This window comes from Pseudosulfitobacter pseudonitzschiae (assembly GCF_900129395.1).
Lineage (GTDB): Bacteria > Pseudomonadota > Alphaproteobacteria > Rhodobacterales > Rhodobacteraceae > Pseudosulfitobacter > Pseudosulfitobacter pseudonitzschiae.
Genome location: NZ_FQVP01000003.1, coordinates 383,319 through 495,400, shown reverse-complemented (window position 1 = coordinate 495,400; position 112,082 = coordinate 383,319). Strand labels below are relative to the sequence as shown.

At 61.9% G+C, this 112,082-nt stretch carries 116 protein-coding genes (2 of these 116 cut by a window edge); 57 read left to right on the top strand and 59 right to left on the bottom strand.

Going from position 1 to position 112,082, the window contains the following annotated elements; translation table 11 throughout:
• The 3 genes in view from BUC08_RS10590 to BUC08_RS10580 are tightly spaced (at most 44 nt apart) and all read right to left on the bottom strand, a layout consistent with a single transcriptional unit that may run on beyond the window.
• Positions 1–236: the 5' end (the start) of an MATE family efflux transporter gene (locus tag BUC08_RS10590; RefSeq protein WP_234973753.1), read on the bottom strand. 1,111 nt of this gene lie to the left of the window's left edge; only the first 236 of its 1,347 coding nucleotides appear in the window; its start codon is at positions 234–236; its stop codon lies off the left edge, out of view.
• The gene (locus tag BUC08_RS10585) at positions 229–729 is read right to left on the bottom strand and encodes a PaaI family thioesterase (protein ID WP_037924637.1); all 501 of its coding nucleotides are present in this window, start codon (positions 727–729) and stop codon (positions 229–231) included. The genes BUC08_RS10590 and BUC08_RS10585 overlap by 8 nt, the downstream gene beginning before the upstream one ends.
• A gap of 44 nt (positions 730–773) precedes the next feature.
• On the bottom strand, positions 774–1,193 hold the full coding sequence (locus BUC08_RS10580) for a PaaI family thioesterase (RefSeq protein WP_037923997.1): 420 nt from the start codon (positions 1,191–1,193) through the stop codon (positions 774–776).
• Positions 1,194–1,321: 128 nt separating this feature from the next.
• Between BUC08_RS10580 and BUC08_RS10575 the strand changes: the two genes are divergently transcribed.
• The 8 genes from BUC08_RS10575 (at position 1,322) to BUC08_RS10540 (ending at position 9,747) form a co-directional block, all read left to right on the top strand.
• Positions 1,322–1,717 carry a MerR family transcriptional regulator gene (locus tag BUC08_RS10575; protein ID WP_051694107.1) on the top strand — a complete coding sequence of 132 codons (396 nt, stop codon included), beginning with the start codon at positions 1,322–1,324 and terminating at the stop codon, positions 1,715–1,717.
• A 210-nt stretch (positions 1,718–1,927) separates the two neighbouring features.
• Positions 1,928–2,329, top strand: coding sequence for a MerR family transcriptional regulator (locus BUC08_RS10570; RefSeq protein WP_037923998.1), 402 nt, complete (start codon positions 1,928–1,930; stop codon positions 2,327–2,329).
• Between the two features lie 30 nt (positions 2,330–2,359).
• The gene (locus tag BUC08_RS10565) at positions 2,360–4,141 is read left to right on the top strand and encodes an acyl-CoA dehydrogenase C-terminal domain-containing protein (protein ID WP_037924000.1); all 1,782 of its coding nucleotides are present in this window, start codon (positions 2,360–2,362) and stop codon (positions 4,139–4,141) included.
• 53 nt (positions 4,142–4,194) lie between these two features.
• Positions 4,195–4,407, top strand: coding sequence for a hypothetical protein (locus tag BUC08_RS10560; RefSeq protein ID WP_037924002.1), 213 nt, complete (start codon positions 4,195–4,197; stop codon positions 4,405–4,407).
• Positions 4,408–4,758: 351 nt separating this feature from the next.
• Positions 4,759–5,391 carry a glutathione S-transferase family protein gene (locus BUC08_RS10555; RefSeq protein ID WP_037924005.1) on the top strand — a complete coding sequence of 211 codons (633 nt, stop codon included), beginning with the start codon at positions 4,759–4,761 and terminating at the stop codon, positions 5,389–5,391.
• A gap of 28 nt (positions 5,392–5,419) precedes the next feature.
• A complete protein-coding gene (locus BUC08_RS10550) occupies positions 5,420–6,631 on the top strand; it encodes an acetyl-CoA C-acetyltransferase (protein WP_037924007.1) in 1,212 nt (403 codons plus the stop codon).
• Between the two features lie 3 nt (positions 6,632–6,634).
• Positions 6,635–7,546 (top strand): hypothetical protein, encoded by a 912-nt coding sequence (locus tag BUC08_RS10545; protein WP_037924009.1) that lies wholly within the window; start codon positions 6,635–6,637, stop codon positions 7,544–7,546.
• On the top strand, positions 7,543–9,747 hold the full coding sequence (locus BUC08_RS10540; protein ID WP_037924011.1) for a 3-hydroxyacyl-CoA dehydrogenase NAD-binding domain-containing protein: 2,205 nt from the start codon (positions 7,543–7,545) through the stop codon (positions 9,745–9,747). Before BUC08_RS10545 ends, BUC08_RS10540 begins: the two co-directional genes overlap by 4 nt.
• Positions 9,748–9,851: 104 nt before the next feature.
• Here BUC08_RS10540 and BUC08_RS10535 read toward each other — a convergent pair whose 3' ends face one another.
• Complete coding sequence (locus BUC08_RS10535; RefSeq protein WP_037924013.1) at positions 9,852–10,847, bottom strand: SDR family NAD(P)-dependent oxidoreductase; 996 nt, start codon at positions 10,845–10,847, stop codon at positions 9,852–9,854.
• A gap of 110 nt (positions 10,848–10,957) precedes the next feature.
• Between BUC08_RS10535 and BUC08_RS10530 the strand changes: the two genes are divergently transcribed.
• The 3 genes from BUC08_RS10530 (at position 10,958) to BUC08_RS10520 (ending at position 12,650) form a co-directional block, all read left to right on the top strand.
• Positions 10,958–11,545: a TetR/AcrR family transcriptional regulator gene (locus BUC08_RS10530; RefSeq protein ID WP_051694110.1), complete on the top strand. Its 588-nt coding sequence runs from the start codon at positions 10,958–10,960 to the stop codon at positions 11,543–11,545.
• Positions 11,546–11,644: 99 nt separating this feature from the next.
• A complete protein-coding gene (locus BUC08_RS10525) occupies positions 11,645–11,950 on the top strand; it encodes a hypothetical protein (protein ID WP_037924015.1) in 306 nt (101 codons plus the stop codon).
• A gap of 13 nt (positions 11,951–11,963) precedes the next feature.
• The gene (locus BUC08_RS10520) at positions 11,964–12,650 is read left to right on the top strand and encodes a helix-turn-helix transcriptional regulator (protein WP_037924017.1); all 687 of its coding nucleotides are present in this window, start codon (positions 11,964–11,966) and stop codon (positions 12,648–12,650) included.
• Between the two features lie 4 nt (positions 12,651–12,654).
• Here the strand turns inward: BUC08_RS10520 and BUC08_RS10515 are convergent, their stop codons facing one another.
• The 4 genes from BUC08_RS10515 to BUC08_RS10500 form a co-directional block, all read right to left on the bottom strand.
• Complete coding sequence (locus tag BUC08_RS10515) at positions 12,655–13,689, bottom strand: fatty acid desaturase (protein ID WP_037924019.1); 1,035 nt, start codon at positions 13,687–13,689, stop codon at positions 12,655–12,657.
• A gap of 138 nt (positions 13,690–13,827) precedes the next feature.
• Positions 13,828–15,612: an SLC13 family permease gene (locus BUC08_RS10510; protein ID WP_037924021.1), complete on the bottom strand. Its 1,785-nt coding sequence runs from the start codon at positions 15,610–15,612 to the stop codon at positions 13,828–13,830.
• 285 nt (positions 15,613–15,897) lie between these two features.
• Positions 15,898–16,551: a sulfotransferase family 2 domain-containing protein gene (locus BUC08_RS10505; RefSeq protein ID WP_037924023.1), complete on the bottom strand. Its 654-nt coding sequence runs from the start codon at positions 16,549–16,551 to the stop codon at positions 15,898–15,900.
• A gap of 82 nt (positions 16,552–16,633) precedes the next feature.
• Positions 16,634–17,602 carry a DMT family transporter gene (locus BUC08_RS10500; RefSeq protein ID WP_224769688.1) on the bottom strand — a complete coding sequence of 323 codons (969 nt, stop codon included), beginning with the start codon at positions 17,600–17,602 and terminating at the stop codon, positions 16,634–16,636.
• A gap of 74 nt (positions 17,603–17,676) precedes the next feature.
• Between BUC08_RS10500 and BUC08_RS10495 the strand changes: the two genes are divergently transcribed.
• Together BUC08_RS10495 and BUC08_RS10490 are read left to right on the top strand one after the other, a co-directional pair.
• Positions 17,677–19,305, top strand: a complete 1,629-nt coding sequence (locus BUC08_RS10495; RefSeq protein ID WP_037924643.1) for an AMP-binding protein — start codon at positions 17,677–17,679, stop codon at positions 19,303–19,305.
• 131 nt (positions 19,306–19,436) lie between these two features.
• Complete coding sequence (locus BUC08_RS10490) at positions 19,437–20,453, top strand: hypothetical protein (protein WP_037924027.1); 1,017 nt, start codon at positions 19,437–19,439, stop codon at positions 20,451–20,453.
• Between the two features lie 25 nt (positions 20,454–20,478).
• On the opposite strand, the gene BUC08_RS10485 is transcribed toward BUC08_RS10490, so the two are convergent.
• The 6 genes from BUC08_RS10485 to BUC08_RS10460 all read right to left on the bottom strand — a co-directional run bounded on the left by BUC08_RS10485 (position 20,479) and on the right by BUC08_RS10460 (position 26,609).
• Positions 20,479–21,843, bottom strand: coding sequence for an SPOR domain-containing protein (locus BUC08_RS10485; RefSeq protein WP_051694117.1), 1,365 nt, complete (start codon positions 21,841–21,843; stop codon positions 20,479–20,481).
• A gap of 97 nt (positions 21,844–21,940) precedes the next feature.
• On the bottom strand, positions 21,941–22,573 hold the full coding sequence (gene upp, locus BUC08_RS10480; protein WP_028958511.1) for a uracil phosphoribosyltransferase: 633 nt from the start codon (positions 22,571–22,573) through the stop codon (positions 21,941–21,943).
• A 67-nt stretch (positions 22,574–22,640) separates the two neighbouring features.
• Positions 22,641–23,819: a phosphopentomutase gene (locus BUC08_RS10475; protein ID WP_037924029.1), complete on the bottom strand. Its 1,179-nt coding sequence runs from the start codon at positions 23,817–23,819 to the stop codon at positions 22,641–22,643.
• Positions 23,819–25,135, bottom strand: coding sequence for a thymidine phosphorylase (locus BUC08_RS10470; RefSeq protein ID WP_037924031.1), 1,317 nt, complete (start codon positions 25,133–25,135; stop codon positions 23,819–23,821). The genes BUC08_RS10475 and BUC08_RS10470 overlap by 1 nt, the downstream gene beginning before the upstream one ends.
• Positions 25,132–25,518, bottom strand: a complete 387-nt coding sequence (locus tag BUC08_RS10465; RefSeq protein WP_037924034.1) for a cytidine deaminase — start codon at positions 25,516–25,518, stop codon at positions 25,132–25,134. The genes BUC08_RS10470 and BUC08_RS10465 overlap by 4 nt, the downstream gene beginning before the upstream one ends.
• Positions 25,518–26,609: a cupin domain-containing protein gene (locus BUC08_RS10460; protein ID WP_037924036.1), complete on the bottom strand. Its 1,092-nt coding sequence runs from the start codon at positions 26,607–26,609 to the stop codon at positions 25,518–25,520. The genes BUC08_RS10465 and BUC08_RS10460 overlap by 1 nt, the downstream gene beginning before the upstream one ends.
• A 183-nt stretch (positions 26,610–26,792) precedes the next feature.
• Here BUC08_RS10460 and BUC08_RS10455 point away from each other — a divergent pair, with 183 nt between their 5' ends.
• Both BUC08_RS10455 and BUC08_RS10450 read left to right on the top strand, forming a co-directional pair.
• A complete protein-coding gene (locus BUC08_RS10455) occupies positions 26,793–29,066 on the top strand; it encodes an NADP-dependent malic enzyme (RefSeq protein WP_037924039.1) in 2,274 nt (757 codons plus the stop codon).
• 481 nt (positions 29,067–29,547) lie between these two features.
• On the top strand, positions 29,548–31,440 hold the full coding sequence (locus BUC08_RS10450; RefSeq protein ID WP_037924649.1) for a propionyl-CoA synthetase: 1,893 nt from the start codon (positions 29,548–29,550) through the stop codon (positions 31,438–31,440).
• A gap of 77 nt (positions 31,441–31,517) precedes the next feature.
• On the opposite strand, the gene BUC08_RS10445 is transcribed toward BUC08_RS10450, so the two are convergent.
• From BUC08_RS10445 to BUC08_RS10435, 3 genes are all read right to left on the bottom strand, one after another.
• A complete protein-coding gene (locus tag BUC08_RS10445; RefSeq protein ID WP_037924042.1) occupies positions 31,518–31,727 on the bottom strand; it encodes a CsbD family protein in 210 nt (69 codons plus the stop codon).
• A gap of 98 nt (positions 31,728–31,825) precedes the next feature.
• Complete coding sequence (locus tag BUC08_RS10440; protein ID WP_037924045.1) at positions 31,826–32,860, bottom strand: endonuclease/exonuclease/phosphatase family protein; 1,035 nt, start codon at positions 32,858–32,860, stop codon at positions 31,826–31,828.
• Positions 32,861–32,988: 128 nt separating this feature from the next.
• Positions 32,989–33,750 (bottom strand): NAD kinase, encoded by a 762-nt coding sequence (locus BUC08_RS10435; protein ID WP_028958520.1) that lies wholly within the window; start codon positions 33,748–33,750, stop codon positions 32,989–32,991.
• Between the two features lie 167 nt (positions 33,751–33,917).
• Between BUC08_RS10435 and glyA the strand changes: the two genes are divergently transcribed.
• Both glyA and BUC08_RS10425 read left to right on the top strand, forming a co-directional pair.
• Positions 33,918–35,207, top strand: coding sequence for a serine hydroxymethyltransferase (gene glyA, locus BUC08_RS10430; protein WP_037924048.1), 1,290 nt, complete (start codon positions 33,918–33,920; stop codon positions 35,205–35,207).
• A gap of 140 nt (positions 35,208–35,347) precedes the next feature.
• Entirely contained in the window at positions 35,348–35,929 is a 582-nt protein-coding gene (locus BUC08_RS10425; RefSeq protein WP_037924051.1) for a hypothetical protein, read from the top strand.
• A 25-nt stretch (positions 35,930–35,954) separates the two neighbouring features.
• On the opposite strand, the gene BUC08_RS10420 is transcribed toward BUC08_RS10425, so the two are convergent.
• Entirely contained in the window at positions 35,955–36,329 is a 375-nt protein-coding gene (locus BUC08_RS10420) for a hypothetical protein (RefSeq protein ID WP_037924055.1), read from the bottom strand.
• Between the two features lie 47 nt (positions 36,330–36,376).
• Between BUC08_RS10420 and BUC08_RS10415 the strand changes: the two genes are divergently transcribed.
• Positions 36,377–37,150 (top strand): alpha/beta fold hydrolase, encoded by a 774-nt coding sequence (locus BUC08_RS10415; protein ID WP_037924058.1) that lies wholly within the window; start codon positions 36,377–36,379, stop codon positions 37,148–37,150.
• 6 nt (positions 37,151–37,156) lie between these two features.
• On the opposite strand, the gene BUC08_RS10410 is transcribed toward BUC08_RS10415, so the two are convergent.
• Positions 37,157–37,825 (bottom strand): HAD-IA family hydrolase, encoded by a 669-nt coding sequence (locus BUC08_RS10410; protein ID WP_159436691.1) that lies wholly within the window; start codon positions 37,823–37,825, stop codon positions 37,157–37,159.
• A gap of 203 nt (positions 37,826–38,028) precedes the next feature.
• On the opposite strand from BUC08_RS10410, the gene carB reads away from it, so the two are divergent.
• The 6 genes from carB (at position 38,029) to BUC08_RS10380 (ending at position 46,065) form a co-directional block, all read left to right on the top strand.
• The gene (carB, locus tag BUC08_RS10405) at positions 38,029–41,361 is read left to right on the top strand and encodes a carbamoyl-phosphate synthase large subunit (RefSeq protein WP_037924061.1); all 3,333 of its coding nucleotides are present in this window, start codon (positions 38,029–38,031) and stop codon (positions 41,359–41,361) included.
• 326 nt (positions 41,362–41,687) lie between these two features.
• Positions 41,688–42,353, top strand: coding sequence for a YjbE family putative metal transport protein (locus tag BUC08_RS10400; RefSeq protein ID WP_037924063.1), 666 nt, complete (start codon positions 41,688–41,690; stop codon positions 42,351–42,353).
• Positions 42,354–42,477: 124 nt separating this feature from the next.
• Positions 42,478–43,785, top strand: coding sequence for a histidinol dehydrogenase (gene hisD, locus BUC08_RS10395; protein ID WP_037924065.1), 1,308 nt, complete (start codon positions 42,478–42,480; stop codon positions 43,783–43,785).
• An 18-nt stretch (positions 43,786–43,803) separates the two neighbouring features.
• Positions 43,804–44,301: a sulfopyruvate decarboxylase subunit alpha gene (comD, locus tag BUC08_RS10390; RefSeq protein WP_037924068.1), complete on the top strand. Its 498-nt coding sequence runs from the start codon at positions 43,804–43,806 to the stop codon at positions 44,299–44,301.
• The gene (comE, locus tag BUC08_RS10385; RefSeq protein WP_037924072.1) at positions 44,301–44,855 is read left to right on the top strand and encodes a sulfopyruvate decarboxylase subunit beta; all 555 of its coding nucleotides are present in this window, start codon (positions 44,301–44,303) and stop codon (positions 44,853–44,855) included. Before comD ends, comE begins: the two co-directional genes overlap by 1 nt.
• A gap of 85 nt (positions 44,856–44,940) precedes the next feature.
• The gene (locus BUC08_RS10380) at positions 44,941–46,065 is read left to right on the top strand and encodes a beta-ketoacyl-ACP synthase III (protein WP_037924073.1); all 1,125 of its coding nucleotides are present in this window, start codon (positions 44,941–44,943) and stop codon (positions 46,063–46,065) included.
• Positions 46,066–46,177: 112 nt separating this feature from the next.
• On the opposite strand, the gene arsH is transcribed toward BUC08_RS10380, so the two are convergent.
• Together arsH and BUC08_RS10370 are read right to left on the bottom strand one after the other, a co-directional pair.
• Entirely contained in the window at positions 46,178–46,885 is a 708-nt protein-coding gene (arsH, locus tag BUC08_RS10375; RefSeq protein WP_037924075.1) for an arsenical resistance protein ArsH, read from the bottom strand.
• Positions 46,878–47,336 (bottom strand): hypothetical protein, encoded by a 459-nt coding sequence (locus BUC08_RS10370; RefSeq protein ID WP_037924077.1) that lies wholly within the window; start codon positions 47,334–47,336, stop codon positions 46,878–46,880. The genes arsH and BUC08_RS10370 overlap by 8 nt, the downstream gene beginning before the upstream one ends.
• A 346-nt stretch (positions 47,337–47,682) precedes the next feature.
• Here BUC08_RS10370 and BUC08_RS10365 point away from each other — a divergent pair, with 346 nt between their 5' ends.
• Together BUC08_RS10365 and BUC08_RS10360 are read left to right on the top strand one after the other, a co-directional pair.
• Positions 47,683–48,267 carry a thymidine kinase gene (locus tag BUC08_RS10365; protein WP_037924079.1) on the top strand — a complete coding sequence of 195 codons (585 nt, stop codon included), beginning with the start codon at positions 47,683–47,685 and terminating at the stop codon, positions 48,265–48,267.
• Positions 48,268–48,305: 38 nt separating this feature from the next.
• A complete protein-coding gene (locus BUC08_RS10360) occupies positions 48,306–48,860 on the top strand; it encodes a putative glycolipid-binding domain-containing protein (RefSeq protein ID WP_037924081.1) in 555 nt (184 codons plus the stop codon).
• Here BUC08_RS10360 and BUC08_RS10355 read toward each other — a convergent pair whose 3' ends face one another.
• From BUC08_RS10355 to BUC08_RS10335, 5 genes are all read right to left on the bottom strand, one after another.
• Positions 48,861–49,814: a 2-hydroxyacid dehydrogenase gene (locus BUC08_RS10355; protein ID WP_224769689.1), complete on the bottom strand. Its 954-nt coding sequence runs from the start codon at positions 49,812–49,814 to the stop codon at positions 48,861–48,863.
• Entirely contained in the window at positions 49,811–50,152 is a 342-nt protein-coding gene (locus BUC08_RS10350; RefSeq protein ID WP_037924085.1) for a tRNA-binding protein, read from the bottom strand. Before BUC08_RS10350 ends, BUC08_RS10355 begins: the two co-directional genes overlap by 4 nt.
• The gene (proC, locus tag BUC08_RS10345; RefSeq protein ID WP_037924087.1) at positions 50,145–50,957 is read right to left on the bottom strand and encodes a pyrroline-5-carboxylate reductase; all 813 of its coding nucleotides are present in this window, start codon (positions 50,955–50,957) and stop codon (positions 50,145–50,147) included. Before proC ends, BUC08_RS10350 begins: the two co-directional genes overlap by 8 nt.
• Before the next feature lie 37 nt (positions 50,958–50,994).
• Complete coding sequence (locus BUC08_RS10340) at positions 50,995–51,495, bottom strand: type III secretion system chaperone family protein (RefSeq protein WP_028958538.1); 501 nt, start codon at positions 51,493–51,495, stop codon at positions 50,995–50,997.
• A 373-nt stretch (positions 51,496–51,868) separates the two neighbouring features.
• On the bottom strand, positions 51,869–52,108 hold the full coding sequence (locus BUC08_RS10335) for an accessory factor UbiK family protein (RefSeq protein WP_028958539.1): 240 nt from the start codon (positions 52,106–52,108) through the stop codon (positions 51,869–51,871).
• Positions 52,109–52,204: 96 nt separating this feature from the next.
• Here BUC08_RS10335 and lgt point away from each other — a divergent pair, with 96 nt between their 5' ends.
• The 5 genes from lgt (at position 52,205) to BUC08_RS10315 (ending at position 56,270) form a co-directional block, all read left to right on the top strand.
• Positions 52,205–53,113 carry a prolipoprotein diacylglyceryl transferase gene (gene lgt, locus BUC08_RS10330; RefSeq protein ID WP_037924652.1) on the top strand — a complete coding sequence of 303 codons (909 nt, stop codon included), beginning with the start codon at positions 52,205–52,207 and terminating at the stop codon, positions 53,111–53,113.
• On the top strand, positions 53,110–54,168 hold the full coding sequence (locus tag BUC08_RS10325; RefSeq protein ID WP_037924089.1) for a class I SAM-dependent methyltransferase: 1,059 nt from the start codon (positions 53,110–53,112) through the stop codon (positions 54,166–54,168). The genes lgt and BUC08_RS10325 overlap by 4 nt, the downstream gene beginning before the upstream one ends.
• On the top strand, positions 54,165–54,920 hold the full coding sequence (gene pgeF, locus BUC08_RS10320) for a peptidoglycan editing factor PgeF (RefSeq protein WP_037924093.1): 756 nt from the start codon (positions 54,165–54,167) through the stop codon (positions 54,918–54,920). Before BUC08_RS10325 ends, pgeF begins: the two co-directional genes overlap by 4 nt.
• Before the next feature lie 171 nt (positions 54,921–55,091).
• Positions 55,092–55,232 carry a hypothetical protein gene (locus BUC08_RS24780; protein ID WP_169741846.1) on the top strand — a complete coding sequence of 47 codons (141 nt, stop codon included), beginning with the start codon at positions 55,092–55,094 and terminating at the stop codon, positions 55,230–55,232.
• Between the two features lie 285 nt (positions 55,233–55,517).
• Positions 55,518–56,270: a Hint domain-containing protein gene (locus tag BUC08_RS10315; protein ID WP_224769690.1), complete on the top strand. Its 753-nt coding sequence runs from the start codon at positions 55,518–55,520 to the stop codon at positions 56,268–56,270.
• Between the two features lie 41 nt (positions 56,271–56,311).
• On the opposite strand, the gene BUC08_RS10310 is transcribed toward BUC08_RS10315, so the two are convergent.
• Entirely contained in the window at positions 56,312–56,812 is a 501-nt protein-coding gene (locus BUC08_RS10310; RefSeq protein ID WP_037924096.1) for an Lrp/AsnC family transcriptional regulator, read from the bottom strand.
• Between the two features lie 244 nt (positions 56,813–57,056).
• On the opposite strand from BUC08_RS10310, the gene trxB reads away from it, so the two are divergent.
• The 3 genes from trxB to BUC08_RS10295 all read left to right on the top strand — a co-directional run bounded on the left by trxB (position 57,057) and on the right by BUC08_RS10295 (position 61,763).
• On the top strand, positions 57,057–58,064 hold the full coding sequence (gene trxB / locus BUC08_RS10305; protein WP_037924099.1) for a thioredoxin-disulfide reductase: 1,008 nt from the start codon (positions 57,057–57,059) through the stop codon (positions 58,062–58,064).
• Positions 58,065–58,160: 96 nt separating this feature from the next.
• The gene (locus BUC08_RS10300; protein ID WP_037924102.1) at positions 58,161–59,825 is read left to right on the top strand and encodes an adenylate/guanylate cyclase domain-containing protein; all 1,665 of its coding nucleotides are present in this window, start codon (positions 58,161–58,163) and stop codon (positions 59,823–59,825) included.
• Positions 59,826–60,044: 219 nt separating this feature from the next.
• Positions 60,045–61,763 (top strand): bifunctional sulfate adenylyltransferase/adenylylsulfate kinase, encoded by a 1,719-nt coding sequence (locus tag BUC08_RS10295; protein WP_037924104.1) that lies wholly within the window; start codon positions 60,045–60,047, stop codon positions 61,761–61,763.
• 75 nt (positions 61,764–61,838) lie between these two features.
• On the opposite strand, the gene BUC08_RS10290 is transcribed toward BUC08_RS10295, so the two are convergent.
• From BUC08_RS10290 to BUC08_RS10270, 5 genes are read right to left on the bottom strand one after another with little or no spacing between them, the layout of a single operon-like run.
• A complete protein-coding gene (locus BUC08_RS10290) occupies positions 61,839–62,684 on the bottom strand; it encodes a hypothetical protein (RefSeq protein WP_037924107.1) in 846 nt (281 codons plus the stop codon).
• On the bottom strand, positions 62,677–63,552 hold the full coding sequence (locus BUC08_RS10285) for a PhzF family phenazine biosynthesis protein (RefSeq protein ID WP_037924110.1): 876 nt from the start codon (positions 63,550–63,552) through the stop codon (positions 62,677–62,679). Before BUC08_RS10285 ends, BUC08_RS10290 begins: the two co-directional genes overlap by 8 nt.
• Entirely contained in the window at positions 63,549–64,388 is an 840-nt protein-coding gene (locus BUC08_RS10280; protein ID WP_037924114.1) for a hypothetical protein, read from the bottom strand. The genes BUC08_RS10285 and BUC08_RS10280 overlap by 4 nt, the downstream gene beginning before the upstream one ends.
• A 7-nt stretch (positions 64,389–64,395) precedes the next feature.
• Positions 64,396–64,617, bottom strand: a complete 222-nt coding sequence (locus BUC08_RS10275; RefSeq protein WP_037924117.1) for a DUF1150 family protein — start codon at positions 64,615–64,617, stop codon at positions 64,396–64,398.
• 4 nt (positions 64,618–64,621) lie between these two features.
• Positions 64,622–65,035, bottom strand: a complete 414-nt coding sequence (locus BUC08_RS10270; protein ID WP_037924121.1) for an Hsp20 family protein — start codon at positions 65,033–65,035, stop codon at positions 64,622–64,624.
• A 242-nt stretch (positions 65,036–65,277) separates the two neighbouring features.
• Here BUC08_RS10270 and BUC08_RS10265 point away from each other — a divergent pair, with 242 nt between their 5' ends.
• The 3 genes from BUC08_RS10265 (at position 65,278) to BUC08_RS10255 (ending at position 67,122) form a co-directional block, all read left to right on the top strand.
• Positions 65,278–65,502: a YdcH family protein gene (locus tag BUC08_RS10265; RefSeq protein ID WP_028958553.1), complete on the top strand. Its 225-nt coding sequence runs from the start codon at positions 65,278–65,280 to the stop codon at positions 65,500–65,502.
• A gap of 65 nt (positions 65,503–65,567) precedes the next feature.
• Complete coding sequence (purE, locus tag BUC08_RS10260) at positions 65,568–66,062, top strand: 5-(carboxyamino)imidazole ribonucleotide mutase (RefSeq protein WP_037924123.1); 495 nt, start codon at positions 65,568–65,570, stop codon at positions 66,060–66,062.
• A complete protein-coding gene (locus BUC08_RS10255) occupies positions 66,055–67,122 on the top strand; it encodes a 5-(carboxyamino)imidazole ribonucleotide synthase (protein WP_037924125.1) in 1,068 nt (355 codons plus the stop codon). The genes purE and BUC08_RS10255 overlap by 8 nt, the downstream gene beginning before the upstream one ends.
• 65 nt (positions 67,123–67,187) lie before the next feature.
• Here the strand turns inward: BUC08_RS10255 and BUC08_RS10250 are convergent, their stop codons facing one another.
• Both BUC08_RS10250 and BUC08_RS10245 read right to left on the bottom strand, forming a co-directional pair.
• Positions 67,188–68,327: an alpha-D-ribose 1-methylphosphonate 5-triphosphate diphosphatase gene (locus tag BUC08_RS10250; RefSeq protein ID WP_037924127.1), complete on the bottom strand. Its 1,140-nt coding sequence runs from the start codon at positions 68,325–68,327 to the stop codon at positions 67,188–67,190.
• Entirely contained in the window at positions 68,314–69,093 is a 780-nt protein-coding gene (locus BUC08_RS10245) for an esterase/lipase family protein (protein ID WP_224769691.1), read from the bottom strand. Before BUC08_RS10245 ends, BUC08_RS10250 begins: the two co-directional genes overlap by 14 nt.
• An 82-nt stretch (positions 69,094–69,175) precedes the next feature.
• Here BUC08_RS10245 and BUC08_RS10240 point away from each other — a divergent pair, with 82 nt between their 5' ends.
• Positions 69,176–69,631 carry an NUDIX domain-containing protein gene (locus tag BUC08_RS10240; RefSeq protein ID WP_037924129.1) on the top strand — a complete coding sequence of 152 codons (456 nt, stop codon included), beginning with the start codon at positions 69,176–69,178 and terminating at the stop codon, positions 69,629–69,631.
• Here BUC08_RS10240 and BUC08_RS10235 read toward each other — a convergent pair.
• The 4 genes from BUC08_RS10235 to BUC08_RS10220 form a co-directional block, all read right to left on the bottom strand.
• Positions 69,597–70,445, bottom strand: a complete 849-nt coding sequence (locus BUC08_RS10235) for a DMT family transporter (RefSeq protein WP_037924131.1) — start codon at positions 70,443–70,445, stop codon at positions 69,597–69,599. The two genes, BUC08_RS10240 and BUC08_RS10235, sit on opposite strands and share 35 nt — an antisense overlap.
• Positions 70,446–70,457: 12 nt before the next feature.
• Positions 70,458–70,940 (bottom strand): GNAT family N-acetyltransferase, encoded by a 483-nt coding sequence (locus BUC08_RS10230; RefSeq protein ID WP_051694126.1) that lies wholly within the window; start codon positions 70,938–70,940, stop codon positions 70,458–70,460.
• A gap of 90 nt (positions 70,941–71,030) precedes the next feature.
• Complete coding sequence (gene groL, locus BUC08_RS10225; protein ID WP_028958560.1) at positions 71,031–72,677, bottom strand: chaperonin GroEL; 1,647 nt, start codon at positions 72,675–72,677, stop codon at positions 71,031–71,033.
• Between the two features lie 55 nt (positions 72,678–72,732).
• Complete coding sequence (locus tag BUC08_RS10220; RefSeq protein WP_028958561.1) at positions 72,733–73,020, bottom strand: co-chaperone GroES; 288 nt, start codon at positions 73,018–73,020, stop codon at positions 72,733–72,735.
• Between the two features lie 225 nt (positions 73,021–73,245).
• On the opposite strand from BUC08_RS10220, the gene BUC08_RS10215 reads away from it, so the two are divergent.
• Entirely contained in the window at positions 73,246–74,229 is a 984-nt protein-coding gene (locus BUC08_RS10215) for a TraB/GumN family protein (RefSeq protein WP_037924134.1), read from the top strand.
• Here BUC08_RS10215 and BUC08_RS10210 read toward each other — a convergent pair.
• Entirely contained in the window at positions 74,226–74,903 is a 678-nt protein-coding gene (locus BUC08_RS10210; RefSeq protein WP_037924137.1) for a DUF2161 domain-containing phosphodiesterase, read from the bottom strand. The two genes, BUC08_RS10215 and BUC08_RS10210, sit on opposite strands and share 4 nt — an antisense overlap.
• A 53-nt stretch (positions 74,904–74,956) precedes the next feature.
• Between BUC08_RS10210 and BUC08_RS10205 the strand changes: the two genes are divergently transcribed.
• From BUC08_RS10205 to BUC08_RS10175, 7 genes are all read left to right on the top strand, one after another.
• A complete protein-coding gene (locus tag BUC08_RS10205) occupies positions 74,957–75,310 on the top strand; it encodes an MmcQ/YjbR family DNA-binding protein (protein ID WP_037924140.1) in 354 nt (117 codons plus the stop codon).
• A gap of 141 nt (positions 75,311–75,451) precedes the next feature.
• Positions 75,452–76,372 (top strand): manganese-dependent inorganic pyrophosphatase, encoded by a 921-nt coding sequence (locus BUC08_RS10200; RefSeq protein ID WP_037924142.1) that lies wholly within the window; start codon positions 75,452–75,454, stop codon positions 76,370–76,372.
• Between the two features lie 173 nt (positions 76,373–76,545).
• A complete protein-coding gene (locus BUC08_RS10195) occupies positions 76,546–77,418 on the top strand; it encodes a TIGR01459 family HAD-type hydrolase (protein WP_037924144.1) in 873 nt (290 codons plus the stop codon).
• 88 nt (positions 77,419–77,506) lie between these two features.
• On the top strand, positions 77,507–77,950 hold the full coding sequence (locus BUC08_RS10190) for a MaoC family dehydratase (protein WP_028958567.1): 444 nt from the start codon (positions 77,507–77,509) through the stop codon (positions 77,948–77,950).
• Between the two features lie 83 nt (positions 77,951–78,033).
• Positions 78,034–78,966, top strand: a complete 933-nt coding sequence (locus BUC08_RS10185; RefSeq protein WP_037924146.1) for a bifunctional riboflavin kinase/FAD synthetase — start codon at positions 78,034–78,036, stop codon at positions 78,964–78,966.
• Positions 78,963–79,421 (top strand): YcgN family cysteine cluster protein, encoded by a 459-nt coding sequence (locus tag BUC08_RS10180; protein ID WP_037924149.1) that lies wholly within the window; start codon positions 78,963–78,965, stop codon positions 79,419–79,421. Before BUC08_RS10185 ends, BUC08_RS10180 begins: the two co-directional genes overlap by 4 nt.
• On the top strand, positions 79,422–80,459 hold the full coding sequence (locus tag BUC08_RS10175) for a threonine aldolase family protein (RefSeq protein ID WP_037924154.1): 1,038 nt from the start codon (positions 79,422–79,424) through the stop codon (positions 80,457–80,459). It abuts the gene before it with no gap.
• Here the strand turns inward: BUC08_RS10175 and BUC08_RS10170 are convergent.
• Positions 80,456–81,238, bottom strand: a complete 783-nt coding sequence (locus tag BUC08_RS10170) for an alpha/beta fold hydrolase (RefSeq protein WP_037924157.1) — start codon at positions 81,236–81,238, stop codon at positions 80,456–80,458. The two genes, BUC08_RS10175 and BUC08_RS10170, sit on opposite strands and share 4 nt — an antisense overlap.
• A gap of 2 nt (positions 81,239–81,240) precedes the next feature.
• Positions 81,241–81,840, bottom strand: a complete 600-nt coding sequence (locus tag BUC08_RS10165) for a 2-hydroxychromene-2-carboxylate isomerase (RefSeq protein WP_037924160.1) — start codon at positions 81,838–81,840, stop codon at positions 81,241–81,243.
• A gap of 105 nt (positions 81,841–81,945) precedes the next feature.
• Here BUC08_RS10165 and BUC08_RS10160 point away from each other — a divergent pair, with 105 nt between their 5' ends.
• Positions 81,946–82,965, top strand: coding sequence for a ribose-phosphate pyrophosphokinase (locus tag BUC08_RS10160; RefSeq protein WP_028958573.1), 1,020 nt, complete (start codon positions 81,946–81,948; stop codon positions 82,963–82,965).
• An 8-nt stretch (positions 82,966–82,973) separates the two neighbouring features.
• Here the strand turns inward: BUC08_RS10160 and BUC08_RS10155 are convergent, their stop codons facing one another.
• The 8 genes from BUC08_RS10155 to BUC08_RS10120 all read right to left on the bottom strand — a co-directional run bounded on the left by BUC08_RS10155 (position 82,974) and on the right by BUC08_RS10120 (position 90,503).
• Entirely contained in the window at positions 82,974–83,324 is a 351-nt protein-coding gene (locus BUC08_RS10155; protein ID WP_037924164.1) for an H-type lectin domain-containing protein, read from the bottom strand.
• Positions 83,325–83,461: 137 nt separating this feature from the next.
• Entirely contained in the window at positions 83,462–83,896 is a 435-nt protein-coding gene (locus BUC08_RS10150; RefSeq protein WP_037924166.1) for a F0F1 ATP synthase subunit epsilon, read from the bottom strand.
• A 70-nt stretch (positions 83,897–83,966) separates the two neighbouring features.
• Positions 83,967–85,391 carry a F0F1 ATP synthase subunit beta gene (atpD, locus tag BUC08_RS10145; RefSeq protein ID WP_037924168.1) on the bottom strand — a complete coding sequence of 475 codons (1,425 nt, stop codon included), beginning with the start codon at positions 85,389–85,391 and terminating at the stop codon, positions 83,967–83,969.
• Positions 85,392–85,412: 21 nt separating this feature from the next.
• Positions 85,413–86,294 carry a F0F1 ATP synthase subunit gamma gene (locus tag BUC08_RS10140; RefSeq protein WP_037924171.1) on the bottom strand — a complete coding sequence of 294 codons (882 nt, stop codon included), beginning with the start codon at positions 86,292–86,294 and terminating at the stop codon, positions 85,413–85,415.
• A gap of 14 nt (positions 86,295–86,308) precedes the next feature.
• The gene (gene atpA / locus BUC08_RS10135; protein ID WP_037924174.1) at positions 86,309–87,847 is read right to left on the bottom strand and encodes a F0F1 ATP synthase subunit alpha; all 1,539 of its coding nucleotides are present in this window, start codon (positions 87,845–87,847) and stop codon (positions 86,309–86,311) included.
• Positions 87,848–88,408, bottom strand: coding sequence for a F0F1 ATP synthase subunit delta (locus BUC08_RS10130; protein ID WP_081855354.1), 561 nt, complete (start codon positions 88,406–88,408; stop codon positions 87,848–87,850).
• 373 nt (positions 88,409–88,781) lie between these two features.
• Positions 88,782–89,612: a class II aldolase/adducin family protein gene (locus tag BUC08_RS10125; protein ID WP_081855344.1), complete on the bottom strand. Its 831-nt coding sequence runs from the start codon at positions 89,610–89,612 to the stop codon at positions 88,782–88,784.
• Between the two features lie 138 nt (positions 89,613–89,750).
• Positions 89,751–90,503: a methyltransferase domain-containing protein gene (locus tag BUC08_RS10120; protein WP_037924180.1), complete on the bottom strand. Its 753-nt coding sequence runs from the start codon at positions 90,501–90,503 to the stop codon at positions 89,751–89,753.
• A gap of 68 nt (positions 90,504–90,571) precedes the next feature.
• Here BUC08_RS10120 and gloB point away from each other — a divergent pair, with 68 nt between their 5' ends.
• From gloB to BUC08_RS10105, 3 genes are all read left to right on the top strand, one after another.
• Positions 90,572–91,339: a hydroxyacylglutathione hydrolase gene (gene gloB, locus BUC08_RS10115; RefSeq protein ID WP_174861639.1), complete on the top strand. Its 768-nt coding sequence runs from the start codon at positions 90,572–90,574 to the stop codon at positions 91,337–91,339.
• A gap of 177 nt (positions 91,340–91,516) precedes the next feature.
• Complete coding sequence (gene clpA, locus BUC08_RS10110) at positions 91,517–93,838, top strand: ATP-dependent Clp protease ATP-binding subunit ClpA (protein WP_037924181.1); 2,322 nt, start codon at positions 91,517–91,519, stop codon at positions 93,836–93,838.
• Complete coding sequence (locus BUC08_RS10105) at positions 93,835–94,806, top strand: M23 family metallopeptidase (protein ID WP_037924183.1); 972 nt, start codon at positions 93,835–93,837, stop codon at positions 94,804–94,806. Before clpA ends, BUC08_RS10105 begins: the two co-directional genes overlap by 4 nt.
• Positions 94,807–94,868: 62 nt before the next feature.
• Here the strand turns inward: BUC08_RS10105 and BUC08_RS10100 are convergent, their stop codons facing one another.
• The 6 genes from BUC08_RS10100 to hisC form a co-directional block, all read right to left on the bottom strand.
• The gene (locus tag BUC08_RS10100) at positions 94,869–96,932 is read right to left on the bottom strand and encodes a peptidoglycan -binding protein (protein ID WP_037924184.1); all 2,064 of its coding nucleotides are present in this window, start codon (positions 96,930–96,932) and stop codon (positions 94,869–94,871) included.
• A complete protein-coding gene (locus tag BUC08_RS10095) occupies positions 96,932–98,146 on the bottom strand; it encodes a hypothetical protein (protein ID WP_037924187.1) in 1,215 nt (404 codons plus the stop codon). The genes BUC08_RS10100 and BUC08_RS10095 overlap by 1 nt, the downstream gene beginning before the upstream one ends.
• Before the next feature lie 72 nt (positions 98,147–98,218).
• A complete protein-coding gene (locus BUC08_RS10090; RefSeq protein WP_037924189.1) occupies positions 98,219–98,749 on the bottom strand; it encodes a gamma-glutamylcyclotransferase in 531 nt (176 codons plus the stop codon).
• A gap of 146 nt (positions 98,750–98,895) precedes the next feature.
• Positions 98,896–99,705, bottom strand: a complete 810-nt coding sequence (locus BUC08_RS10085) for an extensin-like domain-containing protein (protein ID WP_037924190.1) — start codon at positions 99,703–99,705, stop codon at positions 98,896–98,898.
• A complete protein-coding gene (locus BUC08_RS10080) occupies positions 99,702–100,643 on the bottom strand; it encodes a prephenate/arogenate dehydrogenase family protein (RefSeq protein ID WP_037924191.1) in 942 nt (313 codons plus the stop codon). The genes BUC08_RS10085 and BUC08_RS10080 overlap by 4 nt, the downstream gene beginning before the upstream one ends.
• A complete protein-coding gene (gene hisC, locus BUC08_RS10075) occupies positions 100,640–101,731 on the bottom strand; it encodes a histidinol-phosphate transaminase (RefSeq protein WP_028958590.1) in 1,092 nt (363 codons plus the stop codon). The genes BUC08_RS10080 and hisC overlap by 4 nt, the downstream gene beginning before the upstream one ends.
• Before the next feature lie 142 nt (positions 101,732–101,873).
• Between hisC and BUC08_RS10070 the strand changes: the two genes are divergently transcribed.
• Positions 101,874–103,106 carry a putative DNA modification/repair radical SAM protein gene (locus BUC08_RS10070; RefSeq protein ID WP_037924192.1) on the top strand — a complete coding sequence of 411 codons (1,233 nt, stop codon included), beginning with the start codon at positions 101,874–101,876 and terminating at the stop codon, positions 103,104–103,106.
• Positions 103,106–104,539, top strand: coding sequence for a UdgX family uracil-DNA binding protein (locus BUC08_RS10065; RefSeq protein WP_037924193.1), 1,434 nt, complete (start codon positions 103,106–103,108; stop codon positions 104,537–104,539). Before BUC08_RS10070 ends, BUC08_RS10065 begins: the two co-directional genes overlap by 1 nt.
• Before the next feature lie 68 nt (positions 104,540–104,607).
• Here BUC08_RS10065 and rpsD read toward each other — a convergent pair whose 3' ends face one another.
• Positions 104,608–105,228 (bottom strand): 30S ribosomal protein S4, encoded by a 621-nt coding sequence (gene rpsD / locus BUC08_RS10060; protein ID WP_028958593.1) that lies wholly within the window; start codon positions 105,226–105,228, stop codon positions 104,608–104,610.
• Between the two features lie 124 nt (positions 105,229–105,352).
• Positions 105,353–105,961, bottom strand: a complete 609-nt coding sequence (locus tag BUC08_RS10055) for a DNA-3-methyladenine glycosylase I (protein ID WP_224552059.1) — start codon at positions 105,959–105,961, stop codon at positions 105,353–105,355.
• Between the two features lie 182 nt (positions 105,962–106,143).
• Between BUC08_RS10055 and BUC08_RS10050 the strand changes: the two genes are divergently transcribed.
• The 5 genes from BUC08_RS10050 to yddG all read left to right on the top strand — a co-directional run bounded on the left by BUC08_RS10050 (position 106,144) and on the right by yddG (position 111,631).
• Positions 106,144–106,914: an EAL domain-containing protein gene (locus tag BUC08_RS10050; protein WP_081855355.1), complete on the top strand. Its 771-nt coding sequence runs from the start codon at positions 106,144–106,146 to the stop codon at positions 106,912–106,914.
• Between the two features lie 146 nt (positions 106,915–107,060).
• Complete coding sequence (locus BUC08_RS10045; RefSeq protein ID WP_037924199.1) at positions 107,061–108,236, top strand: acetyl-CoA C-acetyltransferase; 1,176 nt, start codon at positions 107,061–107,063, stop codon at positions 108,234–108,236.
• Between the two features lie 332 nt (positions 108,237–108,568).
• Positions 108,569–109,291, top strand: coding sequence for an acetoacetyl-CoA reductase (gene phbB, locus BUC08_RS10040; RefSeq protein WP_037924203.1), 723 nt, complete (start codon positions 108,569–108,571; stop codon positions 109,289–109,291).
• 346 nt (positions 109,292–109,637) lie between these two features.
• Complete coding sequence (locus tag BUC08_RS10035) at positions 109,638–110,618, top strand: zinc-binding dehydrogenase (protein ID WP_037924205.1); 981 nt, start codon at positions 109,638–109,640, stop codon at positions 110,616–110,618.
• 152 nt (positions 110,619–110,770) lie between these two features.
• On the top strand, positions 110,771–111,631 hold the full coding sequence (gene yddG / locus BUC08_RS10030; RefSeq protein WP_037924207.1) for an aromatic amino acid exporter YddG: 861 nt from the start codon (positions 110,771–110,773) through the stop codon (positions 111,629–111,631).
• Between the two features lie 8 nt (positions 111,632–111,639).
• Here the strand turns inward: yddG and BUC08_RS10025 are convergent, their stop codons facing one another.
• Together BUC08_RS10025 and BUC08_RS10020 are read right to left on the bottom strand one after the other, a co-directional pair.
• Positions 111,640–111,804 (bottom strand): YdcH family protein, encoded by a 165-nt coding sequence (locus tag BUC08_RS10025; RefSeq protein WP_073194226.1) that lies wholly within the window; start codon positions 111,802–111,804, stop codon positions 111,640–111,642.
• Positions 111,805–111,904: 100 nt separating this feature from the next.
• Positions 111,905–112,082, bottom strand: partial view of a tRNA1(Val) (adenine(37)-N6)-methyltransferase gene (locus BUC08_RS10020; RefSeq protein WP_051694173.1) — the end only. It continues 509 nt past the right edge of the window; 178 of the gene's 687 nt are visible here — the last part of the coding sequence; its start codon lies off the right edge, out of view — the gene reads right to left on this strand; its stop codon occupies positions 111,905–111,907.

The following is a 112,082-nucleotide window of genomic DNA, read 5'->3' as shown; positions in this document are numbered from 1 at the left end:
ATGCGCAGGAACCCGAACACCCAGTAAAGCGTACCGATGACAATCGCGCCCAGCGCCACGGCACCGATGGGCGCGGCCTCGCCCAATTGCCCGACAACGCCGACATCCACCGCGCCGAGGATCGGCACGGTGGCATTGCTGAGCACGATGGGCAGAGCGATTGCCAGCACACGGCGATGGGTGATCGGCGCTCGTGGTAGGTCCGCAATCGCAGCCGTGGCCGCTGGATCAGACACGTTTTTGCGGCATCAGGAAATGCCCCGTGGCCTGCGCGAAAAAGCGGGTGTGGTCATCCTGCCAGGCTTCGACATGCACCGAGGCATAGCGCCGCCCCGCGCGGCTGATCCGCGCCCGAGCATAAGCGTCGCGGGGCAGACCCGACCGAAGAAAGTCCACGGTGAAATCAATGGTCTTGGGCAATCGCGGCACTTCGCCCTTTTCCAGCCGGTCCAGGTCCAGCTCGCCGTTCTCCAGCTTTTCCCAAAGATATTGCCGCGACAGGGTCATAACCGCCGTGACTTCCAGGAATGCCGCAGTCACCCCGCCGTGGATCGCAGGCAGAAACGGATTGCCGATCAGCTTGTCCTGAAACGGCAGAATCGCCGTCAACTCGTCGCCCCGTCGGTCAAAGTCGATACCCAGAAAGGAAATATAAGGCACATTGATCGCCAACGTGTTCAAGGACTGGTCCCAACGCTTGTGCAGGGCGTGCCGTTCCGTGACCGACATCCGCTTGATTGCGGCGGCCCCCCCGGATTTTGGCTGTGCATCGGTCATCTGGGACGCTCCACTGTAAAGGTGCCCGTGGCCGTGGCGACGGGGTTGTCCGTGTCATTGTCTGTGGCCGTAACACGGACAAAGGCCACGGACCGCGTCATGTGATAACAGGTTGCAGTTGCCGTGATGGTATCGCCCGGCGTGGCCGTCCGCATGTAATCGATGCGCAAGTCAATCGTCGCCGTGCTGCCCGGCGCGTCCGGGTGGCTCATCACGGCCGCACCGCTGCACGTGTCCATCAGCGCCGACACCGCACCGCCATGAACGACACCGGTCGCCGGATTTCCGATCAGTTTCTTGTCATAGGGCATGGTGATCACAGCAACGCCGTTTTCCAGTTCAATCAACTGCAAACCCAGATCGCGCGCATGTGGGATTGCCTCGATGAATTGTCTTGCCATCTGGACCTTGTCCATGAATTCCTCTTCGCTACCCTGCGCACTTCATACGGTCAGCATGCCCTGCCCGTCAAACCACAACACTGCAGGTTGCGCTTCCTTTTCCCGCGTCCTAATTTGCACAGCGACGAGCGAGGATGAGCCAAATGAGTGACGACCGTCTGACTTTCAAAGAGATGTGTGCCGAATTCGAAGTGACCCCCCGGACGTTGCGGTATTACGAATATATCGAGCTGTTGCAACCTGACCGCGAGGGCCGTGCGCGCTATTACGGCCCGCGCGAACGCGCCCGGATGAAACTGATTCTCAAGGGGCGCAAATTCGGCTTCCAACTGGAAGACATCCGCCAGTGGCTGTTGATCTATGAACGCGAGGGCACCCATGCCCAATGGAACAAATGGATCGACATGGCCGACGGGCAGATCAAGGAACTGACCGAACAACGCGCGCATCTGGACGAAGCCTTGAGCGAACTCAAGCAATTGCGCCGTGATATCGGTGAGGAACTGGGGCGTCCCGCCGCGGAAACCAGCGACGTCTAACCCACACCGCTTCCCGTGAAAATGTAACGCCATTCCCTGAATGCGGGAAAACTCTGTCGACTCAACCAGTTGACGTTGCGATGAACTGCGTCAACCAAAATGTGACGTGACGTTTAGCTTACGTCAACGTCAAGCAATGTTGTAAGGTACCTCCAACGCCCCCATCTTTTTTGCAGATCGGATGTGTAACAATTGATGCGAGACGATGTTATGGACCAAAAAACAATGACAATCCGCGAGATGTGCGACGCCTTCGAGGTGACACCGCGCACGCTGCGGTTCTACGAGGCCAAGGAACTCTTGTTCCCGATCCGCGAGGGTCAGAAACGCCTTTTCACCAAACGCGACCGTGCCCGCCTGAAGCTGATCCTGCGCGGCAAACGCTTTGGCTTTAGCCTGGAAGAAATCAGGCAGCTTCTGGATCTTTACGACATGGGTGACCAGCAGCACACGCAGTTGGCCAGCACCTATGAGATCGCCAAGCAGCGCCTGGCCGACATGATCAGCCAGCGCGACGAGCTGAACGAAGCCATCGAAGATCTGAAAAGCCAGATCAAGTGGGGTGAGAAGATGCTTGCCTCGATGAACAGCGCGCAAAAAGCCGCCCAGTAACGTCCTTCACGACCAATAGAGAGACCGGACATGCCCAGCTATACCGCCCCTACCAAAGACACCCAATTCGTCCTGCACAACCTGTTGAAGGTCACCAAAAGCGACATTCCGGGCTATGACGAGCTCGAGCCTGACTTCACCTCGGCCATCCTGGAAGAAGCGGGCAAACTGACGTCGTCGGTGCTGGCCCCCTTGAACGCCGTGGGCGACAAGGAAGGCTGCCGTCTGGAAAACGGCGTCGTCTACACGCCCAAAGGGTTCAAGGAAGCCTTTGCGCAAGTCAAGGAAGGCGGCTGGACCGGTCTGGACATGCCCGAGCAATACGGCGGCCAGAACATGCCCGCCGTCATGGGGTCCGCAGTGGGCGAGATGTTCTCGGCGGCGAACCAGGCATTCACCATGTACCAGGGCCTGACCCACGGGGCGGCTTCGGCCATTCTGGCCCATGGCACTGACGCGCAAAAGGACACCTACCTGCCCAAGATGGTCGCCTGCGACTGGACCGGCACCATGAACCTGACCGAACCGCATTGTGGTACAGATTTGGGCATGATGCGTACAAAAGCCGAACCGCAAGACGACGGCAGCTATAAGATCACCGGCCAGAAAATCTTTATCTCGTCGGGCGAACACGACATGGCCGACAACATCATCCATCTGGTGCTGGCGAAAATCGTTGGTGGACCGGAAGGGATCAAGGGCGTGTCGCTGTTCATCGTGCCCAAGTTCATGGTGAAGGACGACGGCAGCCTGGGCGACCGCAACGGCGTGACCGTCGGCAAGATCGAAGAAAAGATGGGCATCCACGGCAACTCGACCTGCGTGATGAACTATGACGGCGCCACCGGCTTTTTGCTGGGCGAAGAACACAAGGGCATGCGCGCCATGTTCACCATGATGAACGAGGCGCGTCTGGGCGTGGGTATGCAAGGTCTGGCACAGGCCGACGTGGCCTACCAGAACGCGCTGGACTACGCCAAGGACCGCCTGCAAGGGCGCGCCGTGACCGGTGCGGAAAACCCCGACGGCCCGGCAGATCCGCTGATCGTGCACCCTGATATCCGCCGCAGCCTGATGGATCAGAAAAGCTTTGTCGAAGGCGCGCGGGCTTTCATCCTCTGGGGGGCCTCGCTGATTGATGCAGCACACCGCGCGGGCGACAAGGAGGCCGACGGTTTGGTGTCGCTGCTGACGCCGGTGATCAAAGGGTTCCTGACCGATCAAGGCTATGACATGACCGTCAAGGCCCAGCAGGTCTATGGCGGTCACGGCTATATCGAGGAATGGGGCATGTCGCAGTTCACCCGCGACGCCCGCATTGCCCAGATTTACGAAGGGGCCAACGGGGTGCAGGCGCTGGATCTGGTTGGCCGCAAGCTGGCGCAGGACGGCGGCAAACACGTCATGGCGTTCTTTGACATGGTCAAGAACTTCATCAAAGAAAACGCCGGACAGGACGCCACCTTTGACAAGGATTTCCTTGACCCGCTGAAAGCTGCGTCCAAGGACCTGCAGGCCGCGGGCATGTATTTCATGCAAAACGGCATGAAGAACCCCAACAACGCACTGTCCGGCTCGAACGACTTTATGCACATGTTCGGGCACGTCTGCCTGGGCCTGATGTGGGCGCGCATGGCCAAGGCGTCGATGGAAGCGTTGGCAGAGGGCACATCCGACGTGGCGTTCTTTGAGACCAAGCTGGCCACAGGCCGCTATTACATGGCACGCCAACTGCCCGCGACCGCCTTGCACCTGAAACGCATTGAATCGGGCGCAGACACGGTCATGGCGCTGGACGCGGCCAACTTCTAAGACCCCTGCCGGACGCGTCCGCGCGCGTCCGGCACATATTCGCCGGAGTCAAAATGCCCAAACGCTTTCGCCTCACCCGCCGCTTTAACGTCGCCATGACCGAAGACGGCTTTCGCCGCTTGAAACGGTTTGCAGCCGACGCAGGGCTGGACGAGGGCGAGGCGCTGTCGTTTGTGTTCGAGAACTTCGACAGCATCGCGGACGAGGACAACCTGACCAGCCGCCTGCGGCTGTTCAACAGTGAGCTTGACGCGCGCAAACGCTGAGGCAGATCATCTTGGGGAGGATGCGATGACACAACACCACTTGCAGTGCGCAGTCCCTGCGGGAGCCTCCGGCGGGAGTTTTTCTGGCAAGATGAAGGCGCGCGCGCCGTGGATCACCCCACTGCCCGATACCCATTCGGGATTGACCCATACAGTTCGGCCAGCGGCGCTTCACCTTGCACGCGGCGCAACGCGCCAGTCTGCCGCGCGGGATCACTTTGCGGCAATCGGGGTTAACAATGCCTGAGACGTTCCCATCTTCATCTTGCGGCATAAACTCCACGGGGGTCCGGGGGTGTGAAACCCCCGGCACGTCCGTACAGACACGCGCCCAAGGAGGGGCTTGAACACATGACCATGCAACTGCACTGCTTCGGTGAATCCGGCAACTCTTACAAAGCGGCCTTGCCGCTTGAGCTGTCCGGTCTGGACTGGACGCCCGTGAAGGTCGATTTTTTCGGTGGTGCCACCCGCACGCCCGAGTTTCGCAACCTCAATCCGCTGGGCGAAGCGCCGCTGCTGATCGACGGCGACATGTACATCAGCCAGTCTGGTGCGATCCAGCAGTACATCACCGACAAGACCGGCAAATTCGGCGGCACCGAGGCCGAAAAATACGACGTGCTGCGCTGGGTGCTGTTCGACAACCACAAACTCAGCTCGATGGCGGGTCTGACCCGGTTCCTGATGAACTTCCTGCCCGCGGACAAACGCCCGCAGGCGGTGATCGACTTTAACCTTGGCCGTTTGAAAACCGCTTACAAGACGCTCGACGACCACCTTGCCACGCGCGACTGGATCGTGGGCGACGGCGTGACCAATGCCGATTTCTCTTGTTGCGGTTACCTGTTTTACCCCGAACCTTTCGGTTTTGACCGCAAGGCGCACAGAAACATCAACCGATGGCTGGGCAACATCGAAAGCCTGCCCGGCTGGAAACACCCCTATGACCTGATGCCCGGCAGCCCCGCTGACCGCGCCTGACCGATCCTGAACTTGAAAGGACATCCCGATGACCGAAGCTTATATCTATGACGCCCTGCGCACGCCGCGCGGCAAAGGCCGCAAGGACGGCGCGCTGCACGAGGTGACCTCGCTGCGCCTGTCGGCACTGACGCTGAACGCGCTGAAAGAGCGTAACAATCTGGACGGCCACGACGTCGAGGACGTGATCTGGGGCAACGTCACGCAGGTGATGGAACAGGGCGGCTGCCTTGCGCGCTCTGCCGTGCTGGCATCGGACCTTGACCAGTCGATCCCCGGTCTTGCGATCAACCGCTTTTGTGCCAGCGGCATGGAAGCGGTGAACCTGGCCGCCAACCAGGTCAAGGGCGGGGCCGGTATGGCCTATATCGCCGGTGGCGTCGAAATGATGGGCCGCGTGGCCATGGGCAGCGACGGGGCCGCGATTGCCGCCGATCCGTCCGTGGCACTGGAGACCTATTTCGTCCCCCAAGGCATCAGCGCCGACATCATCGCCACGCAATACGGTCACAGCCGCGACGATGCCGACGCGCTGGCCGTGGCCTCGCAGCAGCGGGCCAAGAAAGCGTGGGACGAAAAACGCTTTGCCAAGTCGGTGATCACAGTGCGCGACCAGAACGGGTTGGCCATTCTGGACTATGACGAATACATGCGCCCGCAGACCGACATGCAGACGCTGGGCGCGCTGAGCCCCGCGTTTCAGGCGATGGGCGAAGTCATGCCCGGCTTTGATGCTGTGGCCCTGCTGAAATATCCGCATCTGGAAAAGATCAACCACATCCACCACGCGGGCAACTCGTCCGGTATTGTCGACGGTGCGGCTGCCGTGCTGATCGGCAACAAGGAATTCGGCGAAAAATACGGCCTGAAGCCGCGCGCGCGCATCCGCGCCACCACCAAGATCGGCACCGATCCCACCATCATGCTGACCGGCCCTGTGCCCGCCACCAAGAAGATCCTGGCCGACAACGGCATGACCATCGGCGACATTGACCTGTTCGAGGTCAACGAAGCCTTTGCCTCGGTCGTGATGCTGTTCATGGAGGCGTTCAACGTCGAGCATGAAAAGGTCAACGTGAATGGCGGCTCGATCGCCATGGGGCACCCGTTGGGCGCGACCGGCGCGATGATCATCGGCACCCTGCTGGACGAGTTGGAGCGTCAGGACAAGGAAGTGGGCCTTGCCACGCTGTGCATCGCCTCGGGCATGGGTGCGGCCACGATCATCGAACGGGTCTGACGCATGGCCACGGCGCGCGAGATATATCAGGACCTTCTGGCACAGCTGACACAGGCTGTGGTGGACAGGGACGCGGCAGGTTTTGCCGCACTCGCGCGCCTGCCGTTCGTGATGAAAACGATGGATGGCTGCACCACGCACCGGTCCAGACAATCCATCATGGAGGGCGTGACCAGCTATCGTGACATGCTGAGCGAACAGCGCATCGACGGTTATCTGCGCAGTTGCGACACCGCCAAGTTCATCTCGCCTCAGCAAATCTCGGGTTACCACACGACGCGGTTGCGCCGGGGCGATGTCGATGCTGCGGCCCCCTACCTGACACGCATGTCGCTGTTCCGCGAGGACGACGTCTGGAAGGTCGGGATTTCGGATTCATCCCTGCACACGGCGGATTGGCCGTTGCTGCGACAGGAGGAATTCGATGCCCCCGCCCAGGACAGGTCCGAGACCAGGAACCGGTTGCAGAACTTTCAGACCATCCTTGACCGGATCAGCGCCGCCTTTGTCGGCAATGATGTCCAGGGCTGGCTGAATTGCGTGTCGCTGCCATTGCATCTGGTCACCCGGCAGGGCGTCGAAAGCTTTGAGACGCCCGATCAGATCATCGCTGACTTTGAACAATACCAGCGCGATTTCAAAACCCATGGCGTGACCGAGATGATCCGGCAAGCCAAAACCGCCGAAATCATCGGCGGCGATCAGATGACCGGAACCTACCGGATGCACATGATGCGCGGCACCAACCATGTCGTGCCGCCCTGGGATGCCTCGATGACCCTGCGCAAGGAAAACGGCCTTTGGCGCGTCACCACCGTGATGCGCGCCCTGGGTCATTTGAACTGGTCGGCGCTAAGTGCTGCCGACATGGAAAACACACCGGACTACACTCCAGAAAAGGGAGACCAGAAATGACAGATTTCACCATGAAGAAGGACGCCGACGGCGTTGCGATCATCACGTGGGACGTGGCGGACAAGACGATGAACGTCATGTCCATCGAAGGGCTTGGCCAGTTGAACGATCTGGTCGACGACGCGCTGGCCGATGACGCGGTCAAGGGGATCGTGATCACTTCGGGCAAGGACACGTTTGCGGGCGGCATGGACCTGAACCTGCTGGCCAAGATGAAGGAAAGCGCGGGCGACGATCCGGCCAAGGGTTTGTTTGAAGGCACGATGCAAATGCACGGCCTGCTGCGCAAGATCGAGCGCGCGGGCATGGATGCCAAGACCAACAAGGGCGGCAAGCCCATCGCCGCCGCCTTGCCCGGCACCGCGGCGGGCATTGGACTGGAGCTGCCTTTGGCCACGCACCGCATTTTCGCGGCCAACAACCCCAAGGCCAAGATCGGCCTGCCCGAGATCATGGTCGGCATCTTCCCCGGGGCCGGTGGCACCACCCGTCTGGTGCGCAAGCTGGGCCTGCTGGGTGCGTCATCGCTGTTGCTGGAAGGAAAGATGCTGTCCCCCGACAAATCCAAGGCCGCCGGTGTGATCGACGAAGTGGTGGATGATCCGGTTGCCGCCGCCCGCGACTGGGTGCTGAACGCCAAGGACGCGGACATTCTGAAACCCTGGGATGGCAAGGGGTATAAAATGCCGGGCGGAGCGCCCTATCATCCTGCGGGCTTCATGAACTTTGTCGGTGCCAACGCCATGGTCAACGGCAAGACCAAGGGCGCTTTCCCTGCCGCCAAGGCAATGCTGTCGGCAGTTTACGAAGGCGCGCTGGTGCCCTTTGACACCGCGCTGAAGATCGAGGCACGCTGGTTCACCAACATCCTGATGAACCCGTCGTCGGGCGCGATGATCCGGTCGCTGTTCCTGAACAAGGAAGCCCTGGAAAAAGGGGCTGTGCGTCCCAAGGACGTGCCGGACCAACGCGTCAAGAAGCTGGGCGTTCTAGGCGCCGGCATGATGGGTGCGGGCATCGCATTGGTGTCGGCACAGGCGGGCATCGAAGTTGTCCTGATCGACCGCGACCAAGCGGCGGCGGACAAGGGCAAGGCCTATGCCGCCAGCTATATGGACAAGGGCATCGCGCGCAAGAAAGCCACCGAAGAGAAGAAAGAGGCGCTGCTGGCACAGATCACGGCGACCCCGGATCTGGAGCTGCTCAAAGGCTGTGATCTGATCATCGAGGCGGTGTTCGAAGACCCCGGCGTCAAGGCCGAGATGACCAAGAAGGTCGAGGCCATCATCCCCGAGGAGTGCATCTTTGCCTCGAACACCTCGACCTTGCCGATCTCGGATCTGGCCAAGGCGTCGGTGCGTCCCGAGCAGTTCATCGGCATTCACTTCTTCTCGCCCGTCGAACGCATGGCGCTGGTCGAGATCATCAAGGGGGCTGAAACCGGTGATCGTGCTGTGGCCAAGGCGCTGGATTACGTGCGCCAGATCCGCAAAACGCCGATCGTGGTCAACGACGCGCGGTTCTTCTATGCCAACCGCTGCATCATCCCCTATGGCAACGAAGCCACGCGGATGGTCACCGAAGGCGTGGCACCGGTGCTGATCGACCATGCCGCACAGCAACTGGGGTTCCCCGTGGGGCCGATCCAGCTGGGCGACGAAACCTCGGTCGATTTGGCCGTGCGCATCATGAAGGCGACCAAGGCTGCGATGGGCAACGCCTATCCCGGCTCCGAGGCCGACAACCTGATCGTGTGGATGGAAGACAAGGGCCGTTTGGGGCGCAAGTCCAAGGCGGGCTATTTCGACTATGACGAAAACGGCAAGCGTCTGGGATACTGGAAAGGCATCCACGACAAATACCCGCTGGCCGAAGAACAGCCCGACCTGATCGAAGTGCAGGAACGTCTGATGTTCGCGCAGGTGCTGGAAGCGGTCCGTGCGCTGGAAGAGGGCGTTCTGGAAGACATCCGCGAGGGCGACGTGGGCGCGATCCTGGGCTGGGGCTTTGCGCCGTGGTCGGGTGGCCCGTTCAGCTGGCTGGATATTCTGGGCACGCCCTATGCGGCGGAACGCTGTGACCAGTTGCAGGAAAAGTTCGGGGACCGGTTCGAATGCCCTGCCCTGCTGCGCGAGATGGCCGAGAAGAACCAGACCTTCTATGGCCGGTTTGGCCCCAAGGCTGAAGCGGCTGCGGCCTGAGGCCAAAGCCATACAGAAACGCAAAAGGGCATCCTTCGGGGTGCCCTTTTCATTTCAGTACGTTGTCACGCCGGGTAACGGTGCTGCGCGTTAGTGTTCATCCTCTAAGGCTTGAAGAAGTCAGTGATCCCGGTTGCCTTCAAACTCTCTTCCCAGATCAGCGCCTCGTTCGCCGGGTTCCGCTCGGGCGGCAGCAACACCGCTGGTCCCGTCCGATGCGGCCCGTTCGGTCCGTAAAACGCACCGCTTTGCACGTCCGCCTCGCAACAGCACCGCGCAATGCCGCTGGTGCCGTCCTCGACCGACTGTGCATATTTCAACGCTTGCCCCAGGATAAACCGGTCCAGCCAGCGGTCCCCGCCCGCCTGTGTCGTCTTGCCTTGCAACCCTGAATCCGCCGGTCCCGGATGCGCGCACAGCGCCTTGACCTTGTTGTCGGGGCGCTGCCTTGCGCGGTCGTCCAATGCGTAAGTGAACATGAGGTTCGCCAGCTTTGACTGCTGGTAGCGTGTCCATTTCGCCAGCCCTGGCCAACCGTCGCCCCCCAGATTGCCGCCGTTGCGTGCCAGGTACTTCGCATGCAATGGCCGCCCCGGCTTGCCCCGTGCGCCCGATGAATGGTTGACCACCCGCGCCTCGCCCCGCTGTGCCCCGGCGGTTTCCAACAGCGGCCACACCTCATGCGTGAGCAGGAAATGCGACAGATGGTTCGCCTGCATCTGCACATCGAAACCGTCCTCGGTCGCCTTGTCCGCCACGCCCATGATGCCCGCGTTGTTGCACAATACATCACAGCCCTGATCGCCAAAGTCCCGGCGCAAGGTCGCACCCGCCGCGCGGACACTGTCGAAACTGGACAGATCGCACGGCACCAGGACCGCGTCACCGCCCGCATCCAACACCCCATTCAGCGCCGCATCCGCACGCGGCGACGGACGGTTCAGCATCACGACCTGCGCGCCCAGACCCGCACAGGTCTGCGCCAGAACCAGCCCCATTCCCGAAGTACAGCCGGTGATCATCACCACCTTTCCCGACATCGACGGAAAGCTTCGGGCAAGGTCATCGTAATATTTGGTAGGGTGCGGTGTATGGGACACGGGGGGCTCCGGTGCAAAAAATATTTACAGTGTAAATATACGCTGCCATCAAATCCCCAAGCCCGTCAACAGATATTTACACTGTAAACAATCTGGCGGATGATGCCGCCATGACCGATCAAAGCACATATCACCACGGCAATCTGAAAGAGGCCCTTGTTCAGGCGGGGCTGGATATCCTGAACCAGCAGGGCCTGGCCGACCTGACCCTGAGGGCCTGTGCCCTCCGCGCGGGCGTCAGCCACACAGCGCCCAAGAACCACTTTGGAAACCTCGCGGGACTGATGTCCGCCATCGCCGCGCGCGGCTACCAACGCCTGACCGAAACCATGCAGACCGGCCTGCCCCCGGATGCGTCACGCGCAGACCGCAGGCAGGCGGCCATGGGCGGCTATGTCGAGTTTGCCAGGCAAAACCCCGGCCTGTTCGAACTGATGTTCTCGCCCCAGCGCACCAACGGCGACGACCCGGACCTGCTGCACCATGCGGGCCGTTGCTTTGCGGTGCTGTGCGACGTGTCGGAAGGGCTGATCTGGGACAAGTCCGACGCCCCCGACGCCGCGCTGCGTGCGCAGGTCATGCACTGGAGCATGGTGCACGGCTTTGCCCAGTTGACCGCATCCGGCAAGCTGAACAAGGGCGAAATGAAACACCTGCAAATCTTCGATGTGTTCCCGCAGTTTGACTACAAATCCTGAAGCCGCCAAATCCGACCCGGCCAACCTCAACTGACAGGTTTTGTCAGTTGTTCTCGCCTATCACGGCAGGACCAAGTACAAAGACATAAGGAGCCTGTCATGACCAAACACATCATCGAAACCGTCACCTTCCGCCTTAAAGACGGTGTAAAACCCGCCGACTTTGCCAAATCTGCGACCGCCATGAACGCGTATGTCTCGGGGTGCACAGGGTTCATCGCCCGCCGTTTGTCCTACAACGCTGACGGTCTGTGGATCGAACACATCGAATGGCAGGACATGGACGCCGCCAAAGCTGCGGCAGCGGGCATCGGCGCCCCCGAGGGCAACCGCCCCTTCCTGTCCGCCATTGACGGACCGACAGTCACCATGACCCACACCGAGCTGGAAGTATCGGTCAACTGACGCAAAGGACACCATGAGGCGCAGCGACCGGCTTTCGGAAATCATCGAGATCATTCGTGACGGTCGTCTGCACCTTGCGCGCGACATCGCGCAGGCGCTTGGCGTATCGGTCAGAACGGTCTACCGCGATATGGACACGCTTGTCGCCTCTGGCGTGCCGCTGGAAGGAGAGCGGGGCGTCGGGTATCTTTTGCGCGAGCCGGTCTTCCTGCCGCCGATGACCCTGTCCATGGCCGAGCTGGAAGCATTGCACCTTGGCATGGCCATCGTCGCGCGGGCCGCAGATGAAGAGTTGCAAGCCGCGTCCAGAACCCTGTTGGCCAAGGTGGCCGAAACGGCGTCGAACCGCCGCAGCACTCCGAAAAGTTGGGGGTTTGGCGTCTATCCGCTGGCGCAGGCGCAGCTTGGGTTCAAACACATGCCCACGATCCGCACCGCCATACGTGCGGGCGAGCGGTTGCGCATCACCTATCACGCGCTGGACGACACCACGACCACACGAACCGTGCGACCGCTGCAAATTGAATATTGGGGTCAGGTCTGGACGCTCAGCACATGGTGCGAGCTCAGAGACGCATTTCGCGCATTCCGCATTGATCGGATCACCGCCTGCGTGCGCACGGGGCAATTGTTCAAGCCCGAGGCGGGCAAGACAATTCAGGACTATCTGAACACGATAGGCACCGACCGATCAGACTGATCTGCTACCGCTGCAACGCCCGGAACTGGGCAAAAGACAGCAGCCGTTTGCTTTGTTCATCCCACAGGTGCAGCCGCGCGTTGCGCAGGCTTTCACCAATGGTCATGCGGTTGCTGATGGCCAATTCGACATGGTCGCGCAGCACTTCGGGCAGCCGGTAGAACGGTATGCGGCTGTGCACGTGGTGGATGTGGTGAATGCCGATATTGGCGCTGAGCCATTGCAGCCAGCCGGGCAGCACATAGTGCGAACTGCCATGCAGCGCCGCCTCGTGCAGGGTCCAGTCTTCTTCGGCCGCCCAATGGGTCGTCTCGAACTGATGCTGTACATAAAAAAGCCACACGCCCGCCGTCGCGGCCAGCAGGGTCGAGGGCAGGAAAATCAGCAGGATCGGCATCAGCCCGCCGAAATACAGGATCAGACCCAGGGCGCACAGGATCACGGCATTGGTGCACATGGCGCTGAACCAGTACCGCGCCTTGTTCATCAGTCCCAGCGGTATCCGGTTCTGCAAAAAGAACAGATACCCCGGCCCCAGACCGAACAGCACGACAGGATGCCGGTACACGCGGTAGTGAAAGCGCATCAGCGGGCCGAGCGCGCTGTATTCCGCCACCGTCAGCGTGTGCACGTCACCGATGCCGCGACGGCCCAGATTGCCAGATGCGCTGTGGTGGATGGAGTGCGTGCGCCGCCAGACGTCATAGGGCGTCAGCGTCAGCACCCCCAGCACCCGCCCCAGCCAGTCGCTGGCGGTGCGGTTGTTGAAGAACGCCCCGTGTCCACAGTCGTGCTGGATGGCAAACAGGCGCAGGATGAACGCTGCATTGCACAATGACAGGGTCAGCGTCAGCCAATAGCTGACCGACATCGCCCACCATGCCAGGACCCACAGGGTCAGGAACGGACCGACGGTCACGACCAGCTCGTAGACGCTGCGCATGACGTTGGGTTCGCGGTATTGGGAAAGGATTTTAACCCACTCCCGCGCTGCCCGTGTTTCAGTTTGCTGCGAAGTGGGATCTTGGAATTCTGGCATATGCCTGCTTTTTCTTGTTGGTTGTGTGAATAGAGCATCGTCGCAGATTTGCAAACGAAGCTTGGGCCAAACAGGCAGAAAACTGGTAACTGGCGGGCTTTTGCCGGGGTGCGCTGCCATGCGCACCCCCAAATGCTCTTAAAGGGGGAAGAATATACTGATGGTCAGGACCGAGGTGATACCCACGATCAGGTTCATCGGCACCCCGATTTTCAGAAAGTCGACGAACTTGTAGTTCCCCGCACCGTACACCAGCGTGTTGGTCTGGTAGCCGATGGGTGTGGCAAAGCTGGCGCTTGCTGCGAACATCACCGCGACCACGAAGGGACGCGGATCGATGCCCAGTTGCGTGGCCAGCGAGATGACGATGGGCGTAAACACCACCGCCACCGCGTTATTTGTCACGGTTTCGGTCAGGATCGAGGCAATGAAGTAGACTGCGAACAGCGTCGCCAGCGGTGGCAAACCGGACAGGTAGGGTTCCAGCACCGACACGATCAGTTCAACCGCGCCTGTCGTTTCAAGCCCCGCACCGATGATCAGCATTGCGAAGATCAGAACAAGGATCGACCCGTCGATTGACGCCCATGCCTCGTCGCCGTCAATGCAGCGCAGCAGCAGGATGCCCGCCACCCCGACCAACGCCAACAGGCCGATGGGCATGACGTTCAGCGCCGCCAGCGCCACGATGGCCACCAACGCCGCAATTGCCACAGGGGCCTGACGCCGCCGGAACGCGCGTGCACTGGGTTCGGTGATCGACACCGCGTCACCTGAACGAGCAAGTTCGGCAAAGCCTTCGGCGCTGCCTTCCAGCAACAGCTTGTCCGAGGGGCGCAAGCGCACGCTGCTGAGGTCCGAGCCGGGAATATGCCCGTGCCGGAAAGCCCCGAGCACCCGCACCCCGGCCCTGCGGCCCAGAGCCAGATCGGAGATTCGCACCCCTGTGTGCCAGCGCGAGGGCGCAAGGATGGCTTCGACGATCTGCACATCCGCGCCCGGCTCAAGTTCGACCGAACGGCGCAGCCCAACGCGCAGCCCCTTGATCTCGGCCAGTGTCAGCAGTTCGGACGTGGTTGCCTGGACAATGACCACCTCGCCTTTCTGGATGACGTAGGCGTCCAGGTCGTTTCGGCTGATGACACCCGCCTTGCGCACGCCGGTGATCCGGATGCCCGGACGCTGGAATTCAACCAATGTGCCCAGGGGCTGATCAACGCCGGGAAAATTTGGCAGCACGGTGATTTCCGACAGGAACACGGTTTCGCTGGCTTCTGCTTCGATCCCTTTTTGTCCGCGCTCAGGCAGAAGGAACTTACCCAGAACCAGCATCGTGACGCTGCCGACGATGGCTACGGTAAGGCCCACGGGGGCAATTTCGAAAATCGAGAATGCTTCAAGCCCGCCCTCGCGCGCGATGCCGTCCACCAGAATGTTGGTCGAGGTGCCGATCAGCGTACAGGTGCCCCCCAGGATGGCCGCATAGGACAGAGGGATCAGCAGGCGCGTGGGCGCAAACCCGAGGCTGTGCGCAAGCCGGATCACCACGGGGATCAGCACCAGCACCACGGGTGTGTTGTTCATAAAGGCCGACGCCGCGACCGTTGCGGCAAGAAAGATGGCGATGGCCAGGATTGGCCTGCTTTGCGCCCGTCCGATCACCAGATGGGCCATGGCATCCAGCACCCCGGTGCGCACCAACGCCCCGGAAATGATGAACATTGCCCCGATGGTGATGGGTGCCGAATTGGAAAAGGCCGCCATGACCTGATCCCCCGGCACCAGACCCAGCACAATGAACAAAGCGGCGGCGACGGTGGCGGTGACTTCTGGGGGGTATTTTTCCAGCGCGAAGGCGATGAACAGGCCAATAAGAATGACAATCGCGATCACTGGCGCGTTTGTCGAAATGAAATCGGTCATGGAATGTGCTCTCCTCAAAACACCCCGAAGGCGCTGAGCGCCCTGAACGGTTCTATGTGTGCCACTCTGGGACGTCTTTCAACTGCGACTTGCAGGAGGCACATAGAATCCGCCGATGCCATCTGGAAAACCAACAGTTTCCCGACCGGCTCCCCTTCGGCCAGCCACAAAAACGGGCAGCTTCTGTGAACTGAGCGTCCTGCAAGGGAAAATGGTCGGAGCAACCTGCGACAGTTCGCTTGCGTCAGAGCATCGCCGGTTGCCCGGCGCGTAATCTGCGCGACATCACGCCGGTGCGAATCGATAGCCGAAACGCGCGATATCCTCGGCACAGGCCTGCGCCACGGCGGCCTGACTGTCGGGCGTATAATACCCCTGATAAGCCACATCACGCGCCGAACGGTTCGCATGCGGCAGGTCCAACGCAAATCCCAGATGCGTCTGAAGCGGGACGATGTCCGTCGCAACATGCTCAAGCCGGATAAACAGATCGCACCGCTCGGCCCCCGAGGCGTCGGTGACATAATGGCCCGCCTGGCTGCCCCGCAGGCTGGCAAGGGTCTGGGGGTGCAGGACAAAATCTTCGAAACTCAGGTTCTGCGCCAGATGTACCGCCGGATGGTCAAACCCCTGATCGCGCAACCAGTGGTAATAGCTGACCACGCGGTCCCACGGGTTGCGCACCAGCGTGAAGACAAAGAGATCCGACAGCATCTGGGGCGTGACCAGCCCGTCGAGATCGGCAAGCGTGGCATGTTTCCACAATCGCCCGCGTGTCTGCACGTCCTTCAGACGGCGACGCCGCTGCATCGCTTTGGGCGTGTCGCCCAGCATTAGGTCATCCTTCATCGCCCGCGCTTCAAGCGCTAGCGCCATCGATGTGCCACCGGTCTTGGGGGCGTGGATGAACAGATATTTGCGGCCGGGGGACAGGATCATAAGCCGTGTCTATCCGATCGCACGCCTGCGCATAAGATTTTATGCCTCTGGCGGGAATATTGGGAAGCAAAAGAAAGCAGGATCATCTCGAGCGGACAGCGATGATAAGCCCCGCGATCATGATCAGGACGATGCCTGCGATCATTGACGGTGTGACAGCCTGCCCCATCAGCAGCCAGCCGAAGAAAGGACCGAAGATCATGATGGTGTATTCCAGCACGCTGACCTGGCTGGCCTCGCCCCACTGGTAGGCCCGGATCAGGAAGAAGACGCCGACGACCGAGACGACCGCCTGAAGGACGATCAGCGGAAAGATGGACGGGATCGGCCAGATCCAGCCACGCAGCAGAAAGCCCGCAGCACCCTCGGGGACGGCAGGGGCAATCACGGCAAGGCCGATCATGACACTGGTGCCGATGAGCCCCTGCAGGCCCATTATGCCTGCCAGCATCGAAATGGTGCTTTCCTCGGCGCACAACAAACGGGTGGCCAGCGACCCCATGGCGTAAAAGAATCCGCCCGCGACCGGCAGCAGCATGATCGCGCCCGGCAATCCCTCTTGCACGCCCAGCACCACGAGGATGCCGGTAAACCCGACCACCACGGCAATCACCCGCCACGGGCCGATCTTCTGACGCAGCACCAGCACCGTCATCAGCAGGACGAAGATGGGCGAGGTGAACAGCCCCGCCAGCGACTGTGCAATCGGCATGAAGGCAAGCGAGCCGAAATAGCACATCATCCCGATTGCAATCAGCAGGCTGCGCAGGCCCACCGCCCACCACCGTTTTGGTCTGAGCGTTCCCATCCCGGCAAACGACAGCCCCGCCACCAGCCCCAGCGCCATGACCGAGCGCACCGCGAGGAACTGCCAGACGCTGACTTCGGTGGCGATGCGGGCCACATAGTTGTCGACGAACCCCAGGAGCAGCATGGCAATCAGCATCGACAAGGCAGCCATCCACGGGCGCGTGACGGGGCCCGAAGTTGCACCGGCTGCAGGCAGGGTTCTGGAGACAGCGACCGCCACCGGGTTATCTTTCTTTTGCAACGACCTGCCCTCTGACATATTTGATCTCATACAACGCACGGATGCGCATGTATCAGCAAGAGGGAGATGCCGAAATGGGATGGCTGAACGATGAAACCGGTCTGGACAAATGTGCCGCCAACCATGTGCCCCTGACCCCGCTGTCACACCTGCGCCGCGCGCGCACGGCCTTTGCCGGGCGCACGGCGGTGGTCTATGGCGATCACCGCGTGACCTATGCCGAATATTATGATCGGTGTACGCGATTGGCCTCGGCGCTGGCTGCGATGGGCGTGGCGTCGGGCGATGTGGTTGCCACGCTGATCCCCAACCTGCCCGCCCAGGCCGAAGCGCATTTCGGCGTGCCCGCGTGCGGTGCGGTGCTGAACACCATCAACACGCGGCTGGATGTGGATACGGTGGCCTATATCTTTGACCACGGTGGCGCGCGCGTGGTGCTGGCCGACAGCCAGTTCGTCGAGCTGGCCGAAGCGGCCAAGGCGCAGTCCGGCTCTGAACTGCAGATCATCGAAGTGCCCGACGCCGCCCACGGCTGGCCTGCCTCGGGACGGCATCCGGTCTACGAGGATGTGCTGGCCGGGGCCAACCCCTCCTATGACTGGCAGATGCCACAGGACGAATGGGAAAGCATCGCGCTGAACTATACATCGGGCACCACCGGGCGGCCCAAGGGCGTGGTCTGTCACCACCGCGGCGCGCACCTGATGACCATGGGTACACCGGTCAGTTGGCAGATGACGCTACATCCGGTGTTCATGGCCATCGTGCCGCTGTTTCATTGCAACGGCTGGAACCACACGTGGATGATGCCCCTTCTGGGAGGCACGCTGGTGTGCTGCCGCGACATCACGGCGGGTGCGATTTATGACGCCATCGCCGATGAAAAGGTCAGCTACTTTGGCGGGGCGCCCATCGTGCTGAACATGATGGTCAATGCAGGCCCCGACGAGCGTCGCGACTTTGATCATCAGGTACAGGTCTTTACCGCCGGCGCACCCCCTGCCCCCACGACGCTGAGCAAGATGGAGGCGATCGGGTTCAACGTCACGCAGGTCTATGGACTTACCGAAACCTATGGCCACGTCACCGAATGTCTGTGGCGCGCTGAAGACTGGGACGCACTGGACCAGGACGCCCGCGCCGCCATCAAGGCGCGGCAGGGCATTGCCATGCCGATGATGGAAGACATCACCGTCATGTCCGAGACCATGGAACAAGTCCCCATGAACGGCAGCCACCAGGGCGAAATCATGATCCGCGGCAATTCGGTGATGAAGGGATACTTCAAGAATCCCCAAGCCACGCAGGAGGCCTTTGCAGGAGGCTATTTTCACTCGGGCGATCTGGCCGTTCAGCACGCCGACGGCTATATCCAGATTGCCGACCGCGCCAAGGACATCATCATTTCGGGCGGCGAGAACATCTCGTCGGTCGAGGTCGAGGGCGTTCTGATGGCGCATCCCGATGTAAATCTGGCCGCCGTTGTCGCCAAACCGGATGAGAAATGGGGCGAAGTGCCCTGTGCCTTTGTCGAATTGAAATCCGGCACCAACCCCAGCGCCGAGGACATGATCGCCTTTGCCCGCGGCAAGCTGGCCGGTTTCAAAACCCCGAAACGTGTGGTGTTTGGCGAATTGCCGAAAACCTCGACCGGCAAAATCCAGAAATTCGAACTGCGCAAAAGGGCTGCCGACCTGGACTGAACCCGCTTCATCTTGCCCTTTAAACTCCGGGGTCCGGGGCTGGCCCCGGTCCCGCCCCTTTCAGCGCGCTTTGCCCCCGCATTTCAACGTGCTAGGCTGAACCAAATACCAAAAGGCCGTCCGAGCAGACCATGACCGCCCTCAAGAAATACGCCCGTCTCGAAGCGACGGGCCTGTGGCGCCAGACGCCTGAGGATCAGCGCCGCGAGGTTGTTGTGTCCATCGGCGATGCCACGCTGATCATCTCCAGCATGAACGACACGGCGCTGACACATTGGTCGCTGGCGGCCATCGAACGTGCGGGCACAAGCGACGATCCGGCGACATTTTATCCCGACGGTGACCCCGGCGAGACATTGCAGTTGCAGGCCGACGAGGCCCAGATGATCGAGGCCATCGAGACCCTGCGCCGCGCTGTCATCAAGTCACGCCCGCGTCCGGGGCGGTTGCGCTGGCTGGGCGCGACGCTGTCGACCGCCGCCGTGGTGGCGCTGTTGATTTTCTGGCTGCCCGGTGCGCTGGTCAATCACGCGATGAAAGTTGTCCCATGGGTCACCCGCACCCAGATCGGCAACGAGCTGCTGGAGCGGATCGAACGGGTCGCGGGCCCGCCCTGCGAAACCTCCGACACCCAGCGCCCGCTGGCGCAACTGGCGGCGCGGACCGGGGCCACGGGCGGGATCGCGGTCCTGCGTGGCGGCGTGCGCACCAGCCTGGCCTTGCCGGGCGGAAAGGTGCTGTTGAACCGCGCATTGGTCGAGGACTTTGAAGAGCCGGATGTTGTGGCGGGCTATATCCTGGCGGAAGAGGTCCGCCGCGCCAACCAGTCGGGCATGCGCGACCTGCTGTCGACCGCAGGGTTACGCGCCAGCATCACCTTGCTGACCACTGGCGACCTGCCTGCGCGGGTTCTGGACCGCTATGCCGAGACCGTCGTTGCGGCAGCGCGCCCCAAGGTGCCGGAACAGGACTTGCTGGCCGCCTTTGCCGCAGCCCAGGTCCGCAGCACGCCCTATGCCTATGCACAGGACATTTCGGGCGAAAGCACGCTGGCCCTGATCGAGGGCGACCCGATGGCGGGTCAAACCCCCGCGCCGATCATGAAAGATGCCGATTGGCTGCGGCTTCAGGCGATCTGCGGCGGCTGAAGTTTTCCCAACCGCCGCGATCCTGTTAGCGCAGTACTGCGCCCGAGAAACCCGCGCCGCGCATTTTCGCAAGCGCGCTTTTTTGCGCGGCAGGTGTGTTGAACGGTCCCACCAGAACCATACGCATTTGCTGGCCACTGCGGTTGAACGTGCCGATCCGCGCGGGCAGTCCCATGCGCATGGCACGCTGTGCTGCCTGCTGGGCGCTGTCGGCCCCGGTGTAGGTGCCAAGATGCACATAGCCTTTGCCGCTGATACGCTCGCCCTTGGGCTGCTGCGCTTTGGGCGCGGCGCGGACGGGTGCCGCGACGGGTGCTGCCTGCGCGGGTGCCGAGCGGCTGGAAACCGTGGGCGCACGATAGGTCGCGCCCGGATTGCGCTGGATGCGTTTGACCAGCACGCCCTGACGCCGTTCCAGCGTCACAGTGCCCAGCTCGCGCTGTTGCGTGGCGATGTCGGTGTAGGGGTAAACCAGAGGAACACTGGCGGTCACATCCGCACCGTTCGTCTGATTGATCAGACGGCGCGGCACGGTCGAGGTCCAGATCAGTTGCATCGCAACATGACCATTCAGCGTCTGCTCCGCCCGGTAAGGGTTCAGGCGGTCGTCTTTCCACGCCGGCCGGTATCCCTGGGGGACCACGGTGTTGTTCGTGTTCAGACGGTCAATGTAGACATGTTTGGGCACGACCCGCGTTTGCCCCGTGATGGTCGAACCCTGCACCCTGCCCGTCACGGCGACGGGGCCATTGTTGCCAATGATCGGCTCGGCTTGCGGGCCACAGCGCACAGGACCGCGCACGCCCGAGTTGATATAGCGCGAGCTGATCGGCGATGCGCCCTGGCACGCAGGTTGGCGTGGTGTCACCGCCGCAACGCGCGGTGCGGGTGCTGCCGGTTTCGGCGCGGGTGCGGATTTGTAGACGGCTTTTGGCGCGGCAGCACTTGGCGCAGGTTTGGGCGCGCTGACAACAACCCGTTTGGGGGCCGGCGCGGCAGCAGGCGCGCGGCGGACAACGGCCTGAGGGGCAGGCTTTGGCGCCGGGGCTGCGGCCGCTGTGCGCGGCGCGGGTGTCGGCTCCAGGGTGATCTGTTGCGGTGCCCGCTGAGCCGAAGGCGCTCCCGCTGCGGTCTGTACGCCTTGTGTCGGCGTCTGGCCACAGATGACCTTGCGCGAACGGTTGACGCGCGGCACCCATGTCACGTTGCCGTCGATGCCTGCGCGGATAAAGACACAGCCCTTGCTGTCGACGTATTGCAAGCCCTTGTAGCTGGCAGATGGAAATTCAGCGGGCGTAATTTCGCCACGCGACAGGTTTTGCGCATTGGCAATGCCGACATTGGCCGACACCGCGAATACAGCAATGGAAATTGCTTTGGTAACTTTCATCTGCGCCCCCACAGGATTTGGTCGTTACTATATATAGTGTAGACCACGATGCCTCAGAACTAGGGCCGAGGCAAGCGCCCAGAGTGGGCGCAGGGGGCTATTTCGTGCCGAACATACGGTCGCCTGCATCCCCCAGACCCGGGACGATATAGCCACGTTCGTTCAGCTTTTCGTCAATCGCAGCCGTAACGATCGGCACGTCGGGGTGCGCGGCCTGCATGGTGGCGATGCCTTCGGGCGCTGCCAGCAGACACAGGAAACGCAGGTTGGTCGCCCCGGCCTGTTTCAACAGGTCAATTGCCGCCACGGAGGAATTGCCAGTGGCCAGCATCGGATCGACCGCGATGACCAGCCGGTCGTCCAGCCCCTCGGGCACCTTGAAGTAGTACTGCACCGGTTTCAGCGTCTCTTCATCGCGGTAAAGCCCCACAAATCCGACCCGCGCCGAAGGGATCAGCTCCAGCACGCCGTCCATCAACCCGTTGCCCGCCCGCAGAATCGAGATCAGCGCCAGCTTCTTGCCATCCAGTGTCGGCGCGTCCATCGGTTGCATGGGCGTGTCGATCCGCTTGGTCGTCATCGGCAGGCCGCGCGTCACCTCATAGGCCAACAACTGGCTGATTTCGCGCAGCAATTGGCGAAACACGGCCGTCGGCGTGTCGCGGTCGCGCATGATGGTCAGCTTGTGCTGGACAAGGGGGTGATCGACAACGGTGACATGCTCGCTCATGGCGCTCTCCAAATTTGCTTGGTCCCTATGTGCCAAGCGCGAAGGCCCGAGACAACCTGTGTCGTGCCTATTGCGCCACCCCCAGGTGTTCCAGAACCAGCGCCGCCACATCGGTGAATGCGATCTGCCCCAGCGTGCCCGCGCCCTTGCCTGCCACCAGAACCGGGACCCGTTCGCGGGTGTGATCGGTGCCGACCCAAGTTGGATCGTTGCCGTGATCGGCGGTAACCAACAGCATATCATCCTCCCGCAGCTGCCCCAGCAGGACGCCCAGTTCGGTGTCGAACCATTCCAGATGACGCGCGTAACCCGACACATCGCGGCGGTGGCCATAAAGGCTGTCGAATTCGACAAAGTTGGCGAATGTCAGCGAACCGTCTGCCGCCTCGCGGATCAAATCCCCCAGATGCCGCATCAGGGTGCGGTCGTCGCCTTTACGTACCTCGTCAATGCCCTGCATCGAGAAGATATCGCCGATCTTGCCCACCGCATAGACTGCGCGGCCTGCGTCCTGCACGCGGTTGGTCAGCACGGGCGCGGGGGGCAGAATGGCAAAGTCCTTGCGGTTGCCGGTGCGCTGGAAATTGCCCACTTCACCCACGAAGGGGCGCGCGATCACACGACCCACTTTCATGTCATGCAGCAACGGTGCCACATCCGCACAAAGTTGCAGCAAACGGTCCAGACCAAAGTGATCCTCATGCGCGGCAATCTGGAACACGCTGTCGGCGCTGGTGTAGCAGATCGGCCAACCAGTGCGCAGATGCTCTGCCCCCAGATCGGCAATCACCGTGGTGCCCGAGGCATGGCAATTGCCCAGAATACCCGTCGTGCCCGCCGCCGTGCAGACCGCAGCCACGACATCATCAGGGAAAGCAGGGGTTTCATCGGGGAAATAGTGCCACTCCCACGGCACCGGAAGCCCTGCGAGTTCCCAATGCCCCGACGGCGTGTCCTTGCCCCGCGACACTTCGGTGGCCGCCCCCCATGTGCCGTGGGGTTCGGGGCCATCGACCGCCTGTCCGCTGGCCAACTTTACCGCAGCACCCAATCCCAGCGCCATCATATGCGGCACCTGCAATGGCCCCGAGCGGCCCTCTTCCGCCTGCCCTGTCGCGCAGGCGGCGATGATATGGCCCAGGGTGTTGGCCCCCGTATCGGGCACGTCACCGTTAAAGAAGGTGCCCGCATCCGGCGCGCCGCCAATTCCGACGCTGTCGATCACCACCAGGAACGCACGGCCCATCACGACACCCGCGCGTGAATCAAGGCCGGGGCTTTCAGCGCCCGGTCGCCCACAGTGAACGCCGCACGCACAGCAGCCTCGGCGCGGTCGGCCTGATCGGGGCGGGCCGCGTGGATAACCGCCAGCGGTTGCCCCTTGGCCACGGTGTCGCCCAGACGCAGCACGCGCGACAAGCCTACAGCCGGATCGACCACATCACTTTCCACCGCGCGCCCACCGCCAAGAGACACGACGACACGGCCCAACGCCTCGCCATTGATGGCGCGCACGACGCCAGCCCTGGGCGTCGCAACTTCGCGGATCACCGTCGCCTCGGGCAGGAAGCGTGCGTGATTTTCGACAAAATGCACCGGCCCGCCCATCGCCGCGATCATCTTGCCAAAGCGTTCGGCGGCATGGCCGCTGCGGATCATGTCCGCGATTCTGGCCGCACCCGCCTCGGCATCTGCCGCCAGACCCGCGTCCGCCAACAGCACCCCGCCCAGCGCCGCGCTGATCTGCGACAGCGGCGCATCCGCCTCGCCCGCCGTCAGAACCGCCATGACCTCGGACACCTCCAGGGCATTGCCCAACGACGGCGCAAGCGGCTGGTTCATATCCGTGATCAACGCCGACGTGCGGCACCCTGCGGCGTTCGCGGTTTGGGTCAGCGCCTCTGCCAGCGCCCGCGCGGCAGTCATATCCTTCATGAACGCACCCGAGCCGACCTTGACGTCCAGCACCAGCCCCTCAAGCCCGCCCGCCAGTTTCTTTGACAGGATCGACGCGGTGATCAGGTCCAGGCTCTCCACCGTCGCCGTCACATCGCGGATCGCATACAGCCGCTTGTCCGCAGGGGCGATGTCACCGGTCGCGCCGACAATGGCACAGCCCGCGCCCGCAACCACATCGTGAAACTGCGCCGCGTCCAGGTTCACATTCACCCCCGGTATCGCCTCCAGTTTGTCCAGCGTCCCGCCCGTGTGGCCCAAGCCCCGCCCCGAGATCATTGGCACGAACGCCCCGCAGGCTGCCAGCGCAGGCGCCAGCACCAGCGACACGCAATCGCCCACGCCGCCTGTGGAATGTTTGTCCAGCACCGGCCCGTCCAGGTCCCAGCCCAGCACCTGCCCGCTGTCGCGCATCGCCAGCGTCAAGGCCACGCGGCCCGCGTCGCTCAGCCCGTTCAGACACACCGCCATCGCAAAGGCACCCGCCTGCGCATCGCTGACCGCGCCATCGGCCAACCCTTGGGCAAACCACGCCAAAGCGTCGCGCGGCGGGGTGTCGCCGGCGCGCAGGGTGGCAATGATATCGCGGGCCGAAAAATCGCTCATTTCATGTGGTCGGGGGTAAAGGCACCGGGCAGCAGTTCGGCCAACGTCATCACCTGCTCGACCCCGCCCGTGGTTGCCATGGTCACGCGCACATCGCCTGCACCGAATTCGGCCAGCTTCTGGCGGCACCCGCCGCAGGGCGTCACCGGCATCGGGCTGCCCGCGATCACGTAAACCTCGGTCAACCGCGTCTCGCCTGCTGCCACCATCGCGGCGATGGCGCCCGCTTCGGCACAGGTGCCTTCGGGATATGCCACGTTTTCCACGTTGCAACCCGCATAAACGGTGCCAGAAGCCCCGGTGATCGCCGCCCCCACCTTGAAGTTGGAATAGGGCGCATAGGCCTTTCCGCGCACGTCAGTGGCGGTTTGTTTCAGCGTCATCAGTTCTCTCCTGTTCGGGTGTTGAACACGCCCGGCAAGGACACCTCCAACAGTTCCAGATCATCCGAAGGGGCGGCATAGCGGACCTTCATCCCCGGCGGCACGACAAAGGCATCCCCCGCCTCCAGCGTATAGGGATCACGGCCTTCGCCCTGCAACTCCATTGTCCCCTCCATCACAAAGGTGAACAGAATGTCGCTGTCGTGCACGGCCCATTCCGGCGCGCCGTCGTCCCGTCGCACCACGTGCACACCCGCCACATTGTCGGTATGCGCCGCAATCGTGGTGTCGCGCGAGCGGAAACCACCCATGCGGAACGGCTGCCACGTCGCCTCGTCGGCCTTGTGATGCACAAACCGCTGGCCCTGGAACACACGGTCCGGGTTGGCAGGGCCGTTGGGCAGTTCCATTTCGTGATCGATTGTCGTGACATGTTCGGCCGGCACGCCGATCTCGATCACCTCGATGTTGTCGCTGGCAAACAGCACCCGATGGCGGATTTCCGGCGGCTGGATCACACAGTTGCCCGCGTACAGGCGGAACGGCTCGCCCTGATCCTCGTAGACCAGATCGACCCAACCGCGATAGCAAAAGATCAACTGAAACCCGACGGTATGGTAATGCACCATGTCCGGCACCGGCCCGCCGTCGGGAATACGGATGTGGCTGGCAATGATCGACCCGCCCAAACGGTCGGGGATCAGATCGCGGTAATGCATTCCGGCACGGCCGATGACCCACGGCGCCTGATCCTTCAGCCGCCGCACCACAAAGGAATGGACTGTATCAGGCATCACCACTGGCTGCTGCAGCGCCTCGATGGCAACCCGCGTGCCGCCGGGCGAAGTCAGTTCCAGCGCGCCCTCGGCAAAGCCCGCAGGATCGTCGCACCGGATCAGCACCCGCCCCGCAGGTGCATCCAGACCCGCGTCCAGCCGCACAGCCAACCCGTGCCCCGAAAACACAGCTACGGCCGGATCATCGGCGGGATAGATCAAGTCCATCCGCATCCCCAACTGCTTGGAGAAAAATCCGATGTCACCGCGCAGATCCTGCGTCGGCAATATCACTTCTGCCCGTGTGTCGCCCATGAACGCCCTCCAAAGTCACAAACTGTCGCCACCGCATGGATTTGACAAGACGCGCGGTTCTTTTGGCTCGAAATATCCCGGAGCGCGCGGCAGAGCCTTGCTCAGGCCTGAACAGCAATGGTTGGCCTCTTTGAAAAAATAGTTTAACGCTAAACTAACTCGATCCAACCCGGAGCCCCGCAGATGTCCGAAACCCCCTCAACCCGTCAGGCCGCCCTTGATTACCACGAATTCCCCAAGCCGGGGAAACTGGAGATTCGCGCGACAAAACCGCTGGCGAATGGTCGTGATCTCAGCCGCGCCTATTCGCCCGGCGTGGCCGAGGCCTGTCTTGAAATCAAGGCCGATCCGTCGACCGCCGCGCGTTATACGGCACGCGGCAATCTGGTCGCCGTGGTGACCAACGGCACTGCTGTGCTGGGTCTGGGCAATATCGGCGCGCTGGCTTCCAAACCGGTGATGGAAGGCAAGGCGGTCCTGTTCAAGAAGTTCGCGGGCATCGACTGTTTCGACATCGAAGTCAACGAAAGCGATCCCGAAAAGCTGGCCGAAATCGTCTGCGCTCTGGAACCGTCCTTTGGCGCGATCAACCTTGAGGACATCAAGGCACCCGATTGCTTTACCGTTGAACGAATTTGCCGGGAGCGGATGAACATCCCCGTGTTTCACGACGACCAGCACGGCACAGCCATCGTTGTGGGTGCGGCGGCGACCAATGCGCTGTATGTTGCGGGCAAGGCGTTCGAGGACATCAAGATCGTTTCCACGGGCGGCGGGGCGGCTGGCATTGCCTGTCTGAACATGCTCTTGAAACTGGGCGTAAAGCGCGAAAATGTCTGGCTGTGCGACATTCACGGACTGGTCTACGAGGGCCGGATCGAGGACATGAACCCCGCCAAGGCTGCCTTTGCGCAAAAATCCGACCTGCGCACGCTGGACGACGTGATCGAAGGCGCCGACCTGTTCCTAGGGCTGTCCGGCCCCGGCGTGATGACCGAAGATCACGTATCCCGCATGGCCAAACGCCCGATCATCTTTGCGCTGGCCAACCCGACGCCGGAAATCCTGCCCGATCTGGCGCGTGCAGTTGCCCCCGATGCGATCATCGCCACGGGCCGCAGCGATTTTCCCAATCAGGTCAACAACGTGCTGTGTTTCCCCTTTATCTTTCGCGGGGCGCTGGATGTGGGCGCGACGGTGATCAACGACGAAATGCAACTGGCCTGCATTGAGGGCATCGCGGCCCTGGCCCGCGCCACCACCAGCGCCGAAGCCGCCGCCGCCTATCAGGGCGAACAGATGACGTTCGGGGCCGATTATCTGATCCCCAAACCCTTCGATCCGCGTCTTGTCGGTATCGTGTCCAGCGCTGTGGCCAAGGCCGCGATGGACAGCGGTGTGGCAACGCGGCCCATCGCGGATCTTGAAGCCTACAAGACCAAGCTTGACGGGTCTGTGTTCAAATCCGCCATGCTGATGCGCCCGGTGTTCGAGGCCGCACGCTCGGTGTCGCGCCGCATCGTCTTTGCCGAGGGCGAGGACGAACGCGTGTTGCGTGCCGCGCAGGCCATGGTCGAGGAAACCACCGAACGCCCGATCCTGATCGGACGCCCGGAGGTGATCGAATCCCGGATCGAACGTGCGGGCTTGACCATCAAACTGGGCGAACACGTCGACCTGGTGAACCCCGAGAACGACCCGCGCTATCGCGATTATTGGGGCACCTATCACGAGATCATGGCCCGCAAGGGTGTCACCCCCGATCTGGCCCGCGCCATCATGCGCACCAATACGACCGCAATCGGAGCGGTCATGGTGCATCGGGGCGAGGCCGACAGCCTGATTTGCGGCACCTTTGGTGAGTTCAAATGGCATCTGAATTATATCGAACAGGTGCTGGGCACCAAGGAGCTTAGTCCCGTCGGCGCCCTGTCCCTGATGATCCTCGAGGACGGGCCCCTGTTCATCACCGACCCGCATGTACACACCACGCCGACCCCCTATGACATTGCGCAAATCGTCATTGGGGCCGCGCGCCACATGCGACGGTTCGGGATCGAGCCGCGCATCGCGCTGTGCTCACAGTCGCAGTTCGGCAACCAGGCCGGCGGCACTGGCGTGCAGATGCGCGCAGCACTCGAAATCCTGGACTCAGAACCGCGCGATTTCTGCTACGAGGGCGAAATGAACATCGACGCGGCCCTTGATCCCGACCTGCGCGAGCGCTTGCTGCCAGGCGGACGGATGCAGGGGGCGGCCAACGCGCTGGTCTTTGCCAACTCGGACGCGGCATCGGGCGTGCGCAACATCCTGAAAATGAAGGGCGGCGGTCTGGAAGTCGGACCGATCCTGATGGGCATGGGCAACCGCGCCCATATCGTCAGCCCGTCGATCACCGCACGCGGATTGCTGAACATGTCGGCCATCGCGGGCACGCCGGTCACGCAGTACGGTTAAGACGCCCAAATGCTTGACGCCGTCCCGTTTCCGGGGCGGCGTGCGTGCGTGCGGTGCAGATCGTTATTTCTGCGCGGGTTTGGCACCGGGTTTGGAGGGTGCTTTTTTCGGCTGCGGTTTTGGCGATGTGGCCATGATGCATACTCTCGTTTGCAAGCGGCCCGGCACAACGTCGGGCCTGTTTTCATTATGCGTCTGAACCCGATTCCAAAGAAGAGGTTTCTTTGCGTGCAGATGCAGCATTTTCCTTTTATCGGCAGAAGGTTGCCGGATGCCTCGGGACATCAGCCAAGGCTGGCCGACGCCCCCGTGGCGGGCCCTTTTTCACGTAAAATTGCGGAACTGGCGGCGCTCTGCCCGTGTTATGATCGCCAACCACAAATCAAGCCCTGTCGCGTTTTCAAACCCTGCGCATTCCAAGGGGTTGGACAACCCCACGCACCACAGCCTATGACTTGTCCCAAGAGTGGGAGGACACATGATGGGATATCGCGCAGCATACACGCGTTGGCAGAATGACCCCGAAGGGTACTGGCTGGAGGCCGCACAGGCTATTGATTGGGACGTGGCGCCGACACAGGCGCTGTTTGACCGTGGCAATCACCTTTACGAATGGTTTGCCGATGCGCGGGTGAACACCTGCTACAATGCCGTGGACCGGCATGTCGTTGCGGGCAACGGCGACCGGACGGCCATCATCTATGACAGCCCGATCACCGGACGCAAATCCAGAACCAGCTTTGCCGAATTGCAGCAGCAAGTCGCGCGCTTTGCAGGCGGGCTGGCGGCCCAGGGCATCGCCAAGGGCGACCGCGTCATCATCTATATGCCCATGGTCCCCGAGGCGCTGGTTGCGATGCTGGCCTGTGCACGTCTGGGCGCGATCCATTCGGTCGTGTTCGGTGGCTTTGCCGCGAACGAGCTGGCCGTGCGCATCGACGATTGCGCGCCCAAGGCGATCATCGCGGCATCCTGCGGGTTGGAGCCAAACCGCGTGGTGAAATACAAACCCCTCCTGGACGGGGCCATCGAACAGGCCCGTCACAAGCCTGATTTCTGCGTGATCCTGCAACGCGAAGAAGAAGCGGCCCCGCTGAACGAAGGCCGCGATCTGGACTGGGATGCCTTCCAAGAGGGCACCGCCCCCGCGGATTGTGTGCCGGTCGAGGGCAACCATCCGGCCTATATTCTCTATACCAGCGGCACCACCGGCGCACCCAAGGGCGTCGTGCGCCCAACCGCCGGGCATCTGGTGGCGCTGAACTGGTCGATGAAGAACATCTATAACGTTGATCCCGGCGATGTGTTCTGGGCCGCATCCGACGTGGGTTGGGTCGTGGGGCATTCGTATATCTGCTATGCGCCGCTGATCCACGGCAACACCACCGTGGTGTTCGAGGGCAAGCCCGTCGGCACCCCCGATGCAGGCACCTTCTGGCGGGTGATCTCGGAGCACAACGTGCGCAGCTTTTTCACCGCCCCCACCGCCTTCCGCGCCATCAAGCGCGAGGACCCCAAGGGCGAATTCCGCAAGGACTACGACCTAAGCTGCCTGCGCGCGCTTTACCTGGCTGGTGAACGCGCCGATCCGGACACGATCGAATGGGCACAGGAATTGCTGGGCGTGCCCGTCTATGACCACTGGTGGCAAACCGAAACCGGATGGACAATTGCAGGCAACCCGGCGGGGCTTGAGGCTTTGCCGGTCAAAATTGGCTCGCCCACCGTGGCGATGCCCGGATATGACGTCCAAATCCTGGACGAAGGCGGGCGGCAAATGCCTGCGGGCGAATTGGGGGCCATCGCGATCAAGCTGCCCTTGCCGCCGGGCACGCTCCCAACCCTGTGGCAGGCCGAAGACCGGTTCCGCAAAAGCTATCTGCACACCTTCCCCGGCTATTACGAAACCGGCGATGCGGGCATGATTGACCAGGACGGATATCTTTACATCATGGCGCGCACCGATGACGTGATCAACGTGGCGGGCCACCGCCTGTCCACGGGTGCCATGGAAGAAGTGTTGGCGGGCCACCCGGATGTGGCGGAATGCGCGGTGATCGGCGTGGCAGACGCGCTGAAAGGACAGAATGCCGTTGGCTTTGTCTGCCTGACCAAGGGCGTGAACCGCCCGCACGCCGAAATCACCGCCGAATGTGTGCAGCGGGTGCGCGACCAGATCGGTCCTGTGGCCGCATTCAAGCAATGCGTGGTGGTGGACCGGCTGCCCAAGACACGCTCGGGCAAAATTCTGCGGGCGACAATGGTAAAGATCGCGGACGGCGAGACGTTCAAGATGCCCGCGACAATCGACGATCCGGCGATTTTGGACGAAATCAGCGATGCGCTGAAATCAATCGGTTACGCAGGCGGCTGAACCGGCCAGCACCTTTTAACGACGAACGCCCGCAGCCTGGTCTGGCTGCGGGCGTTCTGCGTCATATATCAGGTGGCTCAGATCTTTGCCTTGGCGCTGTCGGCCCATTCATCGACCTGACGTTCGGCCTCATCGCGAGCCACGCCATAACGTTCCTGAATCTTGCCAACCAGCACTTCACGGTCGCCTTTGGCTTCCTGCACTTCGTCGTCTGTCAGCTCGCCCCATTTGGATTGGATCGAGCCAGTCAGTTGCTTCCAGTTGCCTTGGATTGTATCCCAGTTCATGGTGTTACTCCTCTTGGTTTGCTTCTGGATACCCAACGCGCAATGTCGCTCGGGCGTTCCCTGCAAAGCGACAGTGACCAAGGCCCAAGCAGCGCCTTTCAGCCGATCGGCGCCTGCGCAATGTCAGCCAGATAGGCGTTGGAATAGTCCACCTCCAGTTCGATCCAGACCGGCAGGTGATCCGACATCTCGTGGGTGCGCCAATCGCCATAGGTGCCCGGCCAATCGGCATAGGGTCGGCCGGTGTCGGGCGGGGTGCGGATGGCCTGTGCGATCTCCTCGTAATCGGACATTTCTGCTTCGGTGAACACGGCCTCGTGCCAGCGGATCACGCCATGCGTCAGCATATGCGATTCAGACGGCGGCCCGACAAAGGCGATCTGGTCGTAATATTTTGTGCCCGTCAGCGACGTTGCCCCGATGTCGGGCACGTGAAAGCCCGCATCCGTCAGCGCGGCCATGCCTGCGTCGTCGCGGCTTTCTATGTTCATGTCGCCAAGAAAGATATGCACCTCGTCCTCGGCACGGGCGCGTTTGGCCAGTTCTCGCGCGACCACGCCGATCTCGTCCTCGCGCAGGGGGCGGCCCTGTTCTTCGGTGAAAACGATGTGGGCGTTGCACAGGGTAAAACGGAACCACCCGGCCTGAAACGCCGCAAAGAACGGGGTGCGGCCCACCTGTTCGTCACCGGGCAATGCGCCCTTGGGCAGGACCAGTTCACCAATCAGATTGCGAAAGCGCACCCGGTTGCGGTTATAGACAAAGGCCATGCGCTCGTGATTGCCCCGCCCGGCACCGGAGCTGTCGTTGATGAAGTAATCCCAGTTCGGCCCCAGCAGCTTCATCAGCCGCGCCATCGCTTCGGTCGATTTCACCTCTTGGATGGCACAGATGTCAAAATGATCGATGATCTCGGCGATATAATGAAAGCTTTCGTCCAGGCGCGGGCGGCCACCGTCAAAGTGGCGGATGTTCCAGCTGCCGATGATCAGCGAATTGGGCTGTCGGCGCGCGGTGATCTGCCCGTTCAGCAGCGCCCGCAGGCGCAACAGGCGGTCGGCGATCCAACCGGACTGACCGGGTTTGGTGCGTCCACGGGGGTATGCATATTTAAGAGATTGATAGAATGCCATCTGCTGTTTCCTGAATATGGGACCGGTGAATGGGCACAGGATAGCATATTTTCCCGCTATGAGAGAGTCCCCGGCCAGCAGGCGGTGCTGCCCCTGCCCGACGCCGATCCGCTATGGCGAAACGGCAATCAGGTGAACTGTTCGGAAATCAACCGCTCTTCCAATCCGTGACCGGGATCGAACAGGATATGATGCACGATGCGCGGCTCGGACCGGATGACAACGGTGCGCACGTCACGCACCGACCGGCTGTCCGCGTCCGCCATCACGGGGCGTTTTTCGGGTTCCAGCACGTCAAAGCGCACTTCCGCGGTTTTCGGCAGCAAAGCCCCGCGCCAGCGACGAGGGCGGAAAGCGGCCACGGCAGTCAGGGCCAGCACGTCCGCCCCAATCGGCAGGATCGGACCATGCGCGGAATAGTTATAGGCGGTCGAACCTGCGGGCGTTGCCACCAGCGCGCCGTCGCAGCTGAGCGATTCCAGACGCAAACGACCATCGACGGTGATGCGCAGCTTGGCCGCTTGCGGGCCTGCGCGCAGCAAGGACACCTCGTTGATCGCCAGCGCGTGATGCACGGTCCCGTCGCCACAGGTGGCGGTCATTGCCAGCGGATTCACCTCGGCATGTTCGGCCGCTTCCAGCCGTTCCACCAGATCCGTTTCGGAATATTCGTTCATCAAAAAGCCGATGGTGCCGCGGTTCATGCCGTACACCGGCGCGGGCAGATCCTGGGTGGAATGCAGCGTGTGCAACATGAACCCGTCCCCGCCCAGTGCCACGATCACGTCCGCACGATCTTGGGGCACATCGCCATAGCGTTTTACCAAAACCTCATGGGCGGCCTGGGCGACAGGGGCCGCGCTGGCAGCAAAGGCAATTTTCAGCGACATCAGGGTTTCCTATCGGCACGAAGCTGCACGATTTGAAACATATTATTCCACAAGGTGCCAGCACAGCCGCAATCTTTGGACTTTACGTCGTATTACCCGCTTTGCCCGCCCTGCGGTTTCCGCTAGGAAACGCCCCAACACATCACGTCACGCATGGAGAATTGCACATGTCCGCCAACACATCCGGCTTTTTCACCCAAAGCCTTGCCGACCGCGACCCAGAACTTTTCGGCGCGGTCACTTCCGAGCTGGGTCGTCAGCGCGACGAAATCGAGCTGATTGCTTCTGAAAACATCGTGTCTGCGGCTGTGCTGGAAGCGCAGGGCACCGTGCTGACCAACAAATACGCCGAAGGATATCCTGGCCGTCGTTATTATGGTGGTTGCCAATATGTGGACGTGGCGGAAAACCTGGCCATCGACCGGGCGAAAAAGCTGTTCAACTGTGAATATGTCAACGTGCAACCGAATTCGGGCAGCCAGGCGAACCAGGGTGTTTTCCAGGCATTGCTGACACCCGGTGCCACCATCCTGGGCATGAGCCTGGATGCAGGTGGTCACCTGACGCACGGCGCGGCCCCCAACCAATCAGGCAAATGGTTCAACGCCGTGCAATACGGTGTGAAACGCGACACGCTGAACATCGACTATGACCAGATGGAAGAACTGGCTCTGGAGCACAAACCGGCGATGATCATCGCGGGCGGTTCGGCCATTCCGCGCCACATCGACTTTGCCCGCATCCGCGAGATTGCCGACAAGGTCGGTGCCTATGTGCTGGCGGATGTCGCCCACTTTGCCGGTCTGATTGCGGCGGGCGAATACCCTTCGCCCTTCCCGCACGTGCATGTGGCCACCACCACCACGCACAAAACCCTGCGCGGCCCGCGCGGCGGCATGATCATGACCAACGACGAAGCTCTGGCCAAGAAAATCAACAGCGCGATCTTCCCCGGCATCCAAGGCGGCCCGCTGATGCATGTGATCGCGGCCAAGGCCGTCGCCTTTGGCGAGGCACTGGACCCGTCGTTCAAGACTTACCAGCAGCAGGTCATCAAGAACGCCCAAGCCTTGGCCGACCAGTTGATGAAAGGCGGGCTTGATACCGTCACCGGCGGCACCGACACCCACGTGATGCTGGTTGACCTGCGCCCCAAAGGCGTCAAGGGCAACGCCACCGAAAAGGCACTGGGCCGGGCGCACATCACCTGCAACAAGAACGGCGTGCCCTTTGACCACGAAAAGCCGACAATCACCAGCGGCATCCGTCTGGGCAGCCCCGCAGGCACAACGCGCGGCTTCGGCGAGGCCGAGTTCCGCCAGATCGGTGACTGGATCATTCAGGTTGTGGACGGGCTGGCTGCAAATGGCGAAGAAGGCAATGCCGAGGTCGAGGCTGCTGTTCGCGCCGAGGTTGCGGAACTTTGCGCTCGTTTTCCGTTGTACCCGAACCTGTAAATCAACCTTGTAGATTGATCGGCACCCGCAGTATTCATGCTGCGGGTGTTGATCATTGTAATATCAACAGTTTCTCTTTGAAGTTCCCCCGAGTTTGGTCCATTGTCTGCCCAGGCCTTAGACTGAACGGAGGCTGTAGTATGGTAAAAAAACGCACCAAGTTCGATATCGGCCCCTCGACCAACGGGCTTGCCTTGCCGGACGAGAAGACGCTGCCCTACCCTCTTCGGGTACAGGCGATTTATGTGCAGATCGGCGACTATGTGCGGCCTGCTGGCCATCCGATCTATACGTTGATGGACAGCGCCGGCGCACAACACACCTATAGCTTTGACCTGCCCGGACAGGTGACCCGGATCCTGGTGCGCCCCGGACAGATATTCACCCGCCGCCAACGGATCTTCGAATTTTGCTGTGACGGTCTGGCATTGGATTTTGCTGCGGAAGTGCCGCCGTCAAAAGTCAAACCCCTGATGGCCCCACCGATTCAGCCACGCGTCATGACAGCGCAGCGACCACGCCCCCAGCCGGATGCTGCTCTGGCAAAGGTTGCCGCCCCCAGCCCGCAACGGCGTAAACAGGCGCTGGCGGCAAGTGCCGCCATTGTACTGATCGGGGCGGTGGCATTGCTGTCCCTGGGCGGGACTTCGGACACGGGCGAAAAGGTCGCGGAACAGCCGGTCGACAAAACCTCCAACGCGACAATCGTTGTCTCGGACTAAGCTGCGCGGGCAACACGCGTTCAGGTCACAGGTGGCCGGACCAGACCAGCCAAACCACGAACAACGCCGCAACCACGATCAGGTTGAACACGATCACCCCCGCCAAACCCAGCAACCGCCCGCGTCGCAGGTCGGCGCGATCAATGGTTTTCAGGTGCGCCAATATATCGGTTTCGGCACGCGCGACCGCCGCCATGTCAATGGTGCGGCGCAGCTTGGGGTGGCCGTCGATGGCCTGTGCGCGCACCACAACATCAGCCTGTTTACGCACCTGCTTCGGGAGACGCCGACCCGCTTTGCGCAAAGCTGCGGAGAAAGTGCGCCCCTTGACGCCCAATGCTTTATCCAATGCGTCGCGCAAACGTTCGGTGCGGGCGTCGAGAGTCAATTGCGTGGTCATGGCGACAGGCCTAGCGCACCTTGCGGAAACGCGCTAGCCCTAGCACCATGCTGAATTACATCGACCATGCGTCCGACGCCTCCGGCACCCCACTGCTGATCGCCCATGGCCTGTTCGGCTCGGGCCGCAACTGGGGTGTCATCGCCAAACGCCTGTCCGACCAGCGGCGCGTGATCGCCGTGGACATGCGCAACCACGGACAAAGTCCGCGTGCAAAAACCAACAGTTACACCGATATGGCGGGTGATCTGGCCGAGGTGATCAATCATATCGGCGCGCCGATGGATGTACTGGGCCATTCGATGGGCGGCAAAACCGCGATGACACTGGCGCTGACAGAGCCCGATCTGGTGCGCCGGCTGGTTGTTGCCGATATTGCCCCGGTTTCTTACAAACACTCTCAAGCAGAGTTCATCGCAGCCATGCGCGGCGTGGACCTGAACACGGTCGCCCGCCGGTCGGATGCCGCGGCACAGCTGGCCGCGCTGGGGGTCGAACCTGCCTTGCAGTCATTCTTTACACAATCGCTGGATGTGGCCGAAAAACGCTGGCTTCTCAATCTGGATGCTCTTGAAGCGAACATGGCCGACATCCTGTCCTTTCCCGATGTTCAGGTCACGTTCGAAGGCCCCACGCTGTTCCTGACGGGGGGAAATTCAGAATATGTCACCGCTGAATATCGCCCGCGCATGAAAGAGCTGTTCCCGCAGTCGCATTTTGCCAAGATTCCCGACACCGGCCATTGGTTACACGCCGAAAAGCCCCGCGATTTCGAGGCGGCTGTGCGAACCTTTCTGACGATGAAATTCGGGACGGACTGACACCGTTCAGGCGGTCTGTTCTTCGCTGTGCAGCAGATCGAGCGATGGACTGCCGGTCCCGATCACGCCTTCGAATGTGCGCTCCTGCATCGCCGGACCGGGATAGGCAAAGGTATCGATTCCCGCTTCAATCGCTGATGCGGCCCCCTCGGGCGTGTCCTCGATTGCCAGAGCGTCACCTGCCTCCATGTGGAGCGCGCGCAAGGCATCGCGGTAAATCGCCGGTTCCGGTTTGGGCCGCGCGGCCTTTGAACCATCGCCGATATAATCGAATACCGACGGGTCCAGATCACGGCCCAGCGCCCGCAGGATCAGGGCGACCTGGCGTTTGTCCTCGGTGCTGACAAGGGCAATACGGATCTCGCACCGGCGGGCTTCTGCGATCAGGTCCGAAATGCCGCGCCGTAGGCGCACGCCATCCTCCAGGGCCTTGCCAAAGGCGTCTATCTTGGAATCGTATATGGCAGAGACGTCGACCTCCTGCTCTTGGCTATCGGCATAATGCTGGATGCGGCCACGACCGCCGATCACGCGGGACAGATCGGCATAGGCCTCGGGGCTCCAGGTCCAGTCCAGATCATGGGTGGCAAAGGCCGCATTGAACGCGCAGCGTTGCAGTTCAAACGTGTCGGCCAGAACCCCGATGGACCCCAAAAGCAGTGCAGAATAGCGCAAGACAGATTCCCCCAAGGTTTCGTTGACAACGCAACCGTGCCCCGGTTGTTCCGGCTCTTGGCCCCGGAAGGTCAAGATTTTTGCGAATCCGCCTGTTTGAGTGGCTTCTGAGGGGGCAACGGGCCTTGCGCCCGACGCCTTGTTGCCTATAACGCAGGACAATTTGGGCGCAGGGGGTGCCCGGAAATGTAAGGGGTCGCGCCATGCCAAAAAGAACCGATATCAAGTCCATCATGATCATCGGAGCTGGCCCCATCGTAATCGGGCAGGCTTGCGAATTTGACTACTCGGGCGCACAGGCCTGCAAGGCCCTGCGCGAAGAAGGCTACCGGATTATTCTGGTCAACTCGAACCCTGCGACGATCATGACCGATCCGGGCATGGCCGACGCCACCTATATCGAGCCGATCACCCCCGAGATGGTCGCCAAGATCATCGAGAAAGAACGCCCCGACGCATTGCTGCCCACCATGGGCGGGCAAACCGGCCTGAACGTGTCGCTTGCGCTGGAAGAAATGGGCGTGCTGGAGAAATACAACGTCGAGATGATCGGCGCCAAGCGCGAAGCCATCGAGATGGCCGAAGACCGCAAGCTGTTCCGCGAAGCGATGGACCGGCTGGGCATCGAAAACCCCAAGGCAACCATCGTCACCGCTCCGAAGGGACCGGATGGCAAGAAAGACCTTGCCGCTGGCGTCGCACTGGCCTTTGAAACACTGGATTATGTCGGCCTGCCCGCGATCATCCGCCCCGCCTTTACCATGGGCGGCACTGGCGGTGGCGTGGCCTATAACCGCGAAGATTATGAGCACTACTGCCGCACCGGCATGGATGCATCGCCCGTGGGCCAGATCCTGGTCGATGAAAGCCTGCTGGGTTGGAAAGAATACGAGATGGAAGTGGTCCGCGACACCGCCGACAACGCCATCATCGTCTGCTCCATCGAAAACATCGACCCGATGGGCGTGCACACCGGCGACAGCATCACCGTGGCCCCGGCCCTGACGCTGACTGACAAAGAATACCAGATCATGCGCAACCACTCGATCGCGGTGCTGCGCGAAATCGGCGTGGAAACCGGCGGATCGAACGTGCAATGGGCGGTGAACCCCGCCGATGGCCGCATGGTCGTGATCGAAATGAACCCGCGCGTGTCGCGGTCCTCGGCGCTGGCGTCCAAGGCGACAGGCTTCCCCATTGCCAAGATCGCGGCGAAACTGGCCGTGGGCTATACGCTGGACGAGCTGGACAACGACATCACCAAGGTCACACCGGCCAGCTTTGAGCCGACGATTGACTATGTCGTCACCAAGATCCCGCGCTTTGCGTTTGAGAAATTCCCCGGCTCCGAGCCGAACCTGACCACCGCGATGAAATCCGTGGGCGAGGCGATGGCCATTGGCCGCACCATCCACGAATCGATGCAAAAGGCGCTGGCCTCTCTGGAAACCGGTCTGACCGGCTTTGACGAAATCGCCATTCCGGGCGCACCCGACCGCGCCGCCATCACCAAGGCGCTGGCCCAGCAGACCCCCGACCGCATCCGTGTGATTGCACAGGCGATGCGCCACGGCATCAGCGACGACGACATTCACGGCATCACCATGTTTGACCCGTGGTTCCTGGCCCGTATTCGCGAGATCATCGACGCCGAGGAAGAGGTCCGCGCCAACGGGCTGCCCGAAGATGAAAAAGGTCTGCGCCATCTCAAGATGATGGGCTTTACCGATGCGCGTCTGGGCACGTTGACCGGCCTGACCGAAGATCAGGTGCGCACCGCGCGCCGTGCTGCGGGCGTTGTCGCCGTGTTCAAACGCATCGACACCTGCGCCGCCGAGTTCGAGGCGCAGACGCCCTATATGTACTCGACCTATGAATCGCCCGTCTTTGGCGAGGTCGAATGCGAAGCGCGGCCGTCCGACCGCAAAAAGGTCGTGATCCTGGGCGGCGGTCCCAACCGCATCGGTCAGGGCATCGAGTTTGACTATTGCTGCTGTCACGCCTGCTATGCGCTGACGGCGACGGGCTATGAAACCATCATGGTCAACTGCAACCCCGAAACCGTGTCGACCGACTATGACACGTCGGACCGGCTGTATTTCGAGCCGCTGACGTTCGAGCACGTCATGGAAATTCTGCGGGTCGAACAGGACAACGGCACATTGCACGGTGTGATCGTGCAATTCGGCGGTCAAACCCCGCTGAAGATCGCCGCCGCCTTGCACGCCGAAGGCATCCCGATCCTGGGCACCACGCCCGACGCCATCGACCTGGCCGAAGACCGCGAGCGGTTCCAGCAGCTGGTGCAGGGCCTTGGCCTGAAACAGCCGCACAACGGCATCGCCCATTCCGACGCCGAAGCGATGGAAATCGCCAAGGACATCGGCTTTCCGTTGGTGATCCGCCCGTCTTACGTGCTGGGTGGTCGCGCCATGGAGATCGTCCGCGATCAATCGCAGCTTGAGCGTTATATCAAGGAGGCCGTCGTGGTATCGGGCGACAGCCCCGTCCTGCTGGACAGCTACCTGTCCGGCGCGGTCGAGCTGGACGTAGATGCCATCTGTGACGGCACCAACGTGCATGTCGCAGGCATCATGCAGCACATCGAAGAGGCGGGCGTACACTCTGGCGACAGTGCCTGTTCGTTGCCCCCCTATTCGCTGCCCGATGAGATCATCGAGCGGGTCAAGGAACAGACACATGCGCTGGCGCTTGCCCTGCATGTGGTCGGCCTGATGAACATCCAGTTCGCGGTCAAGGACGGCGAAATTTACCTGATCGAGGTCAACCCCCGCGCCTCGCGCACCGTGCCCTTCGTGGCCAAGGCGACCGACAGCGCGATTGCCTCCATCGCCGCACGCGTGATGGCGGGCGAACCGCTGACAAACTTCCCGATGCGCGCGCCATATGACGCATCGGCCAAATACTCGGACGTACTGCCGCTGGGCGATCCGATGACATTGGCCGACCCCAACATGCCCTGGTATTCGGTCAAAGAGGCCGTTCTGCCCTTTGCCCGCTTCCCCGGTGTCGATACGATCCTGGGGCCGGAAATGCGTTCCACCGGCGAAGTCATGGGCTGGGACCGCGATTTCCCGCGCGCCTTCCTCAAGGCGCAGATGGGTGCCGGCAACCCCTTGCCCCGCGAAGGCTGTGTGTTCGTGTCGATCAAGGACGATGACAAGACCGCTGACATGCTGGAAGCCGCCAAAATCCTTCTGGGTCTCGGCTTTACCCTTGTGGGCACAAACGGCACCGCCAAATGGCTGAACGAAAACGGCCACACCTGCGGCACCGTGAACAAGGTCTACGAAGGCCGCCCCGATGTCACCGACCTGATGAAAAACGGTGGCGTGCAGATGGTCATGAACTCGACCGAGGGCACGCAGGCGGTCGAAGACAGCAAGTCGATCCGCTCGATCGCGCTCTATGACAAGATCCCCTATTTCACCACCGCAGCCGCGTCCTATGCCGCCGCTCTGGCGATCAAGGCACAGGCCGCCGACGATGTGGGTGTGAAGCCGCTGCAAGGGTAGACAGCGCGCAAATGGGTCGTGCAGGTTGGGGGCCAATGCGTCCAACCTTGACAGGCCTCCTATGCGTCCTATCGTGCTTGTCCTGCTGATGACCGGCCTTGCCACATGTGACCTGCCACTGGTGCCACTGATCTAGCGGCGCAAGCGCCCCCCTACGTCCCCTTCAAATAGGCTCATGACGGTCCTTGCAAGTGTGGACCCGTATCCACATGTTGCTATCCGTGCGGCCGGACCACGGCGCGCACGCTGCACCTGACCTCCGAGGTTACCCCCTTGCGCCTGCCCCCTGCACCCGCCGCAACTGTACAGTTCGGAGGCGCCATCCAATGATGGATACGGTTCTGGATTTCTCGAAAATCCTCATCGCCGACCTGATCCTGTCAGGCGACAACGCGTTGGTGATCGGCATGGCGGCGGCAGGGCTGTCGCCCGGGTTGCGCAAGCGTGCAATCCTCTATGGGATGATCATCGCCGCCCTGCTGCGCATTCTGTTTGCCGTGATGGCAACCGAGCTTTTGGACGTTCCGGGTTTGCTGTTCGTCGGATCGTTGCTGCTGTTCTGGGTCTGCTGGCGGTTGTACCGGGAAATCCGCGAACAGGCTGACGCCCGCGCCCAAGAGGCGATGGCCACAGCCCAAGACCCGACCGCAGGCTACACCGGCCCAGCCCGCCGCACGCTGCTGTCTGCACTGGTCTCGATCACGCTGGCAGATGTGTCGATGTCGCTGGACAACGTGCTGGCCGTGGCGGCCATCGCACAAGGCGATGCGACAATGCTGATCTTTGGCCTTGGGCTGGCAATCCTGCTGATGGCCTGTGCCGCGACGCTGATCATGAAACTGCTGACACGCTATCCGGTCATTTCATGGCTGGGACTGGCCGTGCTGCTTTATGTTGCTGCCGAAATGCTGATGCGCGGCTTTTTCGATACGGACCTTGGCGTGGGGCCGATGCTGGGACTGGTTGATGGCTGGGCGGTGGGCGGACACTGAACGTCGACCCTTTATTGCGTTTTTGAAAACGGCACAGTGATCTTTGCAAAGCCTTGGCTGAGGGGGTGACGGCGCGCCTCTCGCTGCTCTAGCGTTCGCGCAACGCCATGATGGAGCGACACACGTGCCCCGCGAATACCTGAAGAAAGCGACCAAAACTGCCCAGACAGGCGAAGCAGAGGTTTCCCGAACCGTCGCAACCATGCTGGCCGACATCGAGGAAAACGGCGAATCCGCCGCACGCCGCTATGCCGCCCAACTGGACGGCTACGAAGGCCCCGTGGTCCTAAGCGCCGACGCCATTGCCGAGGCCTGCGCCCGCGTCCCGCAAGGCCTGCGCGACGACATTGCCTTTGCCCACGACAACGTGCGCCGGTTCGCCGAGGCGCAAAAGCAATCGGTCCGCGACGTGCAGACCGAAGTTGTACCCGGCCTGATCGCGGGTCAAAGGACCATCCCCTGCAACGCCGCAGGCTGCTATATTCCGGGCGGGCGCTATTCGCATGTGGCATCGGCCATCATGACGGTCACCACGGCCAAGGTTGCCGGTGTCAGCCACATCGCCGCCTGCTCGCCACCGCGCCCCGGCACGGGCCTGCCGCCCGCAATCATCTTTGCCGCCCACCTGTGCGGCGCCGACAGCATTCTGGCGATGGGCGGCGTGCAGGGCATCGCCGCGATGACCTTTGGCCTGTTCGGCCTGCCCCGCGCCGATATCCTTGCTGGACCCGGCAATCAGTACGTCGCCGAAGCCAAGCGCGTCCTTTTTGGCCGCGTTGGCATCGATATGGTCGCGGGGCCAACGGACAGCCTGATCCTTGCGGATGCCTCCGCCGATCCGCACATCGTCGCGACGGATTTGGTCAGCCAGGCCGAACATGGCTACAATTCTCCGGTCTGGCTGGTGACCGATGACCGCGCGCTGGCGCAGGAGGTGGCCCGCCGCGTCCCCGACCTGATCGCCGCCCTGCCCGACCTGAACCGCGCCAGCGCCGAGGCCGCATGGCGCGACTATGCCGAGATCATCCTGTGCGAAGACCGCGAGGATATGGCCGCCTGTTCCGACACTTACGCGCCCGAACACCTGACAGTACAGGCCGCTGACCTGGACTGGTGGCTGGAGCGTCTGACCTGCTACGGCTCGCTGTTTCTGGGCGAGGAAACAACCGTCTCTTATGGCGACAAGGCCACGGGCACCAACCACGTGTTGCCGACCTCGGGCGCGGCCAAGTACACTGGCGGCCTGAGTGTCCACAAATATATGAAAGTCGTCACATGGCAGCGTGCCACCCGTGCCGGATCAAAGTCCGTGGCCCTTGCCACCGCCCGCATCAGCCGCACCGAAGGCATGGAAGGCCACGCCCGCAGCGCCGACGTGCGCCTTGCCAAGTATTTCCCCGGCGAGGTCTTTGACCTTGCAGCACAGACCTGACCGAACAGAAAGCATCCCATGAGCATATCCGAACAGATCGTCAGAGATCTGGTGGCCAACAACATTGCCTTTGTCACCACCGTGCCGTGCAAACAGCTGGGCGGCGTGATCGACGCGGTCGAGGCGCACCCCGACATCATGCACGTACCTGCCAACAAGGAAGACGAAGGCATGGGCCTGTGCGCAGGCGCATGGATGGGTGGCAAGCGGCCGATGATCATCATGCAGAACACCGCCATCGGCGTCACGATCAACACTTTGGTCACGCTGACACAGTTCTACCGGATGCCCCTGCCGATGCTGATCTCCTATCGCGGCGAGCTGAAGGAACCTGTTGCCTGTCAGGCCGAAATGGCCGTCCACACCAAGGCGCTGCTGGCCCAGCTGAACATCCCGACCTACCATTTCCACAAACAGGCGGACGCGGATGAATTGGACGCGATCCTGAAATACACCTTCATGTGCAACAAACCGGTCGCCATCCTGACCGACGCGACCTTCTGGGGAGGCTACTGATGAACCGTTCCGACATCCTGCGCGACATCGCCCCCGTGATCCGCGACCATCTGGTGGTGTGCAACATCGGCCTGCCCAGCCAGGAGCTGCACATGATCGACGACCAACCGACGAACTTCTACATGCTGGGCACCATGGGGCTGGCCTCGTCCATCGGGTTGGGGCTGGCCTTGTCGCAACCCAAACAGGTCATTGCCATCGACGGCGACGGCTCTGTGCTGACCAACCTGGGCACCCTGCCCACCATCGCCAACAACGTGGCCGACAACTACATCCTGCTGATCATCGACAACGGCAGCTACGGCTCGACCGGCGACCAGCCGACCTATGCCGGCAAGAAAACCGCGCTGGCCGCCGTGGCTCGTGCTTGCGGCTGCGACACCGTGGTGGAAGTGGCCGCCAAAGACACCGCACAGGCGCTGGCCGACGCGCTGGCTGTCCGGCGCATGACCGTGATCGTCGCCAAATGCGACAGCGGCAACATCAAGGTGCCTGTCATCACCAAGGACCCGGTGGTAATCCGCGACCGTTTCATGACCGCTGTCCGGTCCTGAAAATCACGGCAATGCCCCGCTGCCCCGTCTTGACCTTCTGGCGCTAACACGGCTTGATAAAGAACGCTGAAAAAAGGGGCAAAGCATGTACACACCGGCGATCACAGGCACAGGTGTCTTCACACCCTCCGAAACGGTCACCAATGCCGAATTGGTCACCGCCTTCAATGCCTATGCCGACCTCTACAATGCCGAACATGCCGACGAGATCGCCGCAGGCATGGTCGAGGCCAAGGAGCACTCCTCGGAAGAGTTCATCGTCAAGGCCTCGGGCATCGAACAACGTTACGTGATGGTCAAGGAGGGCATCCTGGACCCGACCGTGATGTATCCCAAAATGCGCCAGCGCAGCGATGACGAACCGTCGATCATGGCCGAAATGGCACTCAAGGCTGCGAACATCGCGCTGGAAAATGCGGGCAAAACCGCCGCCGACGTGGGTGCCGTTATCTGCGCCGCCTCGAATCTTGAGCGCGCCTACCCCGCCGTCGCCATCGAAATTCAGGACTTGTTGGGCATTCAGGGCTTTGCCTTCGACATGAACGTCGCCTGCTCTTCCGCCACTTTCGGCATTCAGGCTGCCGCCGACATGATCCGTTCCGGCTCGATCCGCTCGGCGCTGGTGATCAACCCCGAGATCTGCTCGGCCCATATCGAATGGCGCGACCGCGACTGCCACTTTATCTTTGGCGACGTGGCCACCGCCACCCTGCTGGAACGCGAAGAAGACGCCACAGGCCCCTATTTCGCCGTCAAATCCACCCGCTGCGCCACCAGCTTTTCCAACAACATCCGCAACAACAACGGCTTCCTGCGCCGCTCGCGCCCCGACGGCATGAAAGACCGCCGCGACATGCAGTTCATGCAAAACGGTCGCAAGGTGTTCAAAGAGGTTGTCCCGATGGTGTCACAACACATCATGGATCACATGGCTGATGAACATCTGGATGCGGATGACATCAAACGCCTGTGGCTGCACCAAGCCAACAAAAGCATGAACGATTTCATCGGCAAAAAGGTTCTGGGGCGCACGCCCGAACCGCACGAGCAACCCAACATCCTGCAAGACTATGCCAACACGTCTTCGGCCGGGTCCATCATCACCTTCGCCAAACATTCCGCCGATCTCAAAGATGGCGATCACGGCCTGATCTGTTCTTTCGGGGCGGGCTACTCGGTGGGCAGCGTGCTGGTTGAAAAGCACGGGTAAGCTGCTTCTTTTGGCCCGAAATATCCCCGGGAGAGCAGTGGGCAGCGCCCCGGGAAAACGGGTCGGCGGGCGGGCGCTTTTCGCCTTTGGCGAAACAGTCCGTCGCCGACCGCTACTTCTTTGACACCCGCGCGTGCACGGCCTCGACCGTTTCCACCCGCTCCGAATACCGGTCCACCAGGTAATCGGCCCGACCGCGCACCAGCCAGGTGAATTTCACCAACTCTTCCATCACATCTACAATACGCCGGTAGAACGGCCCCTCTGGCAGACGACCGTCCTGAAACTCCAGCCATGCCTTTGGGATCGACGACTGGTTGGGAATGGTCACCATCCGCATCCAGCGCCCCAGGATACGCATCTGGTTGACCGCGTTGAACGACTGTGACCCGCCCGACACCTGCATCACCGCCAGCGTCTTGCCCTGGGTCGGGCGAATGCCGCCCTGCATCGACAGCGGCAGCCAGTCGATCTGTGTTTTCATCAGTCCCGTCATCGCCCCGTGCCGCTCGGGCGAGGACCAGACCATGCCTTCGGCCCAGACCGCCAGTTCCCGCAGCTCGGCCACCTTGGGGTGATCCTCTGACGCGTCATCGACCACAGGCAGGCCGGTGGGGTCGAACATCCGCGTCTCGCAGCCCAGATGCCGCAGGATGCGCGCGCTTTCCTCCGCCGCGCGGCGGGAATAGCTGACATCGCGCAAAGAACCATACAGCAGCAGAATGCGCGGCGGGTGGCGCGGATCATCCGCCGCCGCCAGTGCGTCCACGTCAATGTCTGGCAATTCGTCCGTGAAAAGCGCGCCGGTGTCTTCAGGCACTTTCTTCTTCCAGATGCAGTTTCATATCGATCAGGACACGCTGCAACAGCGACGTCTCGCGCAGCAGGCGTTTGGCTTCGTTGACGGTGATGATCCCGTCTTCGATCGATTGCTGGTATTCCGTCATCAGCATGGCAAATCGTTGGCTCAGTGCAATCACATCCGCATTTACGCCCCCCGTCGAAGGCGCGTTGTTGCGGCGATCGTCAAACGCGATGCTGCCCCCCTGCAGTTCCGCAAGCGCCGTGGTGACATAGGGAAAGGAAGCTTCCTTTTCCAACAACACCACCGCATCAATCGGCATAAAGCGGTCGGCGTGTTCAGCATTGTCCGAATAATACCGCCCCAAAGTCGCCTTGGATTTGCCTGTCAAAGCGCAGGCAGGCTCGATGCCCACATCCTTGACCAGCGCTTCGGTGTGCTTTTTCAAATAGCTGCCAATACCTGCCATACGTCCCCACTCGGCTCTCACAAGGTTTCCACACGCGTCAGGTGGGAAAGCTTTCAGTCTTTTCCCATTAAATCAACAGCGTGGAAATGTCATGGCTTTATCGTCCCTCGCGTTTCGGGATTTTTTTCGAGTGTCCCGTCCGCCCAGCGACAGGAATGTGTCAGGCTCGTTGTGCTTTCGCCGCATGGGAATGGCGGGTCGGCGTGTCCGGCAGTCGGCGTAACGGGCCCTTTCACGGCGCGGGACAGGCCCCGATGCCGCTCCCCCGACAAAGCCCGCATATTCCGGCGAACGACGCCCCAGGCAGGCTTGTCTGCACGCAGACCTTGGCGTACCTCTTGCCCTCATGGCAAAGCTCTATTTTCACTATTCGACCATGAACGCTGGCAAGTCGACCGTGCTGTTGCAAGCCGCCCACAACTATCGCGAACGTGGCATGCAGTGCTATCTGATGACGGCGCAATTCGACAACCGCGCAGGTCAGGGCCGTATCGCCAGCCGCATCGGGATCGGTCAGGACGCCGACACCTTTGCACCCGACGAGGATCTTTTTGCCAAGATCAAAACCCATCTGGCGACCGCGCAGATTGCCTGTATCTTCATCGACGAAGCACAGTTCCTCAGCGAGGCGCAGGTCTGGCAACTGGCCCGCGCGGTCGATGATCTGAAGGTTCCGATCATGTGCTACGGCCTGCGGGTCGACTTCAAGGGACAGCTGTTTCCCGGCTCGGCCACGCTTCTGGCGCTGGCCGACGAGATGCGCGAGGTGCGCACCATCTGCCATTGTGGCAAAAAGGCGTCGATGGTCGTTCGGCAGGATGCGCAGGGCAATGTCGTCAAGGACGGCGCGCAGGTGCAGATCGGCGGCAATGAAACCTATGTCAGCTTGTGCCGGCGCCATTGGCGCAAGGCAACGGGTGACACCGCATGAAATCTGCGCCAGTCTGACACCTTGGGATAGATGAAACGATGACGATCCGCGACCCGTTTACGATCTGGTGGGACAGGCTGGACATCTCCGGCACAGACGCCTGCCGCATCTCGCAACACGTTGCAGGCTGGACCTTGGAGGGCACGGCGATTTTCGCAGCCCCCGAGACCTCATGCCTGCACTACCGCCTGGACTGCGCCCCCGACTGGACCACGACGCAAGCGACAGTCACTGGCTGGACGGGACGCCTGGACAAACAGCTGCACATCGTGCGCAGGCCGCAAGGATGGACCTGCAACGGCGCGCCGGTTGCCGGGGCATCGGGGTTGCTGGATGTCGATCTGGGCTTTACCCCCGCCAGCAACACCAACGCGATCCGCCGTCTGGACTTGCGCATCCGGGACAGCGCCGAAACCACGGCACTGTGGTTGGATACTGAGGACTGGACCCTGAAGCCCCTGCATCAGGTTTACACCCGCACGGGGCAGAACAGCTACGATTATGCCTCGCCCTTGCACGGCTATCGCGCAACGCTGATCACTGACGATTTCGGAGTGGTTCAGACCTACCCCGATCTCTGGCAGGCCCGCTAGTTAAACCGCGTTGGGCGCGTCCTTCCCGTCGATCAGCACCGCCTTGAGATTGCGCAGCGCCATCAGCCCCATATCGGTGCGCACGTCCAGCGCCGCCGTGCCCAGATGAGGCAACAGAACCACATTGTCCAAGGCCACCAGCGCCGCAGGCACCTGCGGTTCGCGTGCGTAGACATCCAGACCCGCACCGCCGATGGTCCCGTTTTGCAACGCCGCGATCAGGGCATCCTCGTCCACGACGTCACCGCGTGAGATGTTGACCAGATGCGCATGAGGCTGCATCGCGCCCAGCACTGCCGCATCAATCAGGTTCCGCGTTTCGGCCCCACCCGGCACCGCCAGCACCAGCACATCCACTGCAGCCGCCAGCGCGTGCAGGTCGTCATAGGGCGTCGCGTCAAACTCCAGATCCTTGGGCGAGCGGGTAAAATAGGCGACCGTCATGCCAAAGCCGAAATGACAGCGCCGCGCAATCGCCTGTCCGATGCGGCCCATGCCGACAATGCCCACCTTCTTGCCCGTCAGGTGCATCCCCAGCATCTGCGTCGGGTGCCAGCCTTCCCACTGCCCGGAGCGTACCAAGCGTTCAGCTTCGCCTGCGCGCCGCGCGCTCATCAGCATCAGGGTCATGGCAGTGTCCGCAGTGGCGTCGGTCACCGCGCCCGGTGTGTTGCTGACGATCAGCCCCTTGGCCTGTGCCGCCGCCACGTCGATGTGGTTATAACCCACGCCAAAGTTGGCCAGCATCACCGCGCGCGGCGTGGTTTGTGCAAAAACCTCGGCGCTGAACTGGTCACCCAGGGTCGGCAGGATGGCGTCGTACCCCTCCAGCGCCTGAACCATTTCCGCCTGTGACATGGGCGCGTTGCTGTCGCGCATGGTCACGTCGAAATGCTTGCGCGCCTCGGCCTCGACGTCTGCGGGCATGGGGCGCGAGATGAAGAGGCTTTTCAATGCATCCGCCCCCCGTTCGGCACCGCCTGATCGGGGCGCAGCAAGACAATCTCGCCTGCGTCATCGGGCAAGCCCAACACCAGCACCTCGGACATGAACGGCCCGATCTGGCGCGGCGGAAAGTTCACGACTGCAACCACCTGTTTGCCCACCAGCATATCGGGCGTGTAATGCGCGGTGACCTGCGCGCTGGTCTTGCGCTCGCCAATGTCGCCGCCAAAGTCGACCCACATCTTGATCGCAGGCTTTCGCGCCTCGGGGAAAGGCTCGGCCCGCAGCACGGTGCCGACGCGAACGTCGACCTTGAGAAAGGTGTCAAAGTCCAGATTATCAGCCATCGGCCAGCTCCTTCGCACGGCGGGTTGCAGCGGCCACGGCACGGGGCAGCAAGGACGGAAAGCCGGTTTCCTCGTCCATCAGCACCTCAAGCGCCGCCTGCGTCGTGCCGTTGGGTGAGGTGACGTTGATGCGCAATTGGGTGGGGTCTTCATCCGCATCCTCGGCCAATGCGCCGGCACCGGCCACCGTCGCCTTGGCCAATTGCATCGCCAACTCAGGCGACAGCCCCTGGGCCACGCCACCGGCGGCCATGGTTTCGATCATGTGGAACACATAGGCCGGCCCCGATCCGCTGACCCCCGTTACCGCGTCGATCTGCGCTTCGTTTTCCAGCCGCACGACCTGACCCACGGCGCTGAGCAACTCCTCGGCCATGTCCAGCGCGCCGGCCCCTGCCGCGTTGGCGACGATGGCTGTGATCCCACGGCCCACGGCAGCGGGGGTGTTCGGCATCGCCCGCACCACGGGGGTGTTCGCGCCCAATGTCTTTTCAAAATAGGAAATCGGCGTGCCCGCTGCGACGCTTACGAACGTCGTCTCGCCGCCACCCATATGGGCCATGTTGGGCACCGCGTCGCCCATCATCTGCGGCTTGACCGCCACAAGTACAATCGCCGGATGCGCAGGCAGGTCGGCGTTGATATGCACGCCCGTACCCTTCAGCCAATCCGAGGGATTGGGATCTTTCACCCAGACCGACGTGGCGGGCAGACCGCGTTTCAGCCAGCCTGCCAGCATCGCCGACCCCATCTTGCCACAGCCCAGCAGCACAAGGCCGCGCTGTGCGATCACGTCATTTGTCATGGTTTGCCCTTCCCCTCATATGGTTCAGGGCAAAGGTTTACGCGCGGCCATAAGCCTCTGCAATGGCGACATCCAACGCTTCCTTGGGGGTGCGATCGCCCCATGTCAGCAGTTGCAGCGCGGGATAGTAGCGCTCGGCGCTCATCACGGCGGCGTTGATCATGGTGTCGACCTGCTCGGGGCCTGCGATCTGACCGCCGGTCAGCACCAGACCATAGCGGTAGACCATCAGCTTTTGCTCTTCCCAGAAGGTAAAGGCACCCGCCCAGCACTGGTCGTTGATCAGGTTCAGCAGCGCATAAAGGTCCGCCAGCTTGTCAGCGGGCGGTTCCATTTCAAAGGTGCAGACCAGACGCAGGGTTTCATCATAGCCGGACCACGCCAAAGTCAGCGAATATGTCCGCCACTGGCCTTCGACAGCCATTGCGATCTGATCGTCTGCGATGCGGTCGAAATCCCAGTCGTGATGCGCCGCGATATTCTCGACAATATCAATCGGGTGAATTTCGTCTTCCAGGTAATGCTCAGAAAGGGCCATGTCGCCACCTCTTTTTCTCGCTCTAGCGACGGGGCCTTGCCGCGCCCCCAAGCGCTAGGTGCCTGCTCTGGGTATCGGGGGATGTTCCCCTAACCTCTACCAAATATGGTGCAGCCGGGGCGGCTCTGTGGCAACCCTTTATTTGGGGATAACTTCAATAAGTTGTGGAAAAGGTTCTAAGGCGCACAAAATGGACGCCTGAAGGAGGTGGTAAGCGGATTTCGTTAACGACAAAGGCCGCCCGCAACCTTGGACAGGTCGGGGGCGGCCTCTTTAACATTGGAACGCAGTCAACCGCTGGCGGGCTGTCTTGCGAATATGGTCAGACCAGTGAAAACGTCGGAGCGGCTGTCACGCCTGCGCCCGTCGCGACTTACTTGCTTTCCAGCGCGTCCAGGCGCGCCTTGAGCGCCTCGTTTTCTTCACGGGCTTTTTGCGCCATCGCGCGCACCGCGTCGAATTCCTCGCGGGTGACAAAGTCGCGGTCCGCCAACCAGCGGTCCATCAGCGACTTCATCGCGGTTTCAGCTTCGTCTTTCGCCCCCTGCGCCACGCCCATGGCATTGGTCATCAGTTGCGAAATATCATCAAAAATCTTGCCACGCGCTTGCATGTGCATTCTCCTGTAACTGGCTTGTTATCTATATGGGGCGCTCTGCCCGCGCCCGCAAGGTTGACTTCCCCCGTGCCGCACATGCATGTCGCACCCATGACCGGTTTGATCCCCTTTCCCGACATCTCGCCCGACATCTTTTCGGTGTCCATCTTTGGCATGACCATCGCCCTGCGCTGGTACGCATTGGCCTATATCGTGGGCATCCTTGCAGGCTGGCGGCTGGTGGTCAGCGCGGTCAAACGCCCAGCCCAGTGGCGCAATGACACCCCGCCGATGACCACGACACAGATCGAGGATCTGCTGACATGGATCATCGTCGGTGTGATTCTGGGTGGTCGGCTGGGCTATGTTCTATTCTACCAACCGGCCTATTACCTGGCCAATCCGATGCAGATACTGGCGATCTGGCAGGGCGGAATGTCCTTTCACGGCGGGTTGCTGGGCGTGATCGCGGCCGCTTTCATCTTCACATCGCGGCACGGCATCCCCAAAATCTCGGCCGCCGATGCCATTGCCTTGGGCGTGCCGCCGGGATTGCTGCTGGGACGCATCGCCAACTTCATCAACGCCGAACTGTGGGGCCGCCCGACAGACCTGCCCTGGGGTGTCGCCTTTCCCGGTGATGCCGCACAATATTGCCCCGATGTGGCAGGCCTGTGCGCACGCCATCCCAGCCAGTTGTACGAGGCGCTGCTGGAAGGGCTGATTCTGGGGGCTGTCCTGCTGATCCTTGTCTGGCGACGCGGCGCGTTGAAATTCCCCGGACGGGTCGCGGGCACGTTTTTTGCAGGCTACGGTCTCTCGCGGTTTCTGGTCGAATTCGTCCGTCAGCCGGATGCACAGTTCATTTCCGATGGCAACCCGCTGGGATTGGCATGGCACGTAAACGGATGGGGGCTGACGATGGGTCAGATCCTGTCGCTGCCGATGATCGCTTTGGGCCTGTGGCTGATCCTGCGCGCCCGCGCCCGACCACAAAGTCAGAGCACTGCCACCCCATGAGCCTGCAGCGGATACTGACCGACCGGATCGCGGCCACAGGTCCGATAACGCTGGCCGACTATATGTCCGAGGCGTTGCTGCATCCGACCCACGGTTATTACACCACGCGCGACCCGCTGGGCGTGGCAGGTGATTTCACCACGGCCCCCGAAATCAGCCAGATGTTCGGGGAACTGATCGGCCTGTCTCTGGCGCAAAGCTGGCTGGATCAGGGCGCGCCTGCGGCCATCACGCTGGCCGAATTGGGGCCGGGACGCGGCACGCTGATGGCCGATATCCTGCGCGCGACCGCCCGTGTGCCGGGGTTCCATGCAGCCTTGCAGATCGTGCTGATCGAAGCCTCGCCCGCCTTGCGCGCCCTGCAAGCCACCACCCTGCAAGACCAGGCGCCGCGCTGGTTGGACAGCGTGCACGACCTGCCGGACCAACCGCTGTATCTGGTGGCAAACGAGTTTTTCGATGCCCTGCCCGTCCATCAATACCAACGCGACGGCGACCGCTGGCGCGAGCGGATGGTGGGTGTTGAAGGCGACCGCCTGCGTATGGGCCTGGGTCCAGCCATGCCGCAACCCGCGCTGGCACACCGGCTGGAAGACACGCAACAAGATGACATCGTCGAGGTTTGCCCCTCGGCCAGCCCGATGATCGACACCATCAGCACCCGCATCCGTGATCATGGCGGTGCGGCGTTGGTTATCGACTATGGTGACTGGCGGTCTCTGGGCGACACTTTGCAGGCACTCAAAGCGCATCAGACCACCGACCCACTGACCGATCCCGGCACCGCCGACCTGACCACCCATGTGGATTTCGAGGCGCTGACGCAGGCGGCCAATTGCCCCTTTACCCGCGTCACCCCGCAGGGCGTGTTCCTCGAGCGTTTGGGCATCACCCAGCGGGCGCAAGCATTGGCCGAAACGCTGCACGATGCCCCACTTGAGGCGCATGTTGCAGCACATCGCCGGTTGACGCACCCTGCAGAAATGGGAAACCTGTTCAAAGTGCTGGGCCTCTATCCGCAGGGGGCCACGCCGCCACCAGGTCTGGAACCATGACGCTCAAGCCACTGACACATGAAACACTGGACCCGCTGCAACACGGGTTCTTCACCCGCGCAGGCGGCGCATCCTCTGGTGTCTTTGCAGGGTTGAACTGCGGCAGCGGCAGCACTGACCAATCCGAGATCGTGGCAATCAACCGTGCCCGCGTGGCAGCAAACCTGGGCGTGCCCACCGACCATCTGATCAGCGTGCATCAGGTTCATTCCACCAAGGTGATCCCGGTAACGGCCCCGCTGGCCAACAAACCCAAGGCCGACGCGCTGGTCACCGCCACGCCGGGTCTGGCGCTGTCGGTGCTGTCGGCGGATTGCCAGCCGGTGCTGTTTGCCGACCACAAGGCCCAGGTGATCGGCGCGGCGCATGCGGGCTGGCGCGGCACACTGGATGGTGTGCTCGAGGCGACTGTGGACGCGATGGAAGCCCTGGGCGCCTCCGCCGAAAACATCCACGTGGTGATCGGTCCATCAATCAGCCAACGCGCCTATGAAGTCGGACCGGAGTTTTTCGAAACACATCTGGCCGAAGACGACGCCAGCGCCCGCTACTTTGCCAACGGCGCAGGTGACCGGATGATGTACGACCTGCCCGGCTATGGCCTGCACCGTCTGCGCAGCCGGGGCGTCGCCTCGGCCGAATGGACGCGGCACTGTACTTATTCCGATCCGGCGCAATTCTTCTCTTACCGCCGCTCGGTCCACGAACGGGCGGCTGATTATGGCCGCCTGATCGCCGCCATAAAGCTCTGACCCTTAAAAACAGGAAACAATTTGGGCACCGCTGCCTTAATTGTTCCAATTCCGCCGCAATGTTTCTTCAAATTGGCCGAAACCGGTCCCAAGCGCGCCCGAAACCCCTGTCAGAAATGATGTCAACAGCGGCACACACGCCGCCCAGACGACAGAGCAAAGGGCACCGACATGAAAACCAACACACGCTTCATCAAATCCGTGGTCGCAGCCGCCGCAGACGAAAAGACAGTGATGCCCTGGGCCCGTGGCACACGCCGCGCCGCATTCATCGCCAAGCGCAAGGCCGAACTAGACCGCAAGGCAGCCTGATACCACTTTGATCCGGCCCGCCCGGATCTGACCCGCACCCGCCGCAAGCGCCCCATTGATTCGGGCTGAAATGCGGCAAATGTGGCAACAAATCTCCGATGTCTCAGACAATCCGCCCTCCCGGGGGCGGATTGATCCGTTTCAAGGTGTAAATGTTCCCTAAATTTTGACAGTTAATCCAATGTTCAGCGATTGGTGGTTCATCAGACACGTGAACCTCAGTTCATCTGTCGTCGTCGGTGGGGGCCGACATCAGATGTGACCGACCAGAACAAGGTTATTCGCATGAACACGACCATGGCCCTTGCCGGGCAACCGCGCCGCTTTACCCAATATGCACCAACCGCCATGGGCAGCGCCCTGCCGCCGACCCGAACTTACGAATTCGCCGCCCTGCGCGCCGATGGCAGCCGCCTTGTCGCCCAGACCAAGGCACCCGCATTGCCGCTGATCGAATCGGCGTTCTCCGCCTTTGCCCGTGGCACTGTCCTTGAGGGGCGCGACGGCCCCATTGCCATCGAGGACCTGCATCCGGGCGACTGGCTGCGCACCACGAACGGCGACGCGGCACAGGCCGTCTGGATCGGCTCGACGAACTTTGTCCCTGCCGACACCGGACGGCGCACATCGCTGATCCGCATCATGGCCGATACCTTTGGCCCGGCCCGTCCCGAAAGCTTCCTGACCGTGGGGCCATCGGCTCGCCTGCTGCAAACGCCGCACAATCTGCGTGGAAACCTGGCATCAGGGGCGCAGATGCTGACGCCCGCGCGCGATTTTGTGGACGGTGTAAACGTGATCGAAGTGACCCCGCCGACCTCGGTGCGGCTGTTTCACATTTGCCTGACGCGCCACGCAGCGATCTATGCCTGCGGTATGCCGATGGAAACCTTCCACCCTGGTGCCCAAGCGACACGCAACGTCAGCCACGCAGTGCGCGATATGTTCCTGTCGATGTTCCCGCGCATTTCCCATGTGACGGATTTTGGCCCGCTGGCCCATCCGCGCGCACCCGAGCAGATCGGCACGGCCGCCTGAACCTGCGCAACCGGCCCGCGCAAGATGCGCGGGTCGCCCGGTCAGGCTGTTTTGCTCAACCGTTCTTCCAGAACGTCAAAGGGCACGCCTGCCTCGTCCTTGGCCTGGCGAATCACCAGCGACGTCTTGACACTGGCCACGTTCGGCGTGGTCAGCAACTCGCCGGTCAGAAAGCTTTGGAACCCCGACAGATCGGGGGACACGCATTTCAGGATAAAGTCGACTTCGCCGTTCAGCATGTGGCACTCGCGCACCAGCGGCCATGAACGGCAGCGGTTTTCAAAGGCGCTGAGATCACTTTCCGCCTGACTGGCCAGACCGACCATTGCAAAAACCTGCACTTCAAAACCCAGAACATGCGCGTCCACATCCGCGTGAAAGCCGCGGATATACCCGGATTCTTCCAGCGTCCGTACCCGCCGCAAACAAGGGGGCGCAGAAATACCCACCCGTTTCGCCAACTCGACGTTGGTCATACGCCCGTCCGCCTGCAGTTCTGCGAGAATCTTGCGATCAATTGGATCAAGCCGCGTATTCGCCATTTTGCCCCCGAAATTTGCGGTTGTTATAACACCGACCGCGTTGCGCGCAATATTGTTTCGTCAAAGCGCAAGATTCTTGCAAGCCCGACGGCCAAAAGCGCCTGTTAGCGCTGCATATCGGTCATGCAATTGCGGGGTTCAATCACAAAGCGCAGGTGACTATATCCAAGAGGCTGCATAAACCTAGTATCACACCGCGCCCGGGACCATACGGGCCACAACTGACCGACCTAAGGGGATCATCATGGGCGAGACACGCAAAACCAAGGTTCTGATCATCGGATCGGGCCCCTCGGGCTATACCGCAGGCATCTACGCCAGCCGCGCCATGCTTGAGCCAATTCTGGTGCAAGGCATCGAACCGGGTGGCCAGTTGACCACCACAACCGAAGTCGAGAACTGGCCCGGAGACAGCGAAGTGCAAGGTCCCGATCTGATGGTCCGCATGGAGGCCCACGCCAAGGCGATGGGTTGCGAGGTCATCGGTGACATCATCACGTCGGTCGACTTCTCGAAACGGCCCTTTGTTGCCCAATCCGACAGCGGCACCGTCTATGTGGCCGACGCGATCATTCTCGCCACCGGCGCACGCGCCAAATGGCTGGGCTTGGAATCGGAAGAGAAATTCAAGGGCTTCGGCGTCTCGGCCTGCGCCACCTGCGACGGGTTCTTTTACCGCGGACAGGAAATCGTCGTGATCGGCGGCGGCAACACCGCCGTGGAAGAAGCGCTGTTTCTGACCAATTTTGCGTCCAAGGTTACCCTGATCCACCGGCGCGACGAATTGCGCGCCGAGATGATCCTGCAAGACCGGCTGAAAAAGAACTCCAAGATCGAAACCCTGTGGTTCCACCAGTTGGAAGAGGTTTACGGCACCGACAGCCCGCTGGGCGTCGAAGGCGTCAAGGTCAAGAACGTGAACACCGGCGAAATCACCGATATTCCCGCCAAGGGCGTCTTTGTCGCCATCGGCCACGCCCCGTCGAACGAGCTGGTCAAGGATGTGCTGGAAACCCACATGGGCGGCTACGTCGTGACCAAACCCGACAGCACCGAAACCTCGATTCCGGGCGTGTTTGCCGCGGGCGACCTGACCGATCACAAATACCGTCAGGCCGTGACCTCGGCTGGCATGGGGTGCATGGCAGCCCTCGAAGCCGAGCGCTGGCTGGCCGAGAACAGCGACACGAACGTGGAGAAAGACACCTCGCTGCCGCTGGGCTACGGTGCCGAAGTCAAAGAGGGCGCATAAGCCTCTACGTCGAATATCTGTTCCAGCGCCCCGCAATAGGCCCGTTGACGCCGCACGCGTCCACGGGTCATCCTGCGCAGGATCAAGGAGCAGTACATGACCGACCTCTGGCGCGGCAACTGGGCAACCCGTGCCCGTATCGTCAGCGGGCTGGCGCTGATGCTCTATGCGCTCCTGCATTTCCTGAACATCGGTCTGGGCCTGTTTTCGCCCGAGTGGCTGGATGAAGCTCAGGACCTGCGCCAGATCGTGACCCGCAATCCCGTCGGCGAAGTGGTCTTGTACACAACGCTGATGATGCACGCGGGCCTAGCGTTGTGGCGACTGATAGAACGGCGGAGCCTTCGCATGCCCCGCGCGGAAGCGGTACAATATGCATTCGGCTTTGCCATTCCGCTGCTGCTGCTGACCCACATCACCTATACCCGCATCGCCCACGAGGTCTTCGACGTCCAGGACGAGATGGGCTATCTGATGTACCTGATCTGGGGCACGGTCTCAGCCTGGACACAGACAATCCTGCTGCTGATCGTCTGGACCCACGGCTGCATCGGGCTGCACCTTTGGCTGCGTGGACGCGCCTGGTGGCGGCGCAACACACACCTGCTGACAGGGATGGCGGTTCTGGTGCCTGCCTTTGCGCTGGCCGGTTTTGTGACCGAAAGCCGCCGCTTGCGGCTGGTCGCGCAGGATGAAGATACGCGGCTGGATATGCTGGACGCCTATAATTTCCCCGGCCCCAAGGAGTTCGAGGGGCTGATCCGGATCGACACCACGCTGTATTGGGGGTTCGTCGCGGTTCTGGCCTCTGCGCTGGCAATCCACTTTGCCCTGCGCCTGAACGCCCGCCGCACCAGCGTGCGCATCTCGTACACAAACGGGCCGACGATCACCGCAGCACGCGGTCAGACGCTGCTGGAAATGTCGCGCAGCGCTGGCGTGGACCACACCTCGCTTTGCGGCGGCAAGGGACGCTGCACCACCTGCCGCGTGATGATCGAAGCGGGTGCCGACGACCTGCCTCCGCCGTCGGAGACCGAAGCGCGCAGCCTGAAGGCTGTTGGAGCAGCCCCAGGTGCACGGCTGGCCTGTCAGATCCGGCCGGAACAGCCAATGACCGTGCACCGCGTCTTTGCAGGCCGCACCCAGACATGGCGCGGGTCTGCCTCGCAGGGTCAGGAACGGCCGCTGGCCATTCTGTTTCTGGACATGCGCGGCTTTACCGCGCGCACCGCGGGGCAACTGCCTTATGACGTGGTGTTCCTGCTCAATCGTTTCTTTGATGCCGTTGTCCCGGCGGTCACTGCCTCAGGCGGCAAGATCGATAAATATCTGGGTGATGGCTTTCTGGCACTGTTCGAAACAGCGGACACCGCATCATCCGCACAGGCCGGGCTGGACGCCGCGGCGGGGATCGGGCGGGCGCTGGATGCGTTCAACGCGGGGCTTCAGGCCGAAGGTGCCCCACCGGTGGGCATCGGGATCGGGCTGCACCTGGGCAATGTCGTGCTGGGCGAGATCGGTGCCGCGGGACACGCCCCCCGCACATTGATCGGCGACGCGGTCAACGCGGCGAGCCGCCTTGAGGCGCAAACCAAACCGATGAAGGTCGAGTTGCTGATCAGCGCCGCAGTCCTGGAGGCCGCAGGACTGAAACGCCCCGACGAATTGGTGCCGCTTGAACTGCGCGGGGTCGACGGCGTCATTGACGCATTGCCCGTTCCCAAGGCCGCAGATGCCCCCCAAACCCCGCGCGCCTGACCTGACACCTATGCCGCAGGCGCATTTCCGCCATGCGCGTCCCCCTGAAAATGGGCAAAACGGCCCAAAATCGCGCAAAAAACGGGGAATTTGTGCCGATTTTACGTCATATGCGATGTTGGGCGCGCGCTGCATCTGGACGCATGGCGCCCAGCCCGCTATTGCGCCACAAGTGCCGCCCGCAGGGCCGACTCCACCCGTTGAACGAAAGTAATCTTCATGCCGATGCAGAATAATCTCGCCCCGATTCCAGAACTCTATGTTTCTTATGATTCCGCGCAAAAGCTCAAACTCGAAGCAGCCGATCTGGTCAGCCATGACCTGACACCGCGCCAGATCTGCGACCTGGAGCTGCTGATGAACGGCGGTTTTAATCCGCTCAAGGGCTTCTTGTCCGAGCAAGATTACAACAGCGTCGTCGAAGACATGCGCCTGTCGGATGGCAGCCTGTGGCCGATGCCCATCACGCTGGACGTAAGCGAACAATTCGCCGAGGGTCTGGAAATCGGACAGGACATCGCCCTGCGTGACCAAGAAGGCGTCATTCTGGCCACTATGACCGTCACCGACCGTTGGGAGCCGAACAAGGCCAACGAAGCGGAAAAGGTTTTTGGTGCGGATGACGACAAGCACCCCGCGGTGAACTACCTGCACAATCAGGCTGGCAAGATCTATCTGGGCGGTCCGGTCACCGGCATCCAGCAACCCGTGCACTACGATTTCCGCGCCCGCCGCGACACGCCAAACGAATTGCGCAGCTACTTCCGCAAAATGGGCTGGCGCAAAGTGGTTGCGTTCCAAACCCGCAACCCGCTGCACCGCGCCCACCAGGAACTGACCTTCCGCGCCGCGCGCGAAGCACAGGCCAACCTGCTGATCCACCCTGTTGTTGGTCTGACCAAACCCGGCGACGTCGACCACTTTACCCGCGTGCGCTGCTACGAGGCGGTTCTGGACAAATATCCGGCGGCCACCACGTCGATGTCGCTACTGAACCTGGCCATGCGTATGGCAGGCCCGCGCGAGGCTGTCTGGCACGGCCTGATCCGCAAGAACCACGGCTGCACCCACTTTATCGTTGGCCGTGACCACGCAGGCCCCGGCTCGAACTCCAAAGGCGAAGATTTCTACGGCCCCTATGATGCACAGGACCTGTTCCGCGCGCATCAGGAAGAAATGGGCATCGAAATGGTCGATTTCAAACACATGGTCTGGGTGCAGGAACGCGCACAATACGAGGCCATGGACGAGATCAAGGACAAGGACGATGTGACCATCCTGAACATCTCGGGCACCGAGCTGCGCCGCCGTCTGCAAGAAGGTCTGGAAATCCCCGAGTGGTTCTCCTTCCCCGAGGTGGTCAAGGAACTGCGCCGCACCAAGCCGCCGCGTTCGAAACAAGGCTTTACCGTCTTTTTCACCGGCTTCTCGGGTTCGGGCAAATCCACCATCGCAAACGCGCTGATGGTCAAGTTGATGGAAATGGGCGGTCGTCCCGTGACGCTGCTGGACGGCGATCTGGTCCGCAAGAACCTCAGCTCGGAACTGGGTTTCTCGAAAGAGCACCGCGATCTGAACATCCGTCGCATCGGCTATGTCGCGTCGGAAATCACCAAGAACGGCGGCATCGCCATCTGCGCGCCCATCGCGCCCTATGCCACAACCCGCCGCGCGGTGCGTGAAGACATCGAAGCCTTTGGCGCCTTTGTCGAAGTTCACGTCGCCACCACCATCGAGGAATGCGAGCGCCGGGACCGCAAGGGCCTGTACAAGCTGGCGCGAGAAGGCAAGATCAAGGAATTCACCGGCATCTCCGACCCCTACGACGTGCCCGAAAACCCCGAACTGCGCCTGCAAACAGAGAACATCGAGGTGGACAACTGTGCCCACCAGGTTCTGCTGAAACTGGAAAGCATGGGCCTGATCGCCGCCGAATAAGGCGCGATACCCTCAAATAGAAAAGGCCCCGCTGTCATCGGCGGGGCCTTTTTCATTCCAGCCTGCTTGCAGCGCTCAGATCCCGTCGCGCAACATTTGCGCCGCGGCCTGCTCATAGTCGGACCATCGCGTCGCCTGCGCCTTGGCCCGCAACACTGCCGGGCGCATCGCGTCGTACAGGTCGGCGTCGGCGCGCGCGACCGCGGTCAGAATTTCGTCTTTGGTTGTGCACAGGATCATTCCGTCGGCGTCGAAATAATCGGCGACATCCGGTGCCCCCCAATAGATCGGCACGGTTTCACACAGCAGCGCGTCGACCAGCTTTTCGCTGAAATACCCCTGCGCGCGCATGTTCTCGATCACCACCGAAAACCGGAACGGCGCCAGACCTTCGTGTTTGTGCTCGAACGGGGCATAGCCGCGCCCCATTAGCGTGACGCCCTGCGTGGCTTCGGCCACGGCATGGCGCAGCTTGTGCCCTTCCAGGTCGCGCCGGTTGGACGCAATCAGCGACACGTTCTCGGTCTTGGACAGGTCCAACGTGTCCCATTCCGGCACCCAGGTGCGCGCCGCAGCAAGGAAACGCGCGTTCGGCGCAGATCGCAAAAGACGGTCATCATGGGTGAAAATCCGGTGATACCGCCGATGGGTCCAGCGCAGCAGGCGCAGGTGACGGGCATGGATCGCCCGTGGTTCGACCACCATGACGCTGACCTGCGCCGCCACGCCAAAGGGACGCATATGCATCGAGGTCTTGGGGTAGACCAAAAGGTGATCCTTCGGCCCCAGATCGGCCACCGTTCCGCTGCTCATCCTTGCCGGACGGCCCACGGGCCAATGCAGCATGTTCAGCGGCAAGTCGGCCACGCGTTTGCCAATGCCATTGCCATAGGGCAGAACCGCGATCGCTGGTTCACCCATTCGGCAGGTCCACCGTACCCGACATCAGGACAAAACCGTCGCCCGCAACTTCAACACCCGTGATCGCGTCGCGCGGCCCCAGAACCCGCACCTGCGCCCGTCCGGGGCGGCCCATCCCGTGCCCCTGCTCGGCGGTAAAATCGGGCCTCTCGATCAGCCCCTGCGCCCACAGATAGGCCGCCATCGCGCCAGTGGCCGAACCGGTGAACGGGTCTTCGGGCGGGCTGGGCGGGGCCAGAAGCAGCCGTGCGGCTGTATCGCCGGCATCTGTAAAGCCGTCGAGCGTGCACCAGAACGGCTCCATCAGGTCGGTGTCCCCGCCCAGCGTCGCCGCCATATCGGCCAGCGCCTGCGGGTTCAGCTGCAAACCCTCCAACGTCGCGCGGTCTTTCAGGACAGTGATGACAAAAGGCAGGCCCGTGCTGACCAGTTGCGGCGGGCTGACTATATCATCAGCCGCAACGCTCCCCACCGCCGCCACCAGCGCGGGATCAACCAGCGCGCCAAACTGTGGCGCCACCTGTGTCATGCTCACGCGCATGCCCTGCACGGTCACCGGCACCAGTCCCGCGCCCGTTTCCAGCGCCAGAGGCCCGTCACTGATCAAGCCTCGCGCCCGCATCGCGGCAACGGTGGCAATCGTGGGATGGCCCGCAAAAGGGATTTCGCGGCTGGCCAGAAAATAGCGCACACGCACATCTGCCACATCCGACGGGCCGGTAAAGGTACATTCCACAAGGGACGTTTCGCGCACATAGGCCATGCAGGTATCGACGCTCAGTCCGGCCCCCTGATGCACCACGGCACAGCCGTTGCCCCCAAAGGCGCGGTCCGTGAACGCATCCACCCAATCAAAATCAAATGTCATTCCATCCCCACATAGGCCTTGGCCGCGCCAAAATCACGGCGCACCGCCTCAAAATCACTTTCAAAGGCAACCATAGTCGTCCCGAAGGCGGCAAGAAAGGCCGCGTCCTGATCTTTCGTCCGCCCCAATGCCGCAAAATAGTCCAGCAATGCATCCGGCCCGTATCGCCCCGACAACAGGAACGCCGCGAAGCGCGCCACACCATAAGCTTGCCCGTCCGCAAGCGCGCCCGTGACCCGCATCTGATCCAGCGTCAGCCGCGACCGCCGGGCCGAGGATTGCATGTTGAACAACGCCACCCCGTCCACCGCGGCACCGCCTGTGCGATAGTGTTCTTCAAACACCTCTGCCGTTCCCTCGACCAGCCAGGCCGGTCCCAGCAACCAGTCGTCACCCAACCGCTGTGCCGGGCGATCCTGCGCAAGATCATATTGCAGTTGGTGAACATATTCGTGTGCCAGAACCGCACCCGCCGACAATTGTAACGGGTGATCACCGGCGCCCCCGGTGACCGGCGCGGGCCAGCACAGCGCGATGAACGTCCGGTTTGCAGCACCACCGACACGCCCTGATGGACAAACCCGCGCGGCATTCAGCGGCTTGCGTCGGACCCGCCAACCGCCTGCCGACTGCGCGGCCTGCACTTGTACAAGCAGACTCTCCGCCTCGCCCGCGCCCACAAGCGCGAACCGTGTGGTCACTTCGACACCAAAGTTGGTCAGAAAATACCGGCGCACCTGCGCCTCGGTCTGTTGCAGCAATGCGCGCTCTTGAGCGCTGGCTGCATGAACGGGCACATCGGCCCACAGGCTGCCGGCCCAAAGGACCAGCAGCACAGTCGCTTTAGTGCACCGCCTGAGGTGCCAGATCATTCTGCCGTGCCAGCACAAAGGCCATCTTGCGATCCGCGACCAGGGCAAGCTGGGTGCCCTGTGCATCATGCACGGCGTAAAGATGTTCCAGACCTTCGGCCTGTTCCTGAACGTCCTGCGGCAGGTCGCTTACGTCGATCGTTTTGACATAAACGATGTTGCTTTTGGGTTCTGTGTCAAATGGCGTTTCCATGTGGTTACCCTTTCCGAATGCGGATGGTCTGGACGACTGTTTCGGGTTTCGCCCGCGTCAGATCGACATGCAGCAGACCGTTTTCAATGATCGCCTCTCCAACCTCAACGCTGTCAGCCAGCACAAAGGTCCGTTGGAATTGTCGCGCGGCGATGCCACGGTGCAAAAACACCCTGCCCTCGCCGTCATCGGATTGCCGCCCGCGGATCACCAGCGTGCGGTCCTCGACCGTGATTTGCAGATCTTCCTCGGCAAAACCGGCCACGGCCAATGTGATGCGATAGGAAAAATCGGAAGTTTGTTCGATATTGAAAGGCGGGTAGCCTTCGTTGCCGGATTTCGCCGTGCGTTCCAGCAGGCGCTCCAGTTGCTCAAACCCCAGCATATGCGGGTGCGAGCCCAAGGTCATTTTCGTCATTGCGACACGTCCTTATCAGATCAAGCGACAGTCAGGCGCGGCCCCGATTGGCAACCGCTTGATCAGAATATGGGAAGAATTCCGCCCCCAGACAAGAGGTCTGGCCGTCCATGCGCCCCCGCTTTGTTAAAAAAGCGACAATTTCAGCCCCCCAATCACGGCATTTGCAACGCCAAGACCCTATGCGCAGCGGGTGTCATCGCCTATGTATACAACTCCTCACTTTGCGGGAATCACGACCCATGAATGCGCCCTCAGATCTTTCGATGAAGAACGACGACGTCCTGCGCGTCGAACTGGAAGTATTCCGGCGCGAGCATCGTGATCTGGACGAGGCGATTTCCGCGATGACACAGCGCGCCACCTCCGACCCGCTGACCTTGCAACGGTTGAAAAAGCGTAAATTGCGCCTGAAAGATCTGATTGCGACAATCGAGGACCGGCTGACCCCCGACATCATCGCCTGAGCCTTGCTCCGCAGGATCAGGTCCGTATAACTCCCGGACAAAACAGCAATACACGAGGGCGCAGGATGACAGACCAATCCCCCAAAGTCGGCATTATCATGGGCAGCCAGTCCGACTGGCCCACCATGCGCGAAGCGGCACAAATGCTGGAGGATCTGGGCGTTACCTTTGAAACCCGTATCGTGTCGGCCCACCGCACGCCAGACCGGCTGTGGGATTATGGCAAGACAGCCGTGGATCGCGGCTTGCAGGTGATCATCGCCGGCGCAGGCGGTGCCGCGCATCTGCCGGGCATGATGGCGTCAAAGACCCGCGTGCCTGTGATCGGCGTGCCTGTCCTGACCAAGGCATTGTCCGGTGTCGATTCGCTGTATTCCATCCTGCAAATGCCCCGCGGCTTTCCCGTGGCCACCATGGCCATCGGTGCCGCAGGGGCTGCCAATGCCGGTCTGATGGCGGCGGGCATCCTGGCCCTGAATGACGCCGACCTCGCCCAGCGTCTGGACCAATGGCGCGCCGATCTGTCGGCTTCGATCCCGGAAGAGCCTTCCGATGACTGATCCCCTCCCCACAGGCGCAACAATCGGCATTCTCGGCGGTGGCCAACTGGGTCGCATGTTGTCGGTCGCGGCCGCCCGCCTCGGCTTCAAGACCCACATCTATGAGCCCGGCGCCAATCCGCCCGCCGCAGACGTGGCCCATGCCTGCACCACGGCCGCCTATGACGACACCGCCGCACTGACCGCCTTTGCGCAGTCGGTCGATGTCATCACCTATGAGTTCGAGAACATCCCCACCGAGGCGCTGGACATCCTCGAGGCGATCAAACCGATCCATCCCAACCGCGAGGCATTGCGGATCAGTCAGGACCGCCTGACCGAAAAGGATTTCCTGACAGGTCTGGGCCTGAACACCGCGCCCTACGCCGACATTCCCGACGCCGACGCACTGGACGCTGCCCTTGTTACCATCGGCACGCCGTCGATCCTGAAAACCCGGCGTTTCGGCTATGACGGCAAGGGACAGGCCCGCCTGAAATCCGACGCCGACGCCGCCCAGGCCATCACCGACATGGCCGGTGCCCCCGCCCTGCTGGAAGGGTTCGTTGACTTCACCATCGAAGTGTCCGTCATCGCCGCCCGCAGCGCCTCGGGCGATGTCGCCTGCTATGACCCCGGCGAAAATGTCCACCGCGACGGTATCCTGCACACCACCACCGTCCCGGCCTCGCTGCCTGCCAGCGCGCGCACCGATGCTGTGCTGCTGGCCGCGCGCATCCTGAACGCGCTGGATTACGTGGGCGTCATGGGGGTCGAGCTGTTCGTCACCCCCACCGGCCTGATCGTGAACGAGATCGCCCCGCGCGTGCACAACTCGGGCCACTGGACCCAGAACGGCTGTGCGGTGGACCAGTTCGAACAGCACATCCGCGCGGTTGCCGGCTGGCCCTTGGGCGACGGGCAGCGCCACAGTGACGTGGTGATGGAAAACCTGATCGGCCACGACATGGACCGCGTGCCCGAACTGGCCGCCGCTCCCGACACCGCCTTGCACCTCTATGGCAAGGCCGAAACAAAACCGGGCCGCAAGATGGGCCACGTCAACCGCATCACGCGCTGACTGCTTTCTTTTGGCTTGAAAATCCCCCCCGGAGGGCCGCTGTCATCCAGCGCCCCCCGTCGGGGTCACGCCACCAACCGCGCCGCAATATCGCCCGACAGATAGCTGACGCGCCCGCCGCTGACCGTCATCGCCACGCGGTCAGCGCCGTCCAGCACCACCAGATCGGCGCGCTTGCCTGCCTGCAACACGCCGCGATCGTCCAACCCCAGCGCCCGCGCAGGGCCCGCAGACACCAGCGCCCATGCATCGGCAAAGCCCATAACGCCCGAGCGCGCCAGCATCAGCGCCGCGCGGCGCGGGCTGGGATAGTGGTAATCCGAGGCCACGGCATCAGCCATGCCCATCGACACCACGTCCAGCGCCGAGACGTTGCCCTTGTGCGAACCGCCCCGCACCAGATTGGGCGCCCCCAAGATAACCACATCCCCCGCGCCTGATGCCGCCTCGGCGGCGTCCAGCGTTTCGGGAAATTCCGACACTTTCACGCCCCGCGCGCGCCACGCGGCGCGATCTTCGGCGGTGTGGTCGTCGTGGCTGCCCATCTGGACCCCCATCCGGTCCAGTTCGGCGCACAGCGTATCCAAAGCGGCAGGCACCTCGGCGCGCCGCGCGTGCAGGTCCAGCAGCATCTGGAAATGAACCTCGGGATTGCGCTGCGCCTTCAACGCCTGCCCCACCAGACGCGGCGGCTTGCGCCCCTCGGCCAGACGCGCGTGTGGCAGGTGATCGTTGAACACCACATAGGACACGCCCCATTCGGCAATCCGTGCAGGCAGGCCTGCGTAATCGTCCAGCAAATGCGTCTCGAACCGCAGCTGCGGGCGCAGATCGGTGACCAGCCCGCCTGCCGTGTCGCGGATGGCGGTGAACACCTGATCGGCAAACTCCATGCCGCGCAAGCCCCCCTCCCAGCTGACAAATTGCGCCAGAACACCGGTGGTGATGCCATTGGCGGCCAGTTCCGCCTCGGCTGCGATCAGCCCCTCGGCCATCTGTTTCATCGCACCGCGCCGCGGAGCCAGATGCCGCTCGAACCCGTCGCCGTGCACGTCCACGATACCAGGCAACACGCGAAAACCGCTCAGATCCACCGACCGCCCCACAGGCGCATCGGCAATCACCCCATCGCCCAAGCTCAGCCCGTCGCGGTGAAAGCCCTGCGGGCCCAATACCTCGGCCCCGGTGATATCAATTGTCAGCATTGCGCTTTGATCCCCAAAACCCGCCACGCGCCACGCAATCGCCGCTGGGGCAATCCAGTTGCTCCAGCACCGCGTCCAACCACGAGATATTGTCCTCGAAGGTGCCGGTACGCAGGAAATGCACGGTTTGCGAAATCACGCGCGGGTTGTTCATGATAAACGTGTGGGTGACCGGCAGAACGATATGCGCAGTCATGCCCTCCACACGTGTCGAGGCCACGCTGACCTTGCCATCATCCGGCCCCGGCAGCAGCGACGAGAAATAGGCGTTCAGCGACTGGTTGCCCGCGATCACCCCCACCGGATAGTCCACCGGCGGCAAGCTGCGCGGCAGGCTGTCGGGGCCGGTTCCCATCTGCGCGCCTGCCGGGCCGTTCATCCACTCAAAAGCGGCCAGATCACCCAGCTTGTCCACCACTTCGCTGCCCTGGTTCGGCGGGGCCAGCATGACCACGCGCCCTAGGTTCGGCAGGTCGTGATCCCGCAACCATTCGCGCACCAGGATACCGCCCATCGAATGCGTGACGAAATCGACGGTCTGGTCGCCACATTCCGCCAGCGCGGCGGGCATCACGCCCTCGGACAGCGATCCGACCCGCGCTTGCGTCGACGGATAGCCGGGGCGGACAACCTGAAACCCGTCTGCCTTCAGTGCGGCTTCCATCAGGGCAAAGGATGTCTCGGTGCGCGCCAGCCCGTGAAGCAGGATCACGCAATCCGCCCGCGCAGGCGCGGACAACAGCATCAGCAGGGGCAAGATCGACATGCAAACTCTCATGGGCTGTGAGATAGTGCCATTGCGCGCCTTATGGAATGGCCCACGCGCAACACTTTAGGGAAACCCGTCCATGTCCAGCCCGCGCCCACCCCGCATCGCCGCCCGTGCGGTCATTGTCCACGAGGGGCGGTTGCTGCTGGTGAATGCCTTTTCCGGCAACCGCAGCCCGCTGATGTGCGCCCCCGGCGGCGGGGTCGAGGCGCATAGCAGCCTGCCCGAAAACCTTGCCCGCGAGGTGCACGAGGAAACCGGCTTGCGGGTTACCGTCGGCGCGCCGTGCCTGGTCAACGAATTCCATGACCGCAACCGCGACTTCCATCAGGTCGAGGTGTTCTTTCGCTGCACCCTGGTGGGCAGCGCCGAGACGCCCGACAGCTGGAAAGACCCCGAGGCGGTGGTGACCCGGCGCCGCTGGGTGACCCGCGCAGAGCTGGCAGATGTACCGCACAAACCGTCAAGCCTTGGGGCTGTGGCCTTTGACGATGACGCGATCAGCTATGATTCGCTGGAACCTTTGGTGCTGTGACAGCCCACGCAATCCCCCCCAGCACAAGCGCGGCGGCGACAACCATCAGCGCGCTTACCGCTTCCCCCAGGATGGCAGCCCCCGCGACAATTGCGATGATCGGCACGCTCAACTGAACAACGGCCGCCGTCGCCTGCGCCAGACGCGGCAGCACAGCATACCACAGCGCATAGCCCAGACCCGAGGTCACCGCCCCCGAGAGCACCGCCAGCCCGATCCCCACTGGGCCCGCGTGCATGTCAGGCCCGATCAGGAACAGCGCCAGCACCGGCAGGCACAGCAGGAAATTCGCCGCCGTGGCAGGAAGCGGATCGGATTCGGCCTTGCCCGAAATCGTGTAGGCGGCCCAGCCCAGCCCCGCGATCACCATCATCATCGCCCCCGCAGGGTCGGTGCGGCTGCCCGGTCCGGGCCACAGCACCAACAGCAAACCGGCAAAGGCCACGCCCGCCCCCGCCATCTGTCGTGCCGTAGGGGCAGTCCCGCGAAAGGCCCCCCAGCCAAACATCGTGATCTGAACCACCCCGAACAGGATCAGCGCGCCCAGCCCTGCATCCAGCACCACATAGGACAGCGAAAACCCGGCCATATAAGCCGCCAGCGACACCGCGCCCAGCACCCGCGCACGCCGAAACAGCGGCAGCGGTGTGCCCCGCACACTCAGCACCATGCACAGGATCACGATGCCCGCGATCACCCGGATCAACGCAAAGCTGGCGGCATCAATGCTGCCACTGCCAACAGCGGCGCGGTTCAGCACCGAATTGGCCGCGAACGCCGTCATTGTAAGGGCAGTGAGAAGCGCAAGTTTCATTCTGGTGTCCGTTTATCCAAAGGCTTTCGGATACTTCAAAGCGACCGCAGGCACATCCGCGCCCGGTCCCGCGATCATCGTGTGTTCCAGCGGATAGGGCGAGTTCAGCCGCTGTGCGCGCGCCAGGGAAAACCCGGCCCGCTCGTAAAACGACACCTGCCCCAGCACGACAACATAAGTCTCGCTCAGCCGTGCCCATTCGGCCAGCATCCCGATCATCCGTCGCCCCAGCCCATGGCGTTGACGGTCCGGCGAAACGGCAACAGGGGCCAGGCACAGCCAACCCTTTGGTGCGATCATGTGCGACAATGCGTAATAGCCCGCAATGCGCCCATCCCAGGTGGCCACGCTTTCGCCCGCCATTGCACCGGCCCTGCGCAGCGCGTGCACCAGCTCTGCCTCGTCCGGACCGTCAAAGGCGCTGCGCAACAGCGCATCAACCGCATCCTCTTCTCCCCGCCGCATTTCGCGGGAGAAATCCGGTCCGATCAGCATCGTCTGCCCTCCTGAATGGCACATGAAAAAAGGGGCCGCCCGCAGGCAGCCCCTTCTTATAGAACAAAGCGTTCGGTGAGGAACGGCAGATTACATCATGCCGCCCATGCCGCCCATGCCGCCCATATCGGGCATGCCGCCGCCGCCGTTGTCTTTCGACGGCTTGTCGGCAACCATGGCTTCGGTGGTGATCAGCAAAGCTGCAACCGATGCCGCGTCTTGCAGTGCGGTGCGCACCACTTTGGCAGGGTCGATCACGCCGAACTTGAACATATCGCCATATTCTTCGGTCTGCGCGTTGAAACCGAATGTCAGGTCGCTGCTTTCACGGATCTTGCCCGCAACAACTGCGCCGTCGACGCCAGCGTTCTCAGCAATCTGACGCAGCGGTGCTTCCACGGCCTTGCGCACGATGCTGATACCAACGTCTTGGTCGTTGTTGTCGCCTTTGAACCCTTCCAGCACTTTGCCGGCTTGGACCAGGGCAACACCACCACCCACAACGATACCTTCCTGAACAGCGGCACGTGTCGCGTTCAGAGCATCGTCAACGCGGTCTTTGCGTTCTTTGACTTCGATTTCCGACATGCCGCCCACGCGGATCACGGCAACACCGCCTGCCAGTTTGGCAACGCGTTCTTGCAGTTTTTCACGGTCGTAATCGGATGTGGTTTCTTCGATCTGGTTACGGATCTGGGCAACACGTGCTTCGATCTCGGCCTTCTCGCCTGCGCCATCAACAACGGTGGTCTCGTCCTTGGTGATCGAAACTTTCTTGGCCGAACCCAGCATGTCCATGGTAACGGACTCCAGCTTCATGCCCAGATCTTCCGAGATCACCTGACCGCCGGTCAGGATCGCAAGGTCTTGCAGCATCGCTTTGCGGCGATCGCCGAAACCGGGTGCTTTGACCGCAGCAATTTTCAGACCGCCACGCAGTTTGTTGACAACCAGTGTCGCCAGCGCTTCGCCTTCGACGTCTTCCGCGATGATCAGCAGGGGTTTTTGCGACTGGATCACTTGCTCCAGCAGCGGAACCATCGGCTGAAGGCTCGACAGTTTTTTCTCGTGCAGCAGGATGATCACGTCTTCCAGCTCGACAGTCATCTTGTCGGCGTTGGTGACGAAATAGGGGCTCAGGTAGCCACGGTCGAACTGCATACCTTCGACAACAACGGTTTCTGTTTCCAGACCCTTGTTTTCTTCGACGGTGATCACACCTTCGTTGCCGACTTTTTGCATCGCGTCGGCAATCTGACGACCGATTTCTTTTTCGCCGTTGGCCGAGATGGTGCCAACCTGGGCAACTTCGTCGCTGTCGGTCACGTCACGTGCCGCGGCCTTGATCGCTTCGACGACTTTGGCTGTCGCCATGTCGATGCCGCGCTTCAGGTCCATCGGGTTCATGCCGGCGGCAACCGATTTCATGCCTTCGCGCACGATAGCCTGGGCCAGAACTGTGGCGGTTGTTGTACCGTCGCCAGCTTCGTCATTGGTCCGGGAAGCAACTTCCTTGACCATTTGTGCGCCCATGTTCTCGAACTTGTCTTCCAGTTCGATTTCCTTGGCAACCGACACACCGTCCTTGGTGATGCGCGGTGCGCCAAAGGATTTGTCCAGAACAACGTTACGGCCTTTGGGGCCCAGTGTAACCTTGACGGCGTCAGCAAGGATGTTGACACCTTTCAGGATCTTGTTGCGCGCTTCGCTGTCAAATTTGACGTCCTTAGCAGCCATGATTTTTCTCCTTTGAGAATGTGTGGGTCAATGAGGGTCAGAGCAGGCGTGGCGCTTACTCGATGATCCCCATGATGTCCGATTCTTTCATCATCAGCAGTTCTTCGCCTGCGACGGTGACTTCGGTGCCCGACCATTTGCCGAACAGGATTTTGTCGCCTGGCTTGACGGCCATCTCGATCAGCTCGCCGTTGTCTTTGCGGGCGCCCGCGCCAACCGAAACAACTTCGCCTTCCGAGGGCTTTTCCTTCGCGCTATCGGGAATAATCAACCCGCCAGCAGTTTTCTCTTCGCTTTCCGTGCGGCGAACCAGCACGCGGTCATGAAGCGGTTTCAATGCCATCTTTGCAGCTCCTTAAGGCTCAAAGTTACTCCCTTGCAGGGCACCTCGGCGCCCCGTGTTAGCACTCAGCTCGTCCGAGTGATAACGACGCATAGCTAGGGATGTGCGGCTGGGCTGTCAACAGGTGTGTTTGCAATTTTTGCGCAGCTTTTTCAGGGTCGCCCCTTTGCCTTTGCCGCGCGGGCACATAGCGTGGCCGGACACTGACCGAAAGGCCCCTGACCGATGCTACGCACCCTTCTTTTCATGTCCGCCCTGCTGCTGCCACAGCTGGCATTTGCCACCTGCAACGGCACCGATCTGCGCGCCCGTCTGGCTGCGGACCAGACCACAGAACTGGACGCGCTGATGCGCGACATGCCCTACCCAGATGGGAACCATTGGGTCGCACACAAGGGGGACCAGACGATTCATCTGATCGGTACGATCCATGTGGCCGATCCCCGCCTGCCAGCGGTGGCCGACGCGCTGGCACCCGTGATCGCATCAGCCGACGCGCTGTTGGTCGAGGCAACCGAGGTGGAAGAAGAACAGTTGAAAGACGCGATGGCCACCCGCCCCGAGCTGATCTCGCTCACATCAGGCCCCACACTGATCGACATGATGCCGCCCGAGGATTGGGACAAGCTGGCCCACGCAGCGTCCGAACGGGGCATTCCGCCGTTCATGGCTGCAAAATTTCAACCGTGGTATCTGTCGCTGGTGCTGGGAATGCCGCCCTGCGTGCTGACGTCCATGCAAGACGGCGGCGAAGGTCTGGACAAGGCGCTGTTGCACATCGCACAGGATAACGACGTGCCCGCCACGGCGCTGGAACCCTTCGACACCCTCTTTACACTGATGGGTCAGGACCCGTTGGAGGAGCAGGTCGCGCTGCTGAGCCTTGGCGTGATGTCCGTACAGCAGTCCGAAGACATGACCGCCACGCTGATCGAGCAATACTTTGACGAAGATCATGGCGCGATCCTGCCGCTGAACCGCGTGGTGGCCCGCAGTTGGATGAACCTGCCCGATGCCGAATTCGACGCGCTTTTTGACGATATGCTGGACAAACTGATCACCCAACGCAACGCCAACTGGTTGCCCAAGATCACCGCCAGCCAAGGTGTCACCGTCGTCGCCGTCGGCGCGGGCCATCTGGGTGGCACGCACGGATTGCTGAACCTGCTCGCGGACGAAGGTTACACCCTGCGTCGCCAGCCGTTCTAGCGGCCCAGCGCAGCCCCCGCCGCCATCACCGCCTCGGCCCCCTTGGGGGTCAGGCCATAGACACCCTTGTCGACCTTCTCGAACCAGCCGTAGTGATCATCACGCATCATCGTCGTGGCCCGCGCGACACCCGTCTCGCGCGCCACATCCGCGCCCTTGCAGGCCCCTGCCTCATATAAATACAGCGCCAGCTTCACCGCATCCTGACGATAGGCCGTGACCAGCCCCACCCGCGTCTGCCCGCCATCGTTCGGATCGCCTTGTCGGCGCGCAAACTCGCGCAGCAACTGGCCCTGACGTTTCTTCGACTTGCGGGGCGCATATGGCCCGGGATCGCAATGCACCTCGACCAGCCCGTCGCTGATCCGCACCGTCAGCAACCCCAGCCCCAGCCGCCGCGCCAGCGTGATCATCTCTTTCAGCGCGCGCTGAAACCGCTTCCCCTGCCCGCGCGCCACGGCCATGTAAACGTCATTCGACACCGCCAGCCGCGCCACGCACTGATGCACCAGCGTCAGCGAAAACCCCAGCTTCAGCTCGACCACCACCGGCGGCTCTCCCCCGCGCACCGCGACCACATCGGCGGCGCCCACTTCGGCCTTCACCACATAGCCCTGCCCCTCCAGAAAGGCTTTGACGGGCAAATACAGATCGGTTTCACGCGGCGCACTCATGACCGCCAGATAACACCATTTCCGAACCCGCCCCAAGCCGCTAATGTCCGTCCATGACCCGCGATGAATTCAACGCGCACTGCGCCGCCAAACCCGCCGCCACCCATGTCGTGCAGTGGGGCAATTCCGATGTCTGGAAAGTCGGCGGTAAGGTGTTCGCCATCTGCGGCTGGGCCGAGGACACGCCCGGCTTTACGTTCAAGGTCACGGATATGGCCTTTGAAATCCTCAGCGACATGCCCGGCCTGCGCCCTGCCCCCTACCTGGCCTCGCGCGGGCTGAAATGGATACAACAGCACGGAACACCCGGCCTGAACGACGTAGAACTGGCACAGCATATCGATGCCTCTTACGACATGATCGCGGCCAAACTGCCCCGCAAGACCCGCGCCGAACTGGGCCTCTAGCGCCCGCCCCTTTCTATCAGACACCGTCCGCGCAAGCGGGCCATAAACCTGCACCCCGAAACGGCCAAAATACCGCAGGTGACAAGCCGCAACAGCCCCCCTATAAGGCCCGCAAAACCGCAATCAGACTTAGGATGTCCCATGACAACGCTCGTATTTGGCCACAAATCCCCCGACACCGACAGCACCGGCAGCCCGATCATCTGGGCATGGTATCTGAAAACCGTGCACGGCGTCGACGCCAAGCCGGTCCTGCTGGGCGAGCCGAACACCGAAGCGGCGTTCATGCTGAAACGCTGGAACCTCGACAAACCCGAGATCGTCAGCACCGTGGCCGACGGCACACCCGTTGTCATCGTCGACACCAACAACCCCGCCGAGCTGCCCGATAACATCAACAACTGCGATATCAAGGCGATCATCGACCACCACAAGCTGGTGGGCGGCCTGGAAACAGCCGGCCCGATCCACATCGTGATGGAGCCGCTGGCCTGCACCGCGACCATCATGTTCAAGTCGATCGGCAAGCACATGGCGCAGATGCCCGACGACATCAAAGGTGCGATGCTGTCGTGCATCCTGTCCGACACACTGGAATTCCGCAGCCCGACCACCACCGACGAAGACAAGGCGATTGCCCATGATCTGGCCAAACAGCTGGGCATCGACATTCCGTCCTACGCGTCTGAAATGTTCGAAGCCAAATCCGACGTGTCGTCCTTCTCGGATGCGGAACTGCTGCGCATGGACAGCAAGGAATACACCGTTGCGGGCAAAGACTTCCGCGTCAGCGTGCTGGAAACCACAGCGCCCAAGATCGTGCTGGACCGCAAGGACAGCCTGATGGCGTCGATGACAGACGTGGCCGCCGAAGACGGGGCCGACCAGGTGCTGCTGTTCGTTGTCGACATCCTGAACGAAGAAGCGACGTTGCTGGTGCCCAACGACCTGGTGAAAACCGTGGCCGAGAAAAGCTTTGGCGCAACCGTCACAGGCGACACCGTGGTCCTGCCCGGCGTGATGAGCCGCAAAAAGCAGATCATTCCGAACCTCAAGGTCTGAGGCGATCCGCGACTTTGCGCGCGGATGACATATATTAGGGGCAGCGCCCCGGTTCAGGCGGGCGCTTTGCCCGCCTTTTTCTTGCCCGCGCCTTGCCGGGGCCACCCCGCCCTTGCACCCCGCCTGCGTTTCATACTCTAAGCGTGACAACACACCGACCAAAGGACCGCCCCATGACCCAGATCATCACCGCACTTGCCGAAATCTCGGATCGCTATGACGCGCTGTTCGTCGATCTGTGGGGCTGCGTCCACAACGGCGTCACCGCCTTCCCCGATGCCGTGGCCGCCTTGCAGGCCTACCGCAAGACCGGCGGCACCGTGGTTCTGGTCACCAACGCCCCCCGCCCCCGCGCCAGCGTCACCACGCAGATCGCCAAGATGGGCGTGCCCGACGACGCATGGGACACGATCGCCACATCCGGCGACAGCGCCCGCACCGCAATGTATCGCGGCGCCGTGGGGCAAAAGGTGTTCTTCATCGGTGAAGAGCGTGACACCAATTTCTTCGACCCCATCGGCGTGGTCGATGAGCCGGTCGATATCCAGATCGTGCCGCTGGAAGAAGCCGAAGGCATCGTCTGCACCGGCCCCTTCGATCCGCTGGCCGATGTCGACGAGCTGCGCCCGCAATTGCTGTACGCCAAGCAAAAGGGCCTGAAACTGCTCTGCGCCAACCCCGACATCGTCGTGGACCGTGGCGATGTGCGCGAATGGTGCGCGGGGGCGGTGGCCAAGCTTTACACCGAGATGGGCGGCGAAAGCATCTATACCGGCAAGCCGCATCCGCCGATCTACGACCTTGCGCGCCTGCGTCTGGGCGAGATCAACCGCAAGACCGACAGCGGCGCGATTCTGGCAATTGGCGATGGTGTGCTGACCGACATTCAGGGCGCACAGGGCGAGGACATTGATTCCCTCTTCATCTCCGGCGGTCTGGCGGCGGAAGAAACCAAAACCGACACCCAGCCCGATGCAGACGCGCTGCAAACCTATCTGGATCGCGAAATGGTCAACCCGACCTACACGATCGGCTTTTTGCGCTGACAAATTTCCCCTTGGCTTTTCTGCGCGCGCAAAGTAATAATGTTGCGAATGGCGATGCCATTGCGTCAGAAAATAACCGGAGCCGGGAATGTTGGACAACCTGCCACGCGGAACGATCTGCATCGAAGACATCGAAATGGGCATGACCCGTCACCTGCGCAAAGTGGTGACGGACGAGGACATCGAAATGTTCGCCCAAGTCAGCACCGACCGCAATCCGGTCCATTTGGACGATGACTATGCCCGCGACACGATCTTCGAGGGGCGCATCGCCCACGGGATGCTGACCGCCGGTCTGATCTCTGCCGTGATCGGTGAACAGCTGCCCGGTCACGGCACCGTCTACATGGGCCAAAGCCTGAAATTCCTGGCGCCTGTGCGCCCCGGCGACATGGTCTATGCCGAGGTCAAGGTGATCGACATCGACATCGCCAAACGCCGCGTGAAACTGGACTGCCATTGCAGTGTGGACGGTAAGAAAGTGCTGATCGGCGAGGCCTCGGTGCTGGCGCCCTCGCGCAAATTCGACTGACAGCCCCCCGCCCCGCGCCATTTGCGACGCGAAAGGGCGGGACGTGTCTTGCCTCTGCCCATGGGCGCAGCTAGGCATTGCGCATGCGGATCATACGAGATTACCAATTTGTCGAGGCAGCGGATCGCGGCGCCTCTGTTGCCATCGGAAACTTTGACGGTGTGCATCTGGGCCACCGTTCAGTGATCGAACTGGCGCGGACCGCGGTTCCCGACACGCCGCTGGGCGTGCTGACGTTCGAACCGCACCCCCGCGAGTTCTTTGCGCCAAAGGCTCCACCCTTCCGCCTGATGGGCGCCGAGGCGCGGGCGTCGCAGCTTGCCAAGCTGGGCGTTGAACGGCTGTACCAACTGAACTTCAACGCCCAACTGGCCGGGCTGACACCCGAAGCCTTTGCCCGCTCGGTCATCGCCGAGGGCCTGGGCCTGCGCCATGTGGTCGTCGGTGCCGACTTCTGCTTTGGCAAGGGACGCGCGGGCACCGCGAAAGACCTGCAAGCCTTTGGCGAGGATCTGGGCTTTGGCGTGACCATCGCCCCCCTGCTGGAATCCAGCGAAGCGACCGTGTCCTCGACCGCCATCCGCAAGGCGTTGTCCGACGCGCGCCCCCGTGACGCCGCTGCGATGCTGGGCCACTGGCACCGCATCGAAGGACCCGTGATCGGCGGCGAACAACGTGGCCGCGAGCTGGGCTATCCCACGGCAAACATGTCCATCGACGGCCTGCACCCGCCCGCCTTTGGCGTCTATGCCGTGCTGGTCGACGTGTTGGAAGGCCCGCACAAGGGCCGCTACCAGGGGGCTGCCTCGCTGGGCGTGCGCCCGATGTTCGGCGAAAACCGCGCCAACCTTGAAACTTTCATCTTCGACTTTTCCGGCGACCTGTACGGCGCGCATGTCTCGGTCGCGCTGGTCGACCACCTGCGCGGCGAAGAGAAATTCGACAGCCTCGATGCGCTGATCACCCAGATGGACGCCGACTGCGCCCGCGCGCGCACCATATTGGCCGCGCTATGAGCGGCGCGAAACTGGGGCATAAATTCTGGGAACGCAAAACGCTGGACCAGATGACCGCCCCCGAATGGGAAGCCCTGTGTGACGGCTGCGGCAAATGCTGTCTGAACAAGCTGGAAGACGAAGACACCGGCGAAGTGGCCCTGACCCGCATTGCCTGCCGCCTGCTGGACGACGCGACCTGTCGCTGTGTGCACTACGAAAACCGCCACCAGTTCGTGCCCGATTGCATTGTGCTGAAACCCTCCAATCTGGACACCCACGCCTATTGGATGCCGCAGACCTGTGCCTATCGCCTGCTCTGGGAAGGCAAGCCGCTGCCCGACTGGCATCCATTGCTGTCCGGCACGTCACAATCTGTACATGATGCGGGCGTCAGCGTACAAAACAGGACACTCAGCGAATTCGACATTCCCGAGGAAGACTGGGAAGAGCACATAATCGAGGAACCCACCTAGATGTTTTTTGCCTCTGACAATGCCGGTCCCGTCCACCCGCAAGTGATGAACCGCATGATGCAGGACAACACGGGCCACGCCATGCCCTATGGCAACGATCCGGTGATGGACGAGGTCAGACAGGCCATCCGCCGCACGTTCGAGGCCCCCGAAGCCGAAGTCTTTCTGGTCGCCACAGGCACCGCCGCCAACGCGCTGGCGCTGGCCTGCTACACCCAACCCTTCGACACCGTCTTTTGCAGCAACGTCGCCCACATCCACGAGGACGAATGCAACGCCCCCGAGTTCTACGCAGGCGGTGCCAAGCTGACGCTGGTCCCCGGCGGCGACAAGATGACCCCCAAGGCGCTGCACGCCACCATCGCGGGCGAAGAGGTGCGCGGCGTGCATGGACCACAGCGCGGCCCCGTCAGCATCACCCAGGTGACCGAACGCGGCGAGGTCTATACGCTGGACGAACTGCGCGCCCTGACCGCCGTGGCCCGCGAATTCGACCTGCCCGTCCATCTGGACGGCGCGCGCTTTGCCAATGCCATCAACACGCTGGACTGCACCCCCGCCGAAATGACGTGGAAATCGGGCGTCGACATCCTCAGCTTTGGCGGCACCAAGAACGGCTGCATGGGCGTCGAGGCCGTTGTGCTGTTCGACCCCGACAAAGCGTGGGAATTCGAGCTGCGCCGCAAACGCGGGGCGCACCTGTTCTCGAAACACCGCTATCTGTCGTCCCAAATGGCCGCCTACCTGGATGGCGACCTGTGGATGGAAACCGCAGCCGCCGCCAATGCCCACGCCCAGCGACTGGCCGCCGGCCTGCGCGACAAGGGGGCCGAGTTCCTGCACCAGCCCGACGCCAACATGATCTTTGCCGCCTTCCCGCGCGCCGCCCACAAACGGCTGCACGCTGCAGGGGCAAAGTATTATATCTGGGAGGGCACGCTGGAAGGCGACGACCCCGACGAGATGATCGCGGCCCGGCTGGTCTGTGACTGGTCGATCTCGGATGCGCAAATCGACCAATTTCTAAGCTACCTTTAAACCGCGTCCAGAAACCGGCGGATTTCGGTGGCGACCTTCTTGGGATGGGTGATCGGAGCCATGTGCCCCGCGCCCTCCAGCACCACCCGCTCGGCTTGTGGAATACGGCGTTGAATGGCGCTGTTGGCCGCGGCGATGGTGCCGTCGGATTGATCGCCTTCGATCAGCAGCACGGGGCATTTGATCACATCCAGCGCGCCGGGTTTCAGCAGCCCGATGCTGTCGCGCTGCACTGCGGGGGCTGATCCTGCAACGAACTCGATGCGGTCGGCCATATACTGGCGGGTCTGCTCGGGGATCTGATCCCACGGTACACCGTTGCCCCAGTTGCGGTTGAACGACCGCGCCGCCTGCATCTTGTCACCCGCCTGCATTGCCGCATCGAATTCCAGATTGCGCTGGCGGTATTCCTCGACCTTGGCCGGATCATCCGCCGCGACAAAGGCAAAGGCCACCGGCTCGATCAACGTCAGGCTGCGCACCCGCGCGGGCGCCTCGGCGGCCAGCCGCAGGGCCACGATCGCGCCAAAGCTGTGGCCGATCACGTCCATAGGCTCGGACAGCATGTCATGGCCCCACGCGGTCACCAGATCATGCAGGTCGCCGGTGCCGTCCCAGTCGGGCGACTTGCCATGGCTGGGCATGTCATAGGCGTTGATCGTCAGCCCCGCGCCCATGGCATCGGCCAGCCCGCGCCACGCGCCCGAATGGGCCAGCGTGCAGTGGATCGCAAGGACCTGTCGGGGGCCCTTGCCATAGCGTCTTGAGTGATACCGCATGCCTATAGCTTGCCTGCCAGATGCATATCCAGATCGTCCAGCCGGTCCTGCCCCCAGAACCGGTTGTCGCCCTCGCAGATGTAGAAAGGCGCGCCAAAGACACCGCGATTGGCGGCCTCTTCCAGATTGGCGGCATAGGTTTCGGCCCCCTGTAACAACCCGCTGTCCGCCAGCGACGGCGAGAATCCCGCCTCTTGCAGACAGGCGCGCACCACCTCGTCCTGCGCGATGTCTTTCTCTTCGGCCCAAACCGCGCGCAGGACCGCATGCACCAGCTTGCCCAGATCGCCGCCACCTGCGTGAATCGCCGCGATGATCGCATAAGAGGCCGGCGCGCCATTGGTGGGCCAATGGGCGGGCTTCAGGTTGAACGGCATGTCCAGTTTCTTGGCCTGCCGCACCAGTTCCTGTGCGCGATATTCCTGGCGGCTGGGATGGCGGTCCTTGGGGGGTGTGCCACCGGTACGACCGAACAGGGCCACCACATCTGTGGGCTTGTAATTGATCGTAGCGCCGTGTTTGGCCGCGATCTCTTCCAGCCGTGTGCCCGCCAGGTAGGTATATGGCGACAGCACGGAAAAAAAATAGTCGATCTGGTGCATGTTCTTCTCCGATAGGGGGGTGTCCCGCTTTGCCGGACCGTAAGGCCATGCTAAGCGGTGTCAACGTCACGATTCTGTCACAAGCGCCTTGGGGGGCCACAAGACATGCCACACGTTCAGGAACCCAAGCTGATCGCCGGAAACGCCAACCAGCCACTCGCACAGGCCATCGCACGCAGAATGTCGATGCACCGGGGCAAGAAAATGGGATTGGTTGACGCCCGGGTCGAACGGTTCAACGACGGGGAAATCTTTGTCGAGGTTTTCGAAAACGTGCGCGGCGAGGACATGTATATCATCCAGCCGACCTCGAACCCTGCCAACGATAACCTGATGGAACTGCTGATCATGTGTGACGCGCTGCGCCGGTCCTCGGCTGCGCGCATCACTGCCGTGATCCCCTATTTCGGCTATGCCCGCCAGGACCGCCGGACCAAGGCCCGCACGCCGATCAGCTCAAAGCTGGTGGCGAACATGCTGGTCAGCGCCGGTGTCGAACGGGTCCTGACAATGGACCTGCATGCCGCACAGATCCAGGGCTTTTTCGACATCCCCGTCGACAACCTTTATGCCTCTCCGATCTTCGCACTGGATATTGCAAATCAGTTCCGCGACCGTATGGGCGACCTGATGATCGTCTCGCCTGACGTGGGCGGCGTGGCCCGTGCCCGCGAACTGGCCAAACGTCTGAACGCGCCCCTGTCCATCGTCGACAAACGCCGCGAGAAACCCGGCGAGATTGCCGAGATGACCGTGATTGGTGACGTGAAGGACAAGGTTGCCCTGATCGTCGATGACATGTGCGACACCGCCGGCACCCTGTGCAAAGCCGCCGAAGTGCTGATGGAAAACGGCGCCAAAGAGGTGCACAGCTATATCAGTCACGGTGTGATGAGCGGACCCGCGGTCGAGCGTGTGACAAATTCGGTGATGAAATCGCTGGTGATCACCGACACGATCGCGCCGACCAAGGCGATCCTTGATGCGCCGAACATCCGTGTCGTGCCCACCGCCCCGATCTTTGCGCAGGCCATCCTGAACATCTGGAACGGCACTTCGGTGAGTTCCTTGTTCGAACAGGACACGCTGGGCCCGATCTATGACGGCATGTACGCGGCCGAATAACCCGCGCCTCAGTACAGGTCCCAGTCCTCGGGGTTTGCGACCTCTCCGATGGCCGTCCAACTGACCCGCACCCGCGCCACGCGGGTGTCGCCCCATGTGCGAAACACCAGGTCAAAGCCGTCCTCGGTGATCGTTTCGGTCGAAACATCGGCCCGGATCACCGTCGTGGCATCCATATCCCACAGGCTGATCGCGGCCTGAATCGCAGGTGGACTGCGATAGCGTTCCGAGAATGAAATCCGCCGACGCCGCTCGCGCTGGCCGCGTCCTGTCCACATTTCGCCACCGTCCTCGAAATCCGAGAACAGCACAGGGTCGCCCTGCTCGATGCCGATCATGTAGTTGCGAAGTTTCTTCATCATTTGGCCTTGTCTGCGCGAAACATGTCCGCGCTGCGCCCGGATCTTCCCAGAGTTGCAGATTGCACAAGAATATGGCCGAAATGCAAGAAGGCCCCGAAATTTTCGGGGCCTTTTCAGTGATTTGGCGTTAACGATTACAGGCTGGGCTGTTTGGTGCTCAGACCGATTTCGCTGCCCATGGCGACCATGTCGCCCAACAGCTTGGCCGCGTCATCGACGGGGCCCGGTTCGTTTTGCCAGTTGTCCTTGGCCGTCTTGTACATATTTTCGGCCTCTTGGTACATCTCGTCGAGATGCTCCTGCGTCATGTCGCTCCGCGGCACAGCGCGTTCAGCCAAAACGGTGACGCCCTCTGCGTTGATCTCGGCAAAGCCGCCGGTGACAACGTATTCCGCGGACTTGCCGTCTGCCTCGACCTTCAACAGGCCGGGACGCAGCGTGGTGATGGTGGGCGCGTGCCCTGCCATCACGGTCAGATCCCCATCGGCGCCGGGGATCGAAACCGAGGTCGCGGCGTGCGAGGCAAGGCTGCGCTCGGGCGAAACCAGATCGAATTGCATATCTGCCACTTGTGTTCCCCTTGGATCAGGCACCTCCCCCGGACAGCATTAGCTGCCGCCCGGGATCGGTGATTGGGATTTAGGCCGCGTCAGCTGCCATTTTTTCGGCTTTGGCGATCACTTCGTCGATGCCGCCAACCATGTAGAAGGCACCTTCGGGCAGGTGATCGTATTCACCGGCCACAACCGCCTTGAACGAGGCGATGGTGTCTTCCAGAGGAACCTGCACACCGTCCGAGCCGGTGAACACTTTCGCAACGTCGAAAGGCTGCGACAGGAAGCGTTCGATTTTGCGCGCACGGGCCACGGCCAGTTTGTCTTCTTCCGACAGTTCGTCCATGCCCAGAATCGCGATGATGTCTTGCAGCGACTTGTAGCGTTGCAGAACCTGCTGCACGTCGGTTGCGACCTTGTAGTGTTCGTCACCGATGATCAGCGGGTCCAGCAGACGCGAGGTCGAGCCCAGCGGGTCCACAGCAGGATAGATGCCTTTTTCCGAGATCGAGCGGTCCAGAACGGTTGTCGCGTCGAGGTGGGCAAAGGATGTCGCAGGCGCGGGGTCGGTCAAGTCGTCCGCGGGAACGTACACGGCCTGAACCGATGTGATCGAACCGTTCTTGGTCGACGAGATGCGTTCCTGCATGGCGCCCATGTCGGTCGCCAGTGTCGGCTGATAGCCCACCGCCGAAGGAATACGACCCAGCAGAGCCGACACTTCCGAACCCGCCTGGGTAAAGCGGAAGATGTTGTCGACGAAGAACAGAACGTCCGAACCTGTGTCGTCACGGAACTGTTCGGCCAGCGACAGGCCGGTCAGGGCGATCCGCATACGCGCACCGGGAGGCTCGTTCATCTGGCCGTAGACCAGCGCAATTTTCGATTCCGGCAGGTTGTCGGGAACGATAACGCCGGATTCGATCATTTCGTAATACAGGTCGTTGCCTTCACGGGTCCGCTCGCCAACACCGGCGAACACGGACACGCCCGAGTGCACTTTTGCGATGTTGTTGATCAGTTCCATGATCAGAACGGTTTTGCCAACGCCGGCACCGCCGAACAGACCGATTTTACCACCCTTGGTGTAGGGTGCCAGCAGGTCGATAACCTTGATGCCTGTGGTCAGGATCTCGGTCGCTGTCGACTGTTGGTCGAAGGCAGGCGCTTCGCCGTGGATCGAACGTGTTTCTGTCGCGTCAACGGGGCCTTTTTCGTCAACGGGTTCGCCGGTGACGTTCAGGATGCGGCCCAATGTGCCGGGACCGACGGGCACCTGGATGGGCGCACCGGTGTCGGTCACGGGCGCGCCGCGCACCAGACCTTCGGTGGCGTCCATCGCAATGGTACGCACGGTGTTTTCGCCAAGGTGCTGGGCAACTTCCAGAACCAGCGGGCGGCCGTTGTTTTCCGTTGTCAGAGCGTTCAGGATCTCTGGCAGGTTGTCGTCAAAGTGGACGTCGACGACGGCCCCGATGACCTGGGTGATTTTTCCGACTGCATTTGCCATGTCGTATTACTCCGGTTTGTCTTAGAGCGCCTCGGCGCCCGAAATGATTTCAATCAGCTCGTTGGTGATCACGGCCTGACGCGAACGGTTGTACTGAATGGTCAGCTTTTCGATCATGTCGCCTGCGTTGCGGGTGGCGTTGTCCATAGCGGACATCCGTGCGCCCTGTTCGGACGCCCCGTTTTCCAGCAGAGCCGAGAAGATCGCCGTTGCAATCGCACGCGGCAGCAAGTCGGCCAGAACGGCCTCTTCGCTGGGCTCGTAATCATAGACGGTCGAACCATCGACATCGGCAGCCGCCTCGGCAGGCACCTCGAACGGGATGATCTGTTGCGCTGTGGGTGTCTGGCTCACAACGTTCACGAACTTCGCGTAGAAGATCGTGGCAACATCAAACTCGCCTGCGTCAAAGCGGCCAAGGATGTCCTTGGCGATGCCTTGGGCGTCGGGATAGCTGACACGCTTGACCTCGGTCAGGTCCACGTGACCGACAAAGCGCGATCCAAGATCGCGTTTCATGGCGTCACGGCCTTTTTTGCCAACGGTCAGGATTTTGACGGTCTTGCCCGCCGCTTCCAGTTCCGCTGCCTTGGCCTTGGCCTTTTTCGAGATGTTCGCGTTGAAACCACCGCACAGGCCACGTTCCGCGGTCATGACGACCAACAGGTGGGTCTGGTCACTGCCCGTGCCGCTCAGCAGCTTGGGCGCGTTGTCAGATCCGCCAACGGAACCCGCCAGCCCTGCCATCACGGCATTGAACCGCTCTGTATAGGGCCGCGACTGTTCGGCAGCTTCCTGGGCGCGGCGAAGTTTCGCCGCGGCCACCATTTGCATGGCTTTTGTGATCTTCCGAGTGTTCTTCACACTCTGGATCCGGTTTTTAAGGTCCTTGAGACTTGGCATTGCCTTATCTCTCCTTAAGCGAAGTCAGTTGCGAAAGTATCCAAAGCTGCACGCAGCTTGTCTGCGGCATCGCCCTTGATCTTGGGATCTTCGTTTGTGATCCAGTCCAGAACGTCCTGATGCTTGGAGCGCATGTGCGCCAGCAAGCCAGCTTCCCAGCGGCCGACGTCCTTGACCGCAACCTTGTCCAGGTAGCCGTTGGTGCCTGCGAAGATGACGCAGACGATTTCGGCGTTGGTCAGGGGCGAATACTGCGGCTGTTTCATCAGCTCGGTCAGACGCGCGCCACGGTTCAGCAGCGCCTGTGTCGACGCATCAAGGTCGGAACCGAACTGCGCAAAGGCCGCCATTTCGCGGTACTGGGCCAGCGACAGTTTCACCGGGCCTGCAACGCTGGACATCGCGCTGGTTTGCGCCGACGAGCCAACGCGCGACACCGACAGACCGGTGTTCACGGCAGGACGGATACCTTGGTAGAACAATTCGGTTTCCAGGAATATCTGGCCGTCGGTGATCGAAATCACGTTGGTCGGAATAAACGCGGAAACGTCGCCACCTTGGGTTTCGATGATCGGCAGAGCGGTCAGCGAGCCCGAACCGTTGTCTTCGTTCAGCTTGGCCGAACGTTCCAGCAGGCGCGAGTGCAGATAGAAAACGTCACCGGGGTAAGCTTCACGACCGGGCGGGCGGCGCAGCAGCAGCGACATCTGGCGATAGGAGACCGCTTGTTTGGAAAGGTCATCATAGATGATCAGCGCGTGACGGCCGTTGTCGCGGTAGAATTCCGCCATGGCTGTCGCGGTGTAGGGTGCCAGGTACTGCATCGGCGCGGGGTCCGACGCGGTGGCGGCAACCACTGTGGTGTATTCGATGGCGCCGCTCTCTTCGAGCTTTTTCACCAGCTGGGCAACGGTCGAACGCTTTTGACCGATGGCAACATAGATGCAGTACAGCTTCTTGCTTTCATCGTCGCCTGCGGCGTCGTTGTAGGATTTCTGGTTCAGGATCGCGTCCAGGGCCACGGCGGTTTTGCCGGTCTGACGGTCACCAATGATCAGCTCACGCTGGCCACGGCCGATCGGGATCATCGCGTCGACCGATTTCAGACCGGTTGCCATCGGTTCGTGAACCGATTTACGCGGGATGATGCCCGGCGCCTTGACGTCTGCCACGCGACGCTCTTTGGCGTTCAGCGGGCCTTTGCCGTCCAGCGGGTTGCCCAGACCGTCCAGAACGCGGCCCAGCAGTTCGTCGCCAACCGGAACGTCCACGATCGAGTTGGTGCGTTTGACAACGTCACCTTCTTTGATGTCACGGTCAGAGCCGAAGATCACGACGCCGACGTTGTCGCTTTCCAGGTTCAGGGCCATGCCCTGAATACCACCGGGGAATTCGACCATCTCGCCGGCCTGAACCTTGTCCAGACCATAAACACGGGCGATACCGTCACCGACGCTCAGAACGCGGCCGACTTCGGCGACTTCTGCTTCTTGACCAAAATTCTTGATCTGGTCTTTCAGGATCGCAGAAATTTCTGCTGCTTGGATACCCATTTATCCGACCTCTTTCATTACGTTCTGGAGGGAATTGAGCTTGGAGCGGATCGACGTGTCGATCATCTTCGAGCCCACTTTTACGACAAGACCGCCGATGAGGCTTTCATCAACGGTCGCATGAATAGTCACGGTTTTGCCCATCGACGCGGTCAGCGTCTTGGCCAGTTTGTCAGACTGCGTCTTGGTCAGCGCCTTGGCCGAGGTAACTTCGGCGGTCACTTCGCCTTTGTCTTCGGCGATCAGGTCGCGCAGGGTCTGAACCAGTTGCGGCAGCACGAACAGACGACGCTTTTGCGCCATCAGTGCCAGCGTGTTGGACATCACGCCCGACAGTTTCATCTTTTTCGCCAGTGCCGTCACGGCCGCGCCTTGCTGGTCGCGGGTGTAGATCGGCGAATGGATCATGGCATTGAAGTCGCCCGACTCTGCCATTGCGTCTTGCAAGGCGGCAATATCGGTCTCAATGGCTTTTACGTCATTGGCCTCTTTGGCCAAGTCGTAGACGGCAGTCGCATATCTTTTGGCGATGCCTGTGGAGATCGAAGCTGGTTCGGACACGTCCACCCTTCCAATGTCTGGCCCCGGTCTTCGACACGTCAGTGCCGATAGAACGAGGGAGTTGGCGCGGGCTGATGGGCATCAATCCGCTGAAATCAGGGGGGATGTATCAGACCCCCGCGCACCCCGCAACTGTCGTCAGCACCCTGCGGAAAAGGGCGTTATTATTTAATTTCAGCGCCTTACACCAAGTGCGACGCTTTGGACCGCCGAATTTGTTAAAAAACTCTTCCGATCCAACGCCGCGAATGAGCGATTCCTGCGCATTCACCACATTTTTACCACGCGTTGCGACAGGGTGCAGCCCCGCGCTTTCGATTGCCTCAACGCCCCGCGAACATCTGCTCGGGAAAGGGCTGCCTCGCCGCCCGTGCTAGTGGTCAAAGCCCGGATTGGTCCGCTTCAGCTTGCGCATCAGCCCCGGCCAGATCAGGTTGTCGCCATACCCCGGCGTGAAAGCGCCCCCGGCTTGCGCCTGCACGGTGTCGGCCATGGCCTGATCTTCCTCGTGCAGGTTCTCTGTGCCCGCGGCCTGCGCAAAGATCTGCGTCTTGCAGGCGTTTTCCAGAAAATACATCCGCAGGAAGGCAATCGCGCAGTTCGGCCCCAGCGTCAGCGTGCCGTGGTTGCGCAGCATCAGCAGCGACTTGTCGCCCAGATCGTTGACGATGCGTTCCCGCTCGTCCAGCTCCAGCGCGATGCCTTCGTAGTCGTGATAGGCCAGATCGTTGTTCACGATCATCGAAAACTGCGTATAACGCCGCAGCCCGCCGTTCTGCACCGACACGGCCACACCGTAAGGCGTATGCACATGGATCACGCATCCCGCATCATGGCGCGCCGCGTGGATGGCCGAGTGGATGGTAAAACCCGCCGGGTTGATGTTGTAAGGCGTGTCCTGGCAGATGTTCCCCTCAAGGTCGATCTTGACCAGCGACGACGCCGTCATTTCATCGAACATCACGCCGTAAGGGTTGATGAGAAACCGCTCGGCCCCGTCCTCGTCCGGCAGGCGCGCCGAGATGTGGGTGAACACCAGATCGGTCCAGCCGTGCATCGCGCACAGACGGTAGGTGGCGGCCAGTTGGCACCGCAGCGCCCACTCCTCCTCCGAGACTTTGCCCTTTAGCGACGGCATGTCCATCGGATCAGGCATGTCCTTGATGTCCATGGCCGTCGGCATCGCAGTGGCGGCATCTTTCATTGGTGTCTCCTCCCAGAGTGGCGTATCATGGCGCGCAGTGTAGACAGTTCATCCCCACATGGGAAATGACGCGGCGTCCCTTCCGGACGTGTCGGCGCAAAGAGGCTCACCCGCGCCGAGTGGGGCGGCTGCACCCCGTCAGGATGGTTCGCGCGAGCGCCCTACAACAGGCTCGGTCAGCCCTTCCAGAACGCTCACACGCTTGCGGGCGCGGCTGGGCGTGCCTTTGGGTGGGTAAACCAGCTTGGACGCCTCGACCATGAAGGCGCCGCCCGCGATCATGCCGGGCATGGCGCGGCCTATGCCCTCGAACATGGCTGCGGACTTCATCCATAGGCGTCGGCCTGATGGAAACTGGTAGAGTGCACCGACATGGCGTTCGGGCAGAAACTGGTGTTTGCGCAATTGGGTTTCCAACTGCGAGGCCGAGTAGGGTCGTCCGTAGCCGAACGGTGTGCGGTCACGTCGCGACCACAGCCCAGCGCGGTTGGGTACGATAAACAACGCCTTGCCCCCCGGCCCCAGCACCCGCCAGCATTCTTCCAGCAAATCCTGTGGCCGGTCCGAGGTTTCCAGCCCGTGCATCACCACAAGCTTGTCTACATGGCCCGTCTCGATCGGCCACATCGTCTCTTCGATCAGCGCCGACACGTTATGCTGACCGGCGGGCCAGGGCATCACCCCCTGCGGTCCGGGCATCAGGGCCATCACCCGGCGGGCGTCCTGCAGATAGGGGCGCAGCAGCGGCACCGCGAACCCGTAACCCGCAACCGTCTGGCCCTTGGCCTCGGGCCACAATTGCAGCATCCGCCCGCGCAGCGATTTCTGCGCCGCGCGCCCCAGCGCACTGCGATAATAGAAATTGCGCAAGTCCTGTACGTCGAGGTGCATTGCAGCCCTTCATCGGATCGGCCAAGCTGGCCTTTGACACGATCCTATCAACCGTGAAGGAAATGACCATGCCCCTTGAACTCGTCACTGTGCCCTGCCTTGAAGACAACTATGCCTTTCTGGTCCACGACGCGGACAGCGGCGAAACCGCGGTGATCGACGTGCCCGAGGCGGGACCGATCAAGGATGCGCTGGCCGCGCGCGGCTGGACGCTGAGCCATGTGCTGCTGACGCACCACCATTGGGATCACGTCGACGGGCTGCCCGACCTGCTGGCGGACCATCCCGCCAAGGTCATAGGGGCCGCAGCCGATGCGCACCGCCTGCCCCCGCTGGATCTGGCCGTGGCAGAGGGCGACAGCTTTACCGTGGGCAGCGATCCCATCGAGGTTCTGGACGTCAGCGGCCATACCGTCGGTCACATCGCCTTTCACGCGCCGGCGTCCAAGCTGGTGTTCACCGCCGACAGCCTGATGGCGTTGGGCTGTGGCCGCCTGTTCGAAGGCACGCCCGCGCAGATGCTGGAGAGCATGACCAAGCTTGCCGCCCTGCCCGGCGACACCACCGTGTGCTCAGGACACGAATACACCACCACCAATGCAAAATTCGCAGCCACGGTTGATCCGGAAAACGCGGCACTTATATCTCGTACACAGGACATCGCGGACAAACGCGCCGCCGGGATGCCCACCGTGCCCTCCAAGCTTCAGCTTGAACTGGACACAAATCCGTTTCTGCGCGCCTCAGACCCTGCCATCGCCCGCACTCTGGACATGACAGGCGCAACGCCACTGGACGTTTTTACCGAAGTCCGCGCACGCCGCGACCGGTTCTGACGGTCCCACCCGCAACAATCGACAGCAATTCCTTCATGTTTGTCACTTTTGTGACTGGTTTATGAAAGAAAACCCTTGAAGCCAGCCGTCGATCAACCAAACTCTAACAGTATGAGGCCATGGTTGGCAGTGGGCACCCAAATGCCCTCACCGACCCAGATCAGAAGGAGCACGAGCGTGCCTTCATTCTCGACAACATTGGAAAAAGCAATCCATTCCGCGCTGGCGCTGGCAAACGAGCGCCGCCACGAATTCGCGACGCTGGAGCATTTGCTGCTGGCGTTGGTCGACGAGCCGGATGCCAAGCGTGTGATGCAAGCGTGCAGCGTCGACGTTGACGAACTGCGCACCACGCTGAACGAATTTGTCGACGAGGATCTGTCGAACCTCGTGACCGACATCGACGGCAGCGAAGCGGTGCCCACAGCGGCGTTCCAGCGCGTCATTCAACGCGCGGCGATCCACGTGCAATCGTCGGGCCGCACCGAGGTGACGGGCGCCAACGTGCTGGTCGCGATCTTTGCCGAACGCGAAAGCAACGCGGCCTATTTCCTGCAGGAGCAGGACATGACCCGCTATGACGCTGTCAACTTTATCGCCCATGGCGTTGCCAAGGACCCCGCCTTTGGCGAGCCGCGACCCGTCTCGGGCGCACCTGAGCATGAGGAAGAGCCGCAAGGCGTGACCGAAGGCGAGAAAAAGGATTCGGCGCTTGAAAAATATTGTGTCGACCTGAACGCCAAATCGCGCGAGGGCGACATCGACCCGCTGATCGGCCGCGACAGCGAAGTGGAACGCTGCATTCAGGTTCTGTGCCGTCGGCGCAAGAACAACCCGCTGCTGGTGGGTGACCCCGGCGTTGGCAAGACCGCCATCGCCGAAGGTCTGGCGCGCAAGATCGTATCGGGCGAAACGCCTGAAGTTCTGGCCAAAACCACGATCTATTCGCTGGATATGGGCGCATTGCTGGCAGGCACCCGCTATCGCGGTGATTTCGAGGAACGGCTGAAAGCGGTCGTGACCGAGCTGGAAGCGCATAAGGATGCGGTTCTGTTCATCGACGAGATTCACACCGTGATCGGTGCCGGTGCCACGTCGGGCGGTGCCATGGACGCGTCCAACCTGCTGAAGCCTGCGCTTCAGGGGGGCAAATTGCGCACCATGGGATCAACCACCTACAAGGAATTCCGCCAGCATTTCGAAAAGGACCGCGCCCTGTCGCGCCGGTTCCAGAAAATCGACGTCAGCGAACCGTCGGTCGAGGATGCGGTGAAAATCCTGCGCGGGCTGAAACCCTATTTCGAGGATCACCACTCGGTGAAATACACCTCGGATGCGATCAAGACTTCGGTGGAGCTCGCCAGCCGGTACATCAACGACCGCAAACTGCCCGACAGCGCCATCGACGTCATCGACGAGGCCGGTGCCGCGCAGCATCTGGTGGTCGCCAACAAACGGCGCAAGACCATCGGGACCAAGGAAATCGAGGCCGTGGTGGCCAAGATCGCCCGCATTCCGCCGAAAAACGTGTCGAAAGACGACGCCGCCGTGCTGAAAGACCTCGAAGGTTCGCTGAAGCGGGTGGTTTTTGGCCAGGACACCGCAATCGAGGCGCTGGCCTCGGCAATCAAGCTGTCGCGGGCTGGCCTGCGCGAGCCGGAGAAGCCCATCGGCAACTACCTGTTCGCGGGGCCAACCGGCGTGGGCAAGACCGAGGTGGCCAAACAGCTGGCGGATACGTTGGGTGTGGAACTGCTGAGGTTCGATATGTCGGAATACATGGAGAAACACGCGGTCAGCCGTCTGATCGGCGCGCCTCCGGGCTATGTCGGTTTCGATCAGGGCGGTCTGCTGACCGACGGGATCGACCAGCACCCGCATTGCGTTCTGCTGCTGGACGAGATGGAAAAGGCGCACCCGGATGTCTACAACATCCTGTTGCAGGTCATGGACCATGGCCGCCTGACCGACCACAACGGGCGCACGGTGGACTTCCGCAATGTGGTGCTGATCATGACATCGAACGCCGGTGCGGCGGAACAGGCCAAGGAAGCGATCGGCTTTGGCCGTGACCGCCGCGAGGGTGAGGACACCGCCGCCATTGAGCGGACCTTTACGCCGGAATTCCGCAACCGTCTGGACGCGGTGATCAGCTTTGCGCCGCTGCCCAAGGCCGTGATCCTGCAGGTGGTCGAAAAGTTCGTGCTGCAACTCGAAGCACAACTGATGGACCGTGGCGTGACCATCGAACTGACACGTCCCGCCGCCGAATGGCTGGCCGACAAGGGTTACGACAGCAAGATGGGCGCGCGTCCCTTGGGCCGCGTGATCCAGGAGTACATCAAGAAGCCGCTGGCCGAGGAACTGCTCTTTGGCAAGCTGGCCAAGGGTGGTGTGGTCAAGGTCGGCATGAAAAACGGTGTGCTGGACCTCAAGGTCGAAGGGCCGGAAAACCGGCGCATCTCGGGCAACAAGCCGCCCCTGCTGACGGCTGAATGATCCGCGCGGTTTGCACCGCCTTCACACTCACGCTCGCCGCAGGGATGCCTGCGGCGGGCGATCCTGTTTTGACCCCGCCGATTGACTGTGATCTGGGACGTGACTGCTTTATCCAGCAATATGTCGATCACGACCCCGGACCGGGCGCATCGGATTACCTGTGTGCACCGCTCAGCTATGACGAGCATACGGGCACCGATTTCGGCCTGCCCACGCTGCAACAGATGCAGGCGGGCGTGAACGTGCTGGCCAGCGCCCCCGGCACCGTCAAAGGTGCGCGTGACGGCATGGTCGACCGCGCCTATTCCGCGGCCAATGCCGAACAGGTCACGGGCCGCGAATGCGGCAACGGCGTGGTGATCGACCACGGCGAGGGCTGGGAAACCCAATATTGCCACATGAAAAAGGGCAGCATCACGGTCCGCTCGGGCGACACGGTTCAGCGCGGCGCCGTGCTGGGTCAGGTCGGCATCAGCGGCCGCGCGCAGTTTCCCCACGTCCACCTGAGCGTCCGGCACAACGGCGAAACCATCGACCCCTTTGATCCCGACGGCGATATCATTTGCGACGCGCCGGACAGCAATACGTTGTGGCGCGCCCCACCCGCCTACCGCGCTGGTGGCATCCTTGACGTGGGCTTTTCCGACGGCATTCCGGCCTATGACGATGTCAAATCAGGCCGCGCGGCCAAAGCGGCCCTGCCCGCGGACGCACCTGCGCTGGTGGTGTACGGATATGCTTTTGGCGGCCAGTTGGGCGACAAGATACGCGTTGTCCTGACCGGTCCGACGGGCAATGTTCTGGATCAAACCGAAACACTGGAAAAAGGTCAGGCGCAGTTCTTCCGCGCGGTTGGCAAGCGTCTGAAAGGTGCTGCATGGCCTGCCGGCTCCTATGCGGGGACTGTCACACTGATCCGTGACGGCCGCCAGATCGACACCCGCCGCGCAGAGATCACGCTGCGCTGACGCGTCCTTCATCTTGCCAGAAAAACTTTGGGGAAGGCGCGAAAGCGACTGGGGCAGAGCCCCTACTTCTCGGTGAATTTCAACTCGATCCGCCGGTTTTGCGCCCGCGCCTCGTCGGTGTCGGCGGTGTTCACAGGCTGATATTGCCCAAACCCGTTGGCCGACAGCCGGTCCGGCGGGATGCCCAAGAAATTCACCATGTATTTCACCACCGAAAGCGCCCGCGCCTGGCTGAGTTCCCAGTTGTCGGCAAATTCGCCCAGACCGGACAGCGGCACGTTATCGGTGTGTCCGTCCACCCGGATCACCCAATTGATCTCGGGGGGAATATCGCTGACCACGCTGCGCAGGATCGCCGCGATCTTGGAAATCTCGCGCTTCCCGTCCGCGGACAGGTCGGCAGCCCCGGGTGGGAACAAGACCTCGGAAGAGAACACAAAGCGGTCGCCTTCGATCCGCACACCTTCCTGGTTGCCCAGAACATCCCGCAACCGGCCAAAGAATTCCGAGCGGTATTTCTCCAGATCCTGCGCCGCTGCTTCCAGCCGTTTGCGCTCTTGTTCTTCCAGCACGCGGCGGCGGCGTTCTTCGGCGGCGACCCGTGCCAGCGCGGTGTTCAGATCCTGACCCAGCGACAACAGTTCGACCTGTGCGGCCTCGTCCCGCGTCTTGGCGTCGTCCAGCAAGGCCTGCAACTGCCCCAACTGCGACCGCAAGGCCGCGACCTGTTGGTTCAGCACCTCGGTCTGTCGCTGGGCGGCTGCGGATTTTTCCTGTTCCTCCGCCAGCTTGTCCCGCGCCGTCTGCAACAGGGCTGCGCGACGTTCCGTGTCGGTCATTGTCTCGTCGATGGCGTTCTCGGCGGCCAGCTTTGCCGCCAGTGCCGCCGCCAGTTGCGCCCGCACCTCGGCGGCGTCGGCGTTCAGCGTCTGCGCGTCGGCTTCTGCTGCCAGCTTTGCGGCCAATGCCGCCTCGAGCTGGGTGCGCAAATCGGCGCTGGTTGCTTGTGCATCCTCTGCGCGGGCTGTCTGTTTGGTCACGTCAGCCAAGGCCGCCGCGAGCCGCGCGCGCAGGTCCTGCGTTTCGGCGCTGCCTGCTTCGATGGTGGCCTGAGCCACGTCCAACTGCCCCTGAAGCGCCGAAATCTGTCCTTCCAGCGCCTCCTTTTGCGCCGTCAGCGCCTGCCGCTGGGTCGCCAGTTCCTGCACGGTGCTGTCGGTGCCCTCGGCCTGCCCTTTCAGGGTTTCCACTTGCAACAGCGCGGCCACCAGTTGCGTGTCCAGATCCGCCTCGGCGGCGCGGGCTGCGGCCAACATGGTCAGCGTTTCCTCGGCTTTCTTGCGCTGCGCCTCCAGTGCCAGCGTCATCGAGGTCAGCTCGGCATCCGCCTCTTTCAGGCGTTCGCGCAGCAATCGGGCTGCTTCGGCCTCGGCCAGCTTTGCCGCCTCTTCCTCGCTCAGTGCGGCCTGCGCCTGATCCAGTTGGGTGTTCAGACCTGCCAGTTTCTCATTGGCTTCGGCATTCCGGGCGCGCAGATCCGCAACCAGCGCATCCAGTGCCTCGCGCCGGGATGCGGCCAGACGCGCCTCCTCTGCACCGGCGTCAATCTCGTCGCGTGCCTGCGCCAGCGCCAGGTTCAATGCCTCTTGTTCGGACAACAATCGGGTCTGTTCGGCTTGCAAATCGGCCACCGCCGCCTGCGCCTGATCCCGATCCGCCAGCAAGGCCGCGACCTGCGCCTCGAAACTGGTGATCCGTGTCTGCGCCGCGGCCAATTCGCTGGCCTGCGCATCGCGTTCCTGCGTCAGCGACGCAATCAGCGCCGCCTGATCCGACACCTCTTGCTGCGCATCGCTCAGGGTTGCCGACAGCGCAGACAGCCGCGCATCCAGCCGGTCGCCCCGCTGTTCCTCCAGCCCCAGCGCCTGCGCCAGGGCCGCAACTTCACCGGCCAGCGCGTCCAGTTCGCTTTCCTGCCCCGAAATGGTTTCGCGCAGCACATATTGCACCACCATGAAAATGGTCAGCACAAACATCAGCACCAGTAACAGGCCAGTCATCGCATCGACGAAACCGGGCCAGATCGACGCCTGAAACCGTGATCCCGTGCGCCGCGACAGGGCCATCAGCCGTCACCCTTGATGTTTCCCGCCCCGCCCTGGGACCCGCGCCCACGATTGCCACGATTGCCACCGCGCGGCTGCGCCAGCGCCTGTGTGAGCCCGGCCAGGTCGCTGCGCAATTCCGCCATGCTTTCCTGACGACCTGCGGAGATCTCTTCGAGAATACGCAGCATCTGCACATCGATCGACCGCAGCCGCATCCGGCTTTCGGCATCGATGCCGTCGCCGCCGCCCTGCGCTTCGAAATGCGCGATCAGCCGTTCCTGCCCTGCAGCCACACGTTCCAGCGCCGAATTTTCGGGGTCACCCTGCTGCATTTGCCGGGTCATGCCGTGAATGGCCTCTACCAGCATCCCCAGCTTTTCGTCCACGACGGTCCGCGAAATATCCGACTGGGTGAACATCTGTTGCAGGGTTTCCATCTGCTCGGCCAGATGGTCGATCACACCCGCCATCACGGGCGCATCGCCCCCGGACTCTTCGCCCGAGGCAAAGCTGACCCGCGTGATCGAGCTCAGCCATTCTTCCAGCTCGCGGTAAAACCGGTTCTGTCCGTGACCCGCGAACAGTTCGAGCAGTCCGACGATCAGCGATCCCGCCAGCCCCAACAGGGACGAGCCAAAGGCCACCCCCATTCCACTCAGCTGGGAATCCAGACCGTCCATCAGGCGGCCAAACACGTCCACGCCCGCGTCGCCCTCTTGCGGGGCAAGGCTGCGAATGGTGTCGACCAGCGCGGGCACGGTTGTGGCCAGACCGTAGAATGTTCCCAAAAGGCCCAGGAAAATCAGTAGGTTGACGATATAACGTGTGATTTCGCGCGCTTCGTCGACGCGCGTTGCAACCGAATCCAGAATAGACCGCGTGGAAGAGGACGACACCTGCATCCGCGCACCGCGCGTGCGCAAGAGGGACGCCAGCGGCGCAAGCAATTGCGGAGGCTTGTCGTCACCGTCCTGCGTGCCGCCGACAAAGCCTTCGATCCAGCGGACCGATCCGATCAGCTGGAACACCTGCCAAAAGCAGGCAACGACACCGATCAGAAAGACAAAAAAGATGAACCCGTTCAGATAGGGGTTGGCCTCGAACACGGGCAATACGCTGGGCGCCGCGACGAACACCATCGCCGCGCTCAGGGCGATTACAATCAGCATCAGTGCGATCTGCCGCACCGGCTGGGAAAATTGCGGCCGCGCTTCGCGGTCCATCTGCGACATGCGCCCGGGTCCTTGCCCTAGTTTACTGCTCTGCAGCAACGATAACGAAGAATGCCCGACAAGGCCAAGGGATTATGCACAGATTGCCCGTACACGCGCCGCCAACCAGTCCAGATCGGCATCTTGCAGCCCGATCTGGTTCAAATGATCGGCAGTGTTGAAAAGATATTCGGTGTTGGGACCACGCCCGCCCACGGCCTTGGCGATGATCTGCGCCTGTTCTTCCAGCGGCAGGCCGCCACAATATTGGTCGTGCTCGGCGTCGATGATATAGGCCACCGCATCGACCACCCGCCCGTCCACCAGTTGCAAGGACACGGTCGCCTCGTAATAGGCCGACGAAATCAGTTCGCGGGCGCGCAGATACTCAAGGGTCGCCTCTTCCGCGCCCGCCTCGACCTCCATTGCGATGCCTTCGCAAGAGGCAGGCGGCGACGCATCCAGCGCCAGCACCAGCCCCGGTTCCGCCTCCGTGCCACGGTGGTGGATCGAACGCATGCAAAACGACCTCTGATAGCCTTTGAGCCGTGCGACAACCCGATCAGCCACCGGAAAACCGGGGTTCCAAAGCAAGCTGCCATAGCCAAAAACCCACATCGTCATCGACACTGTCCCCTTTGTCTTTGTCGCAGGCCGGTAAATCCGATTCGCCCATGCAATGAAAGCCGCGCCCCGGACTGTCCACTTCTTTTGGCCCAAAATATCCTGGGGGAGCCGCGTCAGCGGCGGGGGCAAAGCCCCCGAACACCCTAACGGCAATAAGATCCGCTGCGATAGCGCGCCGTGTCAAAATGCAGGTGGTCGCGGTGATAGCCATCCGAACCGGGGCCCAGAACCGTACCGAACGTCCCGCACGCCCCCGCGTGCATCTTGCGCAGCGCCTTGCCGTGACGGCGGGAGTCCCACCCTTCGAGCACGCTGACAATTTCGCCGCTCTGCAATTGAAAGCCCGAGATATCAATCGCCCGGCCCTTGCCATGTTCGGACACTTTCGCGCCGGGCTGATTGTTGCGCGTGCGGCAGGTGTAATGCGCGGCGACGCGGTAACCCTTCAGACCGCCCAAACGTGCCAGCGCCGGTTTCGCGCTGCGCTCGGTCCATGTTTTCAACGCCTTGGCCGTTGCGCAATCCATCACCGCTTCCTGGCTCAGCGCGATGCCTGAGACCGATCGCAGCTTGATCGCGTCGGCAATGCCACAGGACGCTATCGGGCCAGGCACGGGGCCGAGATAGGTGCCTTGCAGGTCGACATCACCGCAGACCGCCCCTTTGGCGCGTTTGCGTTTCTTTGCCATGGCCTTTTGTTCCAGCGATTTGGGCCGCACGGATGGGCGCAATGCTGACAAAGGACCAAAGAATGACGCAGCCGACGCCAGATGCACCGCGCTTTGGTCCGGCTGTAGCAGGATCACCCCGGAACGGGTCACGACGGGCTGTGCGGTTGCCGCAGGCATCGAAACAGCCGCGCGGGGCATCGGACGAAGCGATTTCTTGGGCGCTTGCGCTGCCGCGGCTGTGGCCAGACACAGGGCCAACACGACTGTCAGCCCCGCCTTCATGATTTGCTGACCTGCGGCGTGCGGCCAAAGTCCGGCGCGGCGGTGTCCTGTCCCGCTTCGATGATGCCGCGACGGATTGCGCGGGTGCGGGTGAAATAGTCGAACAAATGGTCGCCGTCCCCCGTCCGGATAGCCCGTTGCAGTGCGAACAGCTCTTCGGTGAAGCGCCCCAGAATTTCCAGCGTCGCGTCCTTGTTGGTCAGGAACACGTCCCGCCACATGGTCGGATCGGATGCGGCGATGCGGGTAAAATCCCGAAAGCCGGCCGCAGAGTATTTGATGACTTCACCATCGGTGACGCGGCCCAGGTCATCGGCCACGCCCACCATCGTGTAAGCGATCAGGTGCGGCGTATGCGATGTGACGGCCAGCACCAGGTCATGGTGGTCGGCATCCATTTCCTCGACATTGGAGCCGATGCCCTCCCACAGCGCACGCAAGCGCGCGGTGGCTTGCGGGTCTGTCCCCTCGACCGGGACCAGCAGGCACCACCGGTTGTCGAACAAGGTTGCAAAGCCCGATTCCGGTCCTGAATGTTCGGTCCCTGCCAGCGGGTGACCGGGAATAAAGTGTACCCCTTCGGGCAAATGCGGGCCGACGCTTTCGATCACGCTACGCTTGACCGAGCCTACGTCGGTCACGGTCGCACCTTTGGCCAGATGCGGCGCAATCTCGGCAGCAACGGCGGCCATCGCCCCCACGGGTACGGCCAGCACCACCAGATCGGCACCCGCGACCGCTTCGGCGGCGGTGTCGCACACGCGATCCGTCAGCCCGATCCGGCGCGCGGTGTCGCGGGTGGCCTGGCTGCGGGCATATCCCGTTACCTCGCCCGCAAGCCCGCCGCGTTGGATCGCCCAGAACATCGACGAGGCAATCAGCCCGAGACCGATCAGCGCAATGCGGTTGTAGACAGGGGCCTGTGCAACACCGGTCATGCGCTTTTGCTTTCTTTGAACTGACGCACCGCGTGCACCACGCGGCGGCAAGCGCTTTCGTCGCCGACAGTGATGCGCAGCGCGGCCGGCAGTTTATAGCCCGCGACACGGCGCACGATCAGCCCCTGGGTCTGCAACCACGCATCGCAGGCGTTCGCCTCGTCGGCGCTGCCGAAACGGGCCAGCACGAAATTGGCGTGGCTCACGTCCGACGGCACACCCAGAGCGGCCAGACCCTCGGCCAGAATGGTGCGGCAACGGGCGTTTTCACTGCGGCAGTGGTCGGCATAGGCCACGTCGCGCACCGCCGCCTCGGCGGTGTCCAGCGCCGCCTGGCTTACGTTGAACGGACCACGCACACGGTTCAGCACGTCAATCACATGGGCCGGACCATAGCCCCAGCCAATGCGCAACCCGCCCAGTCCGTAAAGTTTCGAGAACGTACGGGTCATCACGACGTTCTGACGGCTGTCCACCAGCGACGCCCCGCCATCATAGCCCTCGACGTAATCGGCATAGGCCCCGTCCAGCACCAGCAGCGCCTGTTTCGGCAGGCCGTCCGCCAGACGTGCGATTTCCGTGTCCGCGATCATGGTGCCGGTGGGATTGTTGGGGTTGGCAATGAACACCAGCCGCGTCTTTTTGGTGCAGGCCGCCAACAGCGCATCGACGTCCGTGACCCGGTCGGCTTCCAGCACTTCCACAGGTGTCGCCCCTGCTGCCTTTGCGCTGATGGAATACATGCCAAAGCCGTGGACGGTGTGCACGACCTCGGTGCCCGGCCCGGCATAGGCGTTGCACAGAAACGCAATGATTTCGTCCGATCCTGCACCGCAAATGATCCGCTCGGCGTCGACACCGTGGACCTGCGCCAGGGCGGCGCGCAGTGACGCGTGGTCGGTCGACGGGTAGCGGTGCAGCTGGTGCGATGCCCGGCGGAACGCCTCCATTGCCTTGTCGGACGGCCCCAGCGGGTTCTCGTTCGACGACAGCTTTACCGCATTTTCCACGCCCGCCACATGGCTGGTGCCCCCCACGTATGGGTCGATGGACATGATGCCGGGTTGTGGCGCAATCGCTTGGGTCATGGGTTGGCTCCTTCGGAGGTTGTTTTAGCGAGCCAAACGCGCCTGCGCCATGCCCTTTTGCGGATGCGGAAGTTTGCCAATGCCAGTGTGTCCTAACGTCCTTTGTGTTGCACCGCCAGCAGGAAGAACATAAAGTGAACAAATGGTTAAAACACTGTCAGAAAAACTCGCGATTCTCTCTGATGCGGCACGCTATGACGCTTCCTGCGCCTCGTCGGGGGGTAACAAACGCAACAGCCGCGACGGCAAGGGGCTTGGCTCGAACGAAGGATCGGGAATATGCCATGCCTATACGCCCGACGGGCGCTGCATCAGCCTGCTCAAGATCCTGATGACCAACTTCTGCATTTACGACTGTGCCTATTGCGTCAACCGCGTGTCCTCGAACACGCCCCGCGCCCGGTTTACCCCCGAAGAGGTCGTGTCGCTGACCATCGAATTCTATCGCCGCAACTATATCGAGGGGCTGTTCTTGTCCTCGGGCATCATCCAGTCGCCGGACAAGACGATGGAGGATATGGTCCAGATCGCCCGACTGCTGCGCGAGCGCGAGAATTTTCGCGGTTATATCCACCTGAAAACCATCCCCGATGCCGCGCCCGAGCTGATCGCCGCTGCAGGCCTCTACGCCGACCGCCTGTCGATCAACGTCGAACTGCCGACCGAGGCGGCGGTGGCCGCCTATGCCCCCGAAAAGAACCCTGCGACCATCCGCAGCGCGATGCAGGATGTCAAAGCCGGGCGCGCCGCGTCAAAGGATCGTTCGCACAGTGGCAAACGCCCACCAAAGTTCGCGCCCGCAGGGCAATCCACCCAGGTTATCGTTGGCGCGGACGGGTCGAACGACGCCACCATTCTGGGGCAAGCCAACAGCCTGTACGGCAGTTACGGGCTGAAACGGGTGTATTATTCCGCCTTTTCCCCGATCCCCGACAGCAGCGCAAAACTGCCGCTGGTGCAGCCGCCCTTGGTGCGTGAACACCGCCTCTATCAGGCCGACTGGCTGCTGCGCTTCTACGGGTTTTCGGTGGACGAGATCACCGGTGTGACGCAGGCGGGCAATCTGGATCTGGACATGGACCCAAAGCTGGCGTGGGCCATCGCGCACCGCGGGCTGTTTCCGCTGGACGTGCAGCGGGCCTCGCGTGATTTGCTGCTGCGGGTGCCGGGGTTTGGCGTTCGTACGGTGAACCGTATCCTCAGCACGCGCAGACACCGTGATCTGCGCTATGCCGATCTGCAACGCATGGGTGCGCTGCTGAAAAAGGCGCGGCCTTTCATCACGCTGCGCGACTGGTCGCCGGGGCGGCTGACCGACAGCGCCGACCTGCGCGCGCGCTTTGCCCCGCCCCCCGAACAGCTTAGCCTGTTCTGATGCGCACCATCGCCCTGCCCCGCATCGGCACGGCGCAGGCCTGGCGCTACGCGGCGCGCGGGTTGCTGGCAGAAGATGTGCGTCCCGAGGATGTGTTGTGGTCCTTTGACGATCCCGCACAGGTGGACCTGTTCGCCGCCCAGCCGCGTCGCAAAACCACGCCCGCGCAGGTGACTGTGCCGAAATCCTTCGTCGACATGGCCAATCGCGTAGTCTGGCACAGCGATGACGACCGTTTTGCCCGGCTTTATACCTTCCTGTGGCGGCTGCGGGACACGCCCGCTTTGATGCAGGATCGGGGCGACGCACAGCTGTCCCATCTGCGCAGGCTGGAAAAGAACGTGAACCGCTGCGCGCACAAGATGAAAGCCTTTGTCCGCTTTCGCGACCTGAGCGCCACTGGCCCCCGCCGCCGCTTTGCCGCCTGGTTCGAGCCGACATATCACACGGTTGAGCCAACTGCCCCGTTTTTCGCAAAGCGGTTCGGCGACATGGACTGGATGATCGTCACCCCCGGTGTCACCGCACGATTCGAGGATGGCCGCCTGAGCTTTGCGCCCGGTCAGGCGCGGCCCGATCTGCCCGAGGACGCGACCGAAGAGCTTTGGGGCACATATTTCTGCAATATCTTCAACCCCGCGCGGGTCAAGGTGCAGGCAATGACCTCGGAGATGCCGCGCAAATACTGGAAGAACATGCCAGAAACCCGGCACATCCCACAGTTGCTGGCCAATGCCGAGGCGCGCGCCCGTCAGATGCAAGAGGCCATGCCGACCCTGCCGCCGCTGCGGGCCGAACGGATCACCGCCAGCCTGGCCGACCTGCGCGCCACCGCGACCCGCGACAGCCTGGAGACGGTGAACGCGCAAATCCGCAGCTGCACCCGGTGCGCCCTGTGCGGCCCCGCCACACAGGCGGTGACCGGCGAAGGGCCGCGTGACGCTGCGCTGATGGTGGTGGGCGAACAGCCCGGCGATGTCGAGGACCGGACGGGGCGTCCCTTTGTCGGGCCAGCGGGACAGCTTTTTGACGAGATTGCTGCACAGGCAGGACTGGACCGGCAGGCAACCTATGTCACGAACGCTGTAAAACACTTCAAATTCCAGCAACGTGGCAAACGCCGGATGCATCAGGCACCCAATCAGGGCGAGGTGCAGCATTGCAAATGGTGGCTCGAGGCCGAGGTGGCCTTGGTCAAACCCAAGTTGATCCTGGCGATGGGCGGGACGGCCCTGCTGGCACTGACCGGGACCAAGGATGGCATCCTGAAACGACGCGGACAGGTCGAGGATACGGCTTATGGGCCGGTTCTGGTGACGCTGCACCCGTCCTATCTGTTGCGCCTGCCGGACGCATCGCTGCGCGCGGCGCAGACGGAACTGTTCCGCGCCGATCTGGCGCAGGCCGCGCAGAGGGCTCGTCTGGTTGCGTAAGCGCCTAATGCAAAAAGGCCGCGCTCGGGGGCGCGGCCTTTTGTAAGTTTCGGAACAGATCGAAACGATCAGTTCTTGGCGTAGAATTCGACCACGAGGTTCGGTTCCATCACCACCGGGTACGGCACATCGCCGAATGCGGGTGTGCGCACGAATGTGGCGGTCAGCTTCGAGTGGTCAACGTCCATGTAGTCGGGCACGTCACGCTCGGGCAGCTGTGTGGCTTCCAGGATGGCCGCCATCTGCTTGGAACGGTCACGCACTTCGATCACGTCGCCTTCTTTGACGCGGTAGGACGGGATGTTCACTTTCTTGCCGTTCACACGGACGTGGCCGTGGTTCACGAACTGACGGGCCGCGAACACGGTCGCCACAAATTTCGCGCGGTAGACAACGGCGTCCAGGCGACGCTCGAGCAGGCCGATCAGGTTTTCACCGGTGTCGCCTTTGACACGCTCGGCTTCGGCATAGATGCGGCGGAATTGTTTTTCGGTCAGATCGCCGTAGTAGCCTTTCAGCTTCTGCTTGGCGCGCAGCTGCAGACCGAAGTCCGACAGTTTGCCCTTGCGGCGCTGGCCGTGCTGGCCGGGGCCATATTCACGACGGTTGACCGGCGATTTCGCGCGGCCCCAGATGTTTTCGCCCATGCGGCGGTCGATTTTGTACTTGGCAGACGTGCGTTTGGTCACGGCTGGTCTCCTTTATATAGGTTCATAAAGGGCGTTGTCCTCTGGTCCATGACCCGACAGGCTTCCTCTTGCGAGGTCCACCAACACCAATGAGGGGGCGCTTATACGCCCGCGCGGGTCGGTGTCAACGGCCTTTCCACCCATTGGTACGGGCCATCTGCGCCACTGCGTCGTGCCGGTGGCAGGTGGTCAGGTGATCGTTGACCAGACCACAGGCCTCCATCCATGCGTAGACGATGGTCGGCCCGCAGAATTTGAACCCGTCTTTCTTCATCTGTTTGGAGATTCGCGCGCTGAGCTCTGTGCTGGGCGGCACCTGGTCCTGCGATGTGTATTTTGGCTGAAGCGGTGCAAAATCGACAGTGCGCCACATATAGGTGTCAAAGCCGATCTGGTCCTCGATCGCACACCACGCGCGGGCATTGCTGATGGCCGCGTTGATCTTGCCGCGATGGCGGATAATACCCGCGTCCTGCACCAGCCTGTCCACCTCTTCCGTGCCCCAGGTGGCAATGTCGCGCGGATTGAAACCGCGAAAGGCCGCGCGGAAATTGTCGCGCTTTTTCAGGATGGTAATCCATGAAAGACCAGCCTGAAACCCGTCAAGGATCAGCTTTTCCCACAGCGCGCGGCTGTCGTATTCGGGCACGCCCCATTCGGTGTCGTGATAGGCCCGATAGATCGGTTCTGATCCGGCCCAGTTACACCGGGAAAGACCGTCATCACCTGCCACTCCCCCACACATCCGACATCTCCGAAAATAAGGCTAAAATAGGAACATTCATACAGTGTTAGGGAATATGGCGGCAAAGTGGAAGCCAATCCCGAACCGTTTAGAGGTGCCACGTGAACCTGGACAAACTGCGCATTGCCGACGTGCCACCCGGTGCTGAAAACCCGCTGAACTTCGCGGTGATGCAGCGGGATGCGCCAATTCTGGACATGGTGGCCGAGGCGATCCGCCACAAGCAGACGCTGCTGGCCTTTCAGCCGGTGGTGTTGTCACAGGACCAGTCCCGCGTGGGCTTTTACGAGGGGCTGATCCGCATCACCGATGCAACCGGTCGTGTGATTCCCGCCCGCGACTTCATGCACGTGGTCGAAAGCACGGAGCTGGGTCGCGAAATTGACGTGCTGGCGTTGCAAATGGGGCTGCGCGCGCTGCACGAAACGCCGCACCTGCGGCTGTCGATCAACATGCCGGCGCGGTCCATCGGCTTTGCCAGTTGGACGCGCACCCTGAAACGCTGGCTGGACCGCGACCCCACCATTGCCGAACGGCTGATCCTGGAAATCACCGAAGGGTCGGCGATGACCGTGCCCGAACTGGTCATCGACTTTATGGACCGTTGGCAGGTGCGTGGCATCTGCTTTGCGCTGGATGACTTTGGGTCGGGTCAGACGGCCCTGCGATATTTCAAGGATTTCTTCTTTGATATCTTGAAGATAGACGGCCAGTTCGTGTCAGGCATTGCCAAGGACCCGGACAACCAGGCGCTGGTGCGGTCGATGGTGTCGATTGCACAACATTTCGACATGATGACGGTCGCCGAATTCGTCGAAACGCAGGCGGACGCAACGATCTTAACCACACTTGGTGTGGATTGCCTGCAAGGATACCTGCACGGCGCGCCCACCACCCGGCCCGGCTGGAAAATGCCACCCCCCGTCCGCGCGGCGAGCTGATGACGCCCCCGCGCTATGGGACTTGCGTATACGTTGTGACAACGGAACGAATGGTTTATCCAAACACATAAGTCGAAGGGCGGGCAGTCGGCATGTTGCCTGAACCGCCAGTGCGTCCTTCGTCAAACAACAAGAGGATGCATTCCATGACCAACGTCGTCATCGCCTCTGCCGCGCGTACCGCTGTCGGCAGCTTTACCGGCTCTTTTGCGGGTACCCCCGCCCACGATCTGGGCGCTGCTGTCCTTGAGGCGATTGTCGCGCGCGCAGGCATCGACAAATCTGAAGTCAGCGAAACAATTCTGGGTCAGGTCCTGACGGCTGCCCAAGGGCAAAACCCCGCCCGCCAGGCGCACATCAACGCGGGCCTGCCGATTGAAAGCGCTGCGTGGAGCATAAACCAGGTGTGCGGCTCTGGCCTGCGCGCCATCGCGCTCGCCGCACAGCACATCCAGTTGGGCGATGCCGACATTGTTGCCGCCGGCGGCCAGGAAAACATGTCGATGAGCCCCCACGCCGCGAACCTGCGCATGGGTCACAAAATGGGCGACATGCAATATATCGACACAATGATCCGCGACGGTTTGTGGGATGCGTTCAACGGTTACCACATGGGCCAGACGGCTGAAAACGTTGCCGAAAAATGGCAGATCAGCCGCGATCAGCAAGATGAGTTTGCCGTCGCTTCGCAAAACAAGGCGGAAGCCGCGCAAAAGGCAGGCAAGTTCCAGGACGAGATCACGCCCTTCACCGTCAAGGGTCGCAAGGCCGATGTCGTTGTGGACAGCGATGAATACATCCGCCACGGCGCAACCATCGAAGCCATGCAAAAGCTGCGCCCCGCCTTTACCAAGGATGGGTCGGTTACCGCCGCCAATGCCTCGGGCCTGAACGATGGTGCCGCCGGCGCGCTGCTGATGACCGCCGACAACGCTGAAAAACGCGGAATCGAACCGCTGGCGCGAATCGTTTCCTACGCCACCGTCGGTCTGGACCCGTCGATTATGGGCGCGGGGCCGATCTTTGCCTCGCGCAAGGCGCTGGAGAAGGCCGGCTGGAAAGCCGAAGACCTGGACCTGGTCGAAGCCAACGAAGCTTTTGCCGCACAGGCCTGTGCCGTGAACAAGGACATGGGTTGGGACCCGTCTGTTGTGAACGTCAACGGCGGTGCCATTGCCATCGGCCACCCCATCGGTGCCTCGGGCGCGCGCATCCTGAACACGCTGGTCTTTGAGATGAAGCGTCGCGGCGCCAAAAAAGGTCTGGCTACACTGTGCATCGGTGGTGGCATGGGTGTCGCCATGTGCGTTGAGCGCCCATAATTTCACATAGGCGACGCAATATAGTTGCGGACACAACGTGAAATGAGTAACAAGATTTCGCGGCACATCTATTGCCGCGGAATCAAAGGCCGAACTCATGTCGATCCGAACATCGCCAATCCATCCGATCGACACCTACGCCATACACTGCGTGGCAGGGATGCACAGATTTCCCCCCGCATCCATGCAAATCCCAAGATTTGCCTTATCCCAGCGCAATTTATGCAATTATCGCTCTGACAAACGCTTGTCATAACTTTCGCGATAAATGCATGGACGCCATTGGCGAACACACGCAAGACTAGAACAAAGCCCACAAGGAGGAATACACCATGGCCAGAGTTGCACTTGTTACCGGAGGATCGCGCGGAATTGGCGCGGCTATTTCGCAAGCGTTGAAAGATGCAGGCTATAGCGTCGCTGCAACATATGCAGGAAACGACGAAGCTGCGGCGAAATTTACCGACGAAACAGGCATCAAGACCTACAAATGGAACGTCGCCGATTATGACGAAAGCAAAGCTGGCATTGCGCAAGTCGAAGCCGACCTTGGCCCCGTCGACGTCGTTGTGGCCAACGCAGGCATCACCCGCGACGCACCGTTCCACAAGATGACCCCCGAACAGTGGCACCAGGTCGTCGACACCAACCTGAATGGCGTTTTCAACACTGTGCACCCCGTCTGGCCGGGCATGCGCGAACGTAAATTCGGTCGTATCATCGTGATCAGTTCGATCAACGGACAAAAGGGCCAGTTTGCCCAAGTCAACTATGCCGCGACCAAGGCGGGCGATCTGGGCATCGTGAAATCGCTGGCCCAGGAAGGCGCACGCGCGGGTATCACCGCCAACGCCATCTGCCCCGGCTACATCGGCACCGACATGGTCATGGCTGTGCCTGAAAAGGTCCGCGAATCGATCATTGCGCAAATTCCAGCGGGCCGTCTGGGCGAGCCGGAAGAGATTGCCCGCTGTGTCGTCTTTCTGGCCTCAGAGGATTCGGGTTTTATCAACGGTTCGACGATCTCGGCCAATGGTGGTCAGTTCTTCGTCTGACCAACTGGCCTCTTGAACATCCGGCGCGCCCACCGCGGCGCGCCGTTTTTGTTTTCAAGCTCTTGCAAGATAATCATGCCACAGGTCTAGACGACCAGTCTAATTATACCTAGCTGTCCCACATGACAGAGCCACCCAAATCAAAAGAGACCCGGCAGCAAATCCCGACCACAGGACGTCAGCTGACCCTGCACAGCGGTTTCAGCGCCCCCCATCATGCGTGCGCATTGGCTGGGAACCGCGCGTCTGCCCAAACTGTCACAGACCGACACAACCCTGCACGACGCGCCACGCGAAATCAGTTGCGGGCCCTCAACCGAACCCTATGACACCTAAGAATAATTTCATGAAAGCAGCCATTCACGACACTTTTGGCGAACCCGTTGACGTACTTGAAAACAAAGCTGTCGACACTCCCACACCAGCCGCAGGCGAGGTGCGGATCAAGACGGTGTTGTCGCCAATTCACAACCATGACCTGTGGACCATCCGCGGAAACTACGGCTACAAACCCGAATTGCCCGGCGCAATCGGCGGGTCCGAAGCCCTTGGCACGATCGACGCGGTGGGCGACGGTGTGGACGAAAAAATGATCGGTCAGCGCGTGACCGTGGCGGGTGTGCATGGCACCTGGGCCGAATATTTCATCGCCCCGGCCGCCGGTGTGCTGCCCCTGCCGGACGTGATTTCGGACACCTTGGGCGCGCAGTTGATCGCCATGCCCTTCAGCGCCATTTCGCTGTTGGAGATGTTGCAGGCCAAGAAAGGCGACTGGATTGTGCAGACTGCCGCCAACGGTGCCGTGGGCAAGATCATGGCCGTTCTGGCCAAGGCGCGCGGTATCAACCTGCTAAGCCTAGTGCGCCGCGCGGACGCGGTGACCGAACTGACCGACATGGGGATCGACAACGTATTCTCCACTTCGGACAAGGATTGGAAAACCAAGGCCCAGACCTTGATCGGCAAGTCCGGCGCGGTTTCCGCGATCGATTCCGTCGGTGGCGAACTGGCCGCCGATCTGACCGACCTCTTGGGGGCCAACGGCGAACTGGTTGTCTTTGGCACCGCCACAGGTACGCCGCTGACGCTGTCCTCGGGCACGTTGATCATGAAACAGATCACGGTCAAAGGCTTCTGGGGCGCGAAAGTCAGCGCCGACATGGACCCTGCCCTGCGCACCCGCCTGATCACCGAACTGGTGACACTGGCCGCCCAAGGCACGCTGACGCTGGAAGATGGCGGTGTTTACGGGCTGGACCAACTGGCCGACGCGATGAAGGCGGCGCTGACACCCGGCCGTGCGGGCAAGGTCATGCTGCGCCCCTAAACGATGCGATCAGAAAGCGGGGCGGCTGTTCCAGGGCCGCCCGCGATCAAGGCTTTGAGAACGCATAGAACCAGCCTGTGACGGGATACTTGCCCAGAGTTGCAAAAACGCGCATGTGACAGAGGCATAGTCCGTCTACCGAAGGCCTCCTTATGTCCCCTTTGCGCGCCACCGCCATTGGCTTTGTTGCCGTCCTGCTCTGGGCGCTTCTTGCGCTTTTGACCGTCGGATCGGCGCCGGTGCCGCCATTGCAGTTGAACGCTATGTGTTTTGGAATCGGCGGTGCGCTGGGGCTGGTCTGGAGCGGCGCAACCGGCGGGCTGCACCGGCTGCGCGCTGTGCCGCTGCGGGTCTATCTGTTCGGCACCCTTGGGTTGTTCGGCTATCACGCGCTGTATTTCTCGGCCCTGCGTCTGGCCCCCGCCGCCGAGGCCGGGCTGATCGCCTATTTGTGGCCGCTGCTGATCGTGGTCTTCTCGGGACTGTTGCCCGGCGAACGGCTGCGCGCGGGGCATATCGTGGGGGCTGTCACCGGTTTTCTGGGTGCGGCGCTGATCATCTCGGGCGGCAGCACCGGATTTCAGGCGGCGTATCTGCCGGGGTATGGGCTGGCGCTGGTCTGTGCGCTGTTCTGGTCGGGCTATTCCATCGGCTCGCGCCGGTTCGGCGCCGCCCCCACCGACAGCGTTGCCGTGTTCTGCATCGCCAGCGCGGTGCTGTCGGTGCCCCTGCATCTGGCGTTCGAGGTCACGCAATGGCCCGTGGGGACCACAGGCTGGGCCAGCACGGTTGCGCTGGGGCTTGGCCCCGTGGGGCTGGCATTTTACGTGTGGGACATTGGCGTGAAACGTGGCGACATTCAAATGCTGGGCACCGCATCTTACGCGGCACCCTTATTGTCGACACTGGTTCTGGTCATGGCGGGCGTCACCCAAGCCAGCTGGTCGCTGGCGGCGGCTGCCGTTCTGGTCACCGGCGGCGCTGTCATTGCAGCGCGCGCCAGCTTTCACTAAGGCTGTGGCTAGACAGACAGCCTGTTAATTTCTTCTTTCAGGCGGAGTTTTTGCTTTTTCAGCTCGGCCACTTTCAACGTGTCCGCACCGGGTGCGCGCAGTTCCTTTTCCACTGCGTTACTCAGGTTTTCGTGCTTCTTCTTCAACTCATTCAGGTGTGCGCTCAGGCTCATGCAATCCTCCATTCGTTCAAGTACAACCACAGCAGAGCATGATTTTACATTTCTGTCACGCTGCATACGCATCATGAACTTGTGAACGGCAGACCACTGGTCAAAATTCCAGCCGCGCCCCATCGCGCAGAACCGCCTTAATTTCAGGGGTATAGCTTTCCGCGTCCCGCAAATGGCTTTCGCCGCGGTGCAGAAGGCGCGGAAAATGCAAGCGAAATTCTGCCCGTCCGCCCTTGCGTGCGCGGATTATGCACAACTCGGGGGCGCGTCCGGGGCGT

Excerpts from the sequence above, each read along its gene's own strand:
- lgt (WP_037924652.1), top strand. The coding sequence starts at position 52,205 with ATGACCGGTTTGATCCCCTTTCCCGACATCTCGCCCGACATCTTTTCG.
- trxB (WP_037924099.1), top strand. The coding sequence starts at position 57,057 with ATGGGCGAGACACGCAAAACCAAGGTTCTGATCATCGGATCGGGCCCC.
- BUC08_RS10210 (WP_037924137.1), bottom strand. The coding sequence starts at position 74,903 with ATGAGTGCGCCGCGTGAAACCGATCTGTATTTGCCCGTCAAAGCCTTT.
- BUC08_RS10085 (WP_037924190.1), bottom strand. The coding sequence starts at position 99,705 with ATGAAGGCGGGGCTGACAGTCGTGTTGGCCCTGTGTCTGGCCACAGCC.
- BUC08_RS10300 (WP_037924102.1), top strand. The coding sequence starts at position 58,161 with ATGACCGACCTCTGGCGCGGCAACTGGGCAACCCGTGCCCGTATCGTC.
- atpD (WP_037924168.1), bottom strand. The coding sequence starts at position 85,391 with ATGGCAAATGCAGTCGGAAAAATCACCCAGGTCATCGGGGCCGTCGTC.
- BUC08_RS10230 (WP_051694126.1), bottom strand. The coding sequence starts at position 70,940 with ATGCTGATCGGACCGGATTTCTCCCGCGAAATGCGGCGGGGAGAAGAG.
- BUC08_RS10205 (WP_037924140.1), top strand. The coding sequence starts at position 74,957 with ATGACCCGCGATGAATTCAACGCGCACTGCGCCGCCAAACCCGCCGCC.
- BUC08_RS10350 (WP_037924085.1), bottom strand. The coding sequence starts at position 50,152 with ATGGCTGATAATCTGGACTTTGACACCTTTCTCAAGGTCGACGTTCGC.
- BUC08_RS10435 (WP_028958520.1), bottom strand. The coding sequence starts at position 33,750 with ATGTCGCTGAAAATTGCCTTTGCTGCCAGCGCGGCCCCTGTCGCCCAG.
- BUC08_RS10080 (WP_037924191.1), bottom strand. The coding sequence starts at position 100,643 with ATGACCGGTGTTGCACAGGCCCCTGTCTACAACCGCATTGCGCTGATC.
- BUC08_RS10155 (WP_037924164.1), bottom strand. The coding sequence starts at position 83,324 with ATGAAGAAACTTCGCAACTACATGATCGGCATCGAGCAGGGCGACCCT.
- BUC08_RS10175 (WP_037924154.1), top strand. The coding sequence starts at position 79,422 with ATGTTTTTTGCCTCTGACAATGCCGGTCCCGTCCACCCGCAAGTGATG.
- BUC08_RS10270 (WP_037924121.1), bottom strand. The coding sequence starts at position 65,035 with ATGACGAAAATGACCTTGGGCTCGCACCCGCATATGCTGGGGTTTGAG.
- BUC08_RS10165 (WP_037924160.1), bottom strand. The coding sequence starts at position 81,840 with ATGCACCAGATCGACTATTTTTTTTCCGTGCTGTCGCCATATACCTAC.
- BUC08_RS10170 (WP_037924157.1), bottom strand. The coding sequence starts at position 81,238 with ATGCGGTATCACTCAAGACGCTATGGCAAGGGCCCCCGACAGGTCCTT.
- yddG (WP_037924207.1), top strand. The coding sequence starts at position 110,771 with ATGTCCCCTTTGCGCGCCACCGCCATTGGCTTTGTTGCCGTCCTGCTC.
- purE (WP_037924123.1), top strand. The coding sequence starts at position 65,568 with ATGACAGACCAATCCCCCAAAGTCGGCATTATCATGGGCAGCCAGTCC.
- carB (WP_037924061.1), top strand. The coding sequence starts at position 38,029 with ATGCCAAAAAGAACCGATATCAAGTCCATCATGATCATCGGAGCTGGC.
- BUC08_RS10125 (WP_081855344.1), bottom strand. The coding sequence starts at position 89,612 with ATGAAAGATGCCGCCACTGCGATGCCGACGGCCATGGACATCAAGGAC.
- BUC08_RS10515 (WP_037924019.1), bottom strand. The coding sequence starts at position 13,689 with ATGCCAGAATTCCAAGATCCCACTTCGCAGCAAACTGAAACACGGGCA.
- BUC08_RS10025 (WP_073194226.1), bottom strand. The coding sequence starts at position 111,804 with ATGAGCCTGAGCGCACACCTGAATGAGTTGAAGAAGAAGCACGAAAAC.
- BUC08_RS10215 (WP_037924134.1), top strand. The coding sequence starts at position 73,246 with ATGCTACGCACCCTTCTTTTCATGTCCGCCCTGCTGCTGCCACAGCTG.
- BUC08_RS10465 (WP_037924034.1), bottom strand. The coding sequence starts at position 25,518 with ATGACGCTGAAACAAACCGCCACTGACGTGCGCGGAAAGGCCTATGCG.
- BUC08_RS10235 (WP_037924131.1), bottom strand. The coding sequence starts at position 70,445 with ATGAAACTTGCGCTTCTCACTGCCCTTACAATGACGGCGTTCGCGGCC.
- BUC08_RS10450 (WP_037924649.1), top strand. The coding sequence starts at position 29,548 with ATGGGATATCGCGCAGCATACACGCGTTGGCAGAATGACCCCGAAGGG.
- BUC08_RS10370 (WP_037924077.1), bottom strand. The coding sequence starts at position 47,336 with ATGGCAGGTATTGGCAGCTATTTGAAAAAGCACACCGAAGCGCTGGTC.
- BUC08_RS10575 (WP_051694107.1), top strand. The coding sequence starts at position 1,322 with ATGAGTGACGACCGTCTGACTTTCAAAGAGATGTGTGCCGAATTCGAA.
- BUC08_RS10255 (WP_037924125.1), top strand. The coding sequence starts at position 66,055 with ATGACTGATCCCCTCCCCACAGGCGCAACAATCGGCATTCTCGGCGGT.
- comE (WP_037924072.1), top strand. The coding sequence starts at position 44,301 with ATGAACCGTTCCGACATCCTGCGCGACATCGCCCCCGTGATCCGCGAC.
- BUC08_RS10470 (WP_037924031.1), bottom strand. The coding sequence starts at position 25,135 with ATGAGCGATTTTTCGGCCCGCGATATCATTGCCACCCTGCGCGCCGGC.
- hisC (WP_028958590.1), bottom strand. The coding sequence starts at position 101,731 with ATGACCCAAGCGATTGCGCCACAACCCGGCATCATGTCCATCGACCCA.
- BUC08_RS10120 (WP_037924180.1), bottom strand. The coding sequence starts at position 90,503 with ATGCACCTCGACGTACAGGACTTGCGCAATTTCTATTATCGCAGTGCG.
- comD (WP_037924068.1), top strand. The coding sequence starts at position 43,804 with ATGAGCATATCCGAACAGATCGTCAGAGATCTGGTGGCCAACAACATT.
- BUC08_RS10160 (WP_028958573.1), top strand. The coding sequence starts at position 81,946 with ATGCCACACGTTCAGGAACCCAAGCTGATCGCCGGAAACGCCAACCAG.
- BUC08_RS10035 (WP_037924205.1), top strand. The coding sequence starts at position 109,638 with ATGAAAGCAGCCATTCACGACACTTTTGGCGAACCCGTTGACGTACTT.
- BUC08_RS10555 (WP_037924005.1), top strand. The coding sequence starts at position 4,759 with ATGACCATGCAACTGCACTGCTTCGGTGAATCCGGCAACTCTTACAAA.
- BUC08_RS10425 (WP_037924051.1), top strand. The coding sequence starts at position 35,348 with ATGGTAAAAAAACGCACCAAGTTCGATATCGGCCCCTCGACCAACGGG.
- BUC08_RS10295 (WP_037924104.1), top strand. The coding sequence starts at position 60,045 with ATGCCGATGCAGAATAATCTCGCCCCGATTCCAGAACTCTATGTTTCT.
- BUC08_RS10550 (WP_037924007.1), top strand. The coding sequence starts at position 5,420 with ATGACCGAAGCTTATATCTATGACGCCCTGCGCACGCCGCGCGGCAAA.
- BUC08_RS10140 (WP_037924171.1), bottom strand. The coding sequence starts at position 86,294 with ATGCCAAGTCTCAAGGACCTTAAAAACCGGATCCAGAGTGTGAAGAAC.
- upp (WP_028958511.1), bottom strand. The coding sequence starts at position 22,573 with ATGAGCGAGCATGTCACCGTTGTCGATCACCCCCTTGTCCAGCACAAG.
- BUC08_RS10335 (WP_028958539.1), bottom strand. The coding sequence starts at position 52,108 with ATGCAAGCGCGTGGCAAGATTTTTGATGATATTTCGCAACTGATGACC.
- BUC08_RS10520 (WP_037924017.1), top strand. The coding sequence starts at position 11,964 with ATGAGGCGCAGCGACCGGCTTTCGGAAATCATCGAGATCATTCGTGAC.
- BUC08_RS10530 (WP_051694110.1), top strand. The coding sequence starts at position 10,958 with ATGACCGATCAAAGCACATATCACCACGGCAATCTGAAAGAGGCCCTT.
- BUC08_RS10265 (WP_028958553.1), top strand. The coding sequence starts at position 65,278 with ATGAATGCGCCCTCAGATCTTTCGATGAAGAACGACGACGTCCTGCGC.
- BUC08_RS10315 (WP_224769690.1), top strand. The coding sequence starts at position 55,518 with ATGAACACGACCATGGCCCTTGCCGGGCAACCGCGCCGCTTTACCCAA.
- BUC08_RS10105 (WP_037924183.1), top strand. The coding sequence starts at position 93,835 with ATGATCCGCGCGGTTTGCACCGCCTTCACACTCACGCTCGCCGCAGGG.
- BUC08_RS10095 (WP_037924187.1), bottom strand. The coding sequence starts at position 98,146 with ATGTCGCAGATGGACCGCGAAGCGCGGCCGCAATTTTCCCAGCCGGTG.
- groL (WP_028958560.1), bottom strand. The coding sequence starts at position 72,677 with ATGGCTGCTAAGGACGTCAAATTTGACAGCGAAGCGCGCAACAAGATC.
- pgeF (WP_037924093.1), top strand. The coding sequence starts at position 54,165 with ATGACGCTCAAGCCACTGACACATGAAACACTGGACCCGCTGCAACAC.
- BUC08_RS10275 (WP_037924117.1), bottom strand. The coding sequence starts at position 64,617 with ATGGAAACGCCATTTGACACAGAACCCAAAAGCAACATCGTTTATGTC.
- BUC08_RS10485 (WP_051694117.1), bottom strand. The coding sequence starts at position 21,843 with ATGAAAGTTACCAAAGCAATTTCCATTGCTGTATTCGCGGTGTCGGCC.
- BUC08_RS10570 (WP_037923998.1), top strand. The coding sequence starts at position 1,928 with ATGGACCAAAAAACAATGACAATCCGCGAGATGTGCGACGCCTTCGAG.
- BUC08_RS10560 (WP_037924002.1), top strand. The coding sequence starts at position 4,195 with ATGCCCAAACGCTTTCGCCTCACCCGCCGCTTTAACGTCGCCATGACC.
- BUC08_RS10200 (WP_037924142.1), top strand. The coding sequence starts at position 75,452 with ATGACAACGCTCGTATTTGGCCACAAATCCCCCGACACCGACAGCACC.
- BUC08_RS10455 (WP_037924039.1), top strand. The coding sequence starts at position 26,793 with ATGTCCGAAACCCCCTCAACCCGTCAGGCCGCCCTTGATTACCACGAA.
- atpA (WP_037924174.1), bottom strand. The coding sequence starts at position 87,847 with ATGGGTATCCAAGCAGCAGAAATTTCTGCGATCCTGAAAGACCAGATC.
- BUC08_RS10440 (WP_037924045.1), bottom strand. The coding sequence starts at position 32,860 with ATGGCATTCTATCAATCTCTTAAATATGCATACCCCCGTGGACGCACC.
- BUC08_RS10070 (WP_037924192.1), top strand. The coding sequence starts at position 101,874 with ATGGTTAAAACACTGTCAGAAAAACTCGCGATTCTCTCTGATGCGGCA.
- BUC08_RS10240 (WP_037924129.1), top strand. The coding sequence starts at position 69,176 with ATGTCCAGCCCGCGCCCACCCCGCATCGCCGCCCGTGCGGTCATTGTC.
- BUC08_RS10460 (WP_037924036.1), bottom strand. The coding sequence starts at position 26,609 with ATGGGCGACACACGGGCAGAAGTGATATTGCCGACGCAGGATCTGCGC.
- BUC08_RS10245 (WP_224769691.1), bottom strand. The coding sequence starts at position 69,093 with ATGTCGATCTTGCCCCTGCTGATGCTGTTGTCCGCGCCTGCGCGGGCG.
- BUC08_RS10380 (WP_037924073.1), top strand. The coding sequence starts at position 44,941 with ATGTACACACCGGCGATCACAGGCACAGGTGTCTTCACACCCTCCGAA.
- proC (WP_037924087.1), bottom strand. The coding sequence starts at position 50,957 with ATGACAAATGACGTGATCGCACAGCGCGGCCTTGTGCTGCTGGGCTGT.
- glyA (WP_037924048.1), top strand. The coding sequence starts at position 33,918 with ATGTCCGCCAACACATCCGGCTTTTTCACCCAAAGCCTTGCCGACCGC.
- BUC08_RS10220 (WP_028958561.1), bottom strand. The coding sequence starts at position 73,020 with ATGGCATTGAAACCGCTTCATGACCGCGTGCTGGTTCGCCGCACGGAA.
- BUC08_RS10340 (WP_028958538.1), bottom strand. The coding sequence starts at position 51,495 with ATGGCCCTTTCTGAGCATTACCTGGAAGACGAAATTCACCCGATTGAT.
- BUC08_RS10510 (WP_037924021.1), bottom strand. The coding sequence starts at position 15,612 with ATGACCGATTTCATTTCGACAAACGCGCCAGTGATCGCGATTGTCATT.
- BUC08_RS10400 (WP_037924063.1), top strand. The coding sequence starts at position 41,688 with ATGATGGATACGGTTCTGGATTTCTCGAAAATCCTCATCGCCGACCTG.
- BUC08_RS10420 (WP_037924055.1), bottom strand. The coding sequence starts at position 36,329 with ATGACCACGCAATTGACTCTCGACGCCCGCACCGAACGTTTGCGCGAC.
- BUC08_RS10495 (WP_037924643.1), top strand. The coding sequence starts at position 17,677 with ATGGGATGGCTGAACGATGAAACCGGTCTGGACAAATGTGCCGCCAAC.
- BUC08_RS10065 (WP_037924193.1), top strand. The coding sequence starts at position 103,106 with ATGCGCACCATCGCCCTGCCCCGCATCGGCACGGCGCAGGCCTGGCGC.
- BUC08_RS10250 (WP_037924127.1), bottom strand. The coding sequence starts at position 68,327 with ATGCTGACAATTGATATCACCGGGGCCGAGGTATTGGGCCCGCAGGGC.
- BUC08_RS10285 (WP_037924110.1), bottom strand. The coding sequence starts at position 63,552 with ATGACATTTGATTTTGATTGGGTGGATGCGTTCACGGACCGCGCCTTT.
- BUC08_RS24780 (WP_169741846.1), top strand. The coding sequence starts at position 55,092 with ATGAAAACCAACACACGCTTCATCAAATCCGTGGTCGCAGCCGCCGCA.
- BUC08_RS10090 (WP_037924189.1), bottom strand. The coding sequence starts at position 98,749 with ATGACGATGTGGGTTTTTGGCTATGGCAGCTTGCTTTGGAACCCCGGT.
- BUC08_RS10415 (WP_037924058.1), top strand. The coding sequence starts at position 36,377 with ATGCTGAATTACATCGACCATGCGTCCGACGCCTCCGGCACCCCACTG.
- BUC08_RS10545 (WP_037924009.1), top strand. The coding sequence starts at position 6,635 with ATGGCCACGGCGCGCGAGATATATCAGGACCTTCTGGCACAGCTGACA.
- BUC08_RS10190 (WP_028958567.1), top strand. The coding sequence starts at position 77,507 with ATGTTGGACAACCTGCCACGCGGAACGATCTGCATCGAAGACATCGAA.
- BUC08_RS10185 (WP_037924146.1), top strand. The coding sequence starts at position 78,034 with ATGCGGATCATACGAGATTACCAATTTGTCGAGGCAGCGGATCGCGGC.
- BUC08_RS10360 (WP_037924081.1), top strand. The coding sequence starts at position 48,306 with ATGACGATCCGCGACCCGTTTACGATCTGGTGGGACAGGCTGGACATC.
- phbB (WP_037924203.1), top strand. The coding sequence starts at position 108,569 with ATGGCCAGAGTTGCACTTGTTACCGGAGGATCGCGCGGAATTGGCGCG.
- BUC08_RS10445 (WP_037924042.1), bottom strand. The coding sequence starts at position 31,727 with ATGAACTGGGATACAATCCAAGGCAACTGGAAGCAACTGACTGGCTCG.
- BUC08_RS10180 (WP_037924149.1), top strand. The coding sequence starts at position 78,963 with ATGAGCGGCGCGAAACTGGGGCATAAATTCTGGGAACGCAAAACGCTG.
- BUC08_RS10045 (WP_037924199.1), top strand. The coding sequence starts at position 107,061 with ATGACCAACGTCGTCATCGCCTCTGCCGCGCGTACCGCTGTCGGCAGC.
- BUC08_RS10580 (WP_037923997.1), bottom strand. The coding sequence starts at position 1,193 with ATGGACAAGGTCCAGATGGCAAGACAATTCATCGAGGCAATCCCACAT.
- BUC08_RS10585 (WP_037924637.1), bottom strand. The coding sequence starts at position 729 with ATGTCGGTCACGGAACGGCACGCCCTGCACAAGCGTTGGGACCAGTCC.
- BUC08_RS10310 (WP_037924096.1), bottom strand. The coding sequence starts at position 56,812 with ATGGCGAATACGCGGCTTGATCCAATTGATCGCAAGATTCTCGCAGAA.
- BUC08_RS10050 (WP_081855355.1), top strand. The coding sequence starts at position 106,144 with ATGCAGCGGGATGCGCCAATTCTGGACATGGTGGCCGAGGCGATCCGC.
- BUC08_RS10100 (WP_037924184.1), bottom strand. The coding sequence starts at position 96,932 with ATGGCCCTGTCGCGGCGCACGGGATCACGGTTTCAGGCGTCGATCTGG.
- BUC08_RS10490 (WP_037924027.1), top strand. The coding sequence starts at position 19,437 with ATGACCGCCCTCAAGAAATACGCCCGTCTCGAAGCGACGGGCCTGTGG.
- BUC08_RS10365 (WP_037924079.1), top strand. The coding sequence starts at position 47,683 with ATGGCAAAGCTCTATTTTCACTATTCGACCATGAACGCTGGCAAGTCG.
- BUC08_RS10195 (WP_037924144.1), top strand. The coding sequence starts at position 76,546 with ATGACCCAGATCATCACCGCACTTGCCGAAATCTCGGATCGCTATGAC.
- gloB (WP_174861639.1), top strand. The coding sequence starts at position 90,572 with ATGCCCCTTGAACTCGTCACTGTGCCCTGCCTTGAAGACAACTATGCC.
- BUC08_RS10325 (WP_037924089.1), top strand. The coding sequence starts at position 53,110 with ATGAGCCTGCAGCGGATACTGACCGACCGGATCGCGGCCACAGGTCCG.
- BUC08_RS10475 (WP_037924029.1), bottom strand. The coding sequence starts at position 23,819 with ATGGGCCGTGCGTTCCTGGTGGTGATCGACAGCGTCGGAATTGGCGGC.
- BUC08_RS10290 (WP_037924107.1), bottom strand. The coding sequence starts at position 62,684 with ATGGGTGAACCAGCGATCGCGGTTCTGCCCTATGGCAATGGCATTGGC.
- BUC08_RS10525 (WP_037924015.1), top strand. The coding sequence starts at position 11,645 with ATGACCAAACACATCATCGAAACCGTCACCTTCCGCCTTAAAGACGGT.
- BUC08_RS10565 (WP_037924000.1), top strand. The coding sequence starts at position 2,360 with ATGCCCAGCTATACCGCCCCTACCAAAGACACCCAATTCGTCCTGCAC.
- BUC08_RS10505 (WP_037924023.1), bottom strand. The coding sequence starts at position 16,551 with ATGATCCTGTCCCCCGGCCGCAAATATCTGTTCATCCACGCCCCCAAG.
- BUC08_RS10540 (WP_037924011.1), top strand. The coding sequence starts at position 7,543 with ATGACAGATTTCACCATGAAGAAGGACGCCGACGGCGTTGCGATCATC.